This is a genomic window from Mesorhizobium sp. M1A.T.Ca.IN.004.03.1.1 (genome assembly GCF_003997555.1).
In the GTDB taxonomy this organism is placed as follows: Bacteria; Pseudomonadota; Alphaproteobacteria; order Rhizobiales; family Rhizobiaceae; genus Mesorhizobium.
Map to the genome: position 1 here is coordinate 1 of NZ_RZTV01000013.1, position 107735 is coordinate 107735.

At 63.3% G+C, this 107735-nt stretch carries 106 protein-coding genes, 2 tRNA genes and 3 pseudogenes; 37 read left to right on the plus strand and 74 right to left on the minus strand.

Translation table 11 applies throughout. The features are described 5' to 3' along the window. Positions 1 to 179, minus strand: a pseudogene (locus EOD29_RS26970) (5-aminolevulinate synthase); the annotation flags it as partial. A gap of 281 nt (positions 180 to 460) precedes the next feature. Here EOD29_RS26970 and galE point away from each other — a divergent pair. Next, positions 461 to 1456 (plus strand): UDP-glucose 4-epimerase GalE, encoded by a 996-nt coding sequence (gene galE, locus EOD29_RS26975; protein ID WP_127248457.1) that lies wholly within the window; start codon positions 461 to 463, stop codon positions 1454 to 1456. Between the two features lie 181 nt (positions 1457 to 1637). Then, positions 1638 to 2894, plus strand: coding sequence for a D-amino acid dehydrogenase (locus EOD29_RS26980; protein WP_127248458.1), 1257 nt, complete (start codon positions 1638 to 1640; stop codon positions 2892 to 2894). Between the two features lie 85 nt (positions 2895 to 2979). On the opposite strand, the gene EOD29_RS26985 is transcribed toward EOD29_RS26980, so the two are convergent. The 7 genes from EOD29_RS26985 to EOD29_RS27015 form a co-directional block, all read right to left on the minus strand. Continuing rightward, the gene (locus EOD29_RS26985; RefSeq protein ID WP_127248459.1) at positions 2980 to 4344 is read right to left on the minus strand and encodes an FGGY-family carbohydrate kinase; all 1365 of its coding nucleotides are present in this window, start codon (positions 4342 to 4344) and stop codon (positions 2980 to 2982) included. Then, entirely contained in the window at positions 4341 to 4655 is a 315-nt protein-coding gene (rhaM, locus tag EOD29_RS26990) for an L-rhamnose mutarotase (protein ID WP_206520505.1), read from the minus strand. Before rhaM ends, EOD29_RS26985 begins: the two co-directional genes overlap by 4 nt. Further along, the gene (locus tag EOD29_RS26995; RefSeq protein ID WP_127248460.1) at positions 4655 to 5656 is read right to left on the minus strand and encodes an ABC transporter permease; all 1002 of its coding nucleotides are present in this window, start codon (positions 5654 to 5656) and stop codon (positions 4655 to 4657) included. Before EOD29_RS26995 ends, rhaM begins: the two co-directional genes overlap by 1 nt. Further along, on the minus strand, positions 5653 to 6630 hold the full coding sequence (locus EOD29_RS27000) for an ABC transporter permease (protein WP_127248461.1): 978 nt from the start codon (positions 6628 to 6630) through the stop codon (positions 5653 to 5655). Before EOD29_RS27000 ends, EOD29_RS26995 begins: the two co-directional genes overlap by 4 nt. Continuing rightward, positions 6627 to 8183, minus strand: coding sequence for a sugar ABC transporter ATP-binding protein (locus EOD29_RS27005; RefSeq protein ID WP_245475447.1), 1557 nt, complete (start codon positions 8181 to 8183; stop codon positions 6627 to 6629). Before EOD29_RS27005 ends, EOD29_RS27000 begins: the two co-directional genes overlap by 4 nt. Before the next feature lie 119 nt (positions 8184 to 8302). After that, positions 8303 to 9298: a rhamnose ABC transporter substrate-binding protein gene (gene rhaS, locus EOD29_RS27010; RefSeq protein ID WP_095782942.1), complete on the minus strand. Its 996-nt coding sequence runs from the start codon at positions 9296 to 9298 to the stop codon at positions 8303 to 8305. 55 nt (positions 9299 to 9353) lie between these two features. Then, a complete protein-coding gene (locus EOD29_RS27015; protein ID WP_095777439.1) occupies positions 9354 to 10163 on the minus strand; it encodes a DeoR/GlpR family DNA-binding transcription regulator in 810 nt (269 codons plus the stop codon). A 186-nt stretch (positions 10164 to 10349) separates the two neighbouring features. Here EOD29_RS27015 and EOD29_RS27020 point away from each other — a divergent pair, with 186 nt between their 5' ends. The 3 genes from EOD29_RS27020 to ggt all read left to right on the plus strand — a co-directional run bounded on the left by EOD29_RS27020 (position 10350) and on the right by ggt (position 15871). Beyond that, positions 10350 to 12452, plus strand: coding sequence for a bifunctional rhamnulose-1-phosphate aldolase/short-chain dehydrogenase (locus EOD29_RS27020; protein ID WP_127248463.1), 2103 nt, complete (start codon positions 10350 to 10352; stop codon positions 12450 to 12452). Positions 12453 to 12615: 163 nt separating this feature from the next. Further along, complete coding sequence (gene rhaI / locus EOD29_RS27025) at positions 12616 to 13908, plus strand: L-rhamnose catabolism isomerase (RefSeq protein WP_127248464.1); 1293 nt, start codon at positions 12616 to 12618, stop codon at positions 13906 to 13908. 223 nt (positions 13909 to 14131) lie between these two features. After that, entirely contained in the window at positions 14132 to 15871 is a 1740-nt protein-coding gene (gene ggt / locus EOD29_RS27030; RefSeq protein ID WP_127248465.1) for a gamma-glutamyltransferase, read from the plus strand. On the opposite strand, the gene EOD29_RS27035 is transcribed toward ggt, so the two are convergent. The 3 genes from EOD29_RS27035 to EOD29_RS27045 all read right to left on the minus strand — a co-directional run bounded on the left by EOD29_RS27035 (position 15872) and on the right by EOD29_RS27045 (position 19589). Then, complete coding sequence (locus EOD29_RS27035) at positions 15872 to 16126, minus strand: hypothetical protein (protein ID WP_170950361.1); 255 nt, start codon at positions 16124 to 16126, stop codon at positions 15872 to 15874. A 212-nt stretch (positions 16127 to 16338) separates the two neighbouring features. Continuing rightward, on the minus strand, positions 16339 to 17727 hold the full coding sequence (locus tag EOD29_RS27040) for a sigma-54 dependent transcriptional regulator (protein WP_067322825.1): 1389 nt from the start codon (positions 17725 to 17727) through the stop codon (positions 16339 to 16341). After that, positions 17724 to 19589, minus strand: a complete 1866-nt coding sequence (locus EOD29_RS27045) for a sensor histidine kinase (protein ID WP_095826079.1) — start codon at positions 19587 to 19589, stop codon at positions 17724 to 17726. Before EOD29_RS27045 ends, EOD29_RS27040 begins: the two co-directional genes overlap by 4 nt. A 235-nt stretch (positions 19590 to 19824) precedes the next feature. Here EOD29_RS27045 and EOD29_RS27050 point away from each other — a divergent pair, with 235 nt between their 5' ends. Both EOD29_RS27050 and EOD29_RS27055 read left to right on the plus strand, forming a co-directional pair. Further along, entirely contained in the window at positions 19825 to 21159 is a 1335-nt protein-coding gene (locus EOD29_RS27050) for a dicarboxylate/amino acid:cation symporter (protein WP_095826078.1), read from the plus strand. Positions 21160 to 21355: 196 nt separating this feature from the next. After that, positions 21356 to 21937: a histidine phosphatase family protein gene (locus EOD29_RS27055; RefSeq protein WP_127248466.1), complete on the plus strand. Its 582-nt coding sequence runs from the start codon at positions 21356 to 21358 to the stop codon at positions 21935 to 21937. Between the two features lie 12 nt (positions 21938 to 21949). On the opposite strand, the gene EOD29_RS27060 is transcribed toward EOD29_RS27055, so the two are convergent. The 3 genes from EOD29_RS27060 to EOD29_RS27070 form a co-directional block, all read right to left on the minus strand. Then, on the minus strand, positions 21950 to 22714 hold the full coding sequence (locus tag EOD29_RS27060) for a pseudouridine synthase (protein WP_095799402.1): 765 nt from the start codon (positions 22712 to 22714) through the stop codon (positions 21950 to 21952). Between the two features lie 254 nt (positions 22715 to 22968). After that, entirely contained in the window at positions 22969 to 23553 is a 585-nt protein-coding gene (locus tag EOD29_RS27065) for a hypothetical protein (protein ID WP_245307477.1), read from the minus strand. A 9-nt stretch (positions 23554 to 23562) separates the two neighbouring features. After that, complete coding sequence (locus EOD29_RS27070; RefSeq protein ID WP_066993921.1) at positions 23563 to 24003, minus strand: hypothetical protein; 441 nt, start codon at positions 24001 to 24003, stop codon at positions 23563 to 23565. Between the two features lie 356 nt (positions 24004 to 24359). Here EOD29_RS27070 and EOD29_RS27075 point away from each other — a divergent pair, with 356 nt between their 5' ends. Genes EOD29_RS27075 through EOD29_RS27095 form a run of 5 tightly spaced genes read left to right on the plus strand, consistent with a single transcriptional unit; the run spans position 24360 to position 30003 of the window. Continuing rightward, positions 24360 to 25613, plus strand: a complete 1254-nt coding sequence (locus tag EOD29_RS27075) for a sarcosine oxidase subunit beta family protein (protein ID WP_127213806.1) — start codon at positions 24360 to 24362, stop codon at positions 25611 to 25613. 13 nt (positions 25614 to 25626) lie between these two features. Next, positions 25627 to 25896 (plus strand): sarcosine oxidase subunit delta, encoded by a 270-nt coding sequence (locus EOD29_RS27080; RefSeq protein WP_127248467.1) that lies wholly within the window; start codon positions 25627 to 25629, stop codon positions 25894 to 25896. After that, a complete protein-coding gene (locus EOD29_RS27085) occupies positions 25893 to 28772 on the plus strand; it encodes a sarcosine oxidase subunit alpha family protein (RefSeq protein ID WP_127248468.1) in 2880 nt (959 codons plus the stop codon). The genes EOD29_RS27080 and EOD29_RS27085 overlap by 4 nt, the downstream gene beginning before the upstream one ends. Beyond that, on the plus strand, positions 28765 to 29289 hold the full coding sequence (locus EOD29_RS27090; RefSeq protein WP_127248469.1) for a hypothetical protein: 525 nt from the start codon (positions 28765 to 28767) through the stop codon (positions 29287 to 29289). The genes EOD29_RS27085 and EOD29_RS27090 overlap by 8 nt, the downstream gene beginning before the upstream one ends. 51 nt (positions 29290 to 29340) lie before the next feature. After that, entirely contained in the window at positions 29341 to 30003 is a 663-nt protein-coding gene (locus EOD29_RS27095; protein ID WP_127248470.1) for a TetR/AcrR family transcriptional regulator, read from the plus strand. Between the two features lie 50 nt (positions 30004 to 30053). On the opposite strand, the gene EOD29_RS27100 is transcribed toward EOD29_RS27095, so the two are convergent. The 3 genes from EOD29_RS27100 to EOD29_RS27110 all read right to left on the minus strand — a co-directional run bounded on the left by EOD29_RS27100 (position 30054) and on the right by EOD29_RS27110 (position 32700). Continuing rightward, on the minus strand, positions 30054 to 30953 hold the full coding sequence (locus EOD29_RS27100) for a dihydrodipicolinate synthase family protein (protein ID WP_127248514.1): 900 nt from the start codon (positions 30951 to 30953) through the stop codon (positions 30054 to 30056). 299 nt (positions 30954 to 31252) lie between these two features. Beyond that, positions 31253 to 31606: a Rieske (2Fe-2S) protein gene (locus tag EOD29_RS27105; protein WP_066994002.1), complete on the minus strand. Its 354-nt coding sequence runs from the start codon at positions 31604 to 31606 to the stop codon at positions 31253 to 31255. An 11-nt stretch (positions 31607 to 31617) separates the two neighbouring features. Then, complete coding sequence (locus EOD29_RS27110; protein ID WP_127248471.1) at positions 31618 to 32700, minus strand: amidohydrolase family protein; 1083 nt, start codon at positions 32698 to 32700, stop codon at positions 31618 to 31620. Between the two features lie 128 nt (positions 32701 to 32828). On the opposite strand from EOD29_RS27110, the gene EOD29_RS27115 reads away from it, so the two are divergent. Continuing rightward, entirely contained in the window at positions 32829 to 33686 is an 858-nt protein-coding gene (locus EOD29_RS27115; protein ID WP_127248472.1) for a LysR family transcriptional regulator, read from the plus strand. 88 nt (positions 33687 to 33774) lie between these two features. Here EOD29_RS27115 and dhaL read toward each other — a convergent pair whose 3' ends face one another. The 9 genes from dhaL to EOD29_RS27160 form a co-directional block, all read right to left on the minus strand. Further along, a complete protein-coding gene (gene dhaL / locus EOD29_RS27120) occupies positions 33775 to 34371 on the minus strand; it encodes a dihydroxyacetone kinase subunit DhaL (protein ID WP_127248473.1) in 597 nt (198 codons plus the stop codon). A 163-nt stretch (positions 34372 to 34534) separates the two neighbouring features. Then, positions 34535 to 35614, minus strand: a complete 1080-nt coding sequence (locus EOD29_RS27125; RefSeq protein ID WP_127248474.1) for an ABC transporter ATP-binding protein — start codon at positions 35612 to 35614, stop codon at positions 34535 to 34537. Beyond that, positions 35611 to 36411, minus strand: coding sequence for an ABC transporter permease (locus tag EOD29_RS27130; RefSeq protein ID WP_067328485.1), 801 nt, complete (start codon positions 36409 to 36411; stop codon positions 35611 to 35613). Before EOD29_RS27130 ends, EOD29_RS27125 begins: the two co-directional genes overlap by 4 nt. A 1-nt stretch (position 36412) precedes the next feature. After that, positions 36413 to 37273 (minus strand): ABC transporter permease, encoded by an 861-nt coding sequence (locus tag EOD29_RS27135; RefSeq protein ID WP_127248475.1) that lies wholly within the window; start codon positions 37271 to 37273, stop codon positions 36413 to 36415. A 61-nt stretch (positions 37274 to 37334) separates the two neighbouring features. Next, positions 37335 to 38339: an ABC transporter substrate-binding protein gene (locus EOD29_RS27140; protein ID WP_127248476.1), complete on the minus strand. Its 1005-nt coding sequence runs from the start codon at positions 38337 to 38339 to the stop codon at positions 37335 to 37337. A gap of 65 nt (positions 38340 to 38404) precedes the next feature. Then, a complete protein-coding gene (locus tag EOD29_RS27145; RefSeq protein WP_127248477.1) occupies positions 38405 to 39877 on the minus strand; it encodes an aldehyde dehydrogenase in 1473 nt (490 codons plus the stop codon). 22 nt (positions 39878 to 39899) lie between these two features. Next, positions 39900 to 40937, minus strand: coding sequence for an LLM class flavin-dependent oxidoreductase (locus tag EOD29_RS27150; RefSeq protein WP_127248478.1), 1038 nt, complete (start codon positions 40935 to 40937; stop codon positions 39900 to 39902). Beyond that, complete coding sequence (locus tag EOD29_RS37935) at positions 40934 to 42727, minus strand: alpha/beta fold hydrolase (RefSeq protein ID WP_127248479.1); 1794 nt, start codon at positions 42725 to 42727, stop codon at positions 40934 to 40936. The genes EOD29_RS27150 and EOD29_RS37935 overlap by 4 nt, the downstream gene beginning before the upstream one ends. Beyond that, positions 42720 to 43307 (minus strand): amino acid synthesis family protein, encoded by a 588-nt coding sequence (locus EOD29_RS27160; RefSeq protein WP_127248480.1) that lies wholly within the window; start codon positions 43305 to 43307, stop codon positions 42720 to 42722. The genes EOD29_RS37935 and EOD29_RS27160 overlap by 8 nt, the downstream gene beginning before the upstream one ends. A 134-nt stretch (positions 43308 to 43441) precedes the next feature. Between EOD29_RS27160 and EOD29_RS27165 the strand changes: the two genes are divergently transcribed. After that, entirely contained in the window at positions 43442 to 44119 is a 678-nt protein-coding gene (locus EOD29_RS27165) for a GntR family transcriptional regulator (protein WP_095777416.1), read from the plus strand. A gap of 88 nt (positions 44120 to 44207) precedes the next feature. On the opposite strand, the gene pqqE is transcribed toward EOD29_RS27165, so the two are convergent. The 8 genes from pqqE to EOD29_RS27210 form a co-directional block, all read right to left on the minus strand. Further along, complete coding sequence (gene pqqE, locus EOD29_RS27170; protein WP_127248481.1) at positions 44208 to 45341, minus strand: pyrroloquinoline quinone biosynthesis protein PqqE; 1134 nt, start codon at positions 45339 to 45341, stop codon at positions 44208 to 44210. Continuing rightward, positions 45338 to 45634, minus strand: a complete 297-nt coding sequence (gene pqqD / locus EOD29_RS27175) for a pyrroloquinoline quinone biosynthesis peptide chaperone PqqD (protein ID WP_066993870.1) — start codon at positions 45632 to 45634, stop codon at positions 45338 to 45340. Before pqqD ends, pqqE begins: the two co-directional genes overlap by 4 nt. Further along, positions 45631 to 46389, minus strand: coding sequence for a pyrroloquinoline-quinone synthase PqqC (gene pqqC / locus EOD29_RS27180; RefSeq protein ID WP_127248482.1), 759 nt, complete (start codon positions 46387 to 46389; stop codon positions 45631 to 45633). The genes pqqD and pqqC overlap by 4 nt, the downstream gene beginning before the upstream one ends. Beyond that, the gene (gene pqqB / locus EOD29_RS27185; protein WP_095826076.1) at positions 46386 to 47324 is read right to left on the minus strand and encodes a pyrroloquinoline quinone biosynthesis protein PqqB; all 939 of its coding nucleotides are present in this window, start codon (positions 47322 to 47324) and stop codon (positions 46386 to 46388) included. Before pqqB ends, pqqC begins: the two co-directional genes overlap by 4 nt. 585 nt (positions 47325 to 47909) lie before the next feature. Then, entirely contained in the window at positions 47910 to 48770 is an 861-nt protein-coding gene (locus tag EOD29_RS27195; RefSeq protein ID WP_164750343.1) for an ABC transporter permease, read from the minus strand. Positions 48771 to 48781: 11 nt separating this feature from the next. Beyond that, positions 48782 to 49570, minus strand: coding sequence for an ATP-binding cassette domain-containing protein (locus EOD29_RS27200; protein ID WP_127248483.1), 789 nt, complete (start codon positions 49568 to 49570; stop codon positions 48782 to 48784). A 79-nt stretch (positions 49571 to 49649) separates the two neighbouring features. Then, a complete protein-coding gene (locus tag EOD29_RS27205) occupies positions 49650 to 50621 on the minus strand; it encodes a PQQ-dependent catabolism-associated beta-propeller protein (RefSeq protein ID WP_127248484.1) in 972 nt (323 codons plus the stop codon). Positions 50622 to 50640: 19 nt separating this feature from the next. Then, on the minus strand, positions 50641 to 51888 hold the full coding sequence (locus EOD29_RS27210) for an ABC transporter substrate-binding protein (protein ID WP_127248485.1): 1248 nt from the start codon (positions 51886 to 51888) through the stop codon (positions 50641 to 50643). Between the two features lie 439 nt (positions 51889 to 52327). Between EOD29_RS27210 and ftsZ the strand changes: the two genes are divergently transcribed. The 4 genes from ftsZ (at position 52328) to EOD29_RS27230 (ending at position 57345) form a co-directional block, all read left to right on the plus strand. Next, complete coding sequence (ftsZ, locus tag EOD29_RS27215) at positions 52328 to 53320, plus strand: cell division protein FtsZ (RefSeq protein ID WP_127248515.1); 993 nt, start codon at positions 52328 to 52330, stop codon at positions 53318 to 53320. A gap of 286 nt (positions 53321 to 53606) precedes the next feature. Then, positions 53607 to 55067 (plus strand): hypothetical protein, encoded by a 1461-nt coding sequence (locus EOD29_RS27220; RefSeq protein ID WP_206520506.1) that lies wholly within the window; start codon positions 53607 to 53609, stop codon positions 55065 to 55067. 171 nt (positions 55068 to 55238) lie between these two features. Further along, entirely contained in the window at positions 55239 to 56069 is an 831-nt protein-coding gene (locus tag EOD29_RS27225; protein WP_095829150.1) for an SIR2 family protein, read from the plus strand. Positions 56070 to 56166: 97 nt separating this feature from the next. Continuing rightward, positions 56167 to 57345 carry a beta-glucosidase gene (locus EOD29_RS27230; RefSeq protein WP_127248486.1) on the plus strand — a complete coding sequence of 393 codons (1179 nt, stop codon included), beginning with the start codon at positions 56167 to 56169 and terminating at the stop codon, positions 57343 to 57345. 9 nt (positions 57346 to 57354) lie between these two features. On the opposite strand, the gene glf is transcribed toward EOD29_RS27230, so the two are convergent. Beyond that, complete coding sequence (gene glf, locus EOD29_RS27235) at positions 57355 to 58491, minus strand: UDP-galactopyranose mutase (protein ID WP_127248487.1); 1137 nt, start codon at positions 58489 to 58491, stop codon at positions 57355 to 57357. A 2-nt stretch (positions 58492 to 58493) separates the two neighbouring features. After that, on the minus strand, positions 58494 to 59666 hold the full coding sequence (locus tag EOD29_RS27240) for a glycosyltransferase (protein WP_067328529.1): 1173 nt from the start codon (positions 59664 to 59666) through the stop codon (positions 58494 to 58496). A gap of 325 nt (positions 59667 to 59991) precedes the next feature. Here EOD29_RS27240 and EOD29_RS27245 point away from each other — a divergent pair, with 325 nt between their 5' ends. Continuing rightward, on the plus strand, positions 59992 to 60909 hold the full coding sequence (locus tag EOD29_RS27245; protein WP_066993843.1) for a hypothetical protein: 918 nt from the start codon (positions 59992 to 59994) through the stop codon (positions 60907 to 60909). Between the two features lie 30 nt (positions 60910 to 60939). Here EOD29_RS27245 and EOD29_RS27250 read toward each other — a convergent pair whose 3' ends face one another. From EOD29_RS27250 to EOD29_RS27305, 12 genes are all read right to left on the minus strand, one after another. After that, complete coding sequence (locus EOD29_RS27250) at positions 60940 to 61356, minus strand: c-type cytochrome (RefSeq protein WP_067328533.1); 417 nt, start codon at positions 61354 to 61356, stop codon at positions 60940 to 60942. Continuing rightward, the gene (locus tag EOD29_RS27255) at positions 61337 to 62215 is read right to left on the minus strand and encodes a cytochrome c oxidase assembly protein (RefSeq protein ID WP_127248488.1); all 879 of its coding nucleotides are present in this window, start codon (positions 62213 to 62215) and stop codon (positions 61337 to 61339) included. Before EOD29_RS27255 ends, EOD29_RS27250 begins: the two co-directional genes overlap by 20 nt. Then, positions 62212 to 62553 carry a hypothetical protein gene (locus tag EOD29_RS27260; protein ID WP_067328538.1) on the minus strand — a complete coding sequence of 114 codons (342 nt, stop codon included), beginning with the start codon at positions 62551 to 62553 and terminating at the stop codon, positions 62212 to 62214. The genes EOD29_RS27255 and EOD29_RS27260 overlap by 4 nt, the downstream gene beginning before the upstream one ends. After that, positions 62553 to 63158 carry a cytochrome c oxidase subunit 3 gene (locus EOD29_RS27265; RefSeq protein WP_067328539.1) on the minus strand — a complete coding sequence of 202 codons (606 nt, stop codon included), beginning with the start codon at positions 63156 to 63158 and terminating at the stop codon, positions 62553 to 62555. Before EOD29_RS27265 ends, EOD29_RS27260 begins: the two co-directional genes overlap by 1 nt. Further along, positions 63155 to 65131, minus strand: coding sequence for a cytochrome c oxidase subunit I (ctaD, locus tag EOD29_RS27270; RefSeq protein WP_082954049.1), 1977 nt, complete (start codon positions 65129 to 65131; stop codon positions 63155 to 63157). The genes EOD29_RS27265 and ctaD overlap by 4 nt, the downstream gene beginning before the upstream one ends. Beyond that, entirely contained in the window at positions 65128 to 66141 is a 1014-nt protein-coding gene (coxB, locus tag EOD29_RS27275; RefSeq protein WP_245475448.1) for a cytochrome c oxidase subunit II, read from the minus strand. Before coxB ends, ctaD begins: the two co-directional genes overlap by 4 nt. Then, positions 66138 to 66671 (minus strand): c-type cytochrome, encoded by a 534-nt coding sequence (locus tag EOD29_RS27280; RefSeq protein ID WP_127248489.1) that lies wholly within the window; start codon positions 66669 to 66671, stop codon positions 66138 to 66140. Before EOD29_RS27280 ends, coxB begins: the two co-directional genes overlap by 4 nt. Beyond that, entirely contained in the window at positions 66668 to 67468 is an 801-nt protein-coding gene (locus tag EOD29_RS27285) for a substrate-binding domain-containing protein (protein WP_245322488.1), read from the minus strand. The genes EOD29_RS27280 and EOD29_RS27285 overlap by 4 nt, the downstream gene beginning before the upstream one ends. 49 nt (positions 67469 to 67517) lie before the next feature. Then, positions 67518 to 69269 (minus strand): methanol/ethanol family PQQ-dependent dehydrogenase, encoded by a 1752-nt coding sequence (locus EOD29_RS27290; protein ID WP_348627448.1) that lies wholly within the window; start codon positions 69267 to 69269, stop codon positions 67518 to 67520. A 125-nt stretch (positions 69270 to 69394) separates the two neighbouring features. Beyond that, positions 69395 to 70177 (minus strand): heme-binding protein, encoded by a 783-nt coding sequence (locus EOD29_RS27295; RefSeq protein WP_245322486.1) that lies wholly within the window; start codon positions 70175 to 70177, stop codon positions 69395 to 69397. Positions 70178 to 70640: 463 nt separating this feature from the next. Next, positions 70641 to 71045 (minus strand): DUF982 domain-containing protein, encoded by a 405-nt coding sequence (locus EOD29_RS27300; protein WP_095782978.1) that lies wholly within the window; start codon positions 71043 to 71045, stop codon positions 70641 to 70643. Between the two features lie 240 nt (positions 71046 to 71285). Then, positions 71286 to 72536, minus strand: coding sequence for a phospholipase D-like domain-containing protein (locus tag EOD29_RS27305; RefSeq protein ID WP_245432959.1), 1251 nt, complete (start codon positions 72534 to 72536; stop codon positions 71286 to 71288). Between the two features lie 367 nt (positions 72537 to 72903). Between EOD29_RS27305 and EOD29_RS27310 the strand changes: the two genes are divergently transcribed. Then, positions 72904 to 73254, plus strand: coding sequence for a DUF768 domain-containing protein (locus EOD29_RS27310; protein ID WP_067328549.1), 351 nt, complete (start codon positions 72904 to 72906; stop codon positions 73252 to 73254). Next, entirely contained in the window at positions 73235 to 73522 is a 288-nt protein-coding gene (locus EOD29_RS27315; RefSeq protein WP_127248490.1) for a hypothetical protein, read from the plus strand. Before EOD29_RS27310 ends, EOD29_RS27315 begins: the two co-directional genes overlap by 20 nt. Before the next feature lie 28 nt (positions 73523 to 73550). Here the strand turns inward: EOD29_RS27315 and xth are convergent, their stop codons facing one another. Both xth and EOD29_RS27325 read right to left on the minus strand, forming a co-directional pair. Beyond that, positions 73551 to 74339, minus strand: coding sequence for an exodeoxyribonuclease III (xth, locus tag EOD29_RS27320; RefSeq protein ID WP_095826011.1), 789 nt, complete (start codon positions 74337 to 74339; stop codon positions 73551 to 73553). Positions 74340 to 74397: 58 nt separating this feature from the next. Further along, complete coding sequence (locus EOD29_RS27325; protein ID WP_066993812.1) at positions 74398 to 74607, minus strand: hypothetical protein; 210 nt, start codon at positions 74605 to 74607, stop codon at positions 74398 to 74400. Positions 74608 to 74760: 153 nt separating this feature from the next. Here EOD29_RS27325 and EOD29_RS27330 point away from each other — a divergent pair, with 153 nt between their 5' ends. After that, entirely contained in the window at positions 74761 to 75642 is an 882-nt protein-coding gene (locus EOD29_RS27330) for a hypothetical protein (RefSeq protein WP_127248491.1), read from the plus strand. A gap of 377 nt (positions 75643 to 76019) precedes the next feature. Then, a complete protein-coding gene (locus tag EOD29_RS27335; RefSeq protein ID WP_066993806.1) occupies positions 76020 to 76226 on the plus strand; it encodes a hypothetical protein in 207 nt (68 codons plus the stop codon). A gap of 151 nt (positions 76227 to 76377) precedes the next feature. On the opposite strand, the gene EOD29_RS27340 is transcribed toward EOD29_RS27335, so the two are convergent. From EOD29_RS27340 to EOD29_RS36090, 10 genes are all read right to left on the minus strand, one after another. Further along, positions 76378 to 76453 (minus strand) — tRNA-Phe (locus EOD29_RS27340). Positions 76454 to 76610: 157 nt separating this feature from the next. Continuing rightward, on the minus strand, positions 76611 to 76832 hold the full coding sequence (gene yacG, locus EOD29_RS27345) for a DNA gyrase inhibitor YacG (RefSeq protein ID WP_067328558.1): 222 nt from the start codon (positions 76830 to 76832) through the stop codon (positions 76611 to 76613). After that, positions 76829 to 77455: a Maf-like protein gene (locus EOD29_RS27350; protein WP_066993800.1), complete on the minus strand. Its 627-nt coding sequence runs from the start codon at positions 77453 to 77455 to the stop codon at positions 76829 to 76831. The genes yacG and EOD29_RS27350 overlap by 4 nt, the downstream gene beginning before the upstream one ends. Before the next feature lie 19 nt (positions 77456 to 77474). After that, positions 77475 to 77693, minus strand: coding sequence for a translation initiation factor IF-1 (gene infA, locus EOD29_RS27355; RefSeq protein ID WP_006200926.1), 219 nt, complete (start codon positions 77691 to 77693; stop codon positions 77475 to 77477). A gap of 196 nt (positions 77694 to 77889) precedes the next feature. Continuing rightward, positions 77890 to 78354 (minus strand): low molecular weight phosphatase family protein, encoded by a 465-nt coding sequence (locus tag EOD29_RS27360; protein WP_082954052.1) that lies wholly within the window; start codon positions 78352 to 78354, stop codon positions 77890 to 77892. After that, the gene (locus tag EOD29_RS27365) at positions 78342 to 78827 is read right to left on the minus strand and encodes a UPF0262 family protein (protein ID WP_066993793.1); all 486 of its coding nucleotides are present in this window, start codon (positions 78825 to 78827) and stop codon (positions 78342 to 78344) included. The genes EOD29_RS27360 and EOD29_RS27365 overlap by 13 nt, the downstream gene beginning before the upstream one ends. A gap of 2 nt (positions 78828 to 78829) precedes the next feature. Then, on the minus strand, positions 78830 to 80122 hold the full coding sequence (gene hisD / locus EOD29_RS27370; protein ID WP_127248492.1) for a histidinol dehydrogenase: 1293 nt from the start codon (positions 80120 to 80122) through the stop codon (positions 78830 to 78832). A gap of 9 nt (positions 80123 to 80131) precedes the next feature. Continuing rightward, positions 80132 to 80563, minus strand: a complete 432-nt coding sequence (locus EOD29_RS27375; RefSeq protein ID WP_067328564.1) for a DUF2948 family protein — start codon at positions 80561 to 80563, stop codon at positions 80132 to 80134. A 78-nt stretch (positions 80564 to 80641) separates the two neighbouring features. Next, a complete protein-coding gene (murA, locus tag EOD29_RS27380) occupies positions 80642 to 81934 on the minus strand; it encodes a UDP-N-acetylglucosamine 1-carboxyvinyltransferase (RefSeq protein WP_066993783.1) in 1293 nt (430 codons plus the stop codon). A gap of 142 nt (positions 81935 to 82076) precedes the next feature. Further along, positions 82077 to 82253, minus strand: a complete 177-nt coding sequence (locus tag EOD29_RS36090; RefSeq protein ID WP_095782987.1) for a hypothetical protein — start codon at positions 82251 to 82253, stop codon at positions 82077 to 82079. Positions 82254 to 82477: 224 nt separating this feature from the next. On the opposite strand from EOD29_RS36090, the gene EOD29_RS27385 reads away from it, so the two are divergent. Both EOD29_RS27385 and EOD29_RS37315 read left to right on the plus strand, forming a co-directional pair. After that, positions 82478 to 82552: transfer RNA gene (locus EOD29_RS27385), tRNA-Thr, on the plus strand. Positions 82553 to 82729: 177 nt separating this feature from the next. Then, complete coding sequence (locus EOD29_RS37315) at positions 82730 to 84235, plus strand: site-specific integrase (RefSeq protein ID WP_245475449.1); 1506 nt, start codon at positions 82730 to 82732, stop codon at positions 84233 to 84235. A gap of 495 nt (positions 84236 to 84730) precedes the next feature. Here EOD29_RS37315 and EOD29_RS27400 read toward each other — a convergent pair. From EOD29_RS27400 to EOD29_RS27420, 5 genes and pseudogenes are all read right to left on the minus strand, one after another. After that, positions 84731 to 85201, minus strand: a pseudogene (locus EOD29_RS27400) (DUF5939 domain-containing protein); the annotation flags it as partial. A gap of 177 nt (positions 85202 to 85378) precedes the next feature. Continuing rightward, positions 85379 to 86248 (minus strand): DUF2182 domain-containing protein, encoded by an 870-nt coding sequence (locus EOD29_RS27405; RefSeq protein ID WP_127248495.1) that lies wholly within the window; start codon positions 86246 to 86248, stop codon positions 85379 to 85381. A 3-nt stretch (positions 86249 to 86251) separates the two neighbouring features. Then, a complete protein-coding gene (locus EOD29_RS27410; RefSeq protein ID WP_127248496.1) occupies positions 86252 to 86890 on the minus strand; it encodes a DUF1326 domain-containing protein in 639 nt (212 codons plus the stop codon). 142 nt (positions 86891 to 87032) lie between these two features. Beyond that, positions 87033 to 87332 carry an antibiotic biosynthesis monooxygenase gene (locus EOD29_RS27415; protein ID WP_127248497.1) on the minus strand — a complete coding sequence of 100 codons (300 nt, stop codon included), beginning with the start codon at positions 87330 to 87332 and terminating at the stop codon, positions 87033 to 87035. A gap of 36 nt (positions 87333 to 87368) precedes the next feature. Continuing rightward, the gene (locus EOD29_RS27420) at positions 87369 to 88445 is read right to left on the minus strand and encodes a class I SAM-dependent methyltransferase (RefSeq protein ID WP_127248498.1); all 1077 of its coding nucleotides are present in this window, start codon (positions 88443 to 88445) and stop codon (positions 87369 to 87371) included. A 224-nt stretch (positions 88446 to 88669) separates the two neighbouring features. On the opposite strand from EOD29_RS27420, the pseudogene EOD29_RS27425 reads away from it, so the two are divergent. Beyond that, positions 88670 to 89962: pseudogene (locus EOD29_RS27425) on the plus strand (chloride channel protein); the annotation flags it as partial. Between the two features lie 221 nt (positions 89963 to 90183). Here EOD29_RS27425 and EOD29_RS27430 read toward each other — a convergent pair. The 7 genes from EOD29_RS27430 to EOD29_RS27460 all read right to left on the minus strand — a co-directional run bounded on the left by EOD29_RS27430 (position 90184) and on the right by EOD29_RS27460 (position 95357). Beyond that, positions 90184 to 90795 (minus strand): DoxX family protein, encoded by a 612-nt coding sequence (locus EOD29_RS27430; protein ID WP_206520507.1) that lies wholly within the window; start codon positions 90793 to 90795, stop codon positions 90184 to 90186. A 130-nt stretch (positions 90796 to 90925) separates the two neighbouring features. Next, positions 90926 to 91633, minus strand: coding sequence for an NAD(P)H-dependent oxidoreductase (locus tag EOD29_RS27435; protein WP_127248499.1), 708 nt, complete (start codon positions 91631 to 91633; stop codon positions 90926 to 90928). Positions 91634 to 91660: 27 nt separating this feature from the next. Further along, positions 91661 to 92137 carry a DoxX family protein gene (locus EOD29_RS27440; protein ID WP_127248500.1) on the minus strand — a complete coding sequence of 159 codons (477 nt, stop codon included), beginning with the start codon at positions 92135 to 92137 and terminating at the stop codon, positions 91661 to 91663. Positions 92138 to 92148: 11 nt separating this feature from the next. Beyond that, positions 92149 to 92934 (minus strand): DNA-binding domain-containing protein, encoded by a 786-nt coding sequence (locus EOD29_RS27445; protein ID WP_127248501.1) that lies wholly within the window; start codon positions 92932 to 92934, stop codon positions 92149 to 92151. Next, entirely contained in the window at positions 92921 to 93955 is a 1035-nt protein-coding gene (locus tag EOD29_RS27450; RefSeq protein ID WP_127248502.1) for a DUF692 domain-containing protein, read from the minus strand. Before EOD29_RS27450 ends, EOD29_RS27445 begins: the two co-directional genes overlap by 14 nt. Before the next feature lie 43 nt (positions 93956 to 93998). Then, the gene (locus tag EOD29_RS27455) at positions 93999 to 94268 is read right to left on the minus strand and encodes a DUF2282 domain-containing protein (RefSeq protein WP_095819763.1); all 270 of its coding nucleotides are present in this window, start codon (positions 94266 to 94268) and stop codon (positions 93999 to 94001) included. Between the two features lie 231 nt (positions 94269 to 94499). Beyond that, entirely contained in the window at positions 94500 to 95357 is an 858-nt protein-coding gene (locus EOD29_RS27460; RefSeq protein ID WP_127248503.1) for a hypothetical protein, read from the minus strand. A 216-nt stretch (positions 95358 to 95573) separates the two neighbouring features. Between EOD29_RS27460 and EOD29_RS27465 the strand changes: the two genes are divergently transcribed. The 6 genes from EOD29_RS27465 to EOD29_RS27490 all read left to right on the plus strand — a co-directional run bounded on the left by EOD29_RS27465 (position 95574) and on the right by EOD29_RS27490 (position 99887). Next, positions 95574 to 95849, plus strand: coding sequence for a hypothetical protein (locus EOD29_RS27465; RefSeq protein WP_128203229.1), 276 nt, complete (start codon positions 95574 to 95576; stop codon positions 95847 to 95849). Positions 95850 to 96128: 279 nt separating this feature from the next. Beyond that, the gene (locus EOD29_RS27470; protein WP_348630456.1) at positions 96129 to 96314 is read left to right on the plus strand and encodes a hypothetical protein; all 186 of its coding nucleotides are present in this window, start codon (positions 96129 to 96131) and stop codon (positions 96312 to 96314) included. 170 nt (positions 96315 to 96484) lie between these two features. After that, positions 96485 to 97399: a LysR family transcriptional regulator gene (locus EOD29_RS27475; RefSeq protein WP_127248506.1), complete on the plus strand. Its 915-nt coding sequence runs from the start codon at positions 96485 to 96487 to the stop codon at positions 97397 to 97399. Positions 97400 to 97586: 187 nt separating this feature from the next. Further along, positions 97587 to 98087 carry a cupin gene (locus tag EOD29_RS27480; RefSeq protein ID WP_127248507.1) on the plus strand — a complete coding sequence of 167 codons (501 nt, stop codon included), beginning with the start codon at positions 97587 to 97589 and terminating at the stop codon, positions 98085 to 98087. Between the two features lie 90 nt (positions 98088 to 98177). Next, entirely contained in the window at positions 98178 to 99380 is a 1203-nt protein-coding gene (locus EOD29_RS27485; protein WP_127248508.1) for an MFS transporter, read from the plus strand. A gap of 81 nt (positions 99381 to 99461) precedes the next feature. Beyond that, a complete protein-coding gene (locus EOD29_RS27490; protein WP_245475452.1) occupies positions 99462 to 99887 on the plus strand; it encodes a DUF302 domain-containing protein in 426 nt (141 codons plus the stop codon). Positions 99888 to 99945: 58 nt separating this feature from the next. Here the strand turns inward: EOD29_RS27490 and EOD29_RS27495 are convergent, their stop codons facing one another. Continuing rightward, on the minus strand, positions 99946 to 100857 hold the full coding sequence (locus EOD29_RS27495; RefSeq protein WP_127230061.1) for a LysR family transcriptional regulator: 912 nt from the start codon (positions 100855 to 100857) through the stop codon (positions 99946 to 99948). Positions 100858 to 101112: 255 nt separating this feature from the next. On the opposite strand from EOD29_RS27495, the gene EOD29_RS27500 reads away from it, so the two are divergent. The 5 genes from EOD29_RS27500 (at position 101113) to EOD29_RS27520 (ending at position 106710) form a co-directional block, all read left to right on the plus strand. Then, positions 101113 to 101895, plus strand: a complete 783-nt coding sequence (locus EOD29_RS27500) for a 3-hydroxybutyrate dehydrogenase (protein ID WP_127248510.1) — start codon at positions 101113 to 101115, stop codon at positions 101893 to 101895. 22 nt (positions 101896 to 101917) lie between these two features. Further along, positions 101918 to 103069, plus strand: a complete 1152-nt coding sequence (locus tag EOD29_RS27505; protein ID WP_127248511.1) for a patatin-like phospholipase family protein — start codon at positions 101918 to 101920, stop codon at positions 103067 to 103069. A gap of 33 nt (positions 103070 to 103102) precedes the next feature. After that, entirely contained in the window at positions 103103 to 104494 is a 1392-nt protein-coding gene (locus EOD29_RS27510; RefSeq protein ID WP_245475450.1) for an NAD(P)/FAD-dependent oxidoreductase, read from the plus strand. A 22-nt stretch (positions 104495 to 104516) separates the two neighbouring features. Continuing rightward, on the plus strand, positions 104517 to 105863 hold the full coding sequence (locus tag EOD29_RS27515; protein ID WP_127248512.1) for an NAD(P)/FAD-dependent oxidoreductase: 1347 nt from the start codon (positions 104517 to 104519) through the stop codon (positions 105861 to 105863). A gap of 142 nt (positions 105864 to 106005) precedes the next feature. Next, entirely contained in the window at positions 106006 to 106710 is a 705-nt protein-coding gene (locus tag EOD29_RS27520) for a peroxiredoxin-like family protein (RefSeq protein WP_095765681.1), read from the plus strand. Here EOD29_RS27520 and EOD29_RS27525 read toward each other — a convergent pair. Continuing rightward, a complete protein-coding gene (locus tag EOD29_RS27525; RefSeq protein ID WP_127248513.1) occupies positions 106694 to 107599 on the minus strand; it encodes a LysR family transcriptional regulator in 906 nt (301 codons plus the stop codon). The two genes, EOD29_RS27520 and EOD29_RS27525, sit on opposite strands and share 17 nt — an antisense overlap. Between the last annotated feature and the right edge of the window lie 136 nt (positions 107600 to 107735).

The window sequence follows — 107735 nt, forward strand, 5'->3', positions numbered from 1 at the left end:
TGGCCCATGCCGAGATAGTCGTTGGAGCACCAGACGGTGATTTCCTGGGCGCGACCGTTGGAGCGCCAGATGGCGCGCGGGAACTTGCCCACGATGCGCTCGAGGTCGGCGAAAACGCGGTAGCGCCGCTCGGCATGGAGCTGGTCGATCGCGTCTTCGAAGAACCGCTGGTAGTTCATGTCGGCTTCCCAATTTTGCGCCGGATCATAGTCACGGGCCTATGTTACGTCCACCGCGCCGCACCGGTCAAAATGCCACGCCCCGCGCTTGTTCCTAACGATGCCGGATCATGGCCTATTCCCGGGGATGTGAACCAGCTTTGTTTCGGTACGATGCCTCGGGCAGGCGGAACTGTTACAGACTTAACACTAAAATGGGAGGCTAATGGGCTTACGGCGGGGTTTCCAGCACGGCGGCTGTTGAGACAGTTTCCGATAAATCTTGATCAGCGAGGTAAGCGATGACGGTTTTGGTGACGGGCGGTGCCGGCTATATCGGCAGCCACATGGTCTGGGAGCTTTTGGACGCCGGCGAAAGCGTCGTCGTGCTCGACAGGCTTTCCACCGGCTTCGAATGGGCGGTGGCGCCCGAGGCGGAGCTCGTCGTCGGCGACGTCGCCGATCGCGATCTGGTCGGCCGGATCATCCGGGAAAACAAGGTCGACGCCATCATCCATTTCGCCGGCTCGATCGTGGTGCCGGAATCGGTCGCCGATCCGCTCGGCTATTACGAGAACAACACCTGCAAGACGCGCGCGCTGATCGAAACCGCCGTGCGCGAGGGCGTGCCGCACTTCATCTTCTCGTCCACCGCAGCCGTCTATGGCGGCGCCGGGCTGGAGCCGGTGCGCGAGGACGCCCGGCTAGCGCCGGAATCGCCTTACGGCCTCTCCAAGCTGATGAGCGAGTGGATGCTGCGCGATGCCGCGATTGCGCACGACATCCGCTACACGGCGCTGCGCTATTTCAATGTCGCCGGCGCCGATCCCAAGGGCCGCACCGGACAGTCGACGCCCGGCGCCACGCATCTGATCAAGGTCGCCTGCGAGACGGCGCTCGGCAAGCGGCCATTCATGCAGGTCTTCGGCAAGGACTATCCGACACCGGACGGCACCTGCATCCGCGACTACATCCATGTCAGCGATCTGGCGGCGGCGCACCGGTTAGCACTGCAGCGGCTGCGCGATGGCGGGGAGAGCCTCGTCGCCAATTGCGGCTACAGCCATGGCTATTCGGTGCTGGAAGTGATTGACAGCGTTCGCCGCGCCTTCGGCCATGATTTCGACGTTCGCATGGGTGCGCGGCGGCCGGGCGACGCCGCCGCCGTGGTCGCCAATTCCGACCTTGCCCGCAAGGAGTTCGGCTGGACGCCGCAGCGCGACGATCTCGACCAGATCGTCAAGGATGCGCTGGCCTGGGAACGCATCCTGACGACCAAGAACTCCGTTCGAAACTAAGCAGTTCAGGAAAGTGTGTAGCGGTTGGGTTCGGCGACTTCGCCGTAGCCTTCGTCCCGGAATTGCGTAATGAGACTGACCTGTTGGGCCAAGGGCTCGTCCGGCGAGTTTAGACGCGGTATTGAGGCTCATGCGGTGGTGTGCCGAAGGCGCACTGTTGGAATGAGCCTTGAGGGACGGCATGAAGGTCTTGGTGCTCGGCGCCGGCGTGATTGGCACGGCGGCCGCCTACTATCTGGCTAAAGACGGTCATGAGGTGACGGTGATCGAGCGCCATGAGGCAGCGGCGCGCGGCACCAGCCAGTCGAACGCCGGCCTGGTCTCGCCGGGCGACGCCACCGCCTGGGCCTCGCCGGCGGCGCTCAAGACCTTTCTGCGCGCGCTCTGGAACCATGACCTCGGCATCAAGGTCCGGCTGCGCCTCGATCCGTATTTCTATGCCTGGAGCCTGCGCTTCCTGCGCGAGTGCACCGTAGCGCGCCTGCGCGCCAACACCGACGTCAAGCTGAAGCTCGCGCTCTATTCGCGCGACTGCATCAATGCGCTCTCGGAGGCGACCGGCATCCATTACGACGAACGCAAGAAAGGCATCCTCTACTTCTTCCGCTCGCAGAAAAGCTTCGACACCGGCACCGACAATTACCGCTACCTCGGCGAGCGCGGCCTGCCGATCGAGATCGTCGGCCGCGACCGCTTGGCCGAGCTGGAGCCGGGCCTTGCCAGCGTGAAGGACAAGATCGCCGGCGGCATCTATTCTCCAATCGACCAGACCGGCGATTCCAAGCAATTCGTCGACAAGCTCGCCGCCTATGCGGCCGAGAAGCTCGGCGTCAGGTTCCTGTTCGGCACGACAATCGAGGGCCTCGACATCGAGGGCGACCGGGTGCGAGCCGTGATGACCTCGGCCGGACCGGTTGCGGGCGACGCCGTCGTCATCTCGATGGGAGCCGAAAGCGGCCTGTTCGGCCGCCGCTACGGCATCGACCTGCCCGTCTACCCGGTGAAGGGCTACACCGTGACCGTCCCGCTCGAGGACGAGAGCAAGGGCCCGACCATGGGCGGCGCCGACGAGGACCGGCTGATCGGCTATTCGAGGCTGGGCAACCGGCTGCGGATGTCCTCGACGGCGGAATTCATAGGCTTCGATCGCAGCTTCAAGCCGGGTGATTTCAGAACCATCCTGGAAACCGGCAAGGACCTGTTCCCGGGCGCCTTCGACGAGAAGAAGGCGCTGCTTTGGGCAGGCCTGAGGCCGATGATGCCGAGTTCCGTGCCCATCTTCGGTCAGGCGAAATACCGCAACCTCTATCTCGACACCGGCCACGGCCATCTCGGCTGGACCATGGCTTGCGGCTCGGGAAAATTCCTGTCCGACCTCGTCGCCGGCCGCAAGCCCGAGATCGATACGCAAGGGTTGCTTTACGCGACAGCGGGCTGAGACGTTCGGTCCGCAAGTTGCCACCGGCCTATGTCGGCGCTGGTCGGCGTGACCTGTCAAGTTGTGGCAAATACCATGGCGGGGATCACGTCCCGACGACCCGCTGCCACGCTCGCGCGTAATCATGCCAAGCCGGATCTGCGGGTGGCTCGGTCCGCTCGCCTTTGCTGATGACGGTAGCGCCGTCTAACGCCAGCAGTGCCGCGCCGATGCTCGTTCCTGTCGACGTCTCCGACGCAATGACAGCCCGTCCCGTTGCCGCCGCCAGCATGCGGATAAAAAGCGGGTTCCGCGCAAAGGGCCCTTCGACCGTCGTCGGCCCGTCGCCGCCAATCAACTCCAGGCAGGTCACCGTCATCAGCGCCAGATAGAACGAGATTGCGGTGAAGCGCTGGCCGGGAGGCAAGCCCTCGGCGTTGACCCATTGCGCGGCGCGGTGAGGGAATGGCCCGGAGCCTTGTTGGGTTGACGGCAGAAGCGATGCTTTTCGTGCCAGCGCGGCGGCAACATCGGCCTCGGTCCAGTCCTGCCGCTGGCCTTCAGTCAGCAGCGAAAACTCGCGTCCACCCATGAAGCGCGCCGACGGCACGGGATCGCCGAGCGCATTGACATTGACCAGCGTGTCGCGCGCCGGGTCGAGCTCGACCTTCTTGCCGCCGACCGCCATCGACACCACCCATGTGCCGGTCGAGACGACGGAGAAGGGCGGCAGATCGGACAACAGATGCGGCAGAAGCGAGGCGTTGGAGTCGTGCAGGCCGCAGAACACGGGAGTCGCGGGGTCGAGCCCTGTCAGTCGGGCAATCGCCGGCAGGATCGATCCGAGCCTGTCCTTCGCCCGACGCACGGGCGCCATCAGCGGACGCCAGCCCATCCTGTCGACCAGCGAGGAATAGTCGGACGTCCAGGGGTTCCACAGATCGGTGTGGCAGCCCAGCGATGTCACTTCGTTGGCGGCGACGCCGGTCAGCCGCAGCGCCCAATATTGCGGATACATCAGCATCGCGGCGGACTTGGCGAATTCCACTGGAAAGCGCTTTTGCTGCCAGAAGAATTGCGCGCCGAGATTAAGGCCGATGGGCAACCGCGGCGTGCCTGTTTCGGCGAAGGGAGCGCGTACGGCGTCGTAGTCGGCCGCAAGTTGGTCGGGGCCGTCGAACTCATAGTCGAGCACCGGCAGCACCAGTTCGCCGGCGGCGTCGACCAGCGCCCCGGTCGCGCCATGCGTGGTGATCGAGATCGCATCGATCCGCCGCTCGCGGTTGATATCGGCGAGGCTGTTCAGGATGAACGTCCACAGCGCCTCGACATCGTGATAGGGGCAGGGCGCCTGCCAAACGGGCGCGTTCGCGGTGCGGCGCAGCGCGATCTCGCTCGGCGTCGTGAGCTCGACCAGCGCCACCTTGGCGTTGGTCTTGCCGATATCGATGACGGCGACGTGGCGGATCATGCCATATGGAACATGGTTTCCAGCGGCACCGCCACCGGCTCATTGTCGGGTTTGGTTTCCATGAGGTCGGCCATATGCGCCCACCAGCGCTGCATCACAGGATGTTTCGGCAGGTCGGCCATGCCGTGATCGTCGCGTCGCCACAGCACGCCGAAGAGGATGCTGGTCTCCTCGTCGAGATGGATCGAATAGTCGGAGACGCCGGCATCTCTCAGCAGCTCCGCCAGCTCAGGCCAGATCTCGTCATGGCGGCGCTTGTACTCGGCCTTCATGCCGGGATTGAGCTTCATCTTGAAGGCGTGTTTCTCCATCAGGCGAAACGTCCTTCGCGCAGCCGCCGCCACACGATCGGCAGCGCAATGACGATGATCAGCAGCAGGCCGATGAAGATCGACATGACGATGCCGGGCACGTTGAGCAGGCCGAGGCCGAAGGTCACCAGCCCCATCATGAAGGCGGCAAGCACCACGCCGAGGATGCTGCCGGCGCCGCCGAGGATCGATACACCTCCCAGCACCACCATGGTGATGGCCTCCAGCTCATAGCCCTGCGCGATCGACGGCCTTGTCGAGCCGAGCCGCGACGTGATCAGCACCGAGGCGATGCCCGACATCAGCCCGGTGAGGCAAAACAGGATGAATTTGATGCGGTCGACGCGCACGCCGGAGAATTGGCAGGCGACCGGATTGTTGCCAATGGCAAAGACGCGCCGGCCGAAGCTCGTGCGATGCAGCACGAACCAGTAGACCAGCGCCGCGAGAAGGAACAACGCCAGCTCGAACGAGAAAACCCACCAGACATAACCCTGGCCGAAGAAGGCGAAACTCTCCGGATATCCCTTATAGGCCTGGTCGCCGAGGATGATGAAGGCGATCCCGCGGAACAGGCTCATCGTGCCGATGGTGACCACAATGGAGGGCAGGCCGAGCCTGGTGACGAGCAATCCGTTGAAGGCGCCGCAGCCGAGCCCGACGGCGATGCCGATCGCGACCAGCACCGGCGTGCCGGCGCCCGCCTGCACCGCCATGCCCATCATCGTCGAAGCGAGCGCGACGATCGCGGCAACCGACAGGTCGATCTCGCCCGAGATGATCAGCAGCGCCATGGCGAGCGCGATCAGGCCCTTTTCGGTGAAGTTGAAGGTCAGATCCGAGAGCGACCACGGGTCGAGGAAATAGGGCGAGGCCAAGCTGTTCACCGCGAAGATGAGGATCGCGATGACGACGAGCAGCGCCTCCCAGGAAAAGATCGCCGAAGAAAGCGGCTTGTCGAGCCGGTCGGGGATATGGCGCGGGGCAGGGGTGTCGGTCATGCCGCTTCCGCCTTTCTGAGGATGATGCGACCCTGCCGGCGCTCGCCGCGCGCGTTGAGCACCACGGCCAGGATGATGGCGCTGCCCGAGATCGCCATCTGCCAGAAGGGCGAGATGTTGATGACCGGCAGCGCGTTGGAGATGATGCCGAGGAAGAGCGCGCCGAGCACCGCGCCGCCGACCGAGCCGATGCCGCCGGCGATCGAGATGCCGCCGATGACGCAGGCGGCGATGATGTTGAGCTCGTAGCCGTTGGCGACTTCGACCGAGGCGATCACGTAGCGCGAGATCCATAAGTACCCGGCTAGCCCGCCGATCATGCCGGAAATGCAGAAGACGATGAACTTGGTGCGGCCGACATCGATGCCGGCATAGACCGAGGCGGTCGGGTTGACGCCGATGGCATAGATCGAGCGGCCGATCTGCGTGCGCGTCATCGCCAGAAAGAACAGCGCAATGACGAGAAGCGCGATCCACGACAGCACCGGCAGGCCGAGGAAGGCGGCGCGCTGGAAGTTGATGAAGTCGGGGCTCATCTGGTCGGCATTGACCCAGGCGCCGCCGGAGACGACGAAGGTGGCGCCGCGATAGATGGTGAGCGTGCCGAGCGTGACCACGATCGACGGGATATTCAGCCGCCACACCAGGAAGCCGTTGATGGCGCCGAGTAGGAGGCCGACAAGCAGTGCGATGACGATCAGCACCGGGATCGGGATCGCCGGATGGGCAGCGTTGAGCATCGCCACCACCATGCCGGTGAAGCAGAGGTTGGACGCCATCGACAGATCGATCGAGCGCGTCAGGATCACTACCATCTGGCCGAGCGCCAGGATCATCAGGATCGAGGTGTCGTTGAACACCTGGCGCAGATTGGCCGGATAGGCAAAACCGGGGAAGCGGGTCGAGATCAGCCCGATCAACAGGACGATGCCGGCGAGCAGCCAGATCTCGCGATATTTGAGAAAATTCTTCATGCCGCGATCCCCGCTGCGGTCCTGACCAGCGTCTCGGCGTCGAGGCCTTTGTTGTCGTAGGTGGCCGCGATACGGCCTTCACGCATGACCACGACCCGGTCGGACATGCCGAGGATTTCCGGCAGTTCCGAGGAGACCATGATCACCGATAGCCCCTGCGCCACGAGCTCGGCCATGAAGCCGTGCACAGCGGCTTTGGAGCCGATGTCGATGCCCTTGGTCGGCTCGTCGAGGATGATGACCTTCGGCGTCGTCGCCAGCCATTTGGCGATGACCACCTTCTGCTGGTTGCCGCCAGAAAGGGTGCCGACATCCTGGCTGAGCGACGAGGCGCGCAGGTCCAGCCGCTCGGTGTAGGAGCGGGCAAGTGAGAATTCTTCCGCCAGCTTGAGCACACCGGATTTCGAGGTGCGCGCAAGCGAAGGCAGCGATATGTTCTGAAAGATCGGCAGGCCGATGACGACACCCTGCTTGCCGCGCTCTTCCGGCACATAGACGATGCCGGCCTCGATCGAATCCGCCGCCGATTTCGGCGCGATTGAGTTGCCGTCCAGCGAAATCGTGCCGCGGCTGGTGCGCGTAATGCCGGCGATCGCCTGCATCACCTCGCTGCGGCCGGCACCGACGAGGCCATAGAAGCCGAGGATTTCGCCCTTGCGCAATTCGAAGCCGATATCGTCGAACTCGGTCGGGTGCGACAGGCCGGAGACCGACAGCACCGGCGCGCCGATCTTCGGCTCGCGCTGCGGAAAGATGTGGTCGACGTTGCGGCCGACCATCATACGCACGATCTCGTTCTGGCCGGTGTCCTTGAGCAGGCCTTCGCCCACCATCTCGCCGTCGCGGAAGACGGTGTAGCGGTCGGCGATGCGGTAGATCTCGTCGAACTTGTGGCTGATGAAGAGCACCGCCTTGCCTTCGCTCTTCAGGAATTCGATCAAGAGGAAAAGTTCGTCGATCTCCTTCATCGAAAGTGCGGCGGTCGGCTCGTCCATGATGACGATGCGCGCGTCGATGGACATGGCGCGCGCCACCGCCACCAGATGCTTGTTGGCGATGCCGAGGTCCTTCAGGCGGGTGTCGGCGTCGATGTGGCCGGCGCGCATCGTCTCCAGCACCTCGCGCGCATTTTTGCGCATGGTGCGCCAGTCGATGGTGCCGAAGCGGGTGCGCGGCGCATGGCCGAGGAAGATGTTTTCGGCGACCGAAAGGTCGTCGAACAGCACCGTCTCCTGATGGATGGCGGTGATGCCGTGGCCGAAGGCGGCATGCGCGCTGGGCAGCGTCGTGGCCTGGCCGTCGATGCTGATTTCGCCGGCGTCGGGCTGGTAGATGCCGGTCATGATCTTGACCAGCGTCGACTTGCCGGCGCCGTTCTCGCCGATCAGCGCCGTCACCTGTCCGGGATAGAGCGACAGGCTGACATTGTGCAGCGCCCGAACGCCCGGAAAACTCTTGGAGATGCCTAAGAGCGTCAGGCGCGGGGCCAATTTGTCCTCGCCCTCGCGGGGAGGGTCGCGAACAACGTGAGCGGGATGAGGGTTGTCTAGCATATCAAGTTAAGGTCCTGGTGCATGGAAGCGTCGTCACCCCCGCCCCGTCTCGCCAGTTTTGCTTCGCGACACCGCCTCGCCGACCCTCCCCACAAGGGGGAGGGTGCAAGCTCCTCAGATCAATAGATCTTTGAGAACTTCTCGATGTTGGTCTTGTCGAACTGGAAGGGCGGAGCCATCGCAGCCGAGTTGGTGTCGTCGAGCGTCACCTTGCCGACGCGGCCGATCGACAGCGTGGCGCCGGGCTTGGCCTCTTCTTTCTTCACCGCCAGGTCATGCGCGAGATAGATCGCCGAGTAGCCGAGGTCGATCGGGTTCCACAGCGCGACCGCCTGGCTGGCGCCGTTGTCGATGAACTTCTTGAACTCCGACGGCAGCGCGAGGCCGGTGACGTTGACCTTGCCAATCAGGTTCTCGTCGGTGACGACCTGCGCGGCGGCAACGACGCCGACGGTGGTCGGCGCGATGATCGCCTTGAGGTTCGGATAGGATTTCAACAAGCCCTTGGCTTCGTCGGTGCTCTTGGCCGAGTCGTCGTCGCCATAGACGGTGGCGACCAGCTTGATCTTCGGGAACTTCTCCGGCAGCACCTTCTTGGCCGCTTCGATCCAGGCATTCTGGTTGGTCGCGGTCGAGGATGCCGAGAGGATGGCGACATCGCCGCCTTCCGGCAGGTAGTCGGCGGCGAGCTTGATGATGGTCTCGCCGATCAAATTGGTGTCGGACGGGTTGAGGTGGAGCTGGCGGCCCTCCTTGGCGACGCCGGAGTCCCACGAGATCACGGTGATGCCGCGATCCATCGCCTTCTTCAGCACCGGCACCAGCGCATCGGCGTCATTGGCCGAGACGGCGATGGCATTGACCTTCTGCGCGATCAGCGAGTTGATCACCTCGATCTGCGCCTCCGCCGTCGCCTTGGTCGGACCGGTGTAGATGACGTCGACGTCGCCCAGTTCCTTGGCCGCTTCCTCGGCGCCCTTGTTGGCGGCGTCGAAGAAGCCGTTGCCGAGCGACTTCACGACCAGCGCGATCTTGACGTTCTCGGCATAGGCGCCATTCACGAACATGGCGGCGGAAAAGGCCGCCGTGACCAGCAGTTTCTTCAAAAAGCTCATTCGAATATCCTCCCTTGAGCGTTGCATTCCATCCCGCTGCGGGCGCGAGCTGTCCTCAGGCCTGCAGCGAAGATTCCTCCTTGTCGCTTGACTGTTTGCGGGCGACGATCAGCGCCACGCCCGCGGTTTCCAGCATCTTGGCTTCGCGGTCGTCGATACCGTCGTCTGTGATCACGGTCGTGATGCGCGACAGCCCGCACAGGATCAGGCTGGAGCGCATGCGAAATTTCGAGGAATCGACCAGCACCACCAGCTCGTCGGCCTGGTCGATCAGTTTTTGCTCCGCCTGGATCAGCAGCGGGTCGCCTTCCATCAGGCCGAGCGGTCCCAACCCTTGAGCGCCCATGAACATGCGCCGCGCATAGAAATTGCGCGTCACGTCGTTGTCGAAGGGCGACAGGATGATGTTCTGCTCGCGATAGATCGTGCCGCCCGACAGCATCACCGTGTTCTTCGAGTGCTTGAGCAGGTGCTCGGCGATCGGGAACGAGTTGGTGAAGATCGGCATGCGGCGGCCGGTCAGGAAATGCACCATCTGGAAGGTCGTGGTGCCGCCATTGATGATGATCGGCTCGCCGTCCTTGCAAAGGTTCACCGCTTCGCGGGCGATCGCCCGCTTCTGCGCGGCGTTCAGCGTTTCGTTGACCGAGAAGGGCCGGCCGGCAAGGCCGATGACTTGCGGCGGTGAGATCGCCTCGGCGCCGCCGCGCACCCGGCGCAGCCGCTTTTGCACATGCAGCGCCGCGATATCGCGCCGAATCGTCGCCTCGGAGGAGTCCGTCAGGTCGACCATTTCCTGCACCGTCACCACAGGCTTTTCCTGGACGGCGGACAGAATGATCCTGTGGCGCTCTTTTTCGTGCATGGTTCCTCCCTGCCTGGCTATCAGGCACCAGAAAACGCGCAATGTCAATCATTTCCGATCACATATTTTCATTGTGCAGTGCAATATGATCGATCTTGATCGTTTATGATTGACAAGAGGCCCTGTTGGGTAGACATTCCAGCCAAATTGGACTGCTCGGTTTTAGCGTCCCAAGGGAGGATACCTATGCTCGACAAGCGCTCCGGCTCGCGCCTCGCCAATCTGTGGGACGATGCAAGGGCCGAAGGGATGAGCGGTCCCGAGCTTCTGGTCTATCGCTCGAACACGCTGGGTTCAGACAAGCGCGTCACCAATTATGGCGGCGGCAACACCTCGTCCAAGGTCTGGCAGAAAGACCCGCTGACCGGTGAGGACGTCGAGGTGCTGTGGGTCAAGGGCTCGGGCGGCGACAGCGCTTCGATCAAGCTCGACGGGTTTGCGACCCTCTACATGGACAAGCTGCGCGCGCTGAAGAGCCTCTATCGCGGCGTCGACCACGAGGATGAGATGGTGGGCTATCTGCCCCACTGCACCTTCAACCTCAATCCGCGCGCGGCCTCCATCGACACGCCGCTGCATGCCTTTGTGCCGAAGGCTTGCGTCGACCACATGCATCCCGATGCCATTATCGCGATTGCCGCGGCGAAGGACTCCAGAGCGATCACGAAAGAGGTGTTTGGCGAGGCCATCGGCTGGCTGCCTTGGAAGCGGCCGGGCTTCGAGCTTGGGCTGTGGCTGGAGAAATTCTGCCGCGAGAACCCCGACGCCAAGGGCGTGGTTCTCGAAAGCCACGGCCTGTTCACCTGGGGCGACACGCCGAAGGAATGCTACGAAACGACGATTTCGGTGATCAATCAGGCGATCGACTGGTTCGAGCGCAAATCCGACGGCAAGGCGATCTTCGGCGGCGAGGTGGTGAAGGCGCTCGACGCGCCGGCACGGCGTGCCATTGCCGCGAAACTCATGCCGAGAATCCGCGGCCTGATCTCGGAAAAGAGCCATAAGCTCGGCCATTTCGACGACCAGCCGGCAGTGCTCGAATTCGTCAATTCGAAAGACCTGCGCCCGCTGGCGGCGCTGGGCACGTCCTGTCCGGACCATTTCCTGCGCACCAAAATCCGGCCATTGGTGATCGAGTTCGATCCGGCAAAGCCGGATGTCGATGCCGTCATCGCGCGCCTCGCCGACGACATTGCGGCCTATCGGGTTGGCTACCAGGCCTACTACGACAGCTGCAAACATAAGGACTCGCCCGCCATCCGCGATCCGAACGCGGTCGTCTATCTGATGCCGGGCGTCGGCATGTTCACTTTCGCCGGCGACAAGGCGACGGCGCGCATCTCCGGCGAGTTCTACGTCAACGCCATCAACGTCATGCGCGGCGCCTCGACGGTCTCGTCCTATGTCGGCCTGCCGGCTCAGGAGGCCTTCGACATCGAATACTGGCAGTTGGAAGAAGCCAAGCTCCAGCGCCTGCCGAAGCCGAAGGCGCTGGCGGGACAGATCGCGCTGGTCACCGGCGGCGCCGGCGGCATTGGCCGCGCCACGGCCAACCGGCTGCTGCGCGAAGGCGCCTGCGTCGTGCTGGCCGATATCGATGAGGCCGCGCTTGCCGGCGCTCACGAAGAGCTGTCGAAGGCCTACGGCAAAGACTTCGTCCGTCCGGTGCGCATCGACGTGACGTCGGAAGATCAGGTCACTTCGGGCTTTGCCGAAACTTCGGTCGAGTTCGGCGGCATCGACATTCTGGTTTCCAATGCCGGCCTGGCCTCCTCGGCGCCGATCGAGGAAACAACGCTGGCGTTGTGGAACAAGAATATGGACATCCTGTCGACCGGCTATTTCCTCGTTTCGCGCGAGGCTTTCCGGCTGTTCCGCGCGCAGAAGATCGGCGGCAATGTCGTCTTCGTCGCCTCCAAGAACGGCCTTGCCGCTTCGCCCAACGCCGCCGCTTACTGCACGGCCAAGGCGGCCGAGATCCATCTCGCGCGCTGTCTCGCGCTTGAGGGTGCGGAGGCGCAGATCAGGGTCAACGTCGTCAATCCGGACGCCGTGCTGCGCGGCTCCAAGATCTGGACCGGCGAGTGGAAGGAACAGCGCGCCGCCGCCTACAAGATGTCGACCGACGATCTCGAGGAGCACTACCGGTCGCGTTCGATGCTGAAACGCTCGGTATTTCCGGAAGATATCGCCGAAGCGATCTACTTCTTCGCGTCCGACATGTCGGCCAAGTCGACCGGCAACATCGTCAATGTCGACGCCGGCAACGCGCAGAGCTTTACGCGGTAAATTGTCAAAGCCAGCGCTGCCCCTCACCCTTACCCTCTCCCCGTAAGAACGGGGCGAGGGGGCGCCAGCGCTGGAGCGCGTCCCTTCTCCCCGTCACTATACGGGGAGAAGGTGCCGGTAGGCGGATGAGGGGCAGCGCCGACGAATATTTGGGAGGGACAGAATGTCCAAACAGATCATCTCAGCCGACCTCGTCGCCAACCACAACTCAGCTCGCCAACCCGCCCTCGAGCGCGACTACGCCTCGCTCGGCGAACGCCTCGACCGGCGCGGCATTGCCATCGACGCCATCCGCGACCAAGTCGAAAAATTCGGCGTCGCGATCCCGTCCTGGGGCGTCGGCACCGGGGGCACGCGTTTTGCCCGTTTTCCCGGCGCCGGCGAGCCGCGCGACATCTTCGACAAGATCGAGGATTGCGCCGTCATCAGCCAGCTGACGCAAGCGACGCCTACCGTCTCGCTGCATATCCCGTGGGACAAGGCCGATCCGAAACGGCTGAAGCAGGCGGCGGCGCGTTTCGGGCTCGGGTTCGATGCGATGAACTCCAACACCTTTTCCGACGCGAAGGACCAGAAGCTCTCCTACAAATTCGGCTCGCTGTCGCACGCCGATGCCGGCACGCGCCGCCAGGCGGTCGAGCACAATCTCGAATGCATCGAGATCGGCAGGACGCTTGGGTCGAAGGCGCTGACGGTATGGATCGGCGACGGCTCGAACTTCCCCGGCCAGGTCAGTTTCGCCAAGGCCTTCGAGCGCTATCTCGACGCCATGCGGCAAATCTACGCCGGCCTGCCGGACGACTGGCGGCTGTTTACCGAGCACAAGATGTACGAGCCGGCCTTCTATTCGACCGTCGTGCAGGACTGGGGCACGAACTACATCATCGCCAAGGAGCTCGGCGACAAGGCCTTCTGCCTCGTCGACCTCGGCCACCACGCGCCCAACGTCAACATCGAGATGATCGTGTCGCGGCTGATTCAATTCGGCAAGCTCGGCGGCTTCCACTTCAACGATTCCAAATATGGCGACGACGATCTCGACGCCGGTTCGATCGATCCTTACCGGCTGTTTTTGGTGTTCAACGAGCTGGTCGATGCAGAGCTTTCGGGTGCCAAGGGCTTCCATCCCGCGCATATGCTCGACCAGAGCCATAACGTCACCGATCCGATCGAAAGCCTGATGCTGTCCGCGGTCGAGGTGCAGCGCGCCTATGCGCAGGCGCTGCTGGTCGACCGCAAGGCGCTGGACGGTTTTCAGGAAGCGAACGACGCGCTGATGGCGACGCAGACGCTGAAGACCGCCTACCGCACCGATGTCGAGCCGATCCTCGCCATGGCGCGGCTGAGAACCGGCGGCGCCATTGATCCGGTCGCCGCCTATCGCGAGGCCGGCTACCGGGCGAAGGTCGCGGCGGAGCGGCCGGGCGTCGCCGGCGGTGGCGGCGGGATCGTCTGACACCCTGATCCGGCCGCTTCGCGGCCGCCTTTCTCCCAAGGCAGAAGAGGTTGGCGTCGGCGCTGACGAGCTCCTTCCCCCGCGGGAAGAGGTCGGACTGCCCCGAATTGCCCTTCGCAATTCGGGGCAGGTGAGGGGCTCTGCCCAATGCTACTCCAATTGTTATTGGACTAACGCGCTCCAACGGTCTTTCCTGGGTGTCCCCCCGCCTTGGAGACCCACCATGCATCTCACCCGCCGGACGCTGATCGCCGTCAGCTTTGCGCTCACTGTTGCCTTCACACCATCGGCCGCCGTTTTTGCGGCTTCGCCGGCTCCCGCCAAGGGCGAGCACGGCATGGTGGTGACCGCCCAGCATCTCGCCACCGAAGTCGGCGTCGACGTGCTGAAGAAGGGCGGCAACGCCGTCGATGCGGCGGTCGCCGTCGGCTATGCGCTGGCCGTCGTCTATCCGAATGCGGGCAATATCGGCGGCGGCGGTTTCATGACCATCCGCTTGAAGGACGGCCGTTCGACCTTCATCGATTTCCGCGAGCGCGCGCCCCTTGCGGCGACCAAGACGATGTATCTCGATAAGGAGGGCAAGCCGATCAAAGGTGCCAGCCTCGACGGTTATCTCGCCGTCGGCGTGCCTGGTTCGGTGGCCGGCTTCGAGATGGCGCGCGAGAGATACGGGACCTTGTCCAGACAGGATCTCATGGCCCCGGCGATCGCCTATGCCAAGGACGGCTTCGTCCTCAACCAGGGCGACGCGGCCTCCTTCGCCGGCGGCGCCGACCGGCTGGCCAAGGATCCGGCAGCGGCCGCTATTTTTCTGAAAAAAGACGGGAAGCCCTATGGCATCGGCGAGAAGCTAGTTCAGTCGGACCTTGCGGCCTCGCTCTCGGCGATCTCCGAGAAAGGCCCCGATGCCTTCTACAAGGGGCCGATTGCCGACGCGATCGTCAAGGCGAGCGGCGCCAAGGGCGGCATCCTCGCCAAAGGCGATTTCGAGCAGTACGCGGTGCGCGAGCTGAAGCCGGTGACCTGTTCCTATCGCGGCTACGAGATCATCTCCTCGCCGCCGCCGAGTTCGGGCGGCGTCATCATCTGCGAAATCCTCAATGTGCTCGAAGGCTATCCGCTGTCCTATCTCGGAGCCGGCTCGGCTGAGACCGTCCACGTCATGGTCGAGGCCATGCGTCATGCCTATGTCGACCGCAATTCGGCGCTCGGCGATCCGGATTTCGTCGACAATCCGGTCTCGAAACTGCTCGACAAGGGCTATGCCAAGGACATCCGCGACAAGATCGATCCGTTCCGCGCCGGCGTCTCGAAGGACCTGATGCCCAAGGGTTTCGGCGAGTCGAAGGAAACCACCCATTATTCTATCATCGACAGGGATGGCAACGCGGTAGCCGTCACCTATACGCTCAATGGTTCCTTCGGCGCCGGCGTCGTCGCCGACGGCACCGGGATCCTGCTCAACAACGAAATGGACGATTTCACCCAGAAGCCCGGCGTGCCCAACCTCTACGGACTGGTCCAAGGCGAGGCCAACGCGATCCAGCCGAAGAAGACGCCGCTGTCCTCGATGAGCCCGACCGTCGTTGTGAAGGACGGCAAGCCGTTCATGGTCATCGGCAGCCCGGGTGGCTCGCGCATCATCACCATCACGCTGGAGGCAATCGTCAACGTCATCGACCACGGCATGAACATTCAGGAGGCGATCGACGCTCCGCGCATCCACCATCAATGGCTGCCCGACACCGTCTATGTCGAGCCTTTCGGGCTTTCTCCCGACACCGAAAGGCTGCTTGCCGGCATGGGCTATCATCTCGATCTCAGCGACCAGACCTGGGGCCAGGCGGCCGGCATCCTGGTCGGCGGCAAGAGCCTGGCGGAGATCGAGAAAGGCGGCGGCGCCCGCTACAACGGAGCCATCGACAGCCGCGCCGCTTCCGGCGAGGCGCTGGGCTACTGACTACACGACAAGGGTGATGGTTGAGGCAATCAGCAGCACCGCGGCAATGCCGACGAACAGCGCATAAATGCGCGGCCGGTCAATCAGCAGCGCGTTGCCCGAAATCCAGGCCGAAGTGGCGCCGCCCAACGCAAACAGGAAGCCGTTGCGGTGGCCGAAGGTCATCGACGCGGCCATCAGGCCGCCGATGATCAGCGCGCCGAACACGATGATGACGGCAACGGCATATTTCTCGAAATCATTGCCGCTGCCCATCGCCGGTCCCATGGCGTTGAGATTCGGCAGATCGTCGGGATCAAAGGGGCTGGCCGAGCCGTATTCGTCTTGACCGAGGGATTCGCGCATCATTCGTTCTCCGCTGAGCGGCAACAAACCATCAACGCTTGCCAAGTGCAACCGGCAAGGCCACCGCCATCATGCGTTCGCCAACCGGCTGGTGCCAACGTGCCACGGTTTCCTGGATAGCCTCAACGCCGGGGGCTTCGATCGGGTTCCACAAGCTTGATCTCTCTGGAAAAATCGCTGCGCACGATGCCGTGCCGCTGCAGCTTGTCGTAGAAGGTCTTGCGCGGAATGCCGAGCGCCTCGATCGTACGCCGGACATCGCCGCCATTGCGGCCAAGTGTCTCGCGGATGATCTCGGCCTCGTAGCGCTCCAGCCGTTCCGGCAAGGGCATCGAGACGTCCAAATCTGTCGGCTGAGCGGCGGGGCTGCTGCCGATCTCTTCCAGACCGAGCACGAAGCGCTCGGCAAAATGGGCGAGCTCGCGGACATTGCCGGGCCAGTCGTGTTCGCGCAGATGGCGCTGGACGGCGGCCGGCGCCGCGGGCACCTGGCGATGAAAGCGGGCAGCGGCGCGCTCGGCGAAATACCCGAACAGCAACGGCACGTCGTCCCGGCGCTCGCGCAATGGCGGGATCGAAAGCGTCACCACATTCAGCCGATAATAGAGGTCTTCGCGGAAATTGCCGCGCTGGCCGGGATCGCCGAGATCGATCTTGGCGGCGGCAACGACGCGCAGGTCGACCGGCCGGATTTCGTTGGTGCCGAGTGGCGTCACCTCGCGCATTTCGAGCACGCGCAGCATCTGCACCTGAGTGGAGGGCGGCATGCTTTCGATCTCATCGAGGAACAGCGTGCCGCCGCTCGAATGCTCGATGCGGCCGACGCGCTTCTTCTGCGCGCCCGTAAAGGCACCGGCCTCATGGCCAAACAATTCGCTTTCGATCACCGTCTCCGGCAACGTGCCGCAATTGAGCGCGACGAAATTGCCCTTGGCGCGGCGGCTCCAGCGATGCAGCAGGCTCGCCACCACCTCCTTGCCCGAGCCTGTCTCGCCGGTCACCAGCACATCGACATCGGTGTCGGCGATCTGTCTCAGCGTGCGGCGCAGCCGCTCCATAGCCGGTGTCTGGCCGATCAGCGGAAGGCCTTCCTGCGCCTGCTCGGCCGCTTCGCGCAAGGCGCGGTTCTCCATAACAAGACGGCGCTTTTCCGCGGCGCGCCATACACTTTGCGCCAGCCGGTCGGCCGCGAAGGGCTTGGTGATGAAGTCATAGGCGCCGTCCTTGATCGCCTTTACCGCCATGGCGATATCGCCGTGCCCGGTGACGAGGATGACGGGGATATCCGGGTCAAGGTCGACCACGAGGTCGAAAAGCTGCAGGCCGTCCATTTCGGGCATGCGGATGTCTGACACCAAGACGCCGGCAAAGCCGGCATCGAGGCCGGCGAGTGCCTCGCTTGCCGAGGAAAAGGCAGACACGGCAAAACCGGCAAGTTCGAGCGTCTGCTTCGTCGCCTTGAGCAGGTCACTATCGTCATCGATCAGGATGACCGGATTGCCGTCTGTCATCTCGGGCCAGCCTTCGAGAGATGGATGGTGAAGCGGGTGCCGGTCCCGCTGCTTGTCACCTCGATACGCCCGCCATAGTCGGCGACGATGTCCTTCGAGATGACGAGCCCGAGCCCCAAGCCCTTTTCCTTCGAGGTATTGAAAGGCGTGAACAGCGATTTCAGGATCGCCGGCGGAATCCCCGGTCCGTTATCGGACACGATCAGCGCGACGCCGTCGGCGGTTTCCGCGGCGGACACTTCGACCCGAGCACCGTCACGCCCCTCGAGCGCTTCCAACGCGTTCTGGAACAGGTTGATCAGCACCTGCTCCAACCGCAGCCGGTTCCCCATCACTTTCAGCGTCGCCGGCGGCAGCGTGATCGCCAGCGCGTCCAATCGGCCGGCAAAGCGGCTCCTGAGCAGCACCACTGCGCCTTCGATGACGCTGCGCAACTCGACCGGCTCGGCGGCGGTGCGACCCTTGCGGGCGAAAGCTTTCAGCTCCTCGGTGATGGAGCCGATGCGTTCGGTCAGCGCTGCGATGGCGCCGAGATTTTCCTCCGCCGGCGCCGTCTGCTTGCGTTCCAGGAAAACGCGCGCATTGTCGGCATAGGCGCGGATGGTCGCCACCGGCTGGTTGATCTCATGCGCGACGCCCGCGGCAACCTGGCCGAGCGTCGCCAGGCGGTTGGCCTGCACCAGCTCCTGCTGCATGACCTGCAGCTTGGCTTCGGTGCTGCGGTGGTCGGCGATCTCGGCCTGCAGCCGGTCGCGCGCGAGGCTGAGGTCCTGCGTGCGCTCGACGACGCGCCGTTCGAGTTCGGCGCGCGCCGCCTGCTCGGCAGCGATCCGCATCTGCGCGGACTGCCGGCGCCACAACAGATAAGCGGCCAAAGCGAGCAGCGGGACAAGGACGCCGAGGGCCAACAAACGCATTTCGCGCTGCGCCGCCGCGATCGGCGCTTCCGCCGGCACGAGATAGTCGAGGCGCCATGGCGTCGACGGCACGGCGGTGGATAGCCGCAGATACTCCGCGTCGCTGCCGCCGGGCGTGATGGCGTGCACCAGTGCGACATCGAGGCTCAGCGGTTGCGGTCTCGTGATGGGCAACGGCACCAGCGGAGCCTCGCCGAACTGCTGGCTGGCGCGGATGTCGGCCGCGACTGGAGCGGCCAGCGGCGCCGTCGTCATGAAGCGCCAGGAGGGCACGCTGGTGATCAGCACCACCCCATGCTCGTCGCTGACATAGGCCGGGCGGTTCGCCTCGTGCCAGTCGGCTTCGAGCTGGTCGAACTCCATCTTGACCACGACGACGCCGAGCGGGGCCGCCGCACTCCCGACACGGCGCGAAATGTAGAGGCCCGGGCGCTTGCTGACATTGCCGAGCGCGAAATACTCGGCCGTGCCGGATTGCATGGCGCCCGAGAAATAGGCGCGAAAACCGTAGTCATTGCCGACAAAGCTAACCGGCTCGCGCCAGTTGCTGGAAGCGATGGCCAGCCCGTCCGGGCCGGTGACGTAAAGCACCGAGGCCTTGGTGCCCGAAACCAGCCCTTCGAGCTTGCGGTTCAGCACGTCGATCGAGGCGGGGCTGCGCTCAGCGAGCGCGTCATGCACCTGCTGGTCTTCGGACAGAAGCAGCGGCAGCGCGCGCGGGTTTTCGAGCACCGCACGCAGCAGCGCCACCTTGAGATTGGCGTCGGTCCGCCCTTGCGCCGACAGCGCCTCGATCTCGGTCGAGCGTCCGTAGAGGCCGGCGCCATAGAGCGCTGCAAAGACGATGAGAAGCGCCACCGCCGCAAACAGCAGCCAGGCGCGCCGCGCCCGCCCGGCGAGCAGTTCGGGCGTCGAAGCGAGGGCAGCGGCGGGGCGTTGCAGCATCGCCCATTTGTGCATGATTTCGCACAAAGCACAATTCGAGCTATGCGGATCGCCGCACTGCGCTGTCGAATGGCAAAGCGCGTTGCGTCAGAAAACCAAACAAAATCAATGCTCGACGCCTCAAGGCGCAATCTGGCACGGCCGTTGCAAATGCATCCGCAGCAGCCGCGAGGCTGTGAAGGTCAACTGCCCCGGGAGGTCGAGGCTTCTCGATCGGGGCCGAACGGAGGACATCATGCAGACGGCAATCGCTGCCGCGGAACCGCGCGGCAAAGTTCCCTTTTATCGGCATCTTTACGTGCAGGTCCTGGCGGCGATCGCCGCCGGCATCCTGCTCGGCCATTTCTATCCCGACATCGGCGCCTCGCTGAAGCCGCTCGGCGATGCCTTCATCAAGCTGGTCAAGATGGTGATCGCGCCAGTGATCTTCCTCACCGTCGCGACCGGCATCGCCGGCGTCTCCGACCTGCATAAGGTCGGCCGGGTCGCCGGCAAGGCGATGATCTATTTCCTCGTCTTCTCGACGCTGGCGCTCATCGTTGGCCTGATCGTGTCAAATGTCGTCCAGCCCGGCGCCGGCATGCACATCAATCCGGCGACGCTCGACGCCTCGAAGGTCTCGACCTTCACCGAGAAGGCGCATGACACGACGATCGTCGGCTTCCTGATGAACATCATCCCCGACACCATCACCGGCGCCTTCGCCCAGGGCGACATCCTGCAGGTGTTGTTCTTCTCGGTGCTGTTCGGCGTCGCTCTCGCTTTGGTTGGCGAGCGCGCTCGTCCGGTGGTCGACTTCCTGCAGGCGCTGACGGCGCCGATCTTCCGCCTCGTCGCCATCCTGATGAAGGCTGCGCCCATCGGCGCCTTCGGCGCCATGGCCTTCACCGTCGGCAAATACGGCATCGGGGCGATCGCCAATCTCGCCTTCCTGATCGGCACCTTTTACCTGACGTCGCTGCTCTTCGTGCTGATCGTGCTGGGAGCGGTGGCATGGTACAACGGCTTCTCCATCCTGGCGCTGATCCGCTACATCAAGGAAGAGCTGCTCCTGGTGCTCGGCACTTCCTCGTCGGAGGCAGCGCTTCCCGGCCTGATGGCCAAGATGGAGCGCGCCGGCTGCAACCGCTCGGTGGTCGGTCTCGTCATCCCGACCGGCTATTCGTTCAACCTCGACGGCACCAACATCTACATGACGCTGGCAGCGCTGTTCATCGCCCAGGCGACCGACACGCCGCTCACCTTCGGCGACCAGATCCTGCTGCTGCTCGTTGCCATGCTGAGCTCCAAGGGGGCCGCCGGCATCACCGGCGCGGGCTTCATCACCTTGGCGGCCACGCTTTCGGTCGTGCCTTCGGTGCCGGTTGCCGGCATGGCGCTGATCCTCGGCGTGGACCGCTTCATGTCGGAGTGTCGCGCGCTCACCAACTTCGTCGGCAATGCCGTCGCGACCATCGTCGTGGCGCGCTGGGAAGGCGAGCTCGACCAGAAGCAGTTCGCCGCCGCCATGGCCGGCCAGATGCCGGAGGAGGCAGACCTCGCGCTCTCAGGCGGCCTGCAGCCGGCCTGAGCGATCGAAACAATTCCCGGAAAATTGCCTCGGTGACTTCACCGTAGCCTTCGATCCGGAGTTGCACAGACAACGAGCGTCCACCCAAGCCGAAACAGGCCGTGGCTCCGCCGCGGCCTGTTCTTTTTGTCGGACGCCGCATAGGGTGGCGCGGGCCGGCATTCTTGCCGGTGCATCCAAGCGTGAGGGCCGACGGATGAGCAGCGCGTTTCCCGAGATCTACCTTGTCCGCCATGGCGAGACGGAATGGAGCGCATCGGCAAAGCATACCGGCCGCACCGACATTCCGTTGACCGCGAAAGGCGAACAGGCCGCACGCGGCGTCGCCGACCGCCTCAAGGAGCAGACCTTCCAGGCGGTCTGGTCGAGCCCATCGCAGCGCGCCTTCGACACCTGCCGGCTGGCCGGCTTCGGCGAGCGCGCGCTCAAGAAGGCCGACCTGCAGGAATGGGATTATGGCGCCTATGAAGGCGTGACGACGAAGGAAATCCTTGCCGGACGTACCGGCTGGCAGTTGTTTCGCGACGGCTGTCCGGGCGGCGAGACGGCAGCCGATGTCGGCGCAAGGGCCGATGCGATCGTGGCCGAAATCCGGACGGCGGCCGGCAATGTGCTCATCTTCTCGAGCTCGCATTTCCTGCGCGTGCTTGCGGCGCGCTGGATCAGCCTGCCGCCGGAAGGCGGCGAACATTTCGTCCTCGATACCGCGAGCCTCAGCATCCTCGGCTACGAGCACGACCTGACCGAACCGGTCATCCGCCGCTGGAACCAAAAGTAGTTCCGGCCCCTGTTAAGCGGCAAGCATCGCCAGCTCCACGGCCGTTAAATGCCGCGCCTTGCCCTTCGCGAGATCACCCAACTGCAGCCTCCCGATCGCCACCCGCACCAGCCTGAGCACCTCGATGTCGAAGGCGCCGAGCATGCGGCGGATCTGGCGGTTGCGGCCTTCGTCGAGCACGATCTCCAGCCAGGCCGTGCGCCCGCCGCTGCGCAAGAGCGCGATCGAGCTCGCCGTCAGCAATTCCCCGTCGACGACAGCGCCTTGGCGGAACCGCTCGAGCATCTTCTCGTCGGGCGCGGAAGCAATCTGCACATGATAGGTCTTGGCGACATGCGAGGCAGGATCGAGCAAGCCGTTCGCCCAGCGCGTGTCGTTGGTCATCAACAGCAGACCTTCGCTCGCTTTGTCGAGACGGCCGACCGGCGACACGAAGGGCAGGTCAAGATCAGCAAGGCAGTCATAGACCGTGCCGCGCCCGTCGGGGTCGTCGCGCGTGGTGACCAGCCCGCGCGGCTTGTTGAGCATCAGATACACTTTTCGTTCCGCGGCGACCTGTGCGCCATCGACTGCGATGCGGTCGCGATCCGGATCGACGCGCAGCGACGGATCGCGCGCCACCTTGCCGGCAACTCGCACGCGTCCTTCGGCGATCATCAGTTCGGCCTGCTTGCGCGAGCAGAATCCTAGCTTCGACAGCGCTCGGTTGAGGCTGACTTTTCCAGCGATCGGTCGTCGCGGGAATTCGGGAAGCTGTCGTAGGGGCTTGCGTGTCATCGGCCGACAGATGCCATGCCGGGCAACGCCGGCGCAACCTGGCCGCCGTGCTTGCACTTCTCGCATTGCCTTTCGCTCGCAGATCGGCCGCACCTTGATCCCGCGCCAGATCCCGGCCGGCCTGGTCGCCACGCTCGCTGGCGGTCCCGTGCTGATGTGGCTGCTCCGGTGACGAGAAGCGGTGCAGCCAGCGTTTCGGGTGGTGACGAGTACCTGACTTTGCTGAACCGGCAGCGTCGTCGACCGCAATCAAATCACGGTTCCGGCGGAGCGCTCAACCGCCGGTAAGGGACGCCGTCGAAGGTTGCCGTCACGAAGCTCTTCACCGACATCTTGCGCTTATGGCCGTCGCTGCAGGCATAGACCGGCCAGCCGGCCTCGCTGCATTCGCTGGCCGCGCAGAGGCGGGCAAGGCAGTTGCCGACAGTCAGCCGGAAGCCGCCTTTGCCGGCGAAGCCCTGCAGCAGGCTGCCATCGGCCGAGCGCCATGTCCGCTGGCGAAATTCCGGCCGCAGGGCCAAAGGTTCGAGAGGGGCGGCGAGATTGGCGGTGCCGGTACGCGCCATGAGCTGAAGACGGTACCGGGCCATCCCGGTCGTATATGCGGTTACGAGGTCGGACTCACCCGAATACGCGGACGCCAGATCGGAGCGGTCGAAGAGAGGAGCCGCTCGCTCGCCTGCTTCTGTTGGCCTCGCAAGGGCAACAAGGGCGACAAGGGCCAAACAAGCTCGCACCATTTTGATTTCCAGCAGCCATGCATCTCCGGCCTGCCAGCGCCCCCGGCTGCCTTCCACACCATCCCGCCAATTGCTGCGCGGTGCAAGCCGCTGCGCCAATAACCCGTGTCACCCATTGGGCGCCGGCGGCAGTTCGAACAGGGTGGCGCCATTCTCCTGTCCCCGCTCGACATAGCCGATGAGCCGAAACCATTTTGCGACGTCCGGTCCATCGAGCCAGCTGCGCGAGTGCACGGGCAGGTTGCCGGCGAGCGCCTGGATGTGGCGGATGTGACGCCTGCAGAAGCGAACGGTTGCCGCTCTGAAGAAGTCCTCCTGCGCGGCAAACAGCGTGTCGGCCGCGTCGCCATGCTCATGCCAGGCGATAAAGGCGACGGCCTGCGCGCCCTCGACCAGCGCATGGGCCCGGCCTTCCTTCAGGTTCATCATCAGATTGTCGTAGGCGGCCTTGCTGTCCTTGCCGGCCGCCAGGTACTCGTCCGACATTCGCTTGGACAGGCCGCGGAAAACATCCTCGAGATCTCCGACCGTCGCTGCGCGTGCTCTCATTTCTCCTCCTGACAGCCCGGCGGGAGTTTGCCCCATGGGAGGAGGATCACCAAGCAAATGAAATCCGCCATGCGCCTGACACGCGCAAATGCATTTCACTTGGCTTAGATGGCCGGTTGCCGCGCTCCCTGCGAGGCGCAGCCTCGATTCCTCAATGGACACAGGTGTCCATTCAAGCTAAGTTCGCCCCGCGCGAAGGTGGACGACTTTGTCGAACCGCGGCAGAACGGGATGGGTTATGGACTTTCGAGGACGGGGCGAGTTGATTGCGCCGGTTCGGTACTGCGCCGCCGATATGGCGTCTCAAGGTTTCTTGGCCCGTTGCACTATCGCTCACGTGATGCGGGCCTGAGCGCATGACAAGGCACTATTCAGCGCTTTCGCTATTCAAGGAAGGCGTCGCCGGCCAGACGGGCTGGGAGAAGGCCTGGCGCTCGCCGGAGCCCAAACCGCGTTACGACGCCGTCATCGTCGGCGGTGGCGGCCACGGCCTCGCCACGGCTTACTATCTCGCAAAGAACCACGGCGTCACCAATGTGGCGGTGCTCGAGAAAGGCTGGATCGGCGGCGGCAACACCGGCCGCAACACAACCGTCGTCCGCTCAAATTACTTCTACCCTGAAAGCGCGGCGATCTACGGATTGGCGCATAGTCTCTACAAGAGGCTATCGAAGGATCTGAACTACAATGTGATGTTTTCCGCGCGCGGCATTCTCACCCTCGCGCATAGCGAAGCGGGAATGGAAACCGCTGCCCGGTCCGTCAACGCCATCCAGGTCAACGGCATCGATTGCGAATTGTTCTCGGTCGAGGACGTCCGCCGGGTGGTGCCGATCTACAATTTCGGCCCGGATGCCCGCTACCCCGTCTATGGCGGCACCTGGCAGCCGAGCGGCGGCACGGCCCGTCATGACGCTGTCGCCTGGGGCTATGCGCGCGCCGCCAGCCGTCTCGGCGTCGACATCATTCAGAACTGCGAGATCAGCGACTTTATCATTGAGAACGGGCGCTGCCGTGGGGTCGTCACGTCGCGCGGCGCAATCCGGGCCGAGCGTACGGGGATGGCGGTGGCCGGCCACTCCTCGGTGCTGGCGGCGAAGGCGGGATTCCGGCTGCCGGTCAATTCCTATGCACTGCAGGCCTGCGTGTCCGAGCCGGTCAAGCCGATCATCGACACGGTGGTGATCTCGCCGGATACGGGCGTCTATGTCAGCCAATCGGACAAGGGCGAACTGGTGATCGGCGGCGCGCTCGACCGCATCCCGTCCTATGGCCAGCGCGGCAACTTGCCGGTGCTGGAAGGCGTGATCGCAGGCATGCTCGAAATGTTCCCGATCTTCGGCCAGCTGAAGATGATGCGGCAATGGGCAGGCATCGTCGACGTCGTCCCCGATTCCTCGCCCATCATCGGCGAATCGCCACTGCCCGGGCTTTTCCTCAATTGCGGCTGGGGCACGGGCGGCTTCAAGGCGATTCCCGCCGGCGGCACGCTGCTTGCCCATTTGCTTGCCACCGGCAGGCACCACGACATCAGCCGGCCTTTCGATCTCGACCGCTTCGCCCGCGGCCGGCTGATCGACGAGGCTGCCGGCTCCGGCATTGCCCATTGAAGGTGTAGAAAAGATGCAGCTCTTTCCCTGTCCGTTCTGCGGGCCGCGCGAAGAAAGCGAGTTTCACTATGGCGGCGAGACCGGCAATTTGCGGCCCGACGGCGGGGACGTGACGGCCGAGCGCTGGGCCGGCTATCTCCATATGCGCAACAACCCGAAGGGGCCGACTCGCGAGATCTGGATGCACCTGACCTGCGGCGAGTGCTTTGCGATGAGCCGCGACAGCGTCAATCACAAGGTGTCGGGTTCCTCCGTGCTCGGCGACGCGGAGCATGGCGCATGAGCGCTTCGCGTCTTGCCAATGGCGGCTGCGACATCGATCGGGCCCGCCCGCTGAGCTTCACTTTCGACGGCACGCGCGTCGACGGCTTTGCCGGCGACACGATCGCGTCTGCCTTGCTGGCGAGCGGCCGGGCGATCGTCGGCCGCAGCTTCAAATATCATCGGCCGCGTGGCATCTGGGGATCCGGCGTGGAGGAGCCCAACGCGCTGGTCGATGTCGAAAGCGCCGGCGGCCGCGCGCCGAATGCGCGGGCAACGACCGTGCCGGCGCGGGACGGCCTCACGGTCAAGAGCGTCAACGCGTCGCCGACGGCGCTGGCCGACCGCAACGCGGTGCTGGACCGCCTTGCCCGTTTCCTGCCCGCCGCATTCTACTACAAGACCTTCATGTGGCCGGACTGGCACCTGTTCGAGCCGCGCATCCGCGCCATGGCCGGGCTCGGCGTCGTCGACCGCAATTGGAAGCCGCGTCACGTCTCGGACCAGATCAACCACCATTGCGACGTCCTGGTGGTCGGCGCCGGACCGGCCGGCCTCGCCGCGGCTGCCGGCGCGGCGGCAGCCGGGCACTCGGTCGTCCTGGTCGACGACCGGACGCATCCCGGCGGGTCGCTGCGCCACCGTGCAGGCGAAGTCGACGGTGCCAAGGGTGCGGCATGGGTCGATGCCACGGTGGCCCGGCTGAAGAGCAGTGGGCATCTCGTGCTCAGCGATACGACCGCCTTCGGCCTATATGATCACAATCTGGTCGCGCTCAACCAGCTTCACCGCGACGGCCGACCCGACACGCTGTGGCGCGTGCGCCCGCGCCGCATCGTGCTGGCGACGGGCGCGATCGAGCGGCCGGTCCCGTTCGCCAACAACGACCTTCCGGGCATACTCTCCGCTGACGCGGCGTTGAGCTACCTGCGCAGGCATGGCGTCCTTGTCGGCCGGCAGATCGTGGTCGCAACCAACAATGACAGCGCCTACGAGCCGGCCTCGGCGCTGGCTGCGGCCGGCGCTTCGGTGACGGTGGTTGATTGCCGGCGTGAGGGTGGCGTACAGGCGAAGAGCGGTATTCGGGCCCTCGCCGGACGCGCCATTGCAGCGGCGCGCGGCCGCAACGCCGTTCAGAGTGTTCTGCTCGACGACGGTACCGCCCTTGCGGCCGATTGCCTGCTCGTCTCGGGCGGCTGGACACCCACCGTGCATCTGTTCTCGCAGGCAAAAGGCAAGCTCGCCTGGAGCGATCAACTGTCGGCTTTCATTCCCGCAGAAGCGATCGAGGGGATCGGCGTAGCCGGCGCCGTCGCCGGCACGGTCTCGCTTTCCGAGACCTTGGCCAGCGGCCTGGCGGCCCTCGGCGGGTTCGGCTCGGCGCCGCCGGCACCTCGCAGCACCGGCGAGGAAAGAACGCTTGGCGTCGTCAGCCTGTGGCCGAAGCCCAAAGCCAAGGGCCGCGTCTGGATCGACTACCAGAGCGACGTCACCGCCAAGGACGTCGAACTGGCGGCGCGGGAGAATTTTGTCTCCGTCGAGCACCTGAAGCGCTATACGACCCTTGGCATGGCGACCGACCAGGGCAAGACGTCGAACCTGAACGGTCTGGCGCTGCTGGCCGCGGCTACCGGCCGCGCCATCTCGGATGTCGGCATCACCACCTACCGGCCGCCTTTCACGCCTGTGCCGTTCGCCAGCCTGGCGGGAGCGCGTCGGGGCAGCATGCACGCCCCGGTCCGTCGCCTATCGCTGGAGGCAAACCATCGCGCAGCAGGCGGAGTGTTCCAGGAATATGGCGGCTGGCTGAGGCCGGCCTATTACGGAAGCGGCGAAGCCGGAGCCACGATCCAGGAGGATGCGCGGCGCGCCCGGCAGTCCGTTGCGCTCTTCGACGGCTCGACGCTCGGCAAGATCGAGGTGATCGGTCCACGCGCGGCCGAATTCGTCGACTTCATCTATTACAACACCATGTCGACCCTCAAACCCGGCCATTGCCGCTACGGTTTCATGCTGTCGGAAAATGGCGTCGTCTTCGATGACGGTGTGCTGGTTCGTCTCGACGAGCACCGCTTCATCGTCTCCTGCTCGTCGTCGCATGTCGCCGCTGTCCACGCGCGTCTCGAAGAATGGCGGCAGGATCGTTTCGGCCGCGATGCGGTCTATATCCACAACGCCACCGCGCAATACGCCACCTTGACGATTTCGGGTCCGAAAGCGCGCGGCCTGATAGAGGCGCTCGATCTGGGTGCTGCGCTGGACGATGCCAGCGTGCCGCACATGGCGGTTACCGCCGGCCGCTTTGCCGGCGACGAGGTGCGCATTGCCCGGGTCTCCTTCACCGGCGACCGAAGCTACGAGATCTCCATCCGCGCCGACCGGGCCGAGGCGCTCTGGGCGAGAATGCAGCAGGAAGGCCGCGCGTTCGACGCCGTGCTGCTCGGGCTTGAATCCCTGATGATCCTGCGCGCCGAGAAGGGCTTCATCGTCATCGGCAAGGACACCGACGGCAACGTCATGCCGCACGACCTCGGCGTCGCGGGACCGCGGACCAAGCGTACAGGTGAGTTCGTCGGCCGGCGCTCGCTTTTCACCGAAGCGGCGAGCCGAACCGATCGCAATCAGCTTGTCGGCCTGGCTGTCGCCGAAGGCGAGGCGCCGCTGGCGACCGGCGCGCATGGTGTGGAGAAAAGCGGCGGCCGGCTCCGGAGCATCGGCTTCGTCACCTCCAGCTATCAAAGCCCGACCCTGGGCCGCCCCGTCGCCCTGGCGCTCATCGAACGGGGTGCCGCACGGCATGGCCAAACGATCGACGTTCAGCACCTCGGCGTCCTGCGCCAGGCCACCATCGTCGCGCCCTGCGCCTTCGATCCGGAAGGGAGCCGCCTGCATGCGTAACCTTGCCGAAAAATGGCCCGCAGCGCCCGACTGGACCACCGTGGTCCTGAACACGGACGGGATTAGCGTGCGCACATTGGACGGGCTGAAGCAGCTTCTGGTCAGCGGCGACCTGACGGCTTGGGCGCAGGCTTCGGGTCTCGCGGGGGAAGGTGTCGGTGCCGGCGCGGTTGCCAATGGCGACAAATACATGGTGCGCATCGCGCGCGATCGCGTTCTCGCCGTAAGCGAACGGCCATTGCCCGTCGAGGCCGGCTGGCACGCGGCCGGTTTCGCGGTCACGGTCATGGATGCCGGGCTGCATGTATTCGAGATGAAAGGGCCGGGATTGGCCGGTCTGGTCGCCAGGGGCACGGCGCTCGATCCGAGGCAGGCAAGTCCCTCGGCTTCGATCCTTTTTGCCGGCGCCGGCGTTCTCTTCTACCGGTTCGGCAACCCCGATCGGGCGCGTGTGCACGTCGACCGGGGCCTTGCCCCGTATCTTTGGGAGTGGCTCGAACAGGTGCAAGTATTGTAGCGGGGCGGTTTCAGGTCTATCTAGCCGGCATTCAAACCTGGCCGGCCCGACATGCTTTCCGATTCCAGTGCAGAGGCAGTCGTGCGACGGTCCGGTCTGATCGGCAACACCAAGGTGACGCGCGAAGACTGGATGAAGCTCGCGCTGGAGACGTTGATCTCCGAAGGCGTGGAGGCGGTGCGCGTCCTCGCGCTCGGGCAGAAGCTGAACGTCTCCCGTTCCAGTTTCTACTGGTACTTCAAGAGCCGTCAGGACCTGCTCGATCAGCTTCTCGACTATTGGCGCAACAACAACACCCGTTTCATCCTCGAGCAGGCCGGCCGGCCCGCCGCGTCGATAACTGAGGCCGTGCTCAATGTCTTCGAGTGCTGGCTGGATGAGAGGCTGTTCAATCCGCGCTTGGACTTCGCCGTGCGTGCCTGGTCGCGCCAGTCCGCCAAGGTCCATCGTATCGTGAACGAGGAAGACGATGCGCGGGTCGACGCCATCCGGGCGATGTTTTTGCGGCACGGTTACGCAGACACCGAAGCCTTCGTGCGGGCGCGCGTGCTGTACTTCACGCAGATCGGCTATTACTCGCTCGAGATCGTCGAGCCGGTGAGCAACCGTCTGTCTCTGACGCCGGCCTACCTGCTCACGCACACCGGCAAGCAACCTCGCCAGGGCGAGGTGGAGGCCTTCGCCGAAAAGGTGCGGGTGCGAACCGGCAGTTGACCATGGCCGACTGCTCGGCGGTCCGCAGCGCCGTCACCTGCAAACGTTTCTCAAACACGTTTCAGCGCTGTGAGATCGGAAATCGTCTTCCTGATCACCGCTTCCACCTTCGACCGTTCCTCGCCGCCGATCGGCAGGCGCGGCTTTCGAACGTGTTCCGGAGCGCCGTACACCAGATGCTCGGCGAATTTGATGTACTGCACCAGCTTGACGTCCGTATCGAGATGAAATGCCGGCGTCATCAGCCGATAGAGCGGAAGCGCTACCGCATAATCGCCGCCGCGGGCGGCGTTGAACAGCGATACGCACTCGGCCGGCCATGCATTGGTCATGCCCGAAACCCAGCCGGCGACACCGAGCGTCAGGCTTTCAAGGATAAGATCGTCGACGCCGCAAAAGATGTCGAAACGGTCGCCGAAGGCGTTGAACAGGTCGGTTACCCTGCGGCTATCGCCGGTCTCTTCCTTGATGGCGACGATGCCAGGAACATCGACCAGCGCCTTCAGCGTCTCGACGTCGACGTCGACCTTGTAGGCGAGCGGATTGTTGTAGATCATCACCGGCAGGTCGCTGGCCTCGGCCACGGTCTTGTACCATGCCACCGTCTCATGGCGGTCGGTGCGATAGGCGAGACTGGGGAAGGTCATCAGCCCCTCGGCTCCAAGCTTCTGGTAGTTGCGAGCCGCCGCGGCCGCGTCGTCGGTGGATAATTCCGCAAGACCGGAGAGCAGCGGCACCCGTCCCGCCACGACTTCCCTGGCCGCTGAAACCACGGCATCGCGCTCGGCCTGTGTCAGCGTGGCATTCTCGCCAAGCATGGGCAGGACGATCACGCCTGACACGCCGTTCTGAACAAGCCGCTCGATGCTGGCTTGCGTGGCTTTCAGGTCGACTGCGCCGGAAGCCTGCATCTTGGTCGTCACTGCTGGAAACACGCCGCTCCAGGTCATGGAATGCTCCTTGGTTGGGGTGTGGCCGGCGGAGGCGTCATAGAAGGGACGCATGCCGTATCGCCGGTCGGCACCAGCTTCCCATTTCTAACGCCACATGTTGACCTGCCAAGCCGCAAATGCGTCTTCGCCATAGCCCAGCGGTTTGTCGCGAAAAAACCGCCGCCGACCGTCAGCGGCCTATTGCAGCGGATGCCGATGCGATCGGCGCCAGCAGCAGCATGCCAAGAGCCGGGCGCATAAGACGGCTGCTTCGGGTAACGGCGCCTAACCGGTCGCCAAGGCGCGCGCCGCTCTGGTCAGGCCGTCACGTAAATGCTCCCGGCCTCGACGGTGACTGGGAACGTCCGCGCGCGAACGGACGGGTTGACCAGGGCCGCACCCGTCTGGATGTCGAACTCCCACCCATGCCAGGCGCAGCGAACGATTTCGTTCTCGCGGTGGTAGATGAATTCGGGTCCCTCGACTGGAGCGGTCGTTCCGCATTGCGGCCCTTCGCAAAGCGGAGCGCCTCGGTGAGGACAAACATTCAGCAGCGCATGGAAACTATCGCCGATCCGGAACACGCCGATCGACAGGCTGCGCACCTTGGCGATGAATGGCGTCCCGACCTGGATCTCGTCGGCGCGACAAATATACGTCTTCTCGGCCATTTGGGTCCTCGTCACGCTGCCGCGGCGGCTTGCGGGCGGGGGATCCACTTGTAGACGTCCAGCGCATTCTGGCCGAGCACCTTGCCGCGCCATTCCGGCGGGATGTGCAGCGTGTTGACGTCATCGTAATCCCAATGCGGGTAGTCGGACGCAAACAGCAGCGTGTTCTCCCCGTCCATCGCCTCCAGGATCGCCCAGAGGTGTTTGACGTTCGACGGTTGCTCCAATGGTTGCGTGGAGAAGCGTATGTTGCGTCGACAATATTCCGACGGCAGCATCTTCAGCCATGGCGTCTCCTTGCGCAGGGCTTTGTAGTCGGCGTCAAGTCGCCAGAGCACCGACGGCACCCAGGCGATGCCGCACTCGATGACGACAAAGTAAAGATCCGGCCATTTTTCGAACACACCATGCGCGATCATGCTCGCGACATGCGACATGGCCGACATGTGCAGGATCGCATGGGTCTCCCAGAAGAAAGTCGTGGGCGCGGGCGCGACGGCATTCCAGTTGATGCCGCCATGCCCGCCAAGATGTATGGCGAACGGCAAGCCGACCTCGGCACAGGCCTCGAAGATCGGGTGATAGAACGGATCGCCATACGGCCGCACCGAGCCTTGGGAGGCCAGAACTTGCGCCATCCGGGGATGCGCGCCGAGCCGCCGGATCTCCGCCGCCGCAAGGCGTGGGTCCTGCGGCGCGATGACGATGGAGCCCATCAAGCGGCTGTCTTTCGGCAGCCATTCATTGATCTGATAGTCGTTATAAGCGCTTACCAGCGCGCTGGCGTAATAGGGATTTGCCAGCGTCGAAGCCTCGATCGGCTCGTCGCCAGTCAGGATTGCCACTCCGATATTGTATTTATCGAGGTGCTTCTCCTTCATGATCAGGTAATTGTCCGCCTCGACCTTCGGCCGCACGTCCTTCCGGGAGAAATCCTGCGGATGAAACCAGGGGCGATGGCCGTGCGGAAAGGCGCCGACGGGGCCGGTCTTCTCGCCTTCGATGAACATGTCTTTCCAGACGCCGGACAGGTAGGGCTCCAGCACCGTCGCGCTGGACCAATAATTGTGGCAATCGCAATCGACTATGAACACTTGTCCCTCTTGATGATGCGGGCGCCGCTGAACGCCCCTGGATTCCTGCATCGAACTTCCGCCTTGTCAGTGTTTGGATCAAGCGTATGATCGGGCCGATACGATCGTAAAAATCGATTGGCTTGCCTATGCAACTGGAACAGGTCGAAACCTTTCTGGACATCATAGAATCGCGGAACTTCAACCGGTCGGCGGAGCGCCTCGGACTGACGCAATCGACGGTCAGCACCCGTATCAAGAACCTGGAAACCGCCGTTGGATCCGAGCTCTTCCACCGCGGACGCGCCGGTGCCGAGCCAACGGCGGCAGGGCGGCGGTTTGAGGCCTACGCGCGGTCGATGCTGTCGACCTGGTCCCAGGCGCGTCACGATGTGCGCGCCTTCAACAGGTTCGAGGGCAGCCTACGGGTCGCTGCCCAGGTCGGGATGACCCGCTCGATCCTGCCTGGTTGGCTGGAAATGCTGCTGCAAGTCTTGCCCCGGTCCTCGATCCACGTCGAATCCGATTATTCGCCGCAGATGATATCGGATCTAAGCCTGGGAAACCTCGATATTGCCGTTGTTTATGCTCCGCGCTACCTGCCCGAGATCACATATGACCAGCTCATGGTCGAGGAATATATGATGGTCTCGACCACGGCGCGCAGGCTTTGCGATGTAAGCCCCGACAGTTACATCCGGCCGGGCTACACGGTGGTGCTCGAGAAGGCTCATGCCGAGGCGCTGCCAAACCTGACTGCGTGCCGGCTTTCGATGGGCTCCGAGAGGCTTGCGGACAATATGCTGCGGCGGGCCGGCGGCACATGCTACATGCGCGCCGACGATGCGCGACGCTTCGCCGCCGAGCGGCCCTCTCACATCGTGGAAGAAGCTCCAACTCTGCATCAGCCCGTCTACACGGCGGTCCTCGCCCGACGCCGACATGAGTCGATCATAAAGAAGGGCGTCCGCGCGCTTCACCTCGCCGTCATGTCGCTGGAGAGTTGATCGATACAATCGATCGTAAACGGCTGAAGCGCCTCCTGTATCGAATGCAGGCCTGCTGGCAAGTGCTGATCGCATGGCGGCACACCGCCTAAGCGATCTTTATCGCCCCGCAGATTTCTTCGACCAGCATTGCGGCCGAGACCCAGCCGGGGTCCGCATGGAGCGAGCGCTCGCCGAGACGCGCGGCGCGACCGACGGTTGCGATCATGTCGCGCGTCGCTTCCGCGCCCCGGCGGGCAGCGGCGGCTATGGCATCGGCGTTGCGGCCATTGACTGCCGCGTCGGCGGCCGGCCCCCAGGCGTCGAGCATTGTCCTCTGGCCGGGTTCCGCCTTGCCACGCTGGGCGATGCCGTCGCGCATCGCAGCAATGATGGTACGCAACTCGCCGGTCGGCATCGATGCGCGCGGACCCGCGCCCTTGCCGGCGCGCAAAAGCGCGGTTGCGTAGAGCGGTCCGGAGGAGGCGCCGACTGCGTTGAGAAAGCCTTGGGCGGCGGCATTGAATATATCCTGCAGCGTGCCTTCGGCGGCTTGCGCCGCTTCGGCCGCGGCTTTCATGCCTTGTTCCATGGCGACGCCGTGGTCGGCGTCCCCGATCACTCCGTCGAGCTCGCAGAGCCTGTCGCGTTCCGTCGCCATCCGCTCGGAGAAAGTGGCTTTCAAATCCCCGGTCGTGAAGTCCATCTCGCTCAGCTCCGGAACATGGCGCAGTCGCACTATGGTCGATCATGCGTTGCAATTCGTCATCGAGATGCATGACGGTGATCGAGGCGCCGGCCATGTCGCGGTTGTGACGACGCGGCACTGGATGGCGGCGAGCCAGTCGCGGGGATGACCCAGCCCGGCTTCAGACCGGAAACAGGAAGGCCGTAGCGGGATCGAAGAAAATCTGCCGTCCCGAAGCGGCATCGGTGCCGCCCGGTTCGGCTGTATCCGAAGTTGGCCTGATGTCGATCTCGTCGCCCGACCCCGTGCGCGCCACGACGCGCCGGCGATCGCCGAAGAAGGCGGTGTCGACGATCTCGACGGCAAGCGATGCATTCCCCTCCATGGGGGTCAGGCGGAACGCTTCCGGCCGCACCATCAGCCTGGCCTTTTGGCCGCGGCCGAGCGCCTGTGTGGCTTTCACGCCCTTGACGATCGAGCCATCGGCCAGCCGCACCAAGGCAACGCCGTTCTCTGTTTCGAGGTGCTCCGCCGGCAGGAAGTTGGAATTGCCGATGAAGCCGGCGACGAACTCGCTCGCGGGTCTGAGATAAAGATCCTCGCCGGTGCCGATCTGCTCGATGCGGCCTTCCTTGAACAAGGCGATGCGGTCGGAAAGATGCAGCGCCTCCTCCTGGTCGTGCGTGACATAGAGGATGGTGACGCCGGTCTCACGGTGGATGCGGCGGATCTCGGCCTGGATTTCCTGGCGCAGTTTCTTGTCCAGAGCCGACAGCGGCTCGTCCATCAACAGGATCGGGGGATCGTAGGCGAGCGCGCGGGCAAGCGCCACGCGCTGCTGCTGGCCGCCGGACAGCGCGCCGGGATAGCGGTCGGCAAATTTTTCCAGGCGCACCAGCGCCAGCATATCGGCGACCTTGCGCTTCACTTCGGCATCCGGCCGGCGGCGCACCCGCAGCGGAAAGGCTACGTTCTCGGCGACGCTCAGATGCGGGAACAGCGTGTAGCGCTGGAACACCATGCCGATGTTGCGCTTGTGCGACGGCACCGAAAGCAGCGACTTGTCTTCCAAAAGCACGTCGCCCGCCGTCGGATCCTGGAAACCGGCGATCGCATAGAGCGTCGTCGACTTGCCGGAGCCTGACGGCCCGAGAAAGGTCAGGAATTCGCCCTTCGGCACATCGATGGTGACGTCGTGGACGGCGACGAAGGCGCCGAACGCCTTTCTCACCGCGCGGATGGACAGGAATGGCCGGGTCATCTGGACAGTCTTCTGCGAAGGAGTGCGGTGACGATCATCAGGGCGAGAGTGAGGCCGACGAGCAGGCTGGAGGCGGCGGCGACGACCGGGCTCAGATCGGCACGCAGGCTGCCCCAGATCTTCACCGGCAAGGTCTGCAGGGTCGGGCTCGCCATGAAGATCGCCACCACCACCTCGTCCCATGAGGCGAGGAAGGAAAAGATCGCCGCCGAGAAGATGCCGATGCGGATCGAGGGCAGGGTGATCCTGAGCCTTGCCTGCAGCGGACTGGCGCCGCACACGATCGCCGCGTCCTCGATGGATTTGTCGAAACCTTCGAGCGCGGTGGCGATCGGAATGATGGCGAAGGGCAGCGCCAGGATCGTGTGGGCGATCACGAAACCGATCGTCGTGCCGGCGAGCCCGATGCGCAGGAAAAAGGCGTAGATGGCGATGGCGAAAACCACCACCGGCAGCACCATCGGCGTCAGCAGCAGGCCGCGCAGGAACTGCCGGCCGCGAAATTCGCCCCTGACCAGGCTGAACGAGGCGAGCAGGCCGATCAGAACCGCGAGGATGGCGGCCATCGCGGCGATCTTCGCGCTGGTCAAAGCGGCGTCGACCCAGGCCGGGTCGGCAAGAAGTTCCTGATACCATTTCAGCGTCCAGCCTGGTGGCGGAAAGGCCAGCCAGCGCGACGAGCCGAACGACAACAGGACGATGAAGACCACCGGTAACAGAAGGAAAGCCGCGATGAGCGCAGTGAAGCCGGCGAGCGCCGCACGCAGCCATCCGAGCCGGTCGTAGTCGAGCAGCATCTTAGAGCCCTCCGGCGAGGCGCCTGGCGCCGACCATGCGCAATTGGATCGCGTAGAGCACCATGGTGACGGCGAGCAGCACGAAGGCCGCAGCACTTCCGAGCCCCCAGTTGAGCAGCGACTGCACCGTCTGGGCGATCATTTCGGCGAGCATCATGTTCGATGTGCCGCCGAGCAGCGCGGGCGTCACGAAATAGCCGAGCGACATGACGAAGACCATCAGCCCGCCGGCGGCGATGCCGGGCAGCGACAGCGGTAGCAGGATGCGGCGGAATGCCTGCGACGGGCTAGCGCCGCAAAGGGCGGCGGCGCGCAGCGTCATCGGATCGATGGCGCGCACCGTGCCGACCAGCGGCAGGATCATGAAGGGCAGCATGATGTAGACCATGCCGATGGTGACGCCGGTCAAATTGTTGATGAGCGGCAGCGGCTCGTGGATGACGCCGAGCCCCATCAGCGCCCGGTTGATCACACCGGTGCGCTGCAAAAGCACCATCCAGGCATAGGTGCGGGTGAGGAGATTGGTCCACATCGACAGGATGATGATGCCGAAGACGACCGAACCGAGCGCCGGCGGCATGATCGCCAGCATCCAGGCGACCGGAAACGCGACGAGGATGGTCACGACGGTGACGACGGCCGCGACCAGGAAGGTGTTGAGAAACACCCGCACATAAGTGCCGCTGCCGAACAGCGCGGCATAGTTCTGCAGGCCGGGCCCGGGATCGGTGACGCTGCGCAGCAAGAGCGCGACCACCGGCACGACAAAGAACAGGCCGACCAGCACCAGGGCCGGCAGGGCGCCGCCGCTGCCGGCCGGCAGGCCGGCAATCGAGCCGCGGCTGAGGGAGTGTGCTTGCATCGAGCGGTTCCCGTCGTCCCGAAGGGGGAGCGGCTTGCCGCGCCCCCGGCTTGCTGTGGCGCTACTTGGTCTGCCAGGCGTACCAGCGCGTGGCGATCTCGTCGCGGTGTTCGGCCCAGTAGTTCACGTCGAGATTGATCTGACCCTCGACATGCGCGTCGGGCAGCCCTTTCACCACGTCGGCGGGCATTTCGGCCTTGGCCTTGGTGTTGATCGGCGCGTAGCCGCTTGCCTCGGCGAATTTCGCCTGGCCGGCCGGGCTGGTCGCGGCGGCGAGGAACTTCATCGCGCTGTCCTTGTTCTTGGCGCCCTTCGGCACGACGAGAACGTCAGCGGCGGTGAGGTTCTGGTTCCAGGAGACGCCGACATCGGCGCCGTCCTTCTCGAGCGCAAAGACACGGCCGTTCCAGAGCTGCCCGAAGGCAGCCTCGCCCGAAGCGATGAGCTGCTGCGACTCCGCGCCGCCGCCCCACCAGACGATATCCGACTTGATCGTGTCGAGCTTATTGAAAGCGCGCTCGAGATCGAGCGGATAGAGCTTGTCCGCCGGCACGCCGTCGGCGAGCAGCGCGATCTCGATCACGCCCGGCGCCGACCATTTGTAGAAGGTCCGTTTGCCGGGAAACTTCTTGGTGTCGAACATGTCGGCCCAGCTTGTCGGTTCACCCGAAACCACGCCCTTGTTCCAGGCCAGCACGAAGGAATAGTAGAAGCTGCCGACGGCGTGCTCGTTGCTGAAGCGTGGGTCGAGATCGGCCTTCGGCACGGCGGCGAAGTCGATCGGCTCGAGCAGCCCGTCCTTGGCGGCCTTGATGGCGAAATCCATTTCCACGTCGACCACGTCCCAGGTCACGTTCTTGGCGTCGACCATGGCCTTCAGCTTGCCGTAGTCGGTCGGGCCGTCCTGCAGCACCTTGATGCCGGAGCTCGCCGCGAACGGCTCGGCCCAGGACTTGGTCTGCGCTTCCTGCGTGGTGCCGCCCCAGCTGGTGAATACCATTTCGTCGGCCTTGGCGGCGGTTGCCGATAGCAGTCCGGCGAGCACGCCGGCTAAGATCAGTCTCATGTCATTCTCCTCTGATTTCTCTGTTCCGTTTCTTGTTCTTGTCGCTGCACCCTCGGCATGCGTTCTCAGCGCATGACGAAGGGATCGGGAATCGGCTCGTCCGAGGTCTTGATCCAGACCGATTTCGAGCGCGTGTAGTCGCGGATGGCGTCGAGCCCGCCTTCGCGGCCAAGACCCGACAACCCGTAGCCGCCGAAGGGAACGAGCGGCGACACGGCGCGATAGGTGTTGACCCAGACGACGCCGGCACGGATGTCGCGCGCCATGCGGTGCGCCTTGCCGAGATTCGAGGTGAAGACGCCGGAGGCGAGACCGAAGGGCGTGTCGTTGGCTAGAGCCAATGCCTCGGCCTCGGTGTCGAAGGCGAGCACGCTCAACACCGGCCCGAACAATTCCTCGCGCACGCAGGGCAGGTTGCTATCACCGGCATCGACAATCGTCGGTGCATAGTAGAAGCCAGCGCCGGCGTCGGGGCGTTTGCCGCCGGTGACCAGCCTGCCGCCGGCGGCGAGGCTTTCGGCGACGATTGTCTCGATCCGGTCGCGCTGGCGCAGGGTCGCGAGCGGCCCCATTTCGGTGGCCGGATCCTGAGGATCGCCGATGCGGATCGCCTCGGCCTTGCGCTTCAACCGGCCGAGGAATTCTTGCCTCGCGGAGCGCTCGATCAGCAGGCGCGAGCCGGCGACGCAGCTCTGTCCGGTCGCCGCAAAGATGCCGGCGACAACCGCATTGGCGGCGCTGTCGAGGTCGGCGTCGGCGAAGACCACGACCGGGCTCTTGCCGCCGAGCTCGAGGGTCGTGTGCGCGAGGTTTTCCGCCGTGTTCCTGACGATGGCGCGCGCCGTGGCCGGGCCGCCGGTGAAAGCGACGCGCGAGACCAGCGGATGACTGGTCAGGCGCCGTCCGCACTCCTGGCCGAAGCCCGTGAGGATATTGACGGTGCCGGCCGGAAAGCCTGCTTCGCTGACCAACTCGGCGAAGGCGAGCAACGGTGCCGGGCCGTCCTCTGAGGCCTTGAGCACCACCGTGCAGCCCGCGGCAAGCGCCGGGCCGAGCTTGACCGCCGAGAGGAAGAGCTGCGAGTTCCACGGCACCACCGCGGCGACCACGCCGATCGGCTCGCGGCGGATGGTGACGTCGAGATCGGCCTTGTCGATCGGCACATGCGCGCCTTCGTGCTTGTCGGCGAGTCCGCCATAGTAGCGGTAATAGTCGCCGACATAGGCGATCTGGGCGCGCGTCTCGCGGATGATCTTGCCGGTGTCGCGCGTCTCCAGCTCGGCCAGGCGGCCCGCATTGGCGGCCACGAGGTCGCCGAGCCTGACCAGCAGCTTGCCTCGCGCGGTTGCTGTCATCGATGCCCAAGGGCCGGTGCGCAGCGCACGATGCGCGGCCTCGACGGCGCGGTCGACATCCGCTTCGCTTGCAGCCGGCATCTTCGCCCATGGCGCACCGGTCGACGGATCGACGCTGTCGAAGCTGGCCGACGGCTCGTCGAAGCGGCCGTCGATGAAGTTCCTGAATGCGGCGTCGGTCATGGCCTTGCCCGTTCGTTCGCGATCAGATGAAGGCCGGCATCACCCGGTCGATGAACAATTGCAGCGATTTCTTCTTGCGCTCGTGCGAAAGGCCGCTGTCGATCCAGATCGAGTACTGGTCGAAGCCTAGCGTCTCATAGGCTTTCAGCCGCGCGACCACCTCGTGCGCCTCGCCGATCACCAGGTTCTGGCGCATCTTGTCCGGCGCGTATTGCGGCATGGCCGCGATCTCTTCGGCGCTCAGCGGTTCCAAAATGCCCTGGTGCACCGGCTTCTTGTTCTGGAACCAGGCGCCGAACTGGCAGTAGAAGTTCGACAGATCCTGGCTCAGCCGATCGGCATCGGCGGCGTCCTCGGCGACGAACGTGTGCATCAAGAGCATGATTTCCGGACGCGGGATTTCAGGATGCGCGGCGCAGGCGTCGTTAAACCGCTGCATGAGGCTTGCAACCTCATCGTCGCCGGACGCCAGTGGCGTCACTTGGACCTTGCATCCGTTGGCGACAGCGAAGTCGTGCGAGTTCGGATCGCGCGCCGCCACCCAGATCGGCGGGTAGGGCTTTTGCAGGGGTTTGGGAGAGGAGGTGGTTGGCGGGAACTGCCAGAATTCGCCGGAGTGCTCGTAGTCGCCGTCCCAGAGACCTCGGATCGCCGGAATGATCTCGCGCATGCGCTGCCCGGCGCCCCAGGCATCGAGCCCGGGGAAGACGCGCTGATATTCGTAGCTGTAGGCGCCCCGGGCGATGCCGATGTCGAGCCGGCCGCCGGCAATCACGTCGGTCATCGCCGCCTCGCCGGCAAGCTTGATCGGGTGCCAGAAGGGCGCGATGATGGTTCCGGTGCCTAGGCGGATGCGGCTGGTCTTGGCCGCAAGATAGGCGATGTTGATGAATGGATTGGGCGAGATGGTGAACTCCATCCCGTGATGCTCGCCGATCCAGGCGGTCTCGAAGCCCGCCTGTTCCGCCAGCAGGACCAGCTCACCCAACTCGCGCAACAACTCCGAATGCGGCTTGGCGAGATCCGAGCGTTCCATATGCACGAAGAGCGAGAACTTCATCCCTGGTCACCTGTATTGAGGGCGGCGGTCCTGGCGAGCGGCCTTACCTCGCCTTCGACCTCGTTGCCGACATAGACGCCGAATGCGTCTTCAGTGCATTCGCGCACATAGCGGGTGAGCATCGAGCGGATGGCCGGATCGGCGATCTTCAAGCCGTCGATCGCGTCGATGTCGATCAGCCGGATGCCTCGATCGCTGGAAGCCGGCACGTCGAAGGTACCGCGATAGTAAACATGGGTGCGCGAGGGATTGCCCGCGTCGTCCCATACGGCGAAGAGGAAGCCGAGCTGGGCCTCGATGGCCTTTGCGGCCAGAAGCCCGTTGAGGCTCTTGCCGTCGCTTGCCGAGCCCAGCCCCCGGCCGCGCGGCAGTTCGAGGAAGCCGTCTGGCGTTTCGAGGAACAGGATACGGCCGCCGTTTTCGAGGATGGCGCCGACATCGGTGCCGGGCTGGGCGGCGGCCAGCGCCTCCTGACTGAGCCCGGGCGTGATGTAGGCGCCGCGGCAATAGCCGAGAGGCTGCGAGGTATTGTGCTGGAAGTCGCGGACGCGGCCGATCAGGATCGAATGGTCGCCCGCCTCGACCAACCGCTCCATATCGCAGTCGAAGGTTGCGACCGAGCCGTCGAGAACCGGACTGCCGGTCTTCCCCGGGCGCCAGTCGACCGACGCGAATTTATCCGCTGCCTTCGAGGCGAAGATGCCGGAGGCCGCTTTCTGGGTCTCGTTCAAAATGTTGATGGCGAAGCTCTTCGATGTCGCGAACACCGGATGACCGAGCGCCTTGTGGGCGATGCAGACCAGCACCAGCGGCGGATCAAGCGACACCGATGTGAACGAGTTGGCGGTGAACCCGCGCGGCTCGCCTTCCGCGCCGATCGTGGTGACGATGGTGACGCCTGTTAGGAAGGAGCCGAGCGCACGCCGGAACTCGCCGCTGTCGAAGCTGGCGTCCGCTGCTGCTCCTTGCTCCAGGCTTTCACCTTCGTTCAGGAACTCGGCGATGCATCGTGAGGTGAGATCCGGTGCCGCCGCCGCCATCATGTGCCTTTGGCCGGCGAGAACGGTGCAGCGGCCATGCGGCGCGAGCCTGGCCATGGCGGCCGACATTGCCGGCGAGGAGTTCTTGTCCTCGGAGCCGGTGATGAACAGCGCCGGCATGGCCAGGGTCTGCAGGCGCTCGGCGTGGTCGCGGTCGGCACGGGCGAACAGGCGATAGGTGCGGGCGTAGCCTTCGGGATCGACCTCGCTCAACGCTGCCGCCGCCTTCCCGGCCGCCGCCGTGAGCTCGGCCGGAACCGGATCGCCGAACCAGCGGGCGATGGTCTGGGCGACCCCCGCCGCATCGCCGTGGCCGGTGAGCGCCGCCGCGCGCTCGAGCACGGCTTGGGCCAGATCAGGCGGACGACGGAACACGGCGTTGAGCGACACGACACGGCGGATGCGCTCCGGCGATAGCAGCGCGAGTTCCTGCGCGACCAAAGCCCCCATCGAGTGACCGACGACGGACACCTTGTCGAGGCCGAGATGATCGAGCAGCCGGATCGCCTGCGCGGCATAGTCGGCGAGTTCCGGCTCCTGCGGCGGCAGCGGCGAGCGGCCGTGGCCAAGCATGTCGATGGCGATCAGGTCGAAGCGGTCAGCCATCCGCTGGATCTGCGGCTGCCAGATCGTCGCGTTCATGCCGACGCCGTGGATGAACAGCACCGGCGCGCCCGATCCGGCGCGGATAAAGCCGGTTCCGTCGGGCGCGGCTGCCCGGGTCCATCCAGGTGCGACGGCGTCAGCCATGCAGGTCGCCCACTTCCTTGAGGTCCTGATAGCGGTCGCCGATGCGATGGTGAGGACGGCCGCCGATCGAAGCACCGAGCGCCACGACCAACTCGTCCGGCGCCGGTGCGTCGCCGATCTGGAAATGCACGGTCAGATAGTGCGAGCGGCGGCCCTCGTCATTCTTGTCCATCAGCGGAATCATGATCGGTGTGTTCGGCCCACCACGCAGATTGGTGAAGGCGAGATAGGTCTTGGCGGCGACGGCGCGGCGATAGTGATTGCCGAAATGCAGTGTGTGGATCAGCGCCGAGGCATGCTCGATCTCGCCCGACGTGCCGCAGATCGCGGCCTTGCCGTAGCCCTCGATCGCCTCGGCCGAGCCGGCGGCGGCAACGATCTCGCGGGTCAGCGTTTCTCCAAGCACCGGCGCAAAGGCGCGGATCTCGGGCGAAAGATCCTCGATGAAGCCGCGACCCGCCCAGGGGTTCGTCAGCACGGCGGCGACGCCGATCAGGCGCAGCGGCTTGGATGCTGCCTTGCCGCCTTCGATCAGCGTGTTCTCGCTGTAAGTGACGATCTTGCGAATGGGCGGCTGCATGGAAACCTCTGTCAGGTGGCGATCGAGAAACGCCAACTTCTCTGTCGTCTTATGGTATACCATAGTATGGAGCACCAAATACCTTGTCAACCTGCCATGGAATCTGTTTTCGTGGCGGCCAAGGGAGCAGAGACATGCAGGACGACACGCTTCGCATCGATCGCAGCGCCAAAACCTTGAGAACATTGGCCCTTGAGCGCATGCGCGAGGCCATAATGGATTTTCATTTCCAGCCCGGCGAAAGGCTGGTCGAGCGGCCGCTTTGCGACCAGCTCGGCGTCAGCCGATCGGTTGTGCGCGAGGTCCTGCGGCAGCTGGAGGCTGAAGGCCTTGTGCAGATGATCCCCGGGCATGGTCCGGCTGTGGCCAAACCGGATATCGGCCGCACCGACGAGATCTATGAGCTCAGGGCTTTGCTCGAGGGCATCGCGGCGCGCGCCTGCGCGCAATCGGCCACCAATGGCCAACTGGCCGTACTGGAGCACGCCCTCGGCGAGCTCTTCGAGGCCTGGGCCTCGGGCAAGCCGCCGGCAGTGATGCGCGCGACGACGAAGTTCTACGAAGCGCTTTTCGAGGCTGCGGACAAGCGTGTCGCCTGGGAGATCGTCAGCGGGTTGAATGTGCGCATCAACCAGCTGCGTTCGATGACGATCGCCTCGGCAAACCGTCGCGAGCCGGCGATCGCCGAGATGAACGCGATTATGGATGCGATCCGGGCGCGTAAGCCGCAGGAGGCGGAAGCCGCGGCACGGCGCCACGTCGAATCCGCCTGGAAGATCGCCCGGGACAAACTGCGCCTTGACCCTCTCTAAAGCGCGTCGCGCCGGAACGGGATTCAGGCGACGCGCTTTCGCACAAATCCCGCCATGCCGAATTCCGGTTTATCCTATTGGGGACCACCTACGAGAAGACGGTCAGGCGAGCTCCGCCACAGCTTATCCGACGGTAAATGAAGGGTTCGCCCGCCGCATTGTCTGCCGCGGCGCGCCGCGTTTCGTCGGTGAGCATGCCCACCCGGGCATGGATCGGCGATTTGATGCAGACCGGATCCGTTGCGGCGGCATCGCCGGCAATCGCCATCGCCTGACATCTGCAGCCGCCCCAATCGATCTCGCGCCGCTCGCAGCTTCGGCACGGCTCCAGCATCCATTCGGTACCGCGAAAGGCATTGAATGCCGGTGAATCGGTCCAGATCTCGGCCAGCGAGCGCTCTCCGAAACGCTCGAAGCGGAGCGAAGGAATGGTCTGCGCGGCATGGCAGGGCAGCACCGTGCCGTCGGGCGTCACGATGAAGGCGTCGCGCGCCCAGCCGCCCATGCACGGCTTGGGATAGACGGCGAAATGATCCGGCGGGACGAAATCGATGTTGATGACGCCGGCAAGCCGTTCTTGCGCCGCCGCGACGATCTCCGCCTGCCGCTCGACCGCGGCGCGTTCGGGCATCAGCGCATTGCGATTGGCCAGCGCCCAGCCGGCATACTGCACATTGGCGATCTCGAGCCGTTCGGCGTCCAGCGAAAGAGCCAGGTCGATGAATTCCGGCACTTCCTCGATGTTGTGGCGATGGATCGGCGCATTGATGGTGAGCGGCAACCCGGCCGCGCGGGCGCGGCGTGCCGTCTCCAGCTTCTTTTCGTGGCTGCCGCTGTGGTTGCCGATACGGTCGGTCGTCGCCGGGCGGGCGCCCTGGAAGCTCAGCTGCAGGTGGTCGAGCCCGGCTTCGGCAAAGGCCTCGATGCGGCCCTCGGCAATGTTGATGCCGGCGGTGATGAGATTGGTGTAGACACCGCGCGCCGAAAGCCCGGCGATCAATTGCTCGAGATCGCGGCGCAGCGTCGGCTCGCCGCCGGACAGATGCACCTGCAGAACGCCGAGATCGGCGGCCTGCGAGAAAAGATCGAGCCAGGTCTGGGTGTCGAGCTCACGATTGGCCTTGAGCAATGCGAGCGGATTGGAGCAATAAGGGCACTGCAGCGGGCAGCGATGCGTCAGTTCCGCCAGCATGCCGATCGGAGGCAGAAGCGGCTCGCTCATAGCTTCACCAGCAGCTTGTCCGACCATTCTTGGAGGAAGGCGATGACATCGGCCGCTACGGCCTTCTGTTCAGCATCGTAATCGGCCGCAAGACCAGCGATGATGTAGCCGACGGTGGACCGCCCGTCGCAGCGGCGCAATATGTCGAGACTGATATCGTTCGGCCAGAATACCCTTTCCGGCGAAAGCACGGCGAAGGCCTGCCGCACGGGATCGTATTGTATACGCACGTGCCTCGGCAGCGATGGCATCGATTGCAACGAGACGATGGCTCTCTCGCGCAGCGCCATCATCGGGTTGCCTCCGGCTGGAAGGCGCCCGGAGGGACGTTTCCCGGCGCGCCATAGGCATGTTGAAGCGCATCGAGCATGGCCCACAATATATCGCATTTGAACACCAGCGCATCGATCGCCTGCTGCTGGCGCTCGGCCGTGTCGGCGTGGCCCAGCACATAGGCGAGGGCGAAGTCGGCGTCGCGCGTTGCCTGTTCCGGCCGCCGGCTGAAATAGGCCAGCGTGTCCTCGGTGATGTAGTCGTATTTGGCCAGCATCGCCGGCACTCGCTCGCCGATGATGATCGGCGAGAACATCTCGGTCAGCGACGATGCCACCGCCTCGAGCAGCGTGCGGTTCGTGCAGAAGGAAAGATAGGCGCCGACGGCGAAGCGGGTCGCCGGCAGCGCCAGCCTTTCGCTCTTGACGGCTTCGGCATCGAGCCCGAGCGAGGTCGCCAGATGCAGCCAGCGCGCGATGCCGCCGCTCCAGCCGTCCTCGCCGTCGTGATCCTCGATGCGTTTGCGCCAGGCGGCGCGAAACGCCGGATCCTCGGCATGCGCCAGGATCATGGCGTCCTTGCGCGGAATGACGGCCTGGTAGCAGTAGCGGTTCAATGCCCAGGCCTGCATTTCGGCCTTCGTCAGCACGCCACTGGTCATCCTGTGATGAAAGGGATGGCGGTTGTGATAACGCTCGGCGCCGACCTGCCGCAGCACGGCCTCGAGCTCGCTCTTGGACAGACCATGTCGCGCCGCGTCGTGGAAGTCGCTCAAAGTTCGATCTCCATTCCGTCGCTCCCGATTTCCCAGCCAGCCGCTCTGACCGCCGCGTGTTCGGCGGAACTCTCGTCGAGAACAGGATTGGTATTGTTGATGTGGATGAAGACGCGGCGGCCGGTCCTCACATCGGCCAAGGCGGCGATCGAACCCGCTTCTCCAGACATTGCGATGTGCCCCATGCGCGCACCGGTCTTCTGGCCGACGCCGGCGATGATCATCTCGTCGTCTGTATAGACAGTGCCGTCGAACAGAAGGCAGGCGGCGTCCGCCAGACGCGTGCGCAGGGCGGCATCGATGCCCGCGCAGCCGGGAATGTAAAAGAAAGCAGCGCGACTTCCAGCCCCGCTGATACGCACGCCGATCGTGGCGCCCGTGTCGGAGCTGAAATCGGCGCTTGGATCGCCTCTTTGCTCGAGATAGAGCGCGATCTTGCCGGGCACGGGAAAGGCGTCGACGACCACGCCGGTCTGCTGGCCGTCCGCGTTGCAGATCGCCACTTGCTCCGTTGGCGCCAGAAGGCGGCGCGGCACGATCGCCGGATCGAGAACGTTGAAGATCGAATTCGCCGCCAGCGTCGCCAGCACCTGTGCCGTTGCATAGATTGCGAAGGGCTGCCGCTCCCGCAGGCTGAGCAGGCCGGCGACATGGTCGACGTCGCCATTCGTCAGCACGACCGCGCGGATGGGCGTCGAGCGCAGCGGCGCATCGGCCGCGGGCTGCAGTTCGGGCGTTTGCGCAATCTGCCGGCCAATGTCGGGCGACGCGTTGAACAGAACCCAGCCTGTCCCGTCAGCCGATACGGCAATGGACGACTGGGTCCGCGAATGCACGCCAGCCATGCCGCTCCGAGCCGAGCGGCTCAGGCGATAGTTGCAGTTCCATTGCGGAAAGCCGCCTCCCGCCGCCGATCCTATGATCTTCACGCGCATAGCGATGCCTGCTCTGCGGCCCATTTGACCGGCGCCAAATTCTCGGTGGCAAACGGCTTCGCGCCCGCGCTTCCCGCGGCAGCCCCCGTCTCGACGACCTCAAGCGGCAAGGGGATGCATGCCCCCACAGCCAGGGACACGCAGCTCTGCGGCCTACTTCCTGGGAGGCGTTTCAGCAGGCAGATACCGCGAAATCTCGAAGCCCGCGGCAACCTGGCACATCGTCGGTTTCTTCCAGCTCTTCTTCTTCATTGCATTCTCCTCTTTAGCCAGCCCGAAGGGACCGGCCCTCATTGGCGCCATTGCGGGCAATGCAATGGCTCATCCATCACCTCACAAACGGACAAATGAAACGCTGGGTTCTCAAACAGCCAAAACCCAGGAACAAAACACAACTGCCTAGCTCAGGGATGAGTTCCTTAGCTTCGTGTCTCTCCCGTTCGATCAAGCTCACCCCGGCGACCAGTTGCGGCACCTTGCGCTGCATGCAGGGCCCAGTCCGGATCGGTGTTCGCGGCCGTGGCGCCGGCGTGGGGCATGAGCATGACAGCCGCACCAGGCTGCGAACCAGGCGCATCCGTTCCATCAACCGTTTCCTCCCGCGCCTTGTTTGCGGGTTATCAGTCCGCGCGAAGGGTCATAAGCGATGATGGCCCCCCCGAGAAACAGCAGCGTGCAGCCGGCGACGACGCCCAGCGACACCCAATCGATCTGCCCGTAGAAGGCGAAGCGGATCAACTCGACGGCATAGGTAAAGGGGTTGGCGAGGCAGAGCTTGTAAAGCAGCGGGCTCGCTTCCTGGATGCGCCACAAAGGATAGAGCGCCGGCGACGCGAAATAGCCGGGAAAGATCACGAAGTTCATGATCCCGGCAAAATTCTCGAGCTGCTTGATCATCGAGGACAGGAGCATGCCGAGCGCGCAAAGCATCATCCCCGACAGGAACAGGGCCGGCAGCACGAATAGGTAACCGAGCGGCGGCGCCTTGACGCCCCAGAACCAGGCAACGATCAGAAAGGCATAAACCTGCGCGATCGACACGGAGACGCCGGCGAGCATCTTCGACACCAGCAGATACCAGCGGGGAAATGGGCTGACCAGCAGGATGCGCATATTGCCCATCTCACGGTCGTAGACCATCGACAGCGAAGACTGCATGCCCGAGAACAGCAGGATCATGCCGCACAAGCCCGGCGTGATGTAGACCTCGTAGAGCACGTAGGTCTTGTAGGGCGGGATGATCGAGACACCGAGCACCTGCCGGAACCCGGCGGCAAAAATGAACAGCCAGACGAGCGGTCGCACCAGCGACGAGATGAAGCGCTCGCGCTGGTGCAGGAAGCGCAGCCCTTCCCGCACGACGACGCCTTTGAGGCAGATGAGGTAGTGACGAAAGCCGAACGCGTCGGACTTCACCGGGGTGACGGCGGCGACCTTTTCCGGCATTGCGGGAGTGCTCATGGCGAGATCTCCGCCTGGCCGGCTGCTTCGCCGCGGCTGAGTTTGGCAAAGGCGTCGCGGATCGACGCGGCGCCACTCGCTTGGACCACGTCGGCCACTTTGCCTTTGGCGACCAGGTCACCTTGCCGCAGCACGACGACATGGTCGCCGTCTTCAACCTCGTCGATCAGGTGGGTGGCCCAAAGCACGCCGATGCCCTCGGTTTCGACCAGCTTGCGGATGGTGGCGAGAATGCCCGCGCGCGACTGGATGTCGAGACCCACCGTCGCCTCGTCGAGCAGCAGCAGGGACGGGCGATGGAGCAGCGCCCGGGCGATCTCGATGCGCCGCATCTGGCCGCCGGAAAGGCCGCGAGCCTTGTCACGCTGACGGCTTTGCATGTCGACTGTCTCGATCAGCGCTGCAATGCGCTGTCGGGCTTCGTGCCGTCCGATGCCGTGCAGCGAGGCGTGATAGGAGAGGTTCTGGTATACGCTCAGGTCGAGGTCGAGCGTGCGTGCCTGGAACACGATGCCGACCCGCCTGAGCGCCTCGCCGGACGCACGGCTGACGTCATGGCCGAAGATGCGGATCGATCCCTGGCGCGTGTCGTAGAGATGACTGATCAGCGAGAACAGGGTCGTCTTGCCGGCGCCGTTGAGACCGAGAAGGGCGGTGAAAGTCGCCGGCGCGATCGAGAACGAGACGTCGTTGAGCGCCCGCTTCGGGCCATAGGAATGGCTGACGCCGGCGACATCGAGTGCCGCCGCTCCGATCCCCGTTTTCGCCGTCCTCGCATGCTGCATGGATGCTCCTTCAGGATGCTATCTAGCGCGCTCGACGTCTTTGGCCCCGGCTTCAGGCCTTAATCTTTCGGCTGCTTTTCTATTTGGGCGATATGACCACCCCCCACGGCTGCTGCCCCACGGTGACCGACTGAACCGGCTCCTCGGTCGCCGTATCGATGAAAGTGATGTCGTTGGAATTGCCGTTCGTTGTGATCAGTGTCTTCTGATCGGGGGTGAAGTCCAGATGCCAGGCGCGCTGTCCGACGAGGATGTAGTTTTCCACCTCGTAGGTTTCGGTGTTGATCACTGCGACATGGTTCGCCGGGCCGAGCGCGATATAGGCCTTCTTCCCGTTGGCGCTGATGGCGATGCCGACCGGCTGGATGGTTTCGGCTCGCAGTCCGGGAATCGCGAACTTGATCCTCTTCACGACCTGGCGCTTGGTGTTGTCGATGACGCTGACGGTGCCGCCGATCTCGGCACTGACCCAGGCCTGCGAGCCGTCGGGCTTGAACGCGGCGAAGCGCGGGCGCGTGTCGACCAGCACGTTGTCGGTTACCTCATGGCTCTCGGTGTCGATGAAATGCGCCATGCTGGTGGTCTCCGAGGTGTTGACCAGGGTCTTGCCGTCGGGGCTGACGGCCATGCCTTCGGGTTCCACGCCGACCGGGATCTCGGACGTGACTTGCTTGCTGTCGAGGTCGATCGCGGTGACCAGATTGTCGTTTTCGTTGGCGACGTAGAGCGCCTTGCCGTCGGGCGAAAGCACGAACAATTCGGGATCGTCGCCGGAGGGCAGCGTGCCGACGACCTGCAGCGTCGTGGTATCGATGATTTGGATCGTATTGTCGTCGCTGGCGCACAAATAGATGAACTTGCCGTCGTGCGAGATGGTGATGCCGCGCGGTCTCTGGCCGACGTCGACGGTCTTGACCACCTGCATGGTCGCCGTATCGACGACGGTCATCGTATTGTCCTTCTCGTTTGAGACATAGGCCGTGTAGGCCGATGCCGGGCCGGCCATGACGCCGGTTGCGAGAATGGCGAGTACGCAAGCTCGGCTCTGCACGAATTCCTCCCGATCGGCGCTACCTGAGAACGCATTTCGTTTCCGGCTGATCGATGCCGAGGGTGTCGAGTTCGGAGACTTGGTGGAGATAGCCCTCCTGGGGAGATGTCGAGACGACCGATTTGGCATCGCCAAGCAGGATCGGCTGGCGAAGCTGGAGGTTCCATTTGCGGAAGGTCAGCTTCTGTCCCTTGAACGCGGCAACCGAGAAGTCGTCCGAGCGGATGTAATCGCTGATCTTTTTCGGATCGTCACCATTGGTGCGCGTGGTGGCTTCGCCGACGGCCCGCACGGCCGTCCAGGCCGACATGTCCTTGGACATCATTCGCCGGCCTGCCGTCTTCAGGAAGCGATTTTGCATTTGAATGCCGCCCCACTGTTCACTCGCGGGATGCCATGACGACGCCACAAGACCGGCCGTGCCTGCGACGAGCCGCGGCATCCAGCTGCGGTAGGGCACGTAGGTCCCGAACACCTCGCTTTCATCGGCCACAAGCAGCACGTCATGCTCCGGCAGGTCTTGCGTGAATACCGAAATCTGTTGCTGTATCTGCGTCGCCCCGGTGTCAGTGCGGCGCGCCGTCCCGGTATCCTTGAATTCTTTCTCCGCGACGATCTGTCCGCCGAAGCGGGCTGCCGCGCGGCGCAACGCGTCGGCATAGAGGCGGTCCTCATCATGCGAGCCGTAGAGCAGCACCCAGTTCGGCCATTTCTTCACCATCAGATACTGCGCCAGAGCGTCGGCGAGCATGCTTCGCGTCGGCGCGATGTGGAAGACGTTTATGCGGCAGTCCTCCTCGCGCAGTCTGTCGTCGGTGGCGCCCACGTTGAAGATCAGCACGCCCTTGTCGCGGGCGATGTCGGCGATCGACAGTAGCTGCTTGGCGGAGAGGTCCGCGAGGACATAGCGTTCGCCTTTGGCAATCAACGCGTTGAATGCCTGAACCGCGTCGGCTTCCGGTTTTATCTCGGTGACATCGAGGCTGAATTTCTGCTTGATGAACTTGCCCGTGGTGTTGTTGTCGCCAATGGCGACATTGGCGCCGGCGACACCTTCGTCACGCGGCGGGGCGTCCAGCAGGGAAAGCGTCAGGCGCGGCGCGTAGGCCCGTAAATAGCCTATCTTGATTTCGGTTATCTTCTCGTCCGGCTTGATCGCTCCGGCCGGCTGCACGGTCGGTTGCTGGGCGAACGCACGTGGAGCAGCAGCGGTCAGGGCCAGAAAGCACAAAAGGGTCGCCAAGGTGCCCGACACCGCGCTTGTCATCGACGAATTACCGTTCTTGCGCCTAAGTCCGATCGTTTGCCGGACCAGCGCGAAGTCAAGGTGCCCCAAGGCGAACTTAGAGAACCGGCGGGATTTATCAACCTCGTGAGCAGGACGTCTCCGGCTCTGCTTGCGACGGATCGCGGTCCTCAGGGCAGCTGGCCGCGCGAAGGTCCGAAGCGGCCCGGACGTATCTCAGGGAAGAGGACGCGGGCTGCTTCGACTGAACCATTTGTCTTTCGTCGCCCCCCGCACCGGCACCGGTTCACGCAGAGTTGCGCTCGGGAACCATGGCGCTCCTGAAGCAAACTTGCGATTTGACGCCCTCAGCTTGACCTTGCGGCGAGGCCTGTCCTCTGATTCCCTGATCTTGGCGGGACCATCTGATTCGTTTGCTAGTTGCTCTGGCGCAGCCACTGCGTCCCGTAGAGAGATCACAATGACCGCCAAGCCGGAAATCCTGGAGATGAGACCTAAGATCACCGTTGTCGGGGTCGGTGGCGCTGGCGGAAACGCCGTCAACAACATGATCGCTGAAGGCCTGCAGGGGGTCGAGTTCGTCGTCGCCAATACCGACGCCCAGGCGCTCACCATGTCGAAGTCGCCGCGGCTGATCCAGTTGGGTGCGCATGTGACCGAGGGCTTGGGCGCCGGATCTCTCCCCCACGTCGGCAGCGCGGCCGCTGAGGAATCCATCGACGAGATCATGGATCATCTTACGGGAACGCACATGTGTTTTATCACGGCGGGCATGGGCGGCGGCACCGGGACTGGCGCCGCGCCCGTCATTGCGCGTGCGGCGCGCGATGCCGGCATTTTGACGGTGGCCGTTGTTACCAAGCCTTTCACGTTCGAGGGCAAGCGCAGGTCCCAGGCCGCCGAAGAGGGCATAGAACGCCTTCGCGAAAGCGCCGACACCGTGATCGTCATCCCCAACCAGAACCTTTTCAGGGTCGCCGACGCCAGGACGACGTTTGCCGATGCCTTCGCTATGGCGGACCGTGTTCTCTACGCCGGTGTCGGCTGCATCACGGATCTCATCGTGAAGGAAGGCCTGATCAATCTCGATTTTGCCGACGTGAAGTCGGTGATGCGGGACATGGGCCGGGCGATGATGGGAACCGGTGAAGCCTCGGGGGAGGGCCGCGCAAGGACGGCGGCCGAGGCAGCAATCGCCAACCCGCTGCTCGATGAGGCTTCCATGACAGGCGCCAGAGGCTTGCTCGTATCGATCTGCGGCGGCACGGACATGACGCTCTTCGAGGTCGACGAAGCCGCGACACGGATACGCGAAGAGGTCGACGCCGACGCCGACATTATCGTCGGCGCCATCTTCGACCAGGCGTTGGCCGGAAAGTTTCGGGTGTCGGTCGTCGCAACGGGTCTGCGGAAGAGCGAAGACATGCCGCAGCTTCAGCAGAGGATCGCCTGAAGCCGGCCTTCCTGGTTGGCGAGATCCCGCCGGCGAATCTCTGCTCGTCGCTATGATCTGGTTGGCTTTCGGTGGACTGCCAAGGCCCCTGCGGCCGGGATCGCGGCGAGCGATCGTAGCTAGGGTTTTCAGTCGAACGAACTGGAGCAGATCAGCTGGCCGTTTTCTGTAACGGGCCATTCTCTCGGCCATGAAGCCCGAGCGGGCTGCGATCTTTGCGCCGGCGCCGGTGAACATTTTTCCCCTGAGAAAGTTGGAGTGCCTTGGGGAAATATCGGAAAGCCACTTGGACAATACGGGATTAACGGGAAGCACGACCAGTGACGCGGAGGGCGTACTCGCTGTCCGGTCCGCGGGTCTGCAGTGGATCACGGTGGCCGGCTCGTATTTCGCCACTGAGGACGGCGAGCCGTGGATGCCGATCGGGCAGAATGACGCGATAAGCTGGCCTGAGCTAAATGGGCTGTTCCGGCGCAAGGACATAGCCGGCGTGGAGGCTCACCTCCGCTGGCTTAGGCAAAGCGGCGTCACCTGCCTCAGGCTGATGCTGGAATATGCTCAGGTCCGCCACCGCTACTTCGAGCGGCCGCTCGGTCGCTTCGTCCCTGCCATGGTGCGGCTGTGGGACGATCTTTTTCGTCTCTGTGAAAAGCACGGCTTGAGAATACTGCTCACCCCGTTCGATACATTTTGGCAGTGGCGGCACTGGCGTCATCACCCCTATAATCAGAGGAACGGCGGCGCGCTGGATCAGCCCTCGCGCTTTCTGGTCTGCACGGCCACGCGCCGCGCCATCAAGGCAAGGCTGGAATTCGCGGTGCGCAGATGGGGCGGCAGCGGCGCGCTCTTCGCTTGGGACCTCTGGAACGAGATCCATCCCGAGCAGGCCGAAGGCAGCGCCGACGATTTCGGCGACTTCATCCACGATCTCGGTGCTTTCGTTCGCCGGCTGGAGATTTCGCTCTACGGCCGCTCCCACCCGCAAACGGTTTCGCTCTTCGGACCGGAGCTTCGCTGGCGGGCGCACATGCCGCTCCGCGAACCTATCTTCCGGCATCCGGATCTCGACTTCGCCTCCCTCCACATCTACGAGGAAGGCACGATCGATCATCCCCGCGACACAGTGGCCCCGGCGCTCGGCCTGGGACGGATCGTCGGCGAGGCCCTGGCCGAAACTTGCGATGGCCGGCCGTTCCTCGACAGCGAACATGGCCCGATCCATACCTTCAAGGACAAGAAGATCACGCTGCCGGAGCCGTTCGATGACGAATATTTCCGCCATATGCAATGGGCGCACCTGGCTGCCGGCGGTGCCGGTGGCGGCATGCGCTGGCCGAACCGTACGCCGCATGTGCTCACACCCGGCATGCGGCGGGCGCAGCGCTCGCTGGCGGGTTTCCTGCCGCTGATCGACTGGAGTCGGTTCCGACGTGTCCATCTCGGCGGCCGGGTGCGGGTTTCCCGCCCCGATGTCGCGGCGGTAGCCTGCGGCGACGATGCCCAGGCGGTGGCCTGGCTGGTGCACCGCGAAACGATCGGGCCCAACGGCATGCTGCAGGCCGACGTGCAAACCGAGCCCGTCATGATCGACCTGCCTGGGCTGGCTCCGGGTAGCTACCGCATAGTCGGCTGGGATACTGCGGCCGGCACGCAAGCGGCGGAATGGCGGGCGCAAGCGGACGGTAGGTTGAAGCTGGAGGTGCCACCGTTCGCGACCGATGTCGCGCTGGCGATTCGCCGATGCTGAGAAGGACCGAAGCCAAGCCGCCTGTCCCTGCCTGCGCATTGCTTTCGGCGAGTCTGACCTGAGTATCGGCGTCTTCTGGATTTTCACGGCTGAGCGGGGAACACTTCATCCACCTCCAGGTTCGGAAGTATGCGTCATGCCCCACCCGCGGCAGCCCACTCAGCTTCGGCAATGAACGAGGACCCGATTCTTCCACTCGCTAAAGCGATCCGAGAGCGCAATGCGGTGCTCTTTGTCGGAGCTGGTGTTTCGATGAGCGTGGGGCTGCCTTCCTGGGAGAAGCTGATTGAACGCATGGCGAGCGAACTCGGCCTGGATGGGGCGAGACCGCGTGATCGCTTCCAAACCCTGGCCGAGTATTACCGGATCAAGCATGGCAGCATCGGGCCGTTGCGCAGTTGGATGGACAGGCACTGGACCGTGACGAGGGAGAAGATTCGGGAGTCCGAACTGCATCGTCTGATCGTCGCGCTGGATTTTCCGGTGATCTACACCACCAACTATGACCGGAACCTCGAAGTCGCCTTTGAGATACACGGCCGCGCATACGTGAAGGTGGCCAATGCTCGGGATGTCTCGAAGGCTCGCCGGGACGTCGCGTGTATCGTGAAATTCCACGGCGACTTCGATGACGATTCCTCGCTGGTCCTTACGGAAACCGACTATCTCGATCGGTTATCCTTCGATTCGCCGCTCGATGTGCGGTTTCGTTCCGATGCGCTGGGCAGCACGGTTCTGTTCGTCGGCTATAGTCTCTCGGACCTGAACATCCGGCTGCTGTTGCATCGGCTTTGGCAGACATGGAACCGTTCGGGCTACGAGGCGGATCGGCCGCCGTCATACATTTTCATGGCGAGCCGAGACCCCGTCGAAGAAGCCGTGCTGGGGCGTTGGGGTATCTCCGTGCTCACAGGCGACAACGACGATCCGGAAGTCGGTCTCGTGAGTTTCCTCAGTCGGCTGGCCGAGGTTGTGAACGATCAGGAGATCACGCTGGGTTGAACGCCGTTCAGCACGCGGCAAGAACGAAGAATTTGCCCAACCCAAAGAGGGTTTCGGCCGTTGGTCGACCGTGCCGGCCAATGCAAGGAGTAGGAATGTGCCGCAAGCCGTTAGCCCAAAAGTGAATCCGGCTGCCAGCGCGGTCACATTCGACAGTTTTTTCATGGGCGGTTTCGAATGCTCCTCGCACCGGCGAAAGGATGGCGTGCGTCTCGATCTCGTGCGGGCGACTGGCCATGATTCTCACGCAGAACGCGACTATCGCGGCTGCGCGAACCTTGGGCTCAGAACTGTTCGTGACGGGCTACGCTGGCACCTGATCGAGAAGGCGCCGGGCGTGTACGATTGGTCGAGTTGGGCGCCGATGATCGAAGCGGCAAATCTCGCCGGCGTTCAGGTCATCTGGGATGTCTTTCACTACGGAACCCCCGATTATCTTGACCAGGGCGGGAAGGAGCTGATCGAGCGCTATGCCGATTTCGCAGCGGAAGCTGTCCGGTTGCATCGGGCCGTCAGCGGGAAGCCTGCGCTCGTCTGCCCGATCAACGAGATATCGTTCTTCGCCTGGGCAGTCGAAGTGGGCTATTTTCCACCGGCCGGCCCAAGGCGAAGGGGTTGGTTCAAACGCCACCTCGTCAAGGCTGCCGTGCAAGGCATACGAGCCATGCGCCAAGCGGATCCAGAATGCCGGTTCATCTGGGCCGAGCCGCTTATTCACATCGCGCCGCGCGATCGAAGCCGCGCGGAAATGCGGGCGGCTGAAAAAGTCCGTCAAGGACAGTTCGAAGCGTACGACATGCTGATGGGGCGCGTCGAGCCGCAGCTTGGCGGCAGCGAAGATCTCATCGATGTCATCGGTCTGAATTTTTACCCGCACAATCAGTGGTACCTGCACGGGCCAACAATCCCGATGGGGCATCACGAATACCGGGCTCTGTCGGAAATGCTCGTCGAGGTCGCCCGACGCTACCGACAGCCGATGTACATTGCAGAGACAGGTGCGGAGGGATCGGGGGGCCCGGCATGGCTTCACTATGTATGCGGCGAGGTGCGGGAGGCTATGAACCAAGGCGCGCCGGTCGGGGGTATTTGCCTTTATCCGATCACGGCTTACCCGGGATGGGACAATTCACGCCACGCCGAAGTTGGCCTTTTCTCCGTCATCCATGCGGATGGATCGCGCCGCACCCGTCAGTCGATGGCCGATGAACTGGCGAGGCAGCAGAGGCTGTTTGAGAAGCATTCTCGACCCACGCAGCCTTGCAATCAAGAGTAGCAAGCGGCTTTAGCCTGGCACAGCCATTGCCGGCTGCAAGGCGCCTCCAATTGGGACCGTCTTCTGAATGCGGGCGAAAGTAGCCAGAGCCTGACCCACGACCTGGTCCATGTTGTAATAGCGGTATGTCGCAAGGCGGCCGACAAACCAGACATCCGGGCGACTGGCGGACAAGGCTTCATATTGCTTGTAGAGCGCTTCGTTTTCCGGCCGGGGCACCGGGTAATACGGATCGCCAATGTCGGTCGGGTATTCATAGGTGAGGCTTGTCCGGGCGTTCTTCTGACCGGTCAGATGCTTATACTCGGTGATCCGGGTGAAGTCCTCCGTTTGCGGATAGTTGACCACAGCGACCGGCTGGAACTGTTCACAGTCGACGGTCACGTGCTCGAAACGCAGTGAGCGATACGGCAGGCGGCCAAGTCTCCAGTCGAAGAATTCGTCGACAGGGCCGGTGTAGATCAGCTTGCGGAACGGAATCCGGTCCCGGACCTCACGATAATCGGTCTGCAGCATGATCTTGATATTGGGATGGTTGAGCATGCGCTCGAACATGCGCGTGTACCCGTTCGCGGGCATGTGCTGGAAGCTGTCGCCGAAGTAGCGGTCGTCGCGGTTGGTCCTGGTCGGAACCCGGGCGGTTACCGATTTGCTAAGCTGGGAGGGGTCTACGCCCCATTGCTTCCTGGTGTAGCCGCGGAAGAATTTCTCATAGAGTTCCCGCCCGACGGTACTGACCACGACGTCCTCGGCCGTGTGGACTTCCTCGATGATCTCGCGACGAGACGCGAAGAAGTCTTCCAGTTCCACCGGATCCAAATCGAGACCATAGAGGCGGTTGATCGTATCGAGATTGATGGGGATCGGGAGAAGCATTCCGTCGACCGCCGCCAGCACACGATGTTCATACGGCCGCCATGTCGTGAAGTGTGACAGATAATCCACGATGGACCGCGCGTTTGTATGGAATATGTGCGGCCCGTAGCGGTGGATGAGGATGCCTGCTTCGTCGTAGCAGTCATAGGCGTTACCCCCGATGTGATTGCGGCGATCGATGAGGAGAACACTTTCTCCCCGCTGCGAGGCAATCCGTTCGGCGAGAACGCTGCCGGCGAAGCCGGCGCCGACGATCAGCCAGTCGAACATGGTCAGGCGCTCCTGCGGAACGGGACGACCTTTTTCCGAGCACTGGCGTTCCTAATATGAGCGGCCATGCCATTCCATGTGCGCTTCCAGGACATGTCCCGGAGATAGGCATCGACCTGCTGAAGCCGCGCCTCGCGCGATTGGGTAAGGACGGATCGCAGCTTGATGTCGACGTCCTCGGCGTCCACTATGTCGACGAGCCCGGCTGCGCCGTAGGTTCGCACAACATCGACAATTGCTGTTGAAACCACCGGCAGGCCAGCGGCGAGGAACTCCGGCGTTTTTGTCGGGCTGATGAAGCGTGTGGCCTCGTTGAGCGCGAACGGCATCCAGCCGGCGTCCCAGTGGCGCAGATAATCTGGAAGATCGGCATAGGCTTTCCCGCCGAGCCAATGCAGATTGCCCGCTGTCGGCAGGCTGCTCGGGTCGATCTTGACCACCGGACCGAGCATGACGAAATGCACGTCCGGCATGGCCTTGGAGGCCTGGGCCACGAGATCGATGTCGAGGCGCTCGTCGATGACGCCGAAGAAGCCCACCCGTGGATGAGGGATGCCGAATTGATCGGCCGGGTCCTTGCCGGGTGTCCTTGCCTTGTGGAAGTGGCTGACGTCGATGCTGCTCGGAAACGGATAGATGGCACGGTGTTGGCAGCGCTTCGCTTCAAAGAGGCTCAAGCCGCCGGTGAAGACCACGTCGGCGCGCCCGAAGAGGGCTCGCTCCATCATGGCCAGCTCGGTTGGCGCATTCTTGAACGCCGAAAGTTCGTCCATGCAGTCATAGACGCAGACATCGCAATTGATGTGCGCGCTGAAGCGTAGGGCCATGGGCGTGTAGTACCAGGCGGTCAGGTTAGTGTGCGGCGTCGAAGCGATGATCCGGTCGAGATATTTGCGCTGCACGGCATCAGCTCTGGCCGGGCTTGTGCCAATTGGAAGCAGAGGAGTCGCGACCCGAATTGCCGGCGCCACCTCTGAGAAACGCATCGAAGGATGCGAGCGCTCCTCGAAAACAGGTTCCTCGAAATAGATAATCTCATGTTCCTTCGCGGCCAAGGTAAGAATATGTTGTGGACGCTGATAGACAAAATTCCATCGTAAATGAGAGAAGCATACCAGTAAGTCTTGCGTCTTCGTGGTTTTTCTGCGAGTTGGTATTCTTATTGCCGCGTCCATACAAATTTTCCCTAGTGGCAGAACGGTGTATATTGCGATTAACATTTGTTAATCGCAGGCAGCGGAGGCGAGATCCACCTTTCCGTCTAACTTTCCGTCGAATAACTTGTTCCAGCCGCGAACCGTTAAAGCGGCGAAGGATCATGCCGCGGTGCTGCTGCCCCTTTGGGAGGTGGAGCCAAGATTCGCACGCAGGTTCTTGGGGACGGTCACTCGGTGGCCGTATTTCGGTAGCATGGGCAGCTAAGCTGTTCGACGGCTCCAACGATTCGCCTGGACCGGAGCCAAACGAGCCTCAAACGGCCGGAAATTAATGGGGCAAGTGATGAAGATCGAGTTCGAGACGAATGTGTTCCCGCTCTTCCATCCGCAGGCGGTGGATGATCTCAAGGATCCATGCCCCGTCTTTGACGGCAGGCTTTGGCACGTCTTCGGCTCGAGCGGCACGGTAACAACCGAGAGTTGGAAGATACTTCACGCAACCGCGCCGGAGCTGCATGGTCCCTGGACGGAGCACGAGCCCATCGAGCTTCCTGTCACAGGATCGGGCGTTGCCGCGCCCGGTGTTGTCTACGAGCTCGGCGTCTTCCACATGTTCATCCAGACCGAGTTCATGAAGTCCGGCGGCCGCTGTGAGCACGCGGTGTCGAATGATGGCTTCAACTGGGTGGTGCTCAACCCGGCAATCCTGTCGATCCCTGGCACGGACGAAGATGGGATCTATGATCCGCATCCGGCGATCATCGGCGGCAAGCGCTACATCGTCTATTCCGGCATGCCGAAATTCAGTCGTGTGCCGCAACCCGATGTCTACCTGGCGCGCAGCCAGTCGGACTCGTGGTTCGGACCTTGGAAGCGGCTGGGCAGGATCCTCGACCATAGTGAGATCCCACACCACAATACGCGCGATGATCCCGACTACGAGTGGGGGATCGAAGGCGCCCAACTGGTCGAGCTCCCCGATGGCCGCGTGCTTCTGAACGCCACGTGCTTCCTTCCGCGGGGAGCGCGAGGAAGCCGACAACGCGTGTTTTTCGCCATCGCCGCCGAGGTTACCGGACCCTACGTCTCGATAGGTCCGGTTCTTGATCCAGGCGGGCCAGGAGAAAACGGTCACTCCACCGTCATGATCGAGGGCGAACAGCTCACGCTTTTTTACCAGAGCCGTGTCGCGGCGACGAACCATCGCTGGCGATATGGCCTCGCCAGATGCGATATCAGCGTCCTGTCGAAGGTTGCGTGACAGCCCAGGTTCCGGCGCGGCGGGGTTCAATTATTTCAAAGCATAGAGATAGGCCGCGATATCACGCGCCTGCTGTTCGGTGATCCTCGTCGATGGCATGGCGGTGTGCGGATTAACCTCTCTGGCGCCGCGTATCCAGCGGATCAGGTTCTCCGGATTGTTCGCCAGCACGCCGCCGATAATGACCCGGCCGGCGAGGCTGGCGTCGAGGCGCGGGCCGACCTGACCTTGCGCGCCCGGCACGCCAGGGATCGTATGGCAGCCGGAGCAGCCGTTCGCGGTCATGATCGGAATGGCGCGCGCGCCCACGCCGCCGGTTGCCGCGTCCGACTCGTGCCGGACACGATCACGCCGGTCGGCCCATAAGGCCACGGCGGCGACGGCTACGGCAACTACGATCATGGCGGCGAGGGCGCCGGCGATCAGTCTAGCCAGATCGGAGCGCATGCGTCGCCTCCCTGGTTCCGCTCTTGCTTATCCAGAGGCCGGCGAGCAGCAAAGCGGCTCCGCCATAGATCAGGCCAGCCGGAACCCACATCACCAGACCCGCAAGCTGCTGGTCCTCGATCGGGCTTAAACCCCACAGCGCTGCGCCACCGGCATTTTCCGGATACCATAGTTTGGGCGACAGCAGCAGCAGCACGCCGAGCAGGCCGGTGTGCATCGAGGTGAAGAAGAGATGCATGACAGCGCTGCCATAGGCCTGCTGCCGACCGGAACGGGGCAGAAGCGCCCACCAGAACAGCAAGGCAGTGCCGAGGAAGCTCACATGCTGGGTATAGTGCAGCACGCCCCGCTGCAGGGCTGCCTCGAACAGGAACGGGATGTGCCAGATCCAGATGGCGATCGCGTGGATGATTGTTGCGTTGAGAGGGCGGCTGGCGAAGGCCCAGACCGCCTGCAGCATCTTGCCATGCGTGAGCCTTCCCGTTCTCTGCCGAAACGCGACCGGGAATGCCCATACCAGTGCCGCGCCGGGGCGGGCTGCAACCAGCAGCGGAGCCGCCAGCGCCATCAGCAGCTCGTGCTCGATCATGTGAGCGGCAAAGACCCGCTCGCCGAGCGCATGGATCGGGCTGACCAGCGCTCCCGTCAGCACGCACCACCCTGCGGCGAACAGCAAGGTTTGTCGTATCCGCTCTGGTCGGCCTCGGCTGCTGCGGCGCCACAGCCGGTTGGCGCCGGTCGCATAGACCAGCGCGAGCGCGGCCAGCGGAAGCGTGATGGGAAGGGCAAGCGTCCACCCGGTCTCGGGCGCGCCGGCGCCGTAGCAGATCGAGGTCGAGAAGAACGCCTCGAAACTCATCGCAGGCACTCGTCGAGGATGAGCGCGGCGCTGGCCTGCATGACGATGACGAGGGCAAACAGCAAAGCCGAAAGCATGCCGAGATCGGCGATGAATCGCTCGGTGCTGCGTGTACGCTCCGGTTTGAAGGCGGCGCCGCCTTGCCGCTTCGCCTGCCACGACAGGACGCCGCCGAGGAGCGAAAACACCATGAGCACCAGTGCGACGGAAAGCACCACCGGGACCTGGCGATTACATTGCCAGGGCACCAGCGCGTAATTCAGCTGCGTAGAGATGGCCCAGGCCAGAGGCCCCGACACAAGACCACCCCAGGACGTTCCCAAACGCAGCGCGCGCATCAGCCTAGCCTCGGGGCCCAGTAGATGAGCAGATAGATCGGGATCCAGGTCAAGACCACGAAATCCCAGTAGAAGACGTTGTCGCCGACGTCGCCGAAACGCCGGCCGCTATAGGCGTGGCGCGTGAACATCAGCACTGTCAGAACGATCGTGTCGCCGACATCGGTGATCAGATGGATGGTGTGCAGGCCGAGCAGCACCCAGAGCATCGAGCCATAAGCGTTGGTGTCCCAATAGATGTTCAGGGCCGGAAACTCGAACCAGCGCACGATGAGCGGCGCGCTGCCGAGCAGCGACATCACCACCATGCCGATCCGCACCGGCCCGATGGCGCATTGCTTGGCGTAGCGGTTGAGGAGGTGGTTCGGCACCAGGCTGACGATGAGAAGCAGCGTCACGATCGTTCCCGGCCAATGGTTGGGCTCCGGGGCGCTCAGACGCCAGTTGGGCCACAAGGTCGCCAGATACAGATAAGCGCCGGCCGCCAGCGCAAAGCCCATTCCTTCCAATGCCATGAAACCGAGCGTACCCCACCAGGTCGGGCTGCGCGGACCAAGCCCGAAGCTTGGCAGGCCCGACAGATCGGCGGCGGGACGCTGCTTCATTCCTCGTCCTCCGGCGTATCTTTCGGCCAGAACCAGCCGATCAGGGTGATCGCGATCGGCGCGGCGCCCCAGACGATCGCCCAGGGCGTGAAGATCGAATACAGAAAGGTGCCGCCGACAGCGATCGCAGCGAACAAGGGCCAGATCGACGGCGTCGCCGATTTCTCGCGGATATCGGGATGCGCTTCCGCCACCGTCGAGATGAGGAGCTCGCGCACATCGACGCGAAGGCCGGTGGCGACGGGAAGGGCCTCGCGTTCGGCCCAGAGCGGCTCGACATTCGTGACGATTGGAATGCGCGCGAAATTATAGCTTGGAGGCGGCGAAGACGTGGCCCATTCCAGCGTGCCGGCATCCCAGGGATTGTCGCCGGCCGGCGCGCCTTTCAAGGCGCCATGCACGAGGTTGAAGGTGAACAGCACGAAGCTCAGGAAGAAGAGCACCGCGCCGCCGGTGATGAACAGGTTGATGTTCCCCCAGCCAAGCTCGGCCGGATAGGTATAGACCCTGCGCGGCATGCCCCACAGGCCGACAAGGTGCATCGGGAAGAAGGCCGCGTTGAAGCCGATGAAGGCCAGCCAGAAATGCCAGCGTCCGAGGCGCTCGCTCATCATGCGGCCGGTGATCTTGGGGAACCAGAAATAGGCGGCACCCAGCAGTGGGAAAACCGAGCCGCCGATCAGCACATAGTGGAAATGCGCGACGACGAAATAGGTGTCGTGCACCTGCAGGTCGAGCGGCACCGAGGCCAGCATGACACCGGTGAGACCGCCAATGACGAAGATGAAGAAGAAACCGAAGACGAAGAGCAACGGCGTGCGGATCACCGGTCTGCCGTCCCACAAGGTCGCCAGCCAGCAAAAGATCTGCACGCCGTTGGGAATGGCGATCAACATGCTGGATGCCGTGAAGAAGCTTGCACCGAGCTTCGGCAATCCCGTCGCGAACATGTGGTGGACCCAGAGACCGAACGACAGAAAGCCGACCGCGATCAACGACAGGACCAGCCCGAGATAGCCGAACGCCGGCCTTCGAGCGAAAGCGGGAATGATCGCGGAGACGATGCCCGTCGCCGGCAGGAAGATGATGTAGACCTCGGGGTGACCGAAGAACCAGAACAGGTGCTGGAACAGCAGGGCGTCGCCGCCCTCCGCTGGATTGAAAATATGCGTTCCGACCAGCCGGTCGAGGATCAGGAAGGTCGAGGTGATCATGACCGCCGGCATGGCGAAGACGACGACGAATGAGGTCACCAGCAACGCCCAGACATAGAGCGGGATCTTGTCCAGCGACATGCCTGCCGCACGCTGCTTCAATACGGTGACAATGGTCGCGACGGCGACCGCCAGCGATGAGACCTCGGTATAGGTGATCATCTGCGCCCACACGTCGGCGCGCTTGCCGGGACTGAATTCGGGACCTGACAGCGGCACATAGGCGAACCAGCCGACATCCGGCGCCATTGCAAGGGCGAAGGACACCCAGGCGAAGAGACCTCCCGAGACATAAATCCAATAACTGAACGCGTTCAGGCGCGGAAAGGCGATGTTGCGGCTGCCGACCATCAGCGGCACCAGATAGATGCCGGTCGCCTGCACGATGGGCACGGCAAACAGGAACATCATGGTGACGCCATGCATGGTGAACAGCTGGTTGTAGAGGTCCGGCCCGATCAGGCCGCGTTGCGGTCCCGAAAGCTGGATGCGCATGGCGACGGCGCTCAGCCCGCCCAGGCACAGAAACCCGAATGCCGTGATCAGATAGCGCCTTGCGACGACCTTGTGATCAACGCTGGACAACGCGCCGATGATGCCGGGCGGCGTCCGCCATGTGCGCGCGAGCCAGCGGTGAAGGCTGGCATCGTCCATGCCGGTGTCGCGCGGCCCATCACGTTCGGGGGCAACGTCGCCCTTGGCAGTCGCCTCACGTTCCGGCGGCAGGTCGCGTTCGCTGGCCAGGTCCGCGCTGCTCATTTCAGGCCCTCGAGATAGGCGACGATCGCGTTGAGCTCGTCGCCATTGAGCTCAACCACCGGCATGTGGGAGCCGGGCTTGATGCCTTGCGGGTCGGCTATCCAGGCGGCGAGATTGCCGCGGCTCATCGTCAAGGTTCCCGCGGCAAGTGTTTGCCGGCTGGCAATATGGGTGAGATCCGGAGCGACCGTTCCGCCCGCGGGCGTGCCGCCGATCTTGTGGCACATCACGCAGGGACGCTTGAGAAACAAGTCCGCGCCCGCCTTCGCCTCGTCGCCCGTCGGGGCCGCGGCCGGCTGCAGCTGGTCGTTCCACCAGGCGTCGAACTTTGCCCGCGGCTCGGCGATGATAAAGGTGCCCATGTTCGCATGCTGCGCGCCGCAGAACTCGGCGCACTGGCCGCGATAGGTTCCGGGCTTGTCCGCCTTGACATCCAGCACGTTCATGTGACCGGGGATGAGGTCGAGCTTGCCGGCCAGACTTGGGATCCAGAAGGAATGGATCACATCGGTCGAGGTCAGAAGAAGCCGCACCGGCTCGCCGGCGGGGATGTGGATTTCGTTCGCCGTCGTCAGGATGCGGCTCGGCGTGGCATCCTCATAGCGCACCTCCCACCACCACTGGTGCCCGGTCACCCGAATGGTGAGCGCAGCGTTCGAGCCGATTGCCGCAAGCGTCCTGTTGGCCAAGAAGCTGAGCAGGGTCAGCCCGACCAGCGTCGCTGCGGTCAGCCCGACAGCGATGACCACAACGCGCAATTTGCGATGGTCGGCGCTGGCGTCGAGCATCAGCGGCTCGGTGCGCCTGGGTGGCCGCATCAACAGCGGTGCGGCGAGAGCGATCATCACCAGCACCCACACTACCGAGCAAAGCCCTATGAAGAACCAGATCAGCCATGCCAACTCGCTCGCCGCGGGGCCTTTCGGGTCGAGCGCCGATTGCCAGCCCGCGCATCCCTGGAGAGAAAGGACGCTTGCCGCGGCAAACGCCATCGAGGCGAGGCCTTTCACGGCGACTTCCCCAGCGTGGCGGCATCCGGCATGCGGTTTTCCGACGGATGGGGCATCATGTCGTCATTTCGCTGTGGCGCAGCGGAAGAGGGCGCGTTGCCGCTTAGCGAACGCACGAAGGCCGCCAGTTCCCAGATCTGATCGTCGGGGATCTTGTTGCGGAAGCTCGGCATGCCGTTCGGACGTCCGTCGCGGATGGTGGCGTGAATGCTTTCCATGGAGCTGCCATAGATCCACTTCTGGTCCATCAGCGCCGGGCCCATGCCGCCGCCGCCATTGGCGTGGCATCCCGAACAGTTGAACCAGCCGAACAGGCGCTTGCCCTCGCTGAGATGAAAGGCGTTCGCCTCGAAGCTCGCCGCCTTGTTGTTGCTGGGGGAGGGCCTTTGGCCGCCAGGTTCCAGCGTAGTCACGGGCGTCGGCTGCCCGCCGGAGCCGAGCGAAGATTGCGGGCGCGTGTCCCGCTCCTCGCGCTGGCATGCCGCCAAGGCGAGCGCCACGGACAGCAGCGTCGCGAGACCCAGCCTCATCGCACCGGGCTCCCGGCGATGTCGAGAAGCGGAACGCCATATTGCGTCAGAACCGCGTCGATCTCGGCCTTGTGCCTGGCGAGCGCGCTATTCACATCGCCGCGCAGTCGCTCGTCCTCGCGCCGAACGCCCATCGAGATGTCGTACATCAGTGGCAGTTGCGGTCCATCGATGCGAGGTGTGACCGGCGTGATCCGGAGCGGCACCTTTTGCTTCGTAGCGAAGTAACCGGCGAGCGGGCCCCAGACCACGGCGACGTCGACCTCGCCGCTCGCGACAGCTTCCACAATGCGCGCCGCGGGGTTGGGAGCGGAATAGTCGCCGTAGACCGGGTAGCCGACGAGATGTCCGACAATGCCGCGACGGCCGAGCGCCTGGACCGGCGGCGAATTGGCGCCGTCATCGCCGATGAGCTGAACGCCGATGCGCATGTCGCGCAGCCGTGGATCGTTAAAGGACGTTACGTCCGGTCCATCCTGTCGTGCGACAAAGACGTAGGAGGATCTGTAGTAGGGCGAGGTGGTGCGTAGCATTTCGACATTTGCCGGCGTTCCGAGCACCAGATCGCAAAGCCCCGCTTTCAGCGTGTTGCGAACGAAGCCGCGGCGCTGCGCCCACCAGGTGTAGGTAAGCTTCGCGCCAAGGTCGGCCGCAACGATCTCGGCGATCTTGTTCTCGAAGCCTTCGCCGCTGGCGTCGGAGAACGGCATGTTGTTGGGATCGGCGCAGGCGCGCAGTTCCCGCGCATCCGCCGCGCCGGCCAGAACCAGCCAGACCAACGCGACGAGACCGGCCACGAGGGCCCGCGGGGCGGATCTTTTCGCCAGTGCCGTCGGTTTGAATGCATCAAGGCAGTCGGAACACATAGAGCGTGCCTCCCGCCGTTGTCGTGTTTTTCAAGTCCTTCATCGCGTTGACGAAACCGAGCGCAGCAGTGGCATCGCGCGGGTCGAGATCGCCCGAGACGATGGCGCCGGCCCAGCCGCCGACGCCGGACAGGATCGCGACATATTGGTGTCCGTCGGGGCCGCGATAAGTCACCGGCTGGCCGATGATGCCGGAGGAGGTCTTGAACTGCCAAAGCAGTTCGCCGGTCTTCGCGCTGACGGCCTTGAACCAGCCTTCCATGGTTCCGTAGAAGACGATATCGCCGGCGGTTACGACCGCGCCGCTCCATACCGGGAAGTTTTCCTTGAGGCTCCAGGCCGGTTTCTCCGCGGCGATATCCCACGCGGTGAAGGCCCCGCGATTGCCGCCGGGGCCCGGGATCATGCGCACGTTCATTCCGACATAGGGTGTGCCGGCGATGTAGTTCACCTCGACGCCTTGTTCGTCCATGCACAGATTGTTGTGCGGGATGTAGAGCAGGCCCGTCTTCGGCGAGAAGGCGGAAGGCTGCCAGTCCTTGAGCCCCGAGGCGGTCGGGCAGATGTCGCGGACGACCTTGCCGGTCCCGGTCTTCTTGTCCGGGTTTGCCATCAGCCTGCCCGTCTTGAGATCCACACCCTTGCTGGAGTTGACGGGGCCATAGGGTTTTGCGGACAGGACCTCGCCGGTGGTGCGATCAAGGACGTAGAGATAGCCGTTGCGCTCCGGCCGGACCAGCACCTTGCGCGGCTTGCCCTGCCAGTTCATGTCGAGCAGGATCTGCTCATTGATGCCGTCATAGTCGTGCAGATCGTGCGGCGTCCACTGATAGAACCATTTGGCCGCTCCGGTATCGGGATCGCGGGCAAAAATGCCCGATGTCCATTTGTTGTCGCCGGGGCGCAGGTCAGGGTTCCAGGGGCCTGGATTGCCGGTGCCGTGGAAGATCAGATTGAGATCGGGATCATAGGAGATCCAGCCCCACATATTGCCGCCGCCGATCTTCCAGGCCTCCGGCGGCCAGGTCGTCACACCGAGGTCCCTGCCCTTGTCCATGTCGTAATGCGGCTTGAAATCCGGGCCGATCAGCACCTCCTTGTCGGGACCCGTGCTGTAAGCCGTCCAGACGACATGGCCATCGCCGGCGTCGAGCGCCTTGACCCAGCCGCGTACGCCCATCTCGCCGCCCGAATTGCCGACGAGCACTTTGCCCTTCACCACCAGCGGCGCCATGGTGAGGGTCTCGCCGACATTGATGTTGCCGATATGGGTGTTCCAGATCGGCTGGCCGGAGTTCGCATCGAGCGCGATCGTGTGGCCGTCCAGCGTGTTGAAGAAGATGCGCCCGTCGGTGAAGGCGGCGCCGCGATTGACGACGTCGCAGCACGCCACCCCTTGTGCCGCGGGCTCGGGATTGGGTTCGTATTTCCACTTGATCGGTGCGCCAGGTTTGGAGAGGTCGAGCGCGTAGACGATGTTGGGAAAGGGCGTCACGATATACATCGTGCTGCCGACCACCAGCGGTGCCGCTTCCTGGCCCTTGTTCACGCCGGTCGAGAAGGTGAAGGCGACCTGCAGGTTCTTGACGTTGCCTGCATTGATTTCCGCGAGCTCGCTATAGCGGGTCGAGGCGTAGTTCTTGGCTGGCATCGTCCATTGGCCGTCGTCGGGCGGGGCGGCGGAGGCCGGCGGCGAGATCGCAGGCGTCGAGGGCGACTCCGAGGCGGCCATCAGAACTGGGAGACAGGCCAGCATCATCGCCCCAACAATGCTTAATCCCGCATATTGCCGCGCAGCCCGGGTGAGGCGAGCGCGTCCGGACTGCGCACACCTCGCCGTCAGCTGTCGCGCTGCCTTCATTTCGGGACCGAGCCTCCGACGCTGGCGCCCAGTTCGGCGGCTATGTCGGCCTCGCGCCCGGCGCAAAGCGGATGACCCCAGCCGGATGCGCTTTTGCCGCCTGGGTCGAGGTCGTAGATGATGGCGTCCTTGCGGTTGGGATTGACGCCTGCCGGAACCTTGTCGAGGCCGAGCGCTGCGCGGACGCGCCAGGCGACGTTGTGGTCGGCGCAGGAGGAATCGCCGCTGACCCCGAGGCCGCCGACGATCGCCTTGCCGTCGTACAGGGCCAGGCCTCCGCCGAACACCACCACGCCTCCGATCGGTTTGCCGATCAGCGGGTCATTGGGGCTGCCGAATGTCTTGGCGTCGCCGGCGTAAGCCGCCGCCTGATTGACGGGGTTGGTGGCCTGCAGGCCGAACAGCGGCCCGCCTGGTTGCACCCCGGCATAAAGATTGGCGGTCGACAGGGCCATATTCGCCAGGCTGAGCCCGTTGGCCGTGTTGGCCTTCTCGGCCGCGACCAGCCGGCTGCCGGGCCATTGCGCGTCCACGGTAGGGCCGCTGAAGGCGACGGCGCAGACCGTACCGTCACGGGCAACGATCGCGGCCCATTCATTGCTCTCGAAGCCGCCATTTGCCGGCCCGCCACTCGCCTTGACATTGGCCTTCAAGGCCGACAGCAGTTTGTCGTGATCGGTCGGGCAGGGCGCTTGCGCCCAAGCGGGATTGTGTGGCAGCACCGCGATGGCCAAGAGCAGGAGGCCAAGAGCGGCCGACGGACACTGGCGGAAATGCATGGCGCTTCGGAACACCTTGTTCAACGCGGACAACAAGGGAAAACAGAAATCTGGCGGCAGAAACTCCGGTCTCGCCGTTCTGCAAGCTGATCCTGCTCTTGCTGCGCGAAACCGAACGGACAACGAGCCCCTTTGTTCCTGCTGCCCAGAAAGGGACTGCAAGAATTGCGTGTGGCAGGTGCATCCATATCGAAGTCCGGCCCAACAGCACCAAGGACCTGGCGGTGCCATCACCGCTCCTGGGAGGCGGCCAGCGTTCCTCGATTGCTGCAGCCGTCAACAGCAGGAGGTACGCGGCTGCTTGGTCTTGCGACATGTGCAGTAGAGGAACCAGCTGTGCCGCCCTGCGTTGGACGGGCAATGGAGCAGCTTCGTTCAGATTTCGCGCCGATCGCACAGCCCGGTTACTGGCTGGCCCTGCTGCTTTTGTTGCTTCCCTATGGGGTCGGCGTGTTCTTCCTCATCAGGACGTGCCACTGCCTGTGACTTGATCCGCTGCCTCGGCGGCGTCGAGCTCGAGGCAAGGCGCGCTCGCGCAAATCCCGGTCTGGATCGCCCAGCTGACGAACACTTTCCTGGCCGCGGCGACCGGCCCGCGGCCATCATATGCCGCGCAGCAAGCGTCGCTGGCCAAACCGTGCAGGCGGCACCGCTTCTCGAACGGCCACTCCTCCAGGAATTCGATGGCGTCCATCGCGCAACGGATTTTCCTCACGCCAAATGGCACGTCATCAACAAGGACAGGTTCAGCGAACACATCAGTGCTCATCGCGCCTGGTTCTGCCGCGCCGTGGTCGTGACCATAGTTGTCGCTTTGCCGAGAAATCAAAGCACGCCCAACGGGCTCCCCGAAGACATTTGGGCCCATGACCTTCCTCCGCTTGATGCGCCAATCGCCGGCAGGCCAAACAGATGCTCAGCAAGGTGTTGGGCATGTGCCGGCGGCGCTGAGGTGAAATATTGGAAGCGCGATTTTCGGCGTCAAGAGCCGCCCCGTGGCGGCCGACCCTGGCTCACCTGGGGTGGGTTGGCAACTCCGCCGATCTGGGTGACGGGCGGCCGAAGAGACAAGCAGCGGCTGGTGTTTGCGTTCGGCTCCATGGGCTGACTAGAGCTGCGCGTGGAGCGTGCTGGCCAGCCAATCGGTGAACTTTTCGCGCATGGGACGCGATCTCCATTCGGCAAGGCTGATCTGCCTCGAGCGCTTCAGATCTTCGTTGAACAAGTCGATCTGCGTTCGTGCGAATTCCTTGCCATAGACGTTGAGCGTGGCCTCATCGTTCAAACGCAAAGACCGCTGGTCCAGGTTGGTGGAACCGAAGCTCGCCCAGACGTCGTCCACGATCAGCAGTTTGGGGTGATACATCGTGGGCTGAAACTCGTAGATCCGCACCCCGGCCTCGAGCAATTTGCCCCAGAAATAGCGCGAAGCTTTGCGGACGATCGGAACATCCGTCAGGGAATTGGGAACGATCACATCGACGGCGACGCCTCTTTTTCTGGCGTCCAATATCTGCTGCAGGGCGATGTCGTCCGGGAGGAAATAGGCCATGCCGATGCGCAGGTGGTCTTTGGCCGCGGCTATGGCGGCCAGCATCATCAGCTCCATGTTTTCGGAGCCGTTCGGCTGCGAAGAAAGGATCAGCTGGGCACGGAGCGCACCCGCGGCTTCGGGCGGCAGGTAGAAGTTCTCGCCCTGCAACGTCTCGCCCACTGTTTCCAGCCAGTTCTCGGCGAAGGCCGCCTGGAACCCGGGCACAGCAGGCCCTTCGATCTGGTAGTGCGTGTCGCGCCACTCATTGGGGTTGCGCGCATCTCCCAGCCAGTTGTCCGCGATGCCGACCCCGCCTGTGAAGGCGACCCGCCCGTCCACAATGAGCAGCTTGCGATGCGTCCGGTTGTTGACGCGGTCGAGCGTGTACCAGTGGATCGGCCGATAGCGCTCGAACCGAACGCCAGCACTCGTCATGATTTGGATCAGCTTCTCATCGAAGGGAAGACTGCCAAGCCAATCGACGAGCACGCGCACTTCGACACCCTCTCGGGCTTTCGCAGCCAAAGACGTGGCGAACTCGTAGCCGACCGAGCCCGACCAATAGATGTAGGTTTCCATGTTGATGGTCTTTCGGGCCGAACGGATCGCTTGCAGCATGGCGGGAAAAATCTCGTCGCCGTTGACGAGGGTCTGCACGGCGTTCGCCTCGAACATCTGCCCCTGCGAATAGCTGCTCATGCTCCTTGCGAATTGCGGATCTGCCGCATCGAAACGGTGCGGCACGATGGTGCGGATGACACGGGTCTCGGGGATCAAGTTGATCGCGAGCAGCGTGACCAGACTGGCGACAAGCGCGACGGCCAAATACTTGAGGCTGCTGAGCAGCCTCCGCCGGTTCCGACCAAATCTCACCTTTCACGCGCCCGCTGGAGGCGCCAGGGTGGCCGCCCCATACCAATTCAGACTTTGCCGATCGAAAACGACACACAGTGCTGCGTAGGCCAGCAGCACCTGGAATGCGGCGGGACGGGACGCAAAAGTGCCGATTGAGGTGAGGAAACTCGTTATCGGGTGATTTGCCATGCTCAAGAACTGTTGATCCTGACGCAGGTTCCAGCCTTGAGCCGGGAGTCTGAAGTGCAAGCCTGAAGCTATAACAACTTTCGACCAACGCCTGCATCCTTCGCAGGCAATCGGCGTTGAAGAAGGATCCTAGAGGGCGGGTTTAGACATGGACACGAAGCCAACTGACGCTGACACGGTTTCCGCTCAGGAACCGGATATCATCGTGAACAAGACCGCACATTTCGTCGGGGAATGGATCGACGAGCATAAGGCGGAAGCCGCAGCTGCAATCCCGGCCGAAATCGCCGCCGAGAAGCTCGCCGAACAATGCATCGCCGATGCCGAAGGCCTGGGAATACTGGCTGAGGATATCGGCGACGAAGTCGGCGATCTCAAGCAATACATCGCGGAAACAGTGCTCGGAGACGAAACTTCCAGCAACGGCAAGATTGAGAGCCCGCCCGATCCGCTCCCGGCGGCGCCGAATGGAGAAGCCAATGCCGAAGTTCCGTTTTGAGTTCATCGAAAGTACGGCGCAGCCGGCCATCCAGGTCGACATGGAAAATTTGGATGCCGCCAAGGCCGAGGCGAAACGCGCGGCTAAGGAGGCGATGCTCGATGGGATTGTCGAAGGCGTCGACCCGACATCGTGGGTTACGAGAATCTACGACGAAGCGGGGTATCTGGTCGCCACGATCGGATTCCAGGACCTTGTGGCCGCGCCCCAAGCTGTCGGACGAGCCCACGAACAGACCGATGAGCCCGGCGTGATACGCTCGGGCTGATGCCGCTCCTGGGCAGGCCATCGGAACCTCAGTCGAGCTTTCCAGGCCAGGTCAGCTCGATCCACGCCGGGGCATGATCGCTTGGCCTTTCCAAAGCTCTTACCGCAGCATCGACGCCCGCCCCCCGCAGCCGGTTTGAAAGTGCCGGACTGATCAGGAGATGGTCCATTCGCAGGCCGGAGCTCCGATCATAACCGCCCCGGTAGGAGAAGTTCCAGTAGGTGTAGACCCTCTTCTCGGGATGGATCTGCCGAACCGCATCCGTCCAGCCCATCTTCAGCAAATCGGCGTAAGCGTCACGACTCTGCGGGAAAAACACTGCATCGCCCAACCAGCGCGCCGGCACCACCGCATCAATCAGGGTTGGCACCACGTTGTAATCGCCGCACAGGACCGTTTCCTCTTTAAGCAAGGTCTGGGAATAGCTGATCAAACGCTGGAACCACGCGAGCTTGTAATCGAATTTAGGTCCAGGCGCGGGATTGCCGTTCGGCAGATAGATGCAGCCGATCACCAGCCCATCCACCTCGGCCTCGATGTAGCGGCTGTGCGTATCGTCCGGGTCGCCTGGCAGTCCGCGCCTGCGCTCCTGCGGCTGTTTCCCACGGGCCAGAATCGCTACGCCGTTGTAAGATTTCTGCCCATGCCAGACGGCGCAGTAACCAGCCTGCCGGATCGCCTCGGCAGGGAACTTCTCATCGGATGTCTTGAGCTCCTGCAGGCAGACGATGTCATAGCCGGTTTCGCCAAGCCATTTCAGGAGGACCGGCAATCGCCCATTGACGCCATTTACGTTGAAAGTAGCGATCCTGGTCATCCGGTTATCTTGGCCGATGATCTCTCCGGGCAGTCACCCCGATACTTGGTTTGGAATACTAGCTGTCTTTCTTGTAGGATTTGGCGGCCTCATCGATCTTGCGCCAATCGTTTCCGTGACGCCGCACCAGCTCCCGCGCCTGGGCCGGCGAGATGTTTTGCGTTTCCACGATATGGTTCACTTCCGTTTCTTCGCCTTTCAGCGGGCGCGAACGTGGCCTTCTGGGCCGGCTCGCCGCTGTTTCATCTGCATCACGTCGTCTCGCCATGGGCTGACCTCTCCTGATCCGGATTAACCGTCGAATGCCGGGAAGGTTTCCGCTCGCGGTTCCTCGAGCAGTTCGGCTTGTCTCGGCTGTGTGGCTTGAACCCAAGGAACTTGCGCGGCGTTCCTTGCGAGCAGAGCTAGCAAGCGCAATCCGATGGAAAAATCCGAAGCCCATTTTGAACCGCAGAAGCCTCGTGGTGCCGAAGCGCGCTTCCCGTACGATCGAGCGGCAGTTGAGCGGTTCCAGCTTGCGTTTCCGCGCGCGAGGTGGAGCGACGAGCTCAGGAGCTGGTTCGTGCCCGGAAAAACGGCGGCGCGGCGGATCGAGCGCTGGCTGGCACAGGAGACAGCGGCTCGCGCAGCCCATGACGACAGTAAGGGGCGGGATGCCTTCGCCTTCGATCCACTGTCGAGCCACTATCTGGAAGTCGCGGACGACCTGCGCATTCGCACGCCTTATTCGAAGACCGTGCTGGAGGAACTGCGAGCGGTTCCATGGGCGAGTTGGGACGACGAACTGCGGGTCTGGCGGGTGCCTTTTCGCGCTTATGAGGAGCTGCGGCGCCGTTGGCCAAGCATCGAAAGAGCCGCCCAGCGCGCCGAGCCGGAGGAGAGGAAACGCCGGCGGGAGGCTGGTAAACACTCCGATGAGCACAAGGCCGCCAGGCTGCGCCATGCCGAACGCAGGCGCCGGCGCTATCCGGTTCCAGCCGAAGACCTGCCTCCGCTCGGTCGCGCCGTGGCGACGGTGCAATATGACGTTGTTGTCTTCACCGGGATTTCAGGCGAGCTCGCCGACCCCTCTGAGCTGGCGCCGTTCTACCCACAGTCGATGGAGACCGGCTTCGGCGCCGTTTGGGCGAGGTGGCGGCCGCCGACCTTGGCTGAACTGATCAAGACATGGCCGGCGCGGCGTCCTGCCGGATCAGCGGAACGATCGAGAGGGTGGTGGCGGCCGACGCTTGGCGAACTCAGAATCGCTCGCCGAAAGGCGAAAAGCCTGGAGCGGAGAAAACGTTCGCGAAGTGCCGATTGATATTCTTGGGTCCATGATGGCTGTCACATGACAAGCGAGGCGGGCCGCCGCCAAGGCTCGCGTACCCGACGTTCAGGTGGAATGTCACAGGCCGAAAAGGAATTTCGGGTGCGATTTCAGCCCCGCGGGACCGGCATCCCCCCAGCCAAGCACGCGAGCTCATCGACTTGATCAGCATCGACGCAGCTTCGCTTCTTCGGCAGGCGCGCCTTCTCAAGAAGACGTAACCGCTCAGGCGCGATTTTCATCACGGCCTCATTTGTTAGCGCGCGACTTGCCGGAGAGGCGTATCACCCCTCTGTCGTTCGTACCGAGTAGTGAGGCAAGCGGACGCTTGAAAGCGGTATCGTGCTTTCGCCCCTGGCTAGGAGGCACGCATGTCCCTGCATGGTGTTTTGGATTCCACCCAACTTGAAATCCTCTCAAAAGCTGTCCATCGCTATTGTTCAAGGCATGGACTTGAGAGCGAGGAAGACCGCCAGTTGGTCGCCATGAGGGCCATGAGCCTTTTCGGCCAGGGCACAACTGACCTTGACCGGCTGTCCGCGAGACTGGAAAAGCTCGAAGAACCTGGGCACGGCTAAACCGGCTGGCAAGCGTGCAGCCGTAACAGCTCCAGCGCAGCGCTCCTAATCCCGCCAAATTGCGCCATCGCTAGCAAAAAGATCGCCAACACCAGCTGCTTGCTGCAGCGTAGAAGCTTCGGCGAAAGCGAATGCGGGGAGAAGAGGGTGATGGTGCCCAGAGGCGGATTCGAACCACCGACACGCGGATTTTCAGTCCGCTGCTCTACCAACTGAGCTATCTGGGCCTGCGCCGGCTAACGGGCTCGTCCGCCGGGTTTCACGGAAGCGCCGGGTGGCGCCCCCCTCGAAAGCGCGTGGGTTATAGCACGGGAATTCGCCCTGTCCAGCGCTTAGGTGTTGATAAAGAAAAATCGCCGGGAAACGGCGTATTGCTACCGGCCTTCACTGCTCGTCTGTGGACGAAGGGCCTTGCTTGGGGCCCCCGTCTTCTTCCTCTTCGTCGTCGCGGCCGGGAATGACGTAGGCGCCTTTCAGCCAGCGATTGAGGTCGATGTCCTTGCAGCGTGTCGAGCAAAACGGATAGTGCTCCCGCACCGAAGGCTTGCCGCATTCGGGGCAGGGGCGCTTCGGCCTCAGCGGCGTGACCTTTTCGTCCGGGCTCATGGCCGCGCGACGTGCCAGTTCTTGTGCGGCTTGAAGCCCTCGCCGGACAGCAGCGCGATACTCTCGTAGAGCGGCAGGCCGACCACATTGGTGTAGGAGCCGACCAGCTTGACGACGAAGGAGCCGGCGAGGCCCTGCACGGCATAACCGCCGGCCTTGCCGCGCCATTCGCCCGACGCGACATAGGCGTCGATCTCCTCGCGTGGCAGTCGCTTGAAGCGCACCCTGGTCTCCACCAGCCGCTGCCTGAGCTTGCCGCCCGGCGTGATCAGGCAGATGCCGGAATAGACCCGGTGCGAGCGGCCGGAAAGCAGGCCGAGGCAGTTCACCGCGTCGTCGATCGTCTCGGCCTTGGGCAGGATGCGCCGCCCCACCGCCACCACCGTGTCGGCGGCCAGGATGAAGGCCGGCGCATAGTCTTCCTCGCTTTTCAGCGAGGCGAACGCCTTCTCGGCCTTGTCCTTGGAAAGGCGCTTCGCCAGCGAGCGCGGATGCTCGGCGCGCAGCGGCGTCTCGTCGACATCGGCGGGCAGCACGCGGTCCGGTTCGATGCCGGCCTGCTGCAACAGCTCGATGCGACGCGGCGAACCCGAGGCAAGCACGAGCTTCTGCAGGATGCTCATCGCGGTTCGCGCCGAATTGTTACTTGAAGCGGTAGGTGATGCGGCCCTTGGTCAGGTCGTAAGGCGTCATTTCGACCAGGACCTTGTCGCCGGTCAGCACGCGGATGCGGTTCTTGCGCATGCGGCCGGCCGTGTGGGCGATGATTTCGTGCTCGTTTTCGAGCTTCACCCGGAACATCGCATTGGGCAGCAGTTCCGTGACCACGCCCGGAAATTCGAGGACTTCTTCCTTCGGCATTCGATACCTTTGCTTGGATGGCGGTTCCGGGGCCTAGAGCATGATGCCGAAAAGTGTGAAGCGGTTTTCGGACGACATCATGCTCTACTCTTGATCTGGAGCCGGACGATTTCAGGTCGAACAGACCTGAACTCGTCCGACTCCAGCCGGAATTTGCGGCGGAACCTATATGATAATCGCCCGCTTGTGAACATGCTTAATCCGTCGCGTTTTTTGCTTCCGGAAGCAAGAAACGCCGGCTTATGCGCGTCTTCAGCCGCTCTCGCACATCGCGATAGGCGGCCATGATGTGCTCGCGCGTGCCGCCGGTGTCGGTCGGGTCCGGCATCGGCCAGTACTCGACCTCGACGGCGAGCGAGCGGGTAAGCTCGAGCGCGGCGTGATGCGCTTCCGGCGCCAGCGTCACAATCAGGTCGAAATAGTCGTCTTCCAGCTCGTCAAGCGTCCTCGGCTGCCGCTCGCCGAGCGTGAGACCCTCTTCGGCAAGCACGGCATCGACGAAGGGGTCGCGCTCGCCGCTGCGCACGCCGGCCGAGGCCACGAAAGTGGTGGCGGGCAGCATCCGCCGCGCCAGTTGCTCGGCCATCGGCGAGCGCACGGCATTCATGCCGCACACAAAAAGAATCGAATGCGGCAGCGCGGCCAGGACTACCCCCGCCAGTGCAGCACGCAGACGAGCGTGAACAACCGGCGCGCCGTGTCGAAGTCGATCTCGATCTTGCCGGCGAGCCGGTCCATCAGTGTTTGCGAGCCCTCATTGTGCAGGCCGCGGCGGCCCATGTCGATTGCCTCGATATGGCTGGGCGTGGAGGAGCGGATCGCCTCATAATAGCTTTCGCAGATCAGATAGTAATCCTTGACGATACGCCTAAGCGGCGTCAGCGACAGGATGTGGGTAACCACATCGGCGCCATTCTGGCGGCTGACGGCGAACACCAGGCGCGACTCGGCCAGCGACAGCTTCAGCCTGTATGGGCCGGCGCCATCGTCGTTGACCGGCCGGAAACTGTTTTCCTCGATCAGGTCGAAGATCGCCACTGCCCGCTCATGCTCGACATCGGGCGTCGAACGCCCGATCGATTCGTCGAGCTCGACGTCGATCAGCCTGTCGCGGTTTTGGTGGTGGCCGGACATCGCTACATGTTCAGCCTGATCGCCACCGATCGTGCGTGGGCGTCGAGCCCTTCCGCCTTGGCGAGCGCGATGGCCGCCGGCGCCAGCGCCTTGAGCTGCTCCGGGCCGAGCTTCAGGATCGAGGTGCGCTTGACGAAATCGAGCACGGACAAACCAGACGAGAAGCGCGCCGAGCGCGCGGTCGGCAGCACGTGGTTGGAGCCGCCGACATAATCGCCGATGACTTCCGGCGTGTGGCGGCCGAGGAAGACGGCGCCGGCATTGCGCATCCCGGCGAGGAAGCTTTCGGCGTCGTCGAAGGCGAGCTCGACATGCTCGGCCGCGATGCGGTCAACCAGCGGCAGCGAAGCCTCGATCGTCGGCACCAGGATCACGGCGCCGAAATCGCGCCAGCTCGCCGCCGCCGTCGCGGCGCGCGGCAGGCTCTTCAACTGGCGCTCGACCGCCTGCTCCACCGCCGTGCCGAATGCGGCATTGTCGGTGATCAGGATCGACTGCGCCGACGCGTCGTGCTCGGCTTGCGCCAGCAGATCGGCGGCGATCCAGTCCGGATCGTTGTCCGCATCTGCCACGACCAGCACTTCCGACGGCCCGGCGATCATGTCGATGCCGACGCTGCCGAACACCTGGCGCTTGGCTGCCGCGACATAGGCATTGCCCGGCCCGACGATCTTGGCGACCGGCCGGATCGTCTCGGTGCCATAGGCGAGCGCGGCGACGGCTTGCGCGCCGCCGACGCGGTAGATCTCGGAGACGCCGGCAAGGTCGGCCGCGACCAGAACCAGCGGATTGATGACGCCGCCGGAGGCCGGCACCACGATCACGATGCGCTCGACACCGGCGACCTTGGCCGGCACGGCGTTCATCAGCACCGAGCTCGGATAGCTCGCTGTGCCGCCGGGCACATAGAGCCCCACGGCATCGATCGCGGTCCAGCGCGAGCCGAGCTCGACGCCGGCGGCGTCCGTGTAGCGGTCGTCCTTCGGCTTCTGCCGCTCGTGATGGGAGCGGATGCGGTCGCGTGCGAATTCGAGCGCCTCGACTGTGGCTGGGTCGGCCGCGGCGTATGCCTTTTCGATGTCGGCCCTGGAGACGGCGATGCCGAGCCTGTTGAGATCGGCCTTGTCGAATTTCAGCGTGTAGTCGATGAGCGCCTTGTCGCCTGCGGCGCGCACGCGCGCGACGATGTCGCGCACCACCGCTTCGACGTCGGCCGACACTTCGCGCTTGGTGGTGAGGAATGCCGAAAAACGCAGCTCGAAATCGGCGTCGGTTTGGCTAAGCGTGATGGCCATCGTCGGTGCTCAGGTCCTGTGAACCGGGCGCGAGGTGGCTTCCCAGGAGCCGCCGACATCGGCGAGCCGCGCCTCGATGCACTCGACGTCGAGCATGATCGTGCCGCCTCCGGAAAAAACCAGCTCGATGATGCCGGCCGGCTTGCTGAATGCGACGAAGCTGACCGCCAAGAGCGACAGTATCTCCGCCGGCTTGTCGCGGGCGATGCCGCTGGTCTTGGCGCCGAGCACGCGGTCGAAATGCAGCACGCTCTGCCGCCGTTCATTGTGCTGGCGGAAGAAGCCGGACCTCGCCTCCCAGACGAAGCGGTTCATGGTCAGCACGAAACGTTTGGCCGCCGGCAGGTATTCGAGGTCGGAGACCTTCATCACGGCGTCCTGGACGTGGGCCGAGATGATGCTCAGATCCTGGTCGTCGAGCGCGATGAGCTTGAGGGCCATGCGGAATGCGCACCTGAAGGTTGATTAGTCAATCTTCTGTTATGCGGTCTTTCCGCTCTGCGCAACCGAGGCGCTTTGTCAGCCCGAAATCCGCTCGATCACCGCGCCGCAGCCGGAAAGCTTCTCCTCCAGGCGCTCGAAACCGCGGTCGAGGTGGTAGACCCGGTTGACGGTGGTTTCGCCTTCGGCGGCAAGCCCTGCGATGACCAGCGACACCGAGGCGCGCAGGTCGGTCGCCATGACCGGCGCGCCCTTCAGCTTGGCGACGCCGTCGACGATCGCCGTCTGGCCGGACAGCGTGATGTGGGCGCCGAGGCGGGCAAGCTCCTGCACATGCATGAAGCGGTTCTCGAAGATCGTCTCGGTGATGCGCGACTTGCCCTTCGCCATCGTCATCAGGCCCATGAACTGCGCCTGCAGGTCGGTCGGGAAGGCGGGGAAGGGCGCGGTCGTCACATCCACCGGTGCGATGCCGGCGCCGTTGCGCTTGACGCGGATGCCGGCATTGGTCGGCGTGATCTCGGCGCCGGTCTCGGCAATGACGTCGAGCGCGCTCTGCAACAGGTCGGGGCGCGCGCCTTCCAGCACCACGTCGCCGCCGGTCATCGCCACCGCCATGGCATAGGTTCCGGTCTCGATGCGATCGGGAATGACGCGCACGCGCGCCCCCGACAGCGCCTCGACGCCCTCGATGGTGATGGTGGAGGTGCCGGCGCCGTGGATCTTGGCGCCCATGGCGATCAGGCATTCGGCGAGATTGACGATCTCCGGCTCGCGGGCAGCGTTTTCGAGTACCGTCTCGCCCTTGGCGAGCGAGGCCGCCATCATCAGCACATGGGTGGCGCCGACCGACACTTTCGGGAACACGTAGCGGTTGCCGTGGAGACGACCGTTCTTGGTTTTGGCGACGACATAGCCGTTGTCGACGTCGAGCTCGGCGTCCAGCGCCTGCAGGCCTTCGAGGAAGAGGTCGACCGGGCGCGTGCCGATGGCGCAGCCGCCCGGCAGCGACACCTTGGCCTCACCCATGCGGGCAAGCAGCGGGCCGATAACCCAGAAGGAGGCGCGCATCTTGGACACCAGCTCGTAGGGCGCGGTGGTGTCCACGATGTTGCGGGCGGAGAAATTGATGGTGCGCGAATAGCCCTCCTGCTGCTTCTCGCGCCGGCCGTTGACGGAATAGTCGACGCCGTGATTGCCGAGGATGCGGATCAGTTGCTCGACATCGGCCAGATGCGGCACGTTTTCGAGCGTCAGCGTGTCGTCGGTGAGCAGCGAGGCGATCATCAGCGGCAGCGCCGCGTTCTTGGCGCCCGAAATCGGAATGCTTCCGGCAAGCTTATTGCCGCCGACAATTCTGATGCGATCCATGAAAGAACGTCCCCTCGGCCCGGACGGGCCGGTTTCAATCGGTTGAGTATATCCGGCTCTAGACTATCGGCCGGTGCGGTTCAAGAAATAGGATTTCCCCATCTGTGGACCGAGTGTGATCGGCCAGTGTGGCTGATTTCGGTTAGTCCTTGTGCATTTTTCCAGCAGTCGGCAATCCTTCCGGCCGATCATCAGGATTGCCATCCCGCCGCGAACGAGCCTGCGCCTTGCGCTTCTGCAGGTTGGCACGCAGCGCCTCGGCCAGCCGGTCCTTGCGCTCGCCGTCGCGTTTTTTCGGCGGATTTGCCTTGTCGTTCATCGCCGGTCCTCGCCGGCGGATAGCCGGCTGTGGTTCAGGCATAGTTAACATTGTGGCGCCGCCATGTCATCGAAGCCTGCTCGCAAGCGGCTTCCACAGCCGCGGCACTCGACACCTGCCGCGGCAAAACTGCCCAGCGATTTCGGACGACGACAAGCGTCGTTTTAAGGTTTTCTTGGCCTTGCGCTTGCCGGTTCGTTATGGCAGAAGCGCCGCCATCGCAGGCTGCGGTAGCTCAGTGGTAGAGCACTCCCTTGGTAAGGGAGAGGTCGAGAGTTCAATCCTCTCTCGCAGCACCAGTCTATCCCTTTGAAATCGCTGAAACCCTTGACTTTCAAGGCTCTCTGTCCATTCTGATGTTACAAATCTTGTAACAAAATGGGTTCAGGGGCGTGGCCGGACGAGTTCGAAATCTCCTCAATCGAGACGGTCGCTACTTTGCTCGGCTCGTCATCCCGAAAGACCTCAGGCCCTTCATGGATGGCAAGACCGAACGAAGGAAGGCGCTTGGGCCAGACTATCGAGCCGCTCTGAAAGCTCTTCCAGGCGCTATTGCGGTCCTCCAGCATGAGATTGCACTCGCGGAGCGTCGAGCAGCGGAGGCGGGGGCTCGGCCAGTGACGGCCGGGCGCTATCCGCTCGCCCCAAACCAGATTGCCTTACGCAACTATCAAGCCCAGCTGGCTTTTGACGAGGAGTTGCGTAACACCGATCATCGATACGCGTCTTTCGGGTATGTTGACTATGATCGGGCTGAGAAGCTCCGCGACGGTATCGCCGGACGTTTGGCCGACTCGGAACTCGCGGCTTTGGTCGGCAATCGGATCGAGCGATATCGACAACTCGGGAACACCACCGCCGAAATTGGCTCAATTGAGTGGCGCACCTTGGCCTTGGCTCTGTGTATCTCTGAGTATGAATTTCTGGCTCGTGTTGCTGAGCGCGACGAAGGCGATTTCGACGGAGCGCCGTCGCACCCGTTGCTATCCAACGCGCAGCAGGAGCCGGAGCCTTTGTCTCCTGTCTCGCTAAAGGCACTGTTCGCCGATTACGTGGCTGCACGAAAATTGGTCGGAAAGGCCAATGAGATTGAGAGGCGTTGGAAGCCCGTTTTCGCCGATCTCAGAAGCTTCCTTGGCCACGATGATGCCAGACGCATTACGAAACAGAAGCTGCTCGAATGGCGCGACCGCCGCCTCGAGACATTGTCTGCCAAGACTATCGCTGACGTCTACCTGGCTGCGGTGCGCTCGGTTCTTGCCTGGGCTGTTGAAAACGACTGGTTGGAGGTGAACGTCGCCGAAAAGGTCCGGCAGGTTGTGCCAAAGAAGTCATTGTCCCGCGAAAAGGGTTTCACGTTGGGTGAGGCCGTCGCAATCCTGCGGAAGGCTCGTGACTACACACCTCGCAAGACTGACAATCCACGCACGACCGAGGCAGCTCAGACAACTGCGGCGAAGCGCTGGGCGCCTGTCCTGTGCGCGTTCACCGGAGCCCGTATCACCGAGATAACCCAACTGAGGAAGCAGGATTTCAGGAAGGAAGGCGACGCGCACATCATGCGCATCACGCCAGATGCTGGAACGGTGAAGGCGGGCGGCTATCGGGACGTGCCAGTGCACTCCCAGATCGTGGAGTTAGGGTTTATGACGTTTGTCCAGGGCGCGCCCGAAGGACCGCTATTCTATGCAGGGCCCGAAATCTCCGTGACAGCCGCACGGACGGTGGCTGGGCGCGTAAGTCAATGGCTTCAGTCCCTCGACATCATTCCTGCAGGGGTCAGTCCGAACCATGGCTGGCGCCATCGTTTCAAAACGACAGGGCGAGAACTAGAAATTTCAGATCGCGTCCTCGACGCGATCCAGGGACATGCAGGTAAGACGGCCGGTGACAATTATGGCGACGTCACGATTGTCGCGAAGAAGGCGGCGTTGGACAAGTTCCCTCGCTACGACTTGTCCCTGAAGCCGGGGCACAAATGAGCAATCCTCACAAGCTAGCTGAAGCGTTCGTCGCAGATTTCCGAAGAATGGAATATGCCCTCAAGCGGTCTGGTTACATTCGAAACAACAGGAAGGATGCGCAGGCAGATTGGGGCAGCTTCGCTCACGCTCTGGGGAAGAAGTTTTTCGATCAAGTCGTAGCTGACGGCATTGCCAAGACCCTAATAGGCCATCCCCCGCGCCAGCTGTTAGCCGATTTGCATTGGTCGCCTCAAAGTCCCGCACCCTTAGCAAATGTCGCAGAGTTAATTGTTAACGGCGTATGCCGGGTCCGCAATAGCTATATTCACGGCGAGAAATTCACAGGCGGGCCGGAGGGCCAATGGGAGCGGGATGCACTCTTAATACACGAGGCGCATGCGGTGTTGAACCGAGCCGCCGTCCAAGCAGCATCTCCCAGTGAGACATCAAGAGGCCATTCGTGACAATTGCGGTTGTTTGGCTTGAGGACAATGTTCTTTGGTGCGCAGCGGATAATCGCCCGTCATGTCCGAAGTGCAGCTTCCAGTGAAAATCCTCGACAGGCAGCGTCTCGGGATCATGGTGCGGCAGGCGCCGCAGCTTCGGCGATATCGAGAAGGTGACCTCGATGAAATCGTCGAGGTCGGTGTCGCCCGACACGTCGCACAGGCCACAGACATAGTGGGTCTTCAGCGTGCGCAGGGCGCCGAAACTGTCGAGCACCATCCCGGACTGGGGACAGAGCACATCCCAGCTCATGTCGAACAGCCCACAGCGGGCGGCGTGAAGGAAGAGGTCGATTGCTTCAGGCTCGGCGATTGCGCGGTCGCGAGCAAAGGCCAGCGGATTAACGCGAAAGAGTTAGTGGTCGTCGGCGCTCCTGATCAGCGTCTCGAATTTCGAGATGACGCGCGGGCTCCAGGCGCGCGCCTGCTCCACCTTGGTCATCTTGCTCTCGAGAAGACGATCGTCGACTGCCGTCACGCCCGATCCTCAACCTTGCCTCGCGACAGCCTACTAAAAAACCAGCGCGATGCGAATGGATGCCCTCGAAATCGTCTGCCGGCACAGCAGGGATGCTTGTGCTCCTGCTCGTTTACCGTGCGATGGACGGTGGCGCACGCCAAGCAGTTGCTGGTCGCGGTTTGCCAGGGAAGGCCGCTAGCCGCCCATCCAAGGCATATCGATCGCCCCGAGCGCTACAACGATGCCGAGGGCCACTAGCGCAACGCCAAAACCACCTTCGACGCGGCGGCCGCGAGGCAGCAGCTTCTCGACGAAGACGGCCAGAGTCAGAAGCAGCATCCAAGCGATGCTCATGACGCCGGTCGCAACCAGCACGGCAAACAGCGCCCAGCAGCAGCCAAAGCAATAGAGGCCGTGGCGCAGCCCCATCATGAGCGCGCCAACACGCCCGTCGCGCCAATGCTGCGCAACGAAAGCGAGCGGCGAGCGGCAATGGCTGAGGCAGATGTGCTTGAGGGCCGTGAATTGGTAGAGCCCGGCGACGCCAAGCGTGGCGCCGAGCGCGAGCGGTGCCCACTTCGAACGCTGGGGTGGATCGAGGCTCGTTGCAAGGTCGCTACCGAGCTGGACCAGGACATACACGACAAGGCCCGCCGCCGCCCAGATGAGCAGATAGCCCGCTACGAAGGTCCACGTTGGGATGGCCACGTGCTGTTCGCGCCTCGCCTGCGCGGCCGCGAACATAAAGATCATCGGCGCCGCAGCTGGCAACATCATCGCCGCCATCATCACCGTCCACACGGCGAGAAAAGCGGCAGCGCCCGCCACTGACCAGCCGTCGGCTGCAATTCCGGCCATCGCCATGCCGGCCATGCCTTCCATACCCTCCACACCGCCGCGCATGGATATGCCCATGGGCATATCCATGCTGAACGTCTGGTAAAGGGTAAGCGCCCACGCCGCTGCTGTCAGCCCCACGAGCGATGCGAGTAGACCGAGCGGGATGCCCCGCAGATTCCGGGTGAACCGCCGCGATTTTCTCAGGAACGCGTCAGCCATCGTCATGCCCTAGTCCGGGCCGCTCCAGTCGAACGGAATGTGCTTGCTCGAACGGGCGGTGCCTGTCCAGTCGAGGCCAAAGCCTTTGGTGCTCACCTCGACGGAACGCCCCCAGGTGGCAACCTGGCCCGGGCCAACCTCGGAACCCGGCGGGTTGATCGTCTGCACCCGCTTGCCGGGCGGCGTGGTCGGTCCGGAAAGCGCTTCCGCATGTCCGACGACGAGGCCAGGAATATCGACCCGCCAAGTGGCCAGATCACCCGCCACCTCAAAAGTGATCGGCACGAACTCCATGCCACGCATCTCGCCGACATTGGCGGCAAAGCCCGCCGGCCAGCCGCCGGCCTGGCCACCGAAGATCGTCTGCAGGGCTTCGCGCTGTCGCTCGTTCGCCTTCTCGTCGAGATACATGCCCATCACGGCCTTTGCCTCGCCAGCCCAAAGGTTCCCTTCAAATTCGCCGAGCGCCACCAGTGTCAGGCCGTCGAGCTTGACGTCGCCATACTGACCCTCGCGCACATGCCAGGCGAGCACACCTTGGCAATGATTGCCGGTCGGCCGCTGTGCGAACTCGCAGGGGCAAGGGATGTCGCAGCTGCAGATGTCGAACCAGTCGCCTGCGAGCCGCCATTGAGGCACTGCATTCATGGCTCATCCTCCCGAAAAATCGAGGATCAGATCATACGTCTACGGCAGACTGCACTCCAGCTGTTCATGCGTCGATCTCTGATTTTGATGGACTGGCCTTCACGTTAGTGGTCGAGCGGTCCACACCTGCAGCTGGGCCACTTCAGGTCCCGATGTTGGCCACAACCGTTCCCGAGACAGGATCGGTCACGCCGAGGTCGCCGCCGAGATCCTCAAGCATGTCGCGCATCGTATCGAGAAGGCCAATCATCTGCGGCCGGGCCGCCGCAAGGCTATCCATGTCGTTCCATTCGCCGACGATGCAGAAGGTTCGGTCGCCAGTCCTGATAAGCGCGCCCTTCCGGAAACCCCCGACGTCGAGCTTTGCCTTGTTGTGCGCGTCGATGAACGCCTGTTCCTTGCCGGGCTTGGTGCGGAATCGAACGACGTTGTAAGCAGTCATGTCTTCCTCCAATCAAAAACTATTGCCTGAAGAACCTTACGGACGTGCCTCGAGAACCATGTTGAACGGCGTCTCCGTGGCGCGGCGGAAGCGCTTGAAGCCGCCGCCGGTCACGACCTTGCGCAGCCTCGCCTCGCCGGCCTGGGCGCCGAGACCCAGTCCGACTTCCTGGGAGAGCGATGCGGGCGTGCAGATGAAGGTAGAGGCGGCGTAGTAGATGCGGCCTACCGGGTTGAGGTTCGCCGAAAGCTGGTCGTGCGCGAAAGGCTCGACGATCATCCAGGTGCCGTCCGGCTGCAGCGCCTTGTGCACATGTATGGCCGCGCCTTCCGGATCGCCCATGTCGTGCAGGCAGTCGAAGAAGGCGACGAGATCGTATGTGCCGGGAAAATCCTTGGCCGACGCCACGTCGAAGCGCGTGTTGCCGGCGACGCCTGCCTCCTTGGCCGCGGCGCGCGCCCGTTCGATGGACGGTGCATGATAATCGAAGCCAACGAAGCGAGAGTTTGGAAACGCTTTGGCCATCAGCACGGTCGAGGCGCCATGGCCGCATCCGACATCGGCGACGTCTATGCCCCGCTCCAGCTTCTCGACCATACCGTCGAGCGCCGGCAGCCAGGAACCGATCAGGTTGGCGTTGTAGCCCGGCCGGAAGAAGCGTTCGGTGCCGCGAAACAGGCAGGCGCTGTGATCGTGCCAGCCCAGCCCCTTGCCGGAGCGGAAGGCCTGCCGCACCTTCTCCTCGTCGAGCCACAGCGCCTGCACGACCTCGAAGGCTCCGGCCATGAAGGCGGGGCTGTCCTCATTGACGAAGACCTGTTCCTGCTCAGGGCTGAGGTAGAATTTGTCGGCGGCCTCGTCATATTCGATATAACCGGCGGCTGCCTGGGCCGATAGCCATTCGCGCACAAGTCGTTCCTGCGTGCCGGTCTTTTTGGCAAGCTGTCCGGCGGTCATCTTGCCGCCCTCGCTCATGGCCGCGAACAAGCCGAGCCTATCGCCCAGCAGAACCGCGGCTCCTGTGGTGATGGCGCCCAGATCGCCGACCATCTTTCCAAGCAGCGCCTCAAGTTTCTCCTGGTTGGATTGCGTCTCCTTAATGCGTTCCAGCATCGGCTTTCTCCTCAAGCTCGACCCCAAACACTTGCCATGGGCGACAAACCGGATCCGTCACTGGGAAACGTCCCGCCACAACAATCCATAGTTCGCGCCCCAGCGGCTGACTGTTACGGCTTCACAGAAACGTGACCTAGCCTCGCAGGTGATTGGCCCGGCGGCTAATGCTAGGCCGGAGTCGATCATCAGGGAGCTGACAGGCAGCCAAGCGAAAACATCCGATGTTGCGCCGCTCGCAGGCGATATGGGTGTCGCGGCGAGTCTGGCAGCCTCGCATTGTGTTCTGGGCAGGCGCCATTTCGATCGGCCTGATCAGCGTGCTCTTCGCAATTCTGGCGGACAAGGCCCAGGCATTGTTTCACGCTGTCATCGGGAACAGCGGCGGCTGGCACTTCTACCTGCCGCTTGTGATGACGCCGCTAGGCTTCGTGCTCTGCGCCTGGCTCGCTCAGTCCTTTTTTCCGGGCTCGCAAGGCAGCGGCATCCCTCAGGCGATCGCCGCGCGCCACCTCCGCGACGACGAGGATCGCAGCCATATCCTTTCGCTGCGGCTGGTGGTGGGCAAGATCGCGCTTACCGTCATCGGCCTGTTCTGCGGCGCTTCGATCGGCCGCGAGGGCCCGACGGTGCAGGTCGGCGCCTCGCTGATGCTGCAGGCGGCGCGCTGGGGCGGCATGGCGCAGGCGCGTGGGCTGATCCTGGCCGGCTCGGCCGCCGGCATCGCCGCCGCCTTCAATACTCCGCTCGCCGGCATCGTCTTCGCCATCGAGGAGATGGGCCGAGCCTACGAGTCACGCACCAACGGTCTTGTGCTGACGGCAGTGATCCTGGCCGGCCTCGCCTCGCTGGGGCTGCTCGGCAACTACACCTATTTCGGCGTCGCCAGGGACACGGTGGCCTTCGCCAGCGATTGGCCGCTGGTGCTCGCCTGCGGCATCCTCGGCGGCGGTGTCGGCGCACTCTTCTCGCTCTTGGCGCTGAAGGTCATGCGCCGCATCCGGCGCTGGAACGCGCTGCAGCCGCTGCCGCGCACGCTGCTCGTAGCGGGCGTCTGCGGACTGGCCGTGGCCGCGATCGGCGTCGCATCGGGAGGGCTGACCTTCGGCACCGGCTATGTGCAGGCGCGCGGCGCGATCGAAGGCACGCCGTTGCCGGCCTTCTTCTTCGTCGAGAAATTCGCCGCGGGCCTGCTGTCGATGGTGTCGGGCATTCCGGGCGGCCTCTTCGCGCCGTCGCTGGCGGTGGGCGCAGGGCTGGGTAGCACGCTCGGACTGGTCTTCGGCACGGCCACGGGAACCGCGGCGCTGCTTGGCATGGCCGGCTATTTCGCCGGCGTCGTGCAGGCGCCGATGACGGCCTTCGTCATCATCCTCGAAATGACCGGCAACCATGACAATGTCATCGCGCTGATGTGCGCTGCGATGCTGGGTTACGGCACGGCGCGGTTGATTTCGAACGAGCCGCTCTATCATGCGCTGTCGCGGGTGTTCATCGCCGAGGCAATCCGCCGGAAGGCGTCCGCGATATGCTTCATCGACCCACATCTGTTTGAGTTCGGAAGTCCCTGCCCAGGAATAGCCGGCAGCTACGCCGACGATGCGCCCCGCCTCGTCTCGTATCACAAAGCCAAGCCCTTGGGCGTCAGCGCGTCCTACTGCCTGCTGGTTGTGGACGAAGATACTGTCTTCAATGGCATCGATTTCAACTGCCGTAACATCGTGGTGGGCCTGGACGGTCATTTTGCGCGCTCTGTTCCCATGGGCCGACGCAAGACCGCCTCAAATGACAAACGACCGGGACCGCCGACTGCAAGCGTTGCCAGGCCGGCAAGGTAAAGCAGGATGATTTCGTAGCCGACAGGCCCGAATCGGACCCCAGCTGTCGTCACCTCGGCAAACTTCACCGAGAAGAATCCATACTGGGAATGGACGGTGAACAATGCGGTAAGCAGCACGACCGCCATCGGCACGCTGACGAGTGGAATAAATGCACCCGCCAGCACGGCGCTACCGCCGCTAAGCTCAACCAGCGTCGTCAGCCATGCCAGCAAATGCGGCATAGGAATCCTGAAGAACGCCGGCAAAACTTTCAGGGCCCCTGCTGAGTTTGGCATAGCCATGCCAGGAAGCCAAAGCCCACGATCAACCTTATCGGCAACGGCGCCCATCCAGCGGCAGCACCAGAGGGGGAGAGTGGAATTCTTGAAAAAAGCTGACGGAAACGCATCCTGGCGAACTTTCTTGTCTGTGCGGTATGCGAGAAGTCGGAACTGTCGGAAAGGATCCGAGGTCGACGACGGTGACAGTTCGTTGTTCGCCCCGCGGCGACTAACCGTTACGGGGCTCACAGCAACGTGACCGCCGCCTGAAAAACTCTCAGCGAGAGCAGGACCTAAATCGCCAATGTATCAGAACAACCGCGCTCGCTCACGAACCGCGGTCGACGTGTAGCCTCTAGTGAGCCGGACGAGGCTTCCTTCATGCAGATTTCAAAACATGAGTATCGTCGACGTCCGCGAGCTTTGGATAAGCGATGGTTGGGGCATGCGCCAGACCGAGGAGCCGTTCACGGTAACGCACGAGGAAAACCCGGCGTTCACCGTCGCTGATGCGCGCAGGTGCGTGCACAAGGAAAGGCTCGATCACGGTGAAGCCGACGAAGTAGAGCATACCGTGGTTGATGGGAAACAGGATTGATCCGATCGGGCCGTTCAGTCCCTGGTCCGAATAGATCGGCGGCGGCCCGCCGATTGTCACGGAACACATCGCGCGTTTTCCGGCGAAGACGCCGCGGTCATACCACTTGCCGCCGCCATAGATGCGACCACCCGACGCGAACACGCGATCAACCCAGCCTTTAAGGATTGCTGGCAACCCAATCCACCAGAGCGGAAACTGAAGGATCAAGGCGTCGCACCAGAAGAGCTTGTCCATCTCCGTCTGGATGTCGGGAGCAAACCCATCGTTGACGGCAGCATTCGCCTCCTCGGTTTGCTGGCGATAGTAGTTCGCCTCGTGCACGGTCGTGAAGTTGCGGCGATCCGACACCGGATTGAAGCCCATCGCATAAAGGTCGGAGATAACGACCTCGTGCCCAGCCGCAGCCAGCGCCTGCTCGGCCGCGCGGGTCAGGGCGCCGTTGAAGCTGTTGGGCTCAGGGTGAGCGTGAACGATGAAGATGCGCACCGTGCGTTTCCAACTTGGCCGGAATGCCTATTTCTTGGGTGCCGAAAGGGTTCGCTCGGCGACCTGGTCGAGCGAGAAGACGCCGGCGCCGCGCGTCAGAATGAGAAGCAGCAACGAGGCCCACAGCAGGTGCTCCGCCCAGTTTTCCGGATAAACGAAGATCTGAATGACGGAGACGATGCCGAGCAGCATCAGCGCGGCGAGGCGCGAGAACAGCCCGAAGAAGACCAGCACCGAGCCCGTTAGCTCCGCGGTCGTCGCAAGCGGCGCCGCGATCGAAGGGTCGATGAACGGCAGATTGTATTCGTTGGCGAACAACTGCAGCGTCACCGGCCAGGACGCCAGCTTGCTCTGGGCCGATTGCCAGAAGACATGTGCCACCGCCACGCGAGCTGCGAGTTGGACCAGCGAAAAAGGAATGTGTTCGGGCAGCTTGATGATGCGCCTGTAGAGGCCGACAAGGCCGGCCGGGTTGGACGAGGATTGCTCCGATATTGCGGTCATGACCGTCTCCGTCAGTTTGAGGGGAAATTCGAGGCGACCCGCACGTCGGTGACGAGCCTGTCGCGGAACAGACGCACGAGGGCCGAAACCAGGTCGAAGGCCGGGTCGAGCGCCAAGGCGCGGCCAGTGGCATGCTCGAGGCCGAAGCCGTGCTTCAGCGAATGCCAGAACGCGAAGCTCGCGCGGTCGAGCAGAAAAAGCCGCACGTAATTCCCCGATCGCCACAACGCCACGCGTTCGGGGCGCCTTGCCCAACTGATGTTTTCGTCGACCGCCGTCTCCTGTTGATGCGCCATCCATACCGACAGGATCGACCAGTGCGAGACGATCAACCGCAGCGAGGGCTGGAGCTGGATATCCGGTGACAGCCCAAGATCGGTGCTGTCATATTCTGCGAGGCTGCGAGGCGGCAGCGACGCCGTGTCGAGTGCCTCCGCTATGACCCATTCGAGACGCGCCGCTTCGGCGACGATCGGCATGTCGGACAACGTGTCGATCGTTTTCAGGAAGCGTGGAAAGCCGGCGCCATAACGTGCCAGCCGCGACTCGACTGGCGGATGCCGCCGAATGAATTCGCTTGCCGCAAAGCGGAAGAAGCGTTCGTCGACGAGGCGGACGGTCACGGGAAACACCGCCATCAGCGCTGCGGTGAGGGAACTGCGCGTGTTGTTCTGGTAAATCCGCAGGCGCGCCAGCGGATCTGCCTTGCCGGCGGTCAGCATATTTGCGGCGGCGACCGGCTCCATGGCCAGCACCGACCGCGCCATGGTGGTCTGCAAGTGTTCAAGCGGCAGCATGGTATTCCTCCTCGATTGAGACAAGCGCCACGGACATGCACGGCCTGGCGCATTTGGCAGCGGCGAACGCCGCCAGGACGGGCATGCTGGTCGTCGTTTCGCTCTGGACAGAAAGGTGGATCGGCGTCGCTGGCGTTTTGGTCGTTTGCTCGCGTCGCGCAGCTTGCTTGCGGTTGAACATGATCGACGCGGTCAGCATGTCGGCCCACATCGCTTCGCCCAGCAGCACGTCGAGGATGGGAACGTCGGAGTCCCACTCGATCAAGGTTGGCCGCGGGCCAAGCCGGTCTATGGCATGCTGATAGAGCGCCCAGACGACGGGAGGCACGCGCGAGCCATGGTCGTCGATGAGCACGGTGTCGGCGCCGACGTGGTTGGTCGCATGGCCGGCAAGGTGGATTTCGCCGATCGCCTCTGCCGGCAGCGCATCGATGAAGGCCTTGGCGTCATATTGCAGATTGTGTGCCGAGACCTGGACGTTGTTGACGTCGAGCAGCAGACCGCAGCCGGTCCGAACCACGAGCTCGGCCAGAAACTCGGCCTCGCTCATTGAGGAGTCCGCAAAGGCGACGTAAGCAGACAGATTCTCGATCAGCACCTGCCGATTCAAAGTTTCCTGGACGGTCTCGACGTTGCGCGCGACGATCGCCAGCGCTTCTTCGTCGTAGCGCAGCGGCAAGAGATCGTTGAGATAGGCGCCGTCGGCGACACTCCAGGCGAGATGCTCGGAAACCAGATCGGGCTCGAAGCGGTCGCAGACCTTGCGCAGTCGCTCCAGATGATCGCGGTCCAGACCTTGCGCGCTGCCCAGCGACAAGCCGACGCCGTGCACGGACAGCGGGTAGATCTGGCGCAGCCTTTCCAGCGCTTCGACGCCAGCGCCGTCACCCATGTAGTTCTCGGCGTGGACCTCGAGCCAGCCAGCTGACGGGCGCCGCGTCAGCATCTCGGCGATGTGAGGCGAGCGAAGACCAATGCCCGCCGAAGCGGGGATTGCAAGAGGTGAAAACATGCTGGACATCGGTCTCCTCCATTCTGGTCTGGTTGGCTCGAGGTGGAAGTTGCTAGGCTTTCGGCTTGTCGCTGCCGCCCGCGATCTTGGCGCAGCTGCCGGCGGGCACGTAGAGCCAGGAATCCGGCTGGTTGTCGGCGGTCGCGGTGCCGGCGCAGGAATGTGTCGCGGTCTGGCAGTCGTTCTGGCCGGCCTTGACCACGCCGTAGCATTTCTCGAAGGCGAAGCCGGGCTTGGCGGCCGGGCCGCTGTATGCCGCCGTCGCGGCGAGCGTGGTGGCAGCCGCGAGGGCCGATCCGATAAGGGTCTTGGTGTTGATCACAGGCTTGTCTCCTGGTTGGCGTTTCGAGGGAAAGACCGGCCTTAGGCCCGTCTGCAGATCAGTCTCTCCGATCGTGGCGCCGAGCTGAAATGCTGTCTCGGCATGGAATTGATACGCGGCCACTATGTTCAGGATCTCCGCGCGAAAAAGCCCTCCGGCGGGGCACCGGAGGGCTTGGCACCTGCGTTCGAGAGTATGCGATGCAGGCGCGGCTAGGCGGGAGGGAGACGCCTAGATGTGTTGGGTTCGACAACCGGTGGCCGGGCGATCGTCGGTGCTGAAAAGATCAGTCGCAAGCCAGCCTTCGGCACATTGTCGACCTCTGTCACGCATGTCTGTCAGTTCGCCCCAGTCGATCCAGGGTCTGACGAAGAGTGCAGCCCCTGCTCGGTATTGACTGTCGAAGATGGTGTGAACCGGCGCGCATTTGGTCGCGCAATGGGTGGAGGAAAAGCTGCGATCCGGACATAGCGTCGTGAACAGCGAAGGCCTGCCCGCGATGATCAGGCGGTGGCTCGTTTTCGGTGATCGAGCAGACGGCAATTGCGAGATGTCCCCGTCCCCCCAATAAGTATCGCCGTCGATCTCGATCGGCTGGGAGAGGAACGGGACTGTCGCTGCTGCCACGATCGCGTCAATCGACAGCTGCTCACCGGAAAATATCTTCACAGCATCGGTGCGGGCATTGACGGCCAGGACGCCCAGTTTCACCGGGCAGTCTTCGTTATTGATCTGCTCGAGCTCGATCGACTGTTCCAGCATCGATCGCAGCAGGCTCGTTCTGTCGATGGCGAACATCGAGGCATGGCTGACGCGCCGCCAGAAGTTGGCAAGTGCCGTGCGTGCGCCGCGCCTGCCGCCGACGCTTAAGCCATAGACGAAGACCGCCGCCTGCATTGCTGTAAAGCCCGACGCGGTAAGGCCGCTCACGCTGGAGTTGGCCTCGTCCAGCAGGCGATCGAGCACGCCCCAGACAAAAGCACCATGTGCGTCGTTTGCCAGCACGATTTCGATCGTCCGGTCTTCTACACCAAGATCCGCCACTGAGATGGTGGGTTGGTCTCTTTGCATTGCGGACTGAGCAAGCATGGTTTGGTCTCCATCCCAAGATCGTCACCAAGACGACTGGGGAGAGACTGCCGCATCTTCTTGTTCAGCCGAAATGCCAAGGTGGCATGAAGTCCATAGGCAGATTGCATTGGCTGCCGGTCTTCACGCACCGCACTCTTCATCCCGATCCGGGGCGATGGGCATCGCTTGGCTGGAGCCGCTGCCAGAACGGCGGCCTGGAACAGGAGACGGATGATGAAAAGACAATTGGCCTGCGTGGCTGCGCTTACAATTGGTCTTGGTGCGAGCCCAGCTTCAGCCGACCCGTTCAGCGACCTCGCCGAATTGCCGACGTTCTATACGGACGCCACGATGAAGACGATGAAACCGATGGCTGGGTTCAAGAAGGCCTGGTTCGCCATGCCGAAGCATGACCGGGTCAAGATGACCAAGGCGTGTAACGACCCGGCAACGAGCAAGTCCCACGCCCAATTCTGCGCCAACATGCTTGCTTTGGGCGGAGCCAATTAGCGGTGCTCGCAAAGCGCCCTTGGAATACGGAGCCGGCATAAACTTCATTCGCAGACGGCATTGGCGAGTTGAGCGCCGGATGAAGCAAAGTCCACCTCGGCAAGATGGAACAATAGAGTTCCAAAAGCCGCCAGTCACCAGCGCAGTCGTCAAAAGTGCGATTGCACAACTCCAGAGAAGGTTCTCACCATGAATATCAAAGCTATCTGCTTTGGCGCTTTCGCCCTTTCGGTTATTGGCGGGGTGGCCTTCGCCGGCGTCCTAGACGAGCCATCGAACATGCAGCCCTTCTTCACTGATTCCGGCATGAAGACGATGAAGTCGAGTGCCGATTTCGAGATCGCATGGAAAGCCACACCGAAGGCGATGCAGGCCTCAATGATGAAGGAATGCAATGACGCCGCCATGAGCAAGCCGCATGCTCAGTTCTGCGCCCGGCTTTTTGCCCTGGGTCATCACAGCTGATAGCCCTCAGCGTCAGCTGCGACTGGACAATTGGATGGCGGGCCTTGGCCCGCCAACGTCGTATGACGAAACGCTATCGACTTTATAGCCCCCGCGCATTGGCATGATCCGATCCATTGCGGCAGTCTTCGAGCATGCAAATGCATCTATGCAGCTGAGGGACTATAGGCATGGACATCCACCACATCCGCTACTTCCTGGCCGTTTGCGAGACCCGGAATTTCACGCGCGCGGGCGAGAAGTGCAATGTTACACAGCCGGCGCTGTCGCGCGCCATCCAGCAGCTCGAGGATGAGGTCGGCGGCCTGTTGTTTCGCCGCGAGCGAAACCTGACGCACCTCACGGATCTCGGTGCCTTGTTGCGCCCGCGGTTCCAACAGATTCTCGATGAGGTGAGCGGCCTGCGCCAGGAAGCGTCGAAATTCCTCTGCCTGGAAAACGCAAATCTCAAGGTCGGGGTGATGTGCACAATCGGTCCGCGCCGATTTACCGGTCTGTTGACGGATTTCAACAGGCGCCAGCAGGGCATCCAGCTGCAGCTGGTGGAGGGCGTTCCGGCTTCCCTTTCGCAACTCTTGGAAGCCGGTGAGATCGATGTCGCCATCATGGCGTCCAGCAACAGTTTTCCGGAGCGCTTCGACGTCACCCCGCTTTATCGCGAACGGTTCGTGCTTGCCTTTCCCAACGGCCATCGGCTGGCCCGCAACGACAATGTTGCCATCTCGGAACTCGACGGTGAGAACTATCTCAGACGCCTGAATTGCGAGTATCGCGATTACCTCGCCGGTCTTTGCAACGAACGTGGCGTGAAGCTCAGGATCTCCTATGCCAGCGAACGCGAAGACTGGATTCAAAACATGGTCTCGGGTGGGCTGGGAATCTGCTTCATCCCGGAATTCAGCGCCGTCATCCCGGGACTACAGATCAGGCCAGTCGTCGATCCTGAAGTTTGGCGCGAAGTGTCGCTCGTTGTGGTGGCGGGGCGCCGCTTCTCGCCGGCGACATCGACCTTCGTGAACAGCGTCAAGGCTCACAGCTGGCCGGAAAGCGGCATCGATCTGTTGGCCAGAAAGACGGCTGCATAGCAATTCGAAATGAACTCTAACGCCGCGATAAATGTCGTAGCGGAATAGTTGCGTTGGCGCGGTCGTCCACCATAGTTTTCAGGTATCGAATTAAGAGCCAGTCAGCATTTCTCTTTCGCCCAGGCTGCCGTCACTCTCCTCCTATGCCCCGCTTCCGCGATTGGGCACCGACAAAGGAGAAATAGATATGGCTTCCAAGACTATTGCATTGCGGGTGCCGCTGAAGCTGGCGCTGACACTCGGACTTCTCACCGCGACCGCCGCGTTTTCGGTGGCCCCGGTTTTCGCCGGCGACTGCCCTGCCGGCCAGGCCGCCACGACCGACATCCAGGAACATCCCAGCAAGCCCGTCGGCGTGACAGACACGGTTCTTTCGGCGATCGACCTCAGCCCGAAGGGCGAAGCCTGGAAGGGCAACATGCTGCGTCTGCGCAAGCTTGTCGTTCAGCCGGGCGGCGTGGTGCCGTGGCATGAGCACACGGCTCGTCCCGCCAACATTATCGTCGTCGAAGGCTCCATCACCGAATACGCCAGCACTTGCAAGGTCGGCATCGAACATCCCGCCGGCGACGTGACGGCCGAGTTCGGTCAACTCGCCCATTGGTGGAAGAACAACGGGAAAGTCCCGGCGGTGCTCTACTCAGCCGACGTTCTGCCGCCGGCGATGCACAACGATCACATGATGTGAGCCGCTCGTCGCGGCCAGCGAATCCCAGCAGCAGCAACCAACAGCGCGTCCTCGGGCGATCGCCTGAGGACGCATAGCCAGGAGCCTGTGATGACGACCAGTGAACATACCGAATTGATGGGGCTCCGCAGGGTGGCCGCGGACAGCTGGCGCTTCGGACTGATCGCCTTGATCGCGTTCCTGACGCTCGTCGACCTGTTCGCCACCCAGGCCATCCTACCTTCACTGGTGACAAAATTCGGGGTCAGCCGCGCAACCATGGGCTTCGCCGTCAACGCCAGCACCTTCGGCATGGCGGTGGCCGGTGTCGCCATCGCTCTCTTCGGGCGCGGCATCGATCGACGCAACGGCATCTGGATCAGCCTGGCCATCCTGGCGATCCCGACGACGCTGCTTTCGCAGACGGACAATATTGTGGTCTTCGCCCTGCTGCGCGTAGCGCAAGGCCTTTGCATGTCGACCGCGTTCACGCTCACCATGGCCTACCTGGCGGAGCATTTTTCCGCCCGGCAGACCACGAGCGCGCTTGCGGCCTATGTGACCGGCAATGTTGCCAGCAACTTTTTCGGCCGGCTGATGTCGGCGGCCGTCGCCGACATGTTCGGCATCTCCACCAACTTCCTGACCTTCGCCGCCCTCAATCTGTTTGGCGCGGCTCTTGTCTGCTTCACGCTGCAGAAGACCTCGGCAATGATGCGCGCAGACCTGGACGGCCAGCCTGTCCGCGCCGCCTGGAAAGCGCCGTTGCGGAACGTCGAACTGCGGGCCTGTTTTGCGATCGGCTTCCTAATCCTGTTCGTCTTTATCGGCACGTTCACCTACGTGAATTTCCAGCTCGTTGCGGTGCCGCTTTCGCTCACGCCGATGGCCTTGGGCGCCGTCTATTTCGTCTTCCTGCCATCGATGCTGACCACCCCGCTTGCCGGCCGAGTCGCAGCGGGCCTTGGCCCAAGGGGAGGGATTGGGGCAACGCTTGCGCTGGCGATCGTCGGCTTGCTTCTGCTGCTTTTACCCAGTCTTCCGATCGTTCTTGCCGGAATGACCCTGGTTGCCGTCGGCACCTTCCTGGCTCAGGCCATAGCCACGGGACATGTCAGCCGGACTGCGTCGCGCGATCGCGCTGCCGCAAGCGGCATTTATCTCGCGTCCTACTACGGCGGCGGGCTCGCCGGCAGCTTCCTCATCGGACAGATCTACGACCGTGTCGGCTGGACCGCATGTGTGGTCGTGCTGGCCGCGGTTCTCGCCGGCGCGATCGCGATCGCGCGCGTTTTGCGAACGCCCAAGGCCTGAGACCTGAAATCCAAACTTAGTTATCCAACCAAGGAGACCGACATGACCAACCAACTCAAAACTCTGCTTGCAGGCGCCGCCATGCTGATGACGGTCATCATTCCTGCCGCCGCCTCGGACGGCGTCGTCACGGTGAAGAGCGACTACTCGGTCGCCGAGACCGTCGCCCGCATCAAGAAGGACGTTCTCAAGAAAGGCATCATGTTTTTTGGCGTCATCGACCAGGCAAAGCTCGGCAACAAGGCTGGCAACGACGTCCGGCCGTCGCGGCTCGTTATGTTCGGCAATCCGGCGCTCGGCACGACGTTCATCACCTCAAATCCCGAGGCGGGCCTGGACTGGCCGGTGCGCGTGCTGGTTTATCAAATCGGAGATGGCACGGTTTACGCCGCCTATAGCGACTTCGACTGGATTGCGAAGCGGCACGGCATCACCGACCGGCAGGCACAGTTCAAGATGGCGACAGAGGTGATCCAGTCCGTCACATCGTCGGTCAGGAAGAACTGATCGGCGCGAAACGTCGAGATGCTTTGGCTTTTAAACCTGTCAGCCTCGCACAGACAGATCATTCGGCGGCGGACAACGCCTTTGCCCGCTCGCCGAACCATTTCTTCTGCGTTGCTTCGCGGACCAGCGCGCCGACCGCGGGCGAATGCCTGCGGCCGCGCACCGTGACCAGATTGACGTCACGCCAGAATTCCGGCTCCGTGATCGGCAGGGGCACCACGCCAGGATGCTTGACGGTATGCTCCGGCATGAAGCCAAAGCCAAGCCCGGCGGCGATCATCGCCAATGTCCAGTCGTCGCGATCACTCCAGTAAACCGGACTGACCGTGACGCCTTGCTCAGCAAGGATGGCATCCGCGTAGCCAGCGAACTCGCAATTGTTGCGGTGGATGTAGCTTTCGTTGCTCATGTCCTTCACCCGCACCATGCGCTGGTTGGCAAGGCGATGGGTCAGGTGAACGGCCATCACCATCTGCTCCTGGAAAAGCGGCAGGGAGTGCACTTCTTCGTCGGGAACGTCTGAGGGCAACGCATAGATGGCAGCCTCGAGCTCGCCCTCGAGCAGCCTTTTCCTGAGGCTCACCGCGTCCGCATCGCAAAGATGCAACTCAACGCCAGGATGGTGCGCGCGCACGGCTGCTATGAGCTCGATAATCTCGTCCGGAGCGATGGTGCTCATGATGCCGACCTTGAGCGGCATCTTCTTCAGGGTCACATATTGCTCGGCGATCTGCTTTGCCTGGCGTGAATTCTCGAAGACGCCTTCGAGATAGGTCTCGACCATGCGGCCGAGCTCGGTGAGGTGAGTGAAGCGGCGCTCACGGTGGAAAAGCGGCCCGCCGAATTCATCTTCCAGAAGCTTGATCGCGCGCGATAAAGCCGGCTGCGTGACATTGCACTGCTCGGCCGCCCTGGTGAAATTCAGCTCCTTGGCGACGGCCAAGAAGTATCGAACCTGGCTGATCTCCACTGCACGCTCCCCTCACTGGACGCGCATACGGCATGACCCGCGTAGCCACGCAATCTTACTAGTTGCCGTTACGTCAAACAACCCGACCGGTCGATCGAGGTCCCGGGCTTGGAAAAACCAGCGATCTGACCGTCAGCTATCGAATCCATGTCTCAACGGCATTTCCGCAACTTGCGGCGGTTCACCATACTAATCCTCAGATCCAGAGCCGGCCCGCGCCGTGGCTCGTAGCCGTGCAATCAGAAGGACAAGACCATGCTCAAAGGCAAGACATCGCTCATCACCGGTTCGACCAGCGGCATCGGGCAAGGCATTGCCGAAGCCTTCGCGGCCAAGGGCTGCAACATCGTTCTGAACGGCTTTGGCGACGCCGCCGAGATCGAACGCCTGCGGGCCCGGCTCGCCGCCGATCATCAGGTCGCCGTCCGATACGACAATGCTGACATGAGCAAGGGCGACGCGATCACCTCGATGATGGACAAGGCCATCGCCGAGTTCGGCGCCATCGACATACTGGTCAACAATGCTGGCATTCAGCATGTCGCGCCGATCGATGACTTCCCGATCGAGAAATGGGAAGCGGTTGTGGCGATCGATCTGATGTCTTCGTTCTATACGATCCGACGCGCCCTGCAGGCGATGAAGGCGCGCAAATGGGGTCGCATCATCAATGTGGCCTCGGCGCACGCTCTCGTCGCCTCGCCATACAAATCCGCCTATGTCGCGGCCAAGCATGGCGTCGCCGGCCTGACCAAGACCGTCGCGCTGGAGGTTGCCGAACAGGGCATTACGGTCAACGCTGTCTGCCCCGGTTACGTGCTCACGCCGCTTGTCGAGAAGCAGATACCCGACACTGCAAAGGCCCGCGGGATCACCGAGCAGCAGGTGATCAAGGATGTTCTGTTGGCTGCGCAGCCCACCAAGCAGTTCGTCACCGTCGAGCAGGTTGCCGCACTGTGTCTGTTCCTCGCGTCGGACGATGCGGCTTCGATTACCGGTGCCGTGATGCCGATCGAAGGCGGTTGGACCGCTCACTAGACCTGCACGAGGAGCGAAGGCGATGAACAAGATCATGCAAAACCTGTCCGCCCCGCAAGCAGAACCGGCGGTCGGCCACCAGGACGAAGCCAAGCCTCAGACCGTCCTTGTCCTTCAAGGCGGCGGCGCGCTCGGCGCCTATCAGGCCGGGGTCTATCAGGCGCTGGTCGAGGGCGGCATCGAACCGGATTGGGTCATAGGCACGTCCATCGGCGCCATCAATGCCGCGCTGATTGCCGGGAACAGGCCCGGCGATCGTCTGCCCAGGCTTCAGGAATTCTGGGATGGTGTGAGCCGGAGCAGTCCATTCGACGAATTTTTCCGGATGATGGTTCCGAGCAACATCTTTGCCAACATGGGCACGGTGATGCGCGGCATCCCGGGATTTTTCGAGCCGAATCCGAGCGCCATGTTTGGGGTCAACCGCGAAGTCGGTGTCGAGAACGCGTCCTATTACACCACGCATCCGCTCAAAAGGACGCTGAACAATCTGGTCGATTTCGACTACCTCAACGGTCGCCACACGCGGCTGACGGTCGGCGCGGTCAACGTCAACACCAGCGAGCTCAAATACTTCGATACGCGCGAGATGAACCTGTCGGCGGCGCACATCATGGCGTCGGGCGCCCTGCCGCCGGCGTTTCCGGCAGTCTGCATCGACGGCGAACCCTATTGGGACGGCGGCATCTATTCAAACACGCCGATCGAGGTGGTGCTGGATGCGCGCCCCAGGCGCGACGCGCTGATCTTTGCGGTCAACATGTGGCAGCCCCGCGCAACCGAGCCGAAATCAATCTGGCAGGTCATGGGCCGGCAAAAGGATCTTCAATACGCCAGCCGCGGCCGGAGCCACGTTGCACGGCAGGAGCAACTGCATCGGTTGCGGCATGTCGTGCGCGAAATGGGAAAGCTGGTTCCCGAGGAGCGTCGCGAGGATCCGATGTTTAAGGAACTCGCCTCCTATGGCTGCCCGTCGGTCATGCACCTCGTCCGCCTACTTTCCCCACGGCTCGACGGCGAGGACCATACCAAGGACATCGACTTCACCCGCTCGGGCATCCGCACCCGCTGGCAGGCCGGATACGAGCATGGACAGCGCGTCCTCGCGGACAAGCCCTGGGAATGCGAGGTCGACATGCTTCAAGGCATCGTGATCCACGAATCCCAAGAGTGATGCACCGCGCCGAGAAGATTACGGAGACCACCGATGCAGATCATCACCCCCGGCATGCGGTTGATTCCGGAAGCGGTGCTCGCCAACGATGCGGCGCTCTTCCGCACGATCCCGGAGACCCCCTCGCACGCGGACAAGTCACTGCATCGCGTGGTCATTGTGGGCGGCGGCGCGGGCGGCCTGGAACTGGCGACACGCCTCGGCCGCAAGTTCGGCAAGCGGCTTTCCGTCACGCTTGTCGACCGAAACCGCACCCATATTTGGAAACCGCTTTTGCATGAGGTGGCATCTGGCGCCTTGAGCGTGTCGCACGACGCGGTCGAATACATCGCCCATGCCAGCCGCCACGGCTACCGCTACCGAATTGGCGAGGTCGTCGGCATCGATCGTGCCAAGCGCCAGGTCTTCGTCGCGCCCAGCTTCGACGATGACGGCCGCCAGGTCATCCCGCCACGTGTTCTGGGATACGACACGCTGGTCATGGCCGTCGGCAGCGTCAGCAATGATTTCGGCACGCCGGGCGCCGCGCGCCATGCCATCGCGCTCGACACCGCCGAGCAGGCCGCCCGGTTCAACAAGCGCATGATCGACGCATGCCTGCGCGCCAACGCGCAATACGAGCAGCTTTCGCCTGGTCAGCTTCATTGCGTCATCGTCGGTGCCGGTGCCACGGGTGTCGAACTGGCGGCGGAGCTGCACAAGTCGATGCGGGAGATTGCGTCGCACAATCTCGACAACATCGATTTCGAAAGGCTGATCCGCATCACCATCGTCGAAGCCGGGCCGCGGATTCTACCTGCATTGCCTGAGGAATTGGCGAGCGCAACGGCACGGTTGCTGATCAAGCTGGGCGTCCAGATACGATGCGGGATCAAGGTCACCGAAGTGACCGAAGACGGCATCCGGCTGGGTGACAAGCTTTTCGTGCCTGCCGAATTGGTCGTCTGGGCGGCCGGAATCAAGGCGCCGGAATTCCTGAAGGGGCTTGATGGTCTTGAGACCGACCGCATCAACCGCCTGATCGTTGACGAAACCTTGCGGGCGGTCGGAGATAAGAACGTGTTCGCGATTGGCGACTGCGCGAACTGCGCGCTGGCGGGCGAAGAAAACGCGTTGCCGCCGCGTGCCCAAACGGCCCATCAGCAGGCAGACCACATGGCCAAGGTGATTGCAGCACGTCTCGCAGGTCGTGCCGAGCCGGCATATCGCTACCGCGACTATGGTTCCCTGGTTTCGCTGGCCGACTACGGTGCGTTCGGCAGCCTGATCGGCAGACTGAAGATCGAAGGTCTCGTTGCGAGGCTCGTCTATCGCTCGCTGCACAAGATGCATCTCAAGGCGGTGCACGGCTTGGCGAAGACCATGATGGCTTCGATCGGCGAGATGATCGTCAGGCGCGCCAGACCGCGGATCAAGCTTCACTGAGCGCGGCGGAGGAGGCGGTGCAATGGAAAAGTATGACGTCGTGATCCTGGGTGGCGGCAATGCCGGAATGGGCGTCACGGTAGCGACGCGCACCGCCGGACTTTCCGTCGCCATGATCGAGGCTCGCGATCTTGGCGGCACATGCCCCAATCGCGGCTGCACGCCGAAGAAGGTGCTGGTTGCGGCGGCCCATGCGCTCGACGAGATCGGAAGAGCCGGCAATCATGCAATCGAAATCGAACCGCCGAGGCTTGATTGGCGAGCCCTGATCGAGCGGGAAGAGGACATCATCGCGGATATCCCATCCCGGCTGTCCGGATTGATGGCCAAGCGAGGCGTCGATGTCATCCACGGCGAGGCCGCATTTATGGCCAGCAATGCCGTCCGCGTCGGCGCCCGAGAGATCGAGGCCAGAAACATCGTCATCGCCACCGGCTCGAAGCCGCGCCCGCTGTCGATCCCCGGGTCGGAATTTCTGACCACGTCCGACGATGTTCTGAGCGATCCTGTGTTGCCTCGCGCCGTGGTGTTCATTGGCGGCGGCGTTATTGCCTTCGAGCTGGGTCACGTCTATGCGCGCGCCGGCGTCGAGGTCACCATCCTCGAGGCGCTACCGCAACTCCTCAGAGGCTTCGACGAGGATGCCGTTTCCCAAATCCGTGCCGAGAGCGAGCGGCTTGGCCTCAGGATCCATACCAAGGCCTGGGTCAAGAAGATCGAAAAGACCGACGGGCGGCTGCGGGTGAGCTTCGCGAAGGATGGCGCCGAATGCTCGGTCAACGCGGATCGGGCCGTCAATTGCGCGGGGCGCGTGGCCAATGTCGAGGGGCTCGATCTTGGGGCGGGTGTCATCGTGCATCGCGAAGGCCGCATCGAGATCGACGAGCATCTGCGCTCGCGTTCCAATCCAGACATCTATGTCTGCGGCGATGCCGTATGGAGCTCTCCGCAGCTTTCGCCGGTAGCGACCTATGAAGGCGGGATCGTCGGCCGCAACATCGTCGACGGCCCGAGGCATCGCCCGGACTACGGTCACATACCTGCGGCCCTCTATAGCATTCCGGCCGTGGCGGCCGTCGGTTTGACCGAGGCCGAGGCGAGGGAACGCGGCTTCATCGTCAAGGTCCACCTGAACGATATGCAAGGCTGGCTCTCCGCCAGGACTTACGCGGAGCCGATCGCATGGTCGAAGATCATCGTCGAGGAAACGACAGGCAGGATCCTTGGGGCTCACCTGGTCGGCCATGCCGGCGAAGAGCTGATTCACACCTTTGCGCTCGCGATGAAGCACGGCATCACGGCACCAGAGCTGTCTGAGATGGTCTGCGCCTTCCCGACTTTCACAGCGGATATCAGGAACATGATGTAACGCGTCGGGCCAGGCCAGCGAACGTAGAGCGGAGGTCCGGGATGCGTCGATGCACGCAAGGCATCAAAACCATGCAGGAAAAACATGGCGATTGCCGAGGGGTTACGGTGGTAGGCTATGCGGGACACGTGAAAGCGCAGACATGGCCGCTGACGACCAGGCAATGACATTCGAGCAGTCCGTCCAGGCAGCCATCGAACTTGATGCGCCCCTCAATGAACGGCTGGCCGTGATTGCCGCGGCGGTTCGCCGTCTGAACTCGGAATTCGCTGACGCCGTCGAGCGACTGGTGGACCGCCTCGAGAAGCAAGGTGCCGGCACAATGGCGCCGGCTCCTGGCGAAGCCATGCCCGGTTTCCTGTTGCCTGATGACGATGGCAGGCTCGTCAGCCTCGCCGAAATCCTGGCCAAGGGCCCAGCCGTAATCACCTTTCAGCGCGGACACTGGTGTCCTTATTGCCGCTTGAACGCCATCGGGATTGTCGAGGTGCATCGCGAGATCGCGGAACTGGGAGGACAGGTGGTTGCGATCATGCCGGAGCGGCGCAAATTCGCGAAGGCGATGAAGGCACTGGTCGGCGCACAATTCCCGTTTCTGGTCGATATGGACAACGGGTATGCGTTGTCGCTCAACCTCGCGATCTGGGTCGGCGCCGAAATGGAGCGGCTTATGGGCCTGGGGTTCGACATCCCTAACTATCAGGGCAACAGCAGCTGGTTCATGCCTATTCCAGCCACCTTCATTGTCGGAACGGACGGGATCATCAGGGATCGCTTTGTCGATCCGGACTACCGCCGCCGCATGGACATCGACGACCTGATCGCGGCGCTCAGGCGGGCTCGCTGACGCCGAAGGACGACCAGTCGGCCGCCCTCAAAAGGTTGAGCAGCGTTGTCGCGACAGGCGAGCGATGCCTGCCGGCTACCGCATAGACGGAAACGATCCGAGAAACGTCCAGGTCACGCAGCTTGAGCCGGCGGGTGTTCGAGGATCGCGGTGCCGTCAGCGACACGAAGCCGACCCCAGCGTTGGCTTCGAGCAACGCCAGAAGGTCCTGATCGGTCTCGACTTCATGCGCCGTTCGAGGCGTAAGACCCCTGGCGGACAGGGAGCGCGACAGCTCCTCGCTCGTCTCCCAATCGATCCGACTGAGCACGGGTTCGGCGGCAAGCTGAGCCAACGCGACGTCCGCCTCGTTGCGCCGGGCCAGCGGATGATCGGCATTTACAGCGAGTTCAATCTCTTCCCGAAACAGCGGCCATATGTCCAGGCGGTCCCAGGCCTGTCCCAGGGGGCCGGCAATTGCCAACTCGACCTCGCCACTCTTCAACGCGTCGACGACAGCAGCGGGCGAACCACGATTGATCTTGAGGTGGGCGCCGGGATAAGCGCGGAAAAGCTCCGTGAAGGGCGAAACCAGTAACGCTATGTTGATGCTGTTGGATATCGTGACGTTGAGGGGTGCCACGTCACTGCTTTGCACAGCCTTGGCCAGTGACTTGGCGGAAGTGGCCGCATCATAGCACTGTTGCAGCAGGGGCAGCATTCGCCGCCCAAGCTCCGTAAGGTGCGAGTGCTGACGCTCGCGCCGAAGAAGCTCTCCCCCTAGCTCCTCTTCAAGCGTCTTGATCGCGCGCGTAAGGGCCGGCTGAGTGACGTTGCACTCCTCGGCCGCCCTGGTGAAATTTAACGTGTTAGACAGGGCCAAAAAATAGCGGACCTGCTGCATCTCCATGAAATCTCGCCCCCTCAGCGAAATGGTTTATCAGCGACGGCGCATATTGCGAGACTAACCTAGGCTGAATCGACATTCAGCGCATCCATAACATAGCTGCGGCGAGATGGATGAAGGCGAGGAAGTGGCCGGCGCG

Coding starts and splice junctions, on each gene's coding strand:
- galE (WP_127248457.1), top strand. CDS start 461: ATGACGGTTTTGGTGACGGGCGGTGCCGGCTATATCGGCAGCCACATG.
- EOD29_RS26980 (WP_127248458.1), top strand. CDS start 1,638: ATGAAGGTCTTGGTGCTCGGCGCCGGCGTGATTGGCACGGCGGCCGCC.
- EOD29_RS26985 (WP_127248459.1), bottom strand. CDS start 4,344: ATGATCCGCCACGTCGCCGTCATCGATATCGGCAAGACCAACGCCAAG.
- rhaM (WP_206520505.1), bottom strand. CDS start 4,655: ATGGAGAAACACGCCTTCAAGATGAAGCTCAATCCCGGCATGAAGGCC.
- EOD29_RS26995 (WP_127248460.1), bottom strand. CDS start 5,656: ATGACCGACACCCCTGCCCCGCGCCATATCCCCGACCGGCTCGACAAG.
- EOD29_RS27000 (WP_127248461.1), bottom strand. CDS start 6,630: ATGAAGAATTTTCTCAAATATCGCGAGATCTGGCTGCTCGCCGGCATC.
- EOD29_RS27005 (WP_245475447.1), bottom strand. CDS start 8,183: ATGCTAGACAACCCTCATCCCGCTCACGTTGTTCGCGACCCTCCCCGC.
- rhaS (WP_095782942.1), bottom strand. CDS start 9,298: ATGAGCTTTTTGAAGAAACTGCTGGTCACGGCGGCCTTTTCCGCCGCC.
- EOD29_RS27015 (WP_095777439.1), bottom strand. CDS start 10,163: ATGCACGAAAAAGAGCGCCACAGGATCATTCTGTCCGCCGTCCAGGAA.
- EOD29_RS27020 (WP_127248463.1), top strand. CDS start 10,350: ATGCTCGACAAGCGCTCCGGCTCGCGCCTCGCCAATCTGTGGGACGAT.
- rhaI (WP_127248464.1), top strand. CDS start 12,616: ATGTCCAAACAGATCATCTCAGCCGACCTCGTCGCCAACCACAACTCA.
- ggt (WP_127248465.1), top strand. CDS start 14,132: ATGCATCTCACCCGCCGGACGCTGATCGCCGTCAGCTTTGCGCTCACT.
- EOD29_RS27035 (WP_170950361.1), bottom strand. CDS start 16,126: ATGGGCAGCGGCAATGATTTCGAGAAATATGCCGTTGCCGTCATCATC.
- EOD29_RS27040 (WP_067322825.1), bottom strand. CDS start 17,727: ATGACAGACGGCAATCCGGTCATCCTGATCGATGACGATAGTGACCTG.
- EOD29_RS27045 (WP_095826079.1), bottom strand. CDS start 19,589: ATGCTGCAACGCCCCGCCGCTGCCCTCGCTTCGACGCCCGAACTGCTC.
- EOD29_RS27050 (WP_095826078.1), top strand. CDS start 19,825: ATGCAGACGGCAATCGCTGCCGCGGAACCGCGCGGCAAAGTTCCCTTT.
- EOD29_RS27055 (WP_127248466.1), top strand. CDS start 21,356: ATGAGCAGCGCGTTTCCCGAGATCTACCTTGTCCGCCATGGCGAGACG.
- EOD29_RS27060 (WP_095799402.1), bottom strand. CDS start 22,714: ATGACACGCAAGCCCCTACGACAGCTTCCCGAATTCCCGCGACGACCG.
- EOD29_RS27070 (WP_066993921.1), bottom strand. CDS start 24,003: ATGAGAGCACGCGCAGCGACGGTCGGAGATCTCGAGGATGTTTTCCGC.
- EOD29_RS27075 (WP_127213806.1), top strand. CDS start 24,360: ATGACAAGGCACTATTCAGCGCTTTCGCTATTCAAGGAAGGCGTCGCC.
- EOD29_RS27080 (WP_127248467.1), top strand. CDS start 25,627: ATGCAGCTCTTTCCCTGTCCGTTCTGCGGGCCGCGCGAAGAAAGCGAG.
- EOD29_RS27085 (WP_127248468.1), top strand. CDS start 25,893: ATGAGCGCTTCGCGTCTTGCCAATGGCGGCTGCGACATCGATCGGGCC.
- EOD29_RS27090 (WP_127248469.1), top strand. CDS start 28,765: ATGCGTAACCTTGCCGAAAAATGGCCCGCAGCGCCCGACTGGACCACC.
- EOD29_RS27095 (WP_127248470.1), top strand. CDS start 29,341: ATGCTTTCCGATTCCAGTGCAGAGGCAGTCGTGCGACGGTCCGGTCTG.
- EOD29_RS27100 (WP_127248514.1), bottom strand. CDS start 30,953: ATGACCTGGAGCGGCGTGTTTCCAGCAGTGACGACCAAGATGCAGGCT.
- EOD29_RS27105 (WP_066994002.1), bottom strand. CDS start 31,606: ATGGCCGAGAAGACGTATATTTGTCGCGCCGACGAGATCCAGGTCGGG.
- EOD29_RS27115 (WP_127248472.1), top strand. CDS start 32,829: ATGCAACTGGAACAGGTCGAAACCTTTCTGGACATCATAGAATCGCGG.
- dhaL (WP_127248473.1), bottom strand. CDS start 34,371: ATGGACTTCACGACCGGGGATTTGAAAGCCACTTTCTCCGAGCGGATG.
- EOD29_RS27125 (WP_127248474.1), bottom strand. CDS start 35,614: ATGACCCGGCCATTCCTGTCCATCCGCGCGGTGAGAAAGGCGTTCGGC.
- EOD29_RS27130 (WP_067328485.1), bottom strand. CDS start 36,411: ATGCTGCTCGACTACGACCGGCTCGGATGGCTGCGTGCGGCGCTCGCC.
- EOD29_RS27135 (WP_127248475.1), bottom strand. CDS start 37,273: ATGCAAGCACACTCCCTCAGCCGCGGCTCGATTGCCGGCCTGCCGGCC.
- EOD29_RS27140 (WP_127248476.1), bottom strand. CDS start 38,339: ATGAGACTGATCTTAGCCGGCGTGCTCGCCGGACTGCTATCGGCAACC.
- EOD29_RS27145 (WP_127248477.1), bottom strand. CDS start 39,877: ATGACCGACGCCGCATTCAGGAACTTCATCGACGGCCGCTTCGACGAG.
- EOD29_RS27150 (WP_127248478.1), bottom strand. CDS start 40,937: ATGAAGTTCTCGCTCTTCGTGCATATGGAACGCTCGGATCTCGCCAAG.
- EOD29_RS37935 (WP_127248479.1), bottom strand. CDS start 42,727: ATGGCTGACGCCGTCGCACCTGGATGGACCCGGGCAGCCGCGCCCGAC.
- EOD29_RS27160 (WP_127248480.1), bottom strand. CDS start 43,307: ATGCAGCCGCCCATTCGCAAGATCGTCACTTACAGCGAGAACACGCTG.
- EOD29_RS27165 (WP_095777416.1), top strand. CDS start 43,442: ATGCAGGACGACACGCTTCGCATCGATCGCAGCGCCAAAACCTTGAGA.
- pqqE (WP_127248481.1), bottom strand. CDS start 45,341: ATGAGCGAGCCGCTTCTGCCTCCGATCGGCATGCTGGCGGAACTGACG.
- pqqD (WP_066993870.1), bottom strand. CDS start 45,634: ATGATGGCGCTGCGCGAGAGAGCCATCGTCTCGTTGCAATCGATGCCA.
- pqqB (WP_095826076.1), bottom strand. CDS start 47,324: ATGCGCGTGAAGATCATAGGATCGGCGGCGGGAGGCGGCTTTCCGCAA.
- EOD29_RS27195 (WP_164750343.1), bottom strand. CDS start 48,770: ATGCCGGAAAAGGTCGCCGCCGTCACCCCGGTGAAGTCCGACGCGTTC.
- EOD29_RS27200 (WP_127248483.1), bottom strand. CDS start 49,570: ATGCAGCATGCGAGGACGGCGAAAACGGGGATCGGAGCGGCGGCACTC.
- EOD29_RS27210 (WP_127248485.1), bottom strand. CDS start 51,888: ATGACAAGCGCGGTGTCGGGCACCTTGGCGACCCTTTTGTGCTTTCTG.
- ftsZ (WP_127248515.1), top strand. CDS start 52,328: ATGACCGCCAAGCCGGAAATCCTGGAGATGAGACCTAAGATCACCGTT.
- EOD29_RS27225 (WP_095829150.1), top strand. CDS start 55,239: ATGAACGAGGACCCGATTCTTCCACTCGCTAAAGCGATCCGAGAGCGC.
- glf (WP_127248487.1), bottom strand. CDS start 58,491: ATGTTCGACTGGCTGATCGTCGGCGCCGGCTTCGCCGGCAGCGTTCTC.
- EOD29_RS27240 (WP_067328529.1), bottom strand. CDS start 59,666: ATGGACGCGGCAATAAGAATACCAACTCGCAGAAAAACCACGAAGACG.
- EOD29_RS27245 (WP_066993843.1), top strand. CDS start 59,992: ATGAAGATCGAGTTCGAGACGAATGTGTTCCCGCTCTTCCATCCGCAG.
- EOD29_RS27250 (WP_067328533.1), bottom strand. CDS start 61,356: ATGCGCTCCGATCTGGCTAGACTGATCGCCGGCGCCCTCGCCGCCATG.
- EOD29_RS27255 (WP_127248488.1), bottom strand. CDS start 62,215: ATGAGTTTCGAGGCGTTCTTCTCGACCTCGATCTGCTACGGCGCCGGC.
- EOD29_RS27260 (WP_067328538.1), bottom strand. CDS start 62,553: ATGCGCGCGCTGCGTTTGGGAACGTCCTGGGGTGGTCTTGTGTCGGGG.
- EOD29_RS27265 (WP_067328539.1), bottom strand. CDS start 63,158: ATGAAGCAGCGTCCCGCCGCCGATCTGTCGGGCCTGCCAAGCTTCGGG.
- ctaD (WP_082954049.1), bottom strand. CDS start 65,131: ATGAGCAGCGCGGACCTGGCCAGCGAACGCGACCTGCCGCCGGAACGT.
- EOD29_RS27280 (WP_127248489.1), bottom strand. CDS start 66,671: ATGAGGCTGGGTCTCGCGACGCTGCTGTCCGTGGCGCTCGCCTTGGCG.
- EOD29_RS27290 (WP_348627448.1), bottom strand. CDS start 69,269: ATGGCCGCCTCGGAGTCGCCCTCGACGCCTGCGATCTCGCCGCCGGCC.
- EOD29_RS27295 (WP_245322486.1), bottom strand. CDS start 70,177: ATGCATTTCCGCCAGTGTCCGTCGGCCGCTCTTGGCCTCCTGCTCTTG.
- EOD29_RS27300 (WP_095782978.1), bottom strand. CDS start 71,045: ATGGGCCCAAATGTCTTCGGGGAGCCCGTTGGGCGTGCTTTGATTTCT.
- EOD29_RS27310 (WP_067328549.1), top strand. CDS start 72,904: ATGGACACGAAGCCAACTGACGCTGACACGGTTTCCGCTCAGGAACCG.
- EOD29_RS27315 (WP_127248490.1), top strand. CDS start 73,235: ATGCCGAAGTTCCGTTTTGAGTTCATCGAAAGTACGGCGCAGCCGGCC.
- xth (WP_095826011.1), bottom strand. CDS start 74,339: ATGACCAGGATCGCTACTTTCAACGTAAATGGCGTCAATGGGCGATTG.
- EOD29_RS27325 (WP_066993812.1), bottom strand. CDS start 74,607: ATGGCGAGACGACGTGATGCAGATGAAACAGCGGCGAGCCGGCCCAGA.
- EOD29_RS27330 (WP_127248491.1), top strand. CDS start 74,761: ATGGAAAAATCCGAAGCCCATTTTGAACCGCAGAAGCCTCGTGGTGCC.
- EOD29_RS27335 (WP_066993806.1), top strand. CDS start 76,020: ATGTCCCTGCATGGTGTTTTGGATTCCACCCAACTTGAAATCCTCTCA.
- yacG (WP_067328558.1), bottom strand. CDS start 76,832: ATGAGCCCGGACGAAAAGGTCACGCCGCTGAGGCCGAAGCGCCCCTGC.
- EOD29_RS27350 (WP_066993800.1), bottom strand. CDS start 77,455: ATGAGCATCCTGCAGAAGCTCGTGCTTGCCTCGGGTTCGCCGCGTCGC.
- infA (WP_006200926.1), bottom strand. CDS start 77,693: ATGCCGAAGGAAGAAGTCCTCGAATTTCCGGGCGTGGTCACGGAACTG.
- EOD29_RS27365 (WP_066993793.1), bottom strand. CDS start 78,827: ATGTCCGGCCACCACCAAAACCGCGACAGGCTGATCGACGTCGAGCTC.
- hisD (WP_127248492.1), bottom strand. CDS start 80,122: ATGGCCATCACGCTTAGCCAAACCGACGCCGATTTCGAGCTGCGTTTT.
- EOD29_RS27375 (WP_067328564.1), bottom strand. CDS start 80,563: ATGGCCCTCAAGCTCATCGCGCTCGACGACCAGGATCTGAGCATCATC.
- murA (WP_066993783.1), bottom strand. CDS start 81,934: ATGGATCGCATCAGAATTGTCGGCGGCAATAAGCTTGCCGGAAGCATT.
- EOD29_RS36090 (WP_095782987.1), bottom strand. CDS start 82,253: ATGAACGACAAGGCAAATCCGCCGAAAAAACGCGACGGCGAGCGCAAG.
- EOD29_RS37315 (WP_245475449.1), top strand. CDS start 82,730: ATGGATGGCAAGACCGAACGAAGGAAGGCGCTTGGGCCAGACTATCGA.
- EOD29_RS27405 (WP_127248495.1), bottom strand. CDS start 86,248: ATGACGATGGCTGACGCGTTCCTGAGAAAATCGCGGCGGTTCACCCGG.
- EOD29_RS27410 (WP_127248496.1), bottom strand. CDS start 86,890: ATGAATGCAGTGCCTCAATGGCGGCTCGCAGGCGACTGGTTCGACATC.
- EOD29_RS27415 (WP_127248497.1), bottom strand. CDS start 87,332: ATGACTGCTTACAACGTCGTTCGATTCCGCACCAAGCCCGGCAAGGAA.
- EOD29_RS27420 (WP_127248498.1), bottom strand. CDS start 88,445: ATGCTGGAACGCATTAAGGAGACGCAATCCAACCAGGAGAAACTTGAG.
- EOD29_RS27440 (WP_127248500.1), bottom strand. CDS start 92,137: ATGACCGCAATATCGGAGCAATCCTCGTCCAACCCGGCCGGCCTTGTC.
- EOD29_RS27445 (WP_127248501.1), bottom strand. CDS start 92,934: ATGCTGCCGCTTGAACACTTGCAGACCACCATGGCGCGGTCGGTGCTG.
- EOD29_RS27450 (WP_127248502.1), bottom strand. CDS start 93,955: ATGTCCAGCATGTTTTCACCTCTTGCAATCCCCGCTTCGGCGGGCATT.
- EOD29_RS27460 (WP_127248503.1), bottom strand. CDS start 95,357: ATGCTTGCTCAGTCCGCAATGCAAAGAGACCAACCCACCATCTCAGTG.
- EOD29_RS27465 (WP_128203229.1), top strand. CDS start 95,574: ATGAAAAGACAATTGGCCTGCGTGGCTGCGCTTACAATTGGTCTTGGT.
- EOD29_RS27470 (WP_348630456.1), top strand. CDS start 96,129: ATGCAGCCCTTCTTCACTGATTCCGGCATGAAGACGATGAAGTCGAGT.
- EOD29_RS27475 (WP_127248506.1), top strand. CDS start 96,485: ATGGACATCCACCACATCCGCTACTTCCTGGCCGTTTGCGAGACCCGG.
- EOD29_RS27480 (WP_127248507.1), top strand. CDS start 97,587: ATGGCTTCCAAGACTATTGCATTGCGGGTGCCGCTGAAGCTGGCGCTG.
- EOD29_RS27485 (WP_127248508.1), top strand. CDS start 98,178: ATGACGACCAGTGAACATACCGAATTGATGGGGCTCCGCAGGGTGGCC.
- EOD29_RS27490 (WP_245475452.1), top strand. CDS start 99,462: ATGCTGATGACGGTCATCATTCCTGCCGCCGCCTCGGACGGCGTCGTC.
- EOD29_RS27500 (WP_127248510.1), top strand. CDS start 101,113: ATGCTCAAAGGCAAGACATCGCTCATCACCGGTTCGACCAGCGGCATC.
- EOD29_RS27505 (WP_127248511.1), top strand. CDS start 101,918: ATGAACAAGATCATGCAAAACCTGTCCGCCCCGCAAGCAGAACCGGCG.
- EOD29_RS27510 (WP_245475450.1), top strand. CDS start 103,103: ATGCAGATCATCACCCCCGGCATGCGGTTGATTCCGGAAGCGGTGCTC.
- EOD29_RS27515 (WP_127248512.1), top strand. CDS start 104,517: ATGGAAAAGTATGACGTCGTGATCCTGGGTGGCGGCAATGCCGGAATG.
- EOD29_RS27520 (WP_095765681.1), top strand. CDS start 106,006: ATGGCCGCTGACGACCAGGCAATGACATTCGAGCAGTCCGTCCAGGCA.
- EOD29_RS27525 (WP_127248513.1), bottom strand. CDS start 107,599: ATGGAGATGCAGCAGGTCCGCTATTTTTTGGCCCTGTCTAACACGTTA.